This is a genomic window from Cellulomonas edaphi (assembly GCF_030362815.1).
GTDB classification, from domain to species: Bacteria; Actinomycetota; Actinomycetes; order Actinomycetales; family Cellulomonadaceae; genus Cellulomonas; species Cellulomonas edaphi.
Genome location: NZ_JAUCGR010000003.1, coordinates 113810 through 228392, shown reverse-complemented (window position 1 = coordinate 228392; position 114583 = coordinate 113810). Strand labels below are relative to the sequence as shown.

The window sequence follows — 114583 nt, the reverse complement described above, 5'->3', positions numbered from 1 at the left end:
GCTGCACGACAAGTACCCGGAGCTCAACCCCTTCACGCCTTTCGACGAGATCGACAAGGCGCCTGAGGAGAAGCAGCGCGGTATCACCATCAACATCGCGCACGTGGAGTACCAGACGGAGAAGCGTCACTACGCTCACGTCGACGCTCCGGGTCACGCGGACTACATCAAGAACATGATCACGGGTGCGGCGCAGATGGACGGCGCCATCCTCGTGGTCGCGGCGACCGACGGCCCGATGGCCCAGACGCGTGAGCACGTCCTGCTCGCCCGTCAGGTCGGCGTGCCCTACCTGCTCGTCGCGCTGAACAAGACCGACATGGTCGACGACGAGGAGATCCTGGAGCTCGTCGAGGTCGAGGTGCGCGAGCTCCTCTCCTCGCAGGGCTTCGCCGGCGACGACGTCCCCGTCGTGCGCGTCTCGGGCCTCAAGGCCCTCGAGGGCGACCCGCAGTGGGTCAAGTCCGTCGAGGACCTGCTCGACGCCGTCGACGAGAACGTCCCGGACCCGGTGCGCGAGATCGACAAGCCGTTCCTCATGCCGATCGAGGACGTCTTCACGATCACCGGTCGTGGCACCGTCGTCACCGGTCGTGTGGAGCGCGGCTCCCTCAAGGTGAACGAGGAGGTCGAGATCGTCGGTATCAAGGAGAAGGCGCTCAAGACCACGGTCACCGGCGTCGAGATGTTCCGCAAGCTGCTCGACTACGCCGAGGCCGGCGAGAACGTCGGTCTGCTCCTGCGTGGCACGAAGCGCGAGGAGGTCGAGCGCGGCCAGGTCGTCGTCAAGCCCGGCTCGATCACGCCGCACACGGAGTTCGAGGGCCAGGTCTACATCCTGGCCAAGGACGAGGGTGGCCGTCACAACCCGTTCTACGGGAACTACCGCCCCCAGTTCTACTTCCGTACCACCGACGTCACCGGCGTCATCACGCTGCCCGAGGGCACCGAGATGGTCATGCCCGGCGACAACACGGAGATCTCCGTCACGCTGATCCAGCCCATCGCCATGGAGGAGGGCCTCGGCTTCGCCATCCGCGAGGGTGGCCGCACCGTTGGTTCGGGCAAGGTCACGAAGATCATCAAGTGATCTGAGCCCTTCGGGGCACTGATCCACCGGGAGGGCCCGGGTGCTACGGCACCCGGGCCCTCCCGTCGTCTGCCCCCAGGCCCGGGCCCTCGTCGGCCCCCCGCCGCTGGTTGGCCGCGCCGCCCTGCTACCCGCTTGCCTGGTCGTCCTCGCGTCGCCTGGTCGTCCCCGCGTCGACTTCTTGCTTCGACCGCGGGCCGAACGGCACGACCGCGTGCCGCGTGCGACCCGCGGTGGTGCCGCACCGCCCGCGCTCGTCGTCCGCCCGCCACACCGTTCGCCTGCCCACCCCGCGTGCCCGCGCGCGCGGTCGTCCCGCGCCGACTTCCCGCTTCGACCGCGGGTCGTAGGGCACCACCGCGCGCCGCGTGCGCCCCGCGGTCGCGGGTCGTACGGCGCGACCGCGCGTTGCGCGCGCCCCGCGGCGGAGCCGTGCAGCCCGCGCTCGACGTCCGGCCCGTCACACCCATTCGCCGGCCGACCCTGCCCGCCCGCGCACTGCACCCCGCGTGCCGGGCCGGTCTCGTGCCTCGAGCGCGGGACGGACGTCGCGAGTGCGCGCCGCGTGCGACCCGCGGTCGTGCCGTGCCGCCCGCGGTCGTCGTGCCGCGCCCGTCCCACGGGTTCACCCCCGGCCAGCGCCGGGTGCGTCCGCCCCCTGGGCCGGGCCCAGCCGCTTCCTGCCTCGAGCGCGGGCGGCGGTTGTCTACGGTCCGGGGGCTCGGGCGCGTAGCACCCGTCGAGCGGATGGCTGTGGATGGCGCGGGGTGTCCAGTGCGCGTCGGTGGCACTGTCGTCGCGTGGATGTCGACGCGGTCTCGGTGCTTGCGAGTCGAGGGCTCGTGCACTCGAGCACTGCGCGTGCGGCAGGTCTCGACGGCCGGGAGCTACGGCAGGCGCGGGCCGACGAGCGCCTCGTCCGCGTCCGGCGCGACGCCTACGTCAAAGCCGAGCGCTGGGCCGCGTCCACCGGCGCCGAGCGATACCTGCTCCAGGTGCGGGCGGCCGCCGCAACCCTGAGATCGCCGACGTTCTCCCACCACTCGGCGGCCGCGGTCTGGGGGCTGCCGATGATTGGGCGGTGGCCGGCCGTGGTGCACGTCGTCGGTCCGCCCCGGGCCGGCGGCAGGTCGTGGCGCGGCGTGGTGCGCCACCAGACCGATCTGCCGGTGCGCGCTGACGAGCGCGACGGGCTCCTGGTCACGGACGCGGCGACCACCGTGTGCGACATGGCTCGCGTCGCACCGTTCGCGACGGTCCTCGCGATGGCCGACCACGCCCTCCGCACCGGTCTGACGACGAGCGACGAGCTCCTCGACGTCGTCGGACAGCTAGGTGCCCGGCGGGGGAGCAGGGCTGCCCGACGAGTGGCAGAGGCCGCCGACCCTCGCGCGGAGTCGGCCGGGGAGTCGCTCAGCCGCGCACGCATGATCGAGCTCGCGGTGCCGCTGCCCGAGCTCCAGCACGAGGTGTCCGACGCAGGTGGCCTGATAGGTCGCACCGACTTCTACTGGCAGCACCGACGGCTCGTCGGCGAGTTCGACGGCCGGCTGAAGTACCGCGTGGCCGGCATCGACGACGACGCGCGTGTGGAGGATCGGCTGTGGCGCGAGAAGTCTCGGGAAGACCGCCTGCGCGCCACCGGCCTCGGAGTGACCCGATGGACCTGGGACACGGCCCTCGACCCGCACCGCTTCGCCGCCCACCTACGAGCCGCCGGCCTTCTCTAGCCCCGACCGCGGGTTGCACGGCATGGCCGCGCGCGGCGCGCGACCCGCGCTCGCGGCGCAGGACCCGCGATGGGCGAGGGGAGCCACGGGGACTCGCCACCTAGGAGCCGCGGGTCCTCGAGTGCCGACCGCGGGTCGCGTGGCTTGACCGCGCGTGGCACGCGACCCGCGCTCGCGCCGCAGGACCCGCGCTCGCGCCGCAGGACCCGCGCTCGGGGCGGAGGATTCGCGCTCGCGGGCTCTGCCTGCACCCACGCCACCACCTGCGAGCAGCCAGGCCCTCGCTAGCCGCGACCGCGGGTCGCACGGCGTGAGCGCGCGTCGCGCGCGACGCGCGCTCGCGGCGCCGGACCCGCGCTCGCGGCGCAGGACCCGCGGTCGGCGGGAGCGGCGCTCGCCGACGGGCCAACCGCGGCGGGGGCAGCGCGAGAGCGGGGCGGTGTGCGGGAGATCACGCGGTGCGCGGTGGTGGGTGTGACCTACGGGATTGGTCTTTGACCGGGCCGTCTGGCAGACTGTTCAAGTTGCCCGCTGAGGTGGCGCGTTCTCGTGCGCTCGACCAGCAGGGCTGACAGACGTGGCGAGCGTCCGGACCCCGGGGTCAACCCGGTGGTGGACGCTCGACAACAACCACCGACCTCGTGCCTCACGGTACGTAGCGCACGGGCATGGCGCGAAGAGCGACACGCCCGAGTGCGGGGGTCGGACGGACCGTTCGAAGAGAGAGATTGAGACGACGCCATGGCGGGACAGAAGATCCGCATCAGGCTCAAGTCCTACGACCACGAAGTCATCGACAGCTCGGCGCGCAAGATCGTCGACACGGTGACTCGCGCTGGTGCGTCGGTCGTGGGTCCGGTGCCGCTGCCGACGGAGAAGAACGTGTTCTGCGTCATCCGGTCGCCCCACAAGTACAAGGACAGCCGCGAGCACTTCGAGATGCGCACCCACAAGCGTCTCATCGACATCATCGATCCCACGCCGAAGGCCGTCGACTCGCTCATGCGTCTCGACCTGCCTGCGGACGTGAACATCGAGATCAAGCTCTGACGCTGGGAAGGGACTGATTTCTATGGTTACCCAGCAGAACGAGCGCCCCGTGACGGCGCTGCTCGGCCGCAAGCTCGGCATGACCCAGCTCTGGGACGAGGCCGGTCGCCTCGTTCCCGTGACGGTCGTCGAGGTCGGCACGAACGTCGTCACCCAGGTGCGCTCCGCTGACGCTGACGGCTACGCCGCGGTCCAGCTGGCCTACGGCCAGATCGACCCCCGCAAGGTCACCAAGCCGCTGAAGGGCCACTTCGAGAAGGCTGGGGTCACCCCCCGCCGGCACGTGGCCGAGATCCGCACGTCCGACGCCGCCGAGTTCACGCTCGGCCAGGAGATCACCGCGGCGGCCTTCGAGGCCGGCCAGATCGTCGACGTGATCGGGACCACCAAGGGCAAGGGCACCGCCGGTGTCATGAAGCGCCACGGCTTCCACGGAGTCGGCGCCTCCCACGGTGCGCACCGCAACCACCGCAAGCCCGGCTCGATCGGTGGCGCCTCCACGCCGTCGCGCGTGTTCAAGGGCATCAAGATGGCCGGTCGGATGGGCGTCGCCCGTCAGACCACCCAGAACCTGACCGTGCACGCGGTCGACGCCGAGCGGGGTCTTCTCCTCGTCAAGGGTGCCGTTCCCGGCCCCAAGGGTGGCGTCGTCGTCGTGCGATCCGCTGCGAAGGGTGCGTGAACACGATGAGTGACACGCTGACCGTCGACGTCCTGGACGCGAAGGGTGACAAGGCCGGCCAGGCCGAGCTGCCCGGCGACGTCTTCGACGTGCAGACCAATGTTCCGCTGATCCACCAGGTCGTCGTCGCGCAGCTCGCGGCGGCACGCCAGGGCACCCACGACACGAAGAGCCGTGGCGAGGTCCGTGGTGGCGGCAAGAAGCCGTACAAGCAGAAGGGCACCGGCCGCGCCCGTCAGGGTTCGACGCGTGCTCCTCAGTTCGCCGGTGGTGGCGTCGTGCACGGCCCCACGCCGCGTGACTACACCCAGCGCACGCCCAAGAAGATGAAGGCCGCGGCGCTCCGCGGTGCTCTCTCCGACCGCGCCCGTGCCGGCCGCGTCCACGTCGTGTCGGGCTTCGCGCCCGGTACCGCGCCGTCGACGAAGTCCGCGATCGCCGTCCTGGAGAACCTCTCGGGTCGCAAGAACGTCCTGGTGGTCGTCGAGCGTTCGGACGAGATCACGTGGAAGTCGCTGCGCAACGTCGAGCGGGTCCACCTGCTCGTCGCCGACCAGCTCAACACGTACGACGTGCTCATCTCGGATGACGTCGTCTTCACGCAGGGCGCGCTCGACGCGTTCCTCGCCGGCCCCGTCAAGGGTGCGAAGGAGGAGTCCAAGTGAGCGACCTCGGCAAGAACCCTCGCGACATCCTGCTCGCTCCGGTCGTCTCGGAGAAGAGCTATGGCCTGCTGGACGAGGGGAAGTACACCTTCCTCGTCGACCCGCGTGCCAACAAGACTGAGATCAAGATCGCTGTCGAGCAGGTCTTCGGCGTCAAGGTCGACTCGGTCAACACCGCGAACCGACAGGGCAAGTCCCGTCGGACCCGTTTCGGCACCGGCCGCCGCAAGGACACGAAGCGTGCGATCGTCACCCTCCGCGAGGGAACGATCGACATCTTCGGCGGTCCGGTCGGCTGATCGAAGGACTGAGAACTCATGGGAATCCGTAAGTACAAGCCGACTACCCCGGGCCGTCGTGGCTCGTCGGTCGCCGACTTCACCGAGATCACGCGCTCCACGCCGGAGAAGTCGCTGGTCCGCCCGCTGCACAAGACCGGTGGCCGCAACTCCACCGGCCGCATCACCACCCGTCACAAGGGTGGCGGTCACAAGCGTGCGTACCGCGTCATCGACTTCCGTCGTCACGACAAGGACGGCGTGCCGGCCAAGGTCGCTCACATCGAGTACGACCCCAACCGCACGGCGCGCATCGCGCTCCTGCACTACGCGGACGGCGAGAAGCGCTACATCATCGCGCCCAACAAGCTGTCGCAGGGTGACGTCATCGAGAACGGCCCCGGCGCCGACATCAAGCCCGGCAACAACCTGCCGCTGCGCAACATCCCGACCGGTACGGTCATCCACGCCATCGAGCTGAAGCCCGGTGGCGGCGCGAAGATCGCCCGCTCGGCTGGTGCGTCGGTGCAGCTCGTCGCCAAGGACGGCCCCTACGCCCAGCTGCGTCTGCCGTCCGGTGAGATCCGCAACGTCGACCTGCGCTGCCGCGCGACGGTCGGCGAGGTGGGCAACGCCGAGCAGTCGAACATCAACTGGGGCAAGGCCGGCCGTATGCGGTGGAAGGGCAAGCGCCCCTCCGTCCGTGGTGTCGCCATGAACCCGATCGACCACCCGCACGGTGGTGGCGAGGGCAAGACGTCCGGTGGACGTCACCCCGTCAGCCCGTGGGGCCAGGCCGAGGGCCGTACCCGCCACCCGAACAAGCCGAGCGACAAGCTCATCGTGCGCCGTCGGCGCACCGGCAAGAACAAGCGCTGATAGGAGCCTGAGATGCCACGTAGCCTGAAGAAGGGCCCGTTCGTCGACGGTCACCTGCAGAAGAAGGTCGACGTCCAGAACACGGCCGGCACGAAGAACGTCATCAAGACGTGGTCGCGCCGTTCCGTCATCACCCCGGACTTCCTCGGCCACACCTTTGCCGTGCACGACGGACGCAAGCACACCCCGGTGTTCGTGACGGAGTCGATGGTCGGGCACAAGCTCGGCGAGTTCGCCCCGACGCGGACGTTCCGCGGCCACGAGAAGGACGACCGTAAGGGCCGTCGCCGCTGACCCCCGGTCAGCTGGTGACGCCCGAGCGGCAGAGACAAGAGAGCAGGACAGCAATGGAAGCCAAGGCGAGCGCGCGGTTCGTCCGCGTCACTCCCCAGAAGGCCCGGCGCGTCGTGGACCTCATCCGTGGCAAGCAGGCCGGGGAGGCCGTAGCGGTGCTGAAGTTCGCACCGCAGTCTGCGGCGGAGCCCGTCCTCAAGACGGTGCAGTCCGCGATCGCTAACGCGGTCGAGGGGGCCAAGCGCAACAGTGAGCGTCTCGACGAGGCGGACCTCTACATCTCCGAGGTCTTCGTCGACGAGGGGCCGACCCTCAAGCGGTTCCGCCCCCGGGCGCAGGGCCGTGCGAGCCAGATCCTCAAGCGTTCGAGCCACATCACGGTCGTGGTGAGCGAGCGCCAGAGCACGAAGGGACGGACCCGATAGTGGGACAGAAGGTCAACCCGCTCGGGTACCGCCTGGGCATCACGACTGATCACCGCTCGCGGTGGTTCGCCGACTCGACGAAGCCGGGTCAGCGCTACCGCGACTACGTCCGCGAGGACGTGCAGATCCGCAAGCTCATGAGCACGGGTCTCGAGCGGGCCGGTATCGCCAAGGTCGAGATCGAGCGCACGCGTGACCGTGTGCGCGTCGACATCCACACCGCCCGCCCGGGCATCGTCATCGGGCGTCGTGGCGCGGAGGCCGACCGCATCCGCGGCGAGCTCGAGAAGCTCACGGGCAAGCAGGTGCAGCTCAACATCCTCGAGGTCAAGAACGCCGAGATCGAGGCGCAGCTGGTCGCGCAGGGCATCGCCGAGCAGCTGGCGAGCCGTGTCTCGTTCCGTCGCGCCATGCGCAAGGGCATCCAGTCGGCGCAGCGCGCCGGCGCCAAGGGCATCCGCGTGCAGGTCTCCGGCCGTCTCGGCGGCGCGGAGATGAGCCGTACGGAGTTCTACCGCGAGGGTCGTGTGCCGCTGCACACGCTGCGCGCGAACATCGACTACGGGTTCTTCGAGGCTCGCACCACCTTCGGCCGCATCGGCGTCAAGGTGTGGGTCTACAAGGGTGACCTCACGGAGAAGGAGTTTGCTCGCGAGCAGGCGACCCAGGCTCCGCGTGGCCCCCGTGGCCCTCGCTCCGACCGTCCCGAGCGTGGCGGCGACCGCGGTCCGCGCTCCGGCGCCCCGCGTCGCGAGCGCTCGGCCGAGCCGGCCGTCGAGGCGAACCCCGAGGCGACCCCTGAGACCGGAACGGAGGCCTGAGCCGTGCTGATCCCGCGCAGGCTGAAGCACCGCAAGCAGCACCACCCCGGACGCTCCGGCGCCGCCACGGGTGGGACGCAGATCTCGTTCGGTGAGTACGGCATCCAGGCTCTCGAGCCCGCCTACGTCACGAACCGGCAGATCGAGGCTGCTCGTATCGCCATGACCCGCCACATCAAGCGTGGAGGAAAGGTCTGGATCAACATCTACCCGGACCGCCCCCTCACGAAGAAGCCCGCCGAGACCCGCATGGGTTCCGGCAAGGGCTCGCCCGAGTGGTGGATCGCCAACGTCAAGCCGGGCCGAGTTCTCTTCGAGCTCGCCGGCGTCCCGGAGCCGCTGGCTCGCGAGGCCATGCGCCGCGCGCAGCACAAGCTCCCGATGAAGACCCGTTTCGTGGTTCGCGAGGGTGGTAACTGATGACTATCGGGACCAAGGACCTGGCTCCCACCGAGCTCGACGCCTTTGACGACGAGAAGCTGGTTGCCGAGCTGAAGAAGTCCAAGGAGGAGCTGTTCAACCTCCGCTTCCAGTCGGCCACCGGTCAGCTCGAGAGCCACGGGCGTCTCAAGGCCGTGCGCCGCGACATCGCCCGGATCTACACGATCCTGCGCGAGCGTGAGCTCGGCATCCGTACCGCTCCGTCCGCGAGCGAGTGAGGCTGACATGACTGAGAAGCACACCACCGCCACGGCGGAGCACCGCGCGTACCGCAAGACGCGCCGGGGCTACGTCGTCAGCGACAAGATGGACAAGACCGTCGTGGTCGAGGTCGAGGACCGGGTCAAGCACCCGCTCTACGGCAAGGTCATCCGGCGCACCAGCAAGGTCAAGGCGCACGACGAGCAGGGCTCGGCGGGCGTGGGCGACCTCGTGCTGATCATGGAGACGCGGCCGCTGTCCGCCACCAAGCGGTGGCGTCTGGTCGAGGTCCTCGAGAAGGCCAAGTAAGTCCAGCACCATCCCCAGTTGCCCACGGGCGGCGGGGTCACCGCGAGGAGGCCCCGCCGCGACGTGTGCATCACGGCAACTATCCGTTCGGCCAGGCTGCCTGCGACCAGCGCAGCGCAGAACCCGCCAGACGACAGGAGTAGGTAGATGATCCAGCAGGAGACGCGGCTTCGCGTCGCCGACAACACGGGTGCCAAGGAGATTCTCTGCATCCGCGTTCTCGGTGGCTCGGGACGCCGCTACGCCGGTATCGGCGACATCATCGTCGCCACCGTCAAGGACGCCATCCCCGGCGGCAACGTCAAGAAGGGCGACGTCGTCAAGGCGGTCGTCGTGCGCACCCGCAAGGAGCGCCGCCGTCCGGACGGTTCGTACATCAAGTTCGACGAGAACGCCGCAGTGATCCTCAAGAACGACGGGGAGCCCCGTGGCACGCGCATCTTCGGCCCCGTGGGCCGCGAGCTCCGCGACAAGAAGTTCATGAAGATCATCTCGCTGGCTCCGGAGGTGCTCTGACCATGGCGAAGATCAAGAAGGGCGACCTCGTCCTCGTCATCTCGGGCCGCGACAAGGGCCAGACCGGCCGCGTCCTCGAGGTCCTCACCGAGACGCAGCGCGTCGTCGTCGAGGGCGTCCAGCGCGTGCAGAAGCACGTGAAGGCCGGCCAGACGCAGCGCGGCACGCGTACCGGTGGCATCGAGACCGTCGAGGCCCCCATCCACATCAGCAACGTGATGCTCGTCGACCCGGAGACCAAGAAGGGCACCCGGGTGGGCTACCGCACCGAGCAGGTCGAGCGTGACGGCCGTACCCGGACCGTTCGCGTCCGCGTCGCCAAGCGCTCCGGGAAGGACGTCTGATGACCGAGACGACGATTGAGCTCCCGGCCCAGCCGCGCCTCAAGACGAAGTACGCCGACGAGATCAAGCCGGCGCTGTTCAAGGACTTCTCGCACGCGAACATCAACCAGGTCGCGCGCCTGGTGAAGGTCGTCGTGAACATGGGTGTCGGTGACGCCGCCAAGGACTCGAAGCTGATCGAGGGCGCCATCCGCGACCTCACGCAGATCACGGGCCAGAAGCCGCAGGTCACCAAGGCCCGCAAGTCCATCGCGCAGTTCAAGCTGCGCGAGGGCATGCCGATCGGCGCGCACGTCACGCTGCGTGGCGACCGCGCCTGGGAGTTCCTGGACCGCCTGCTGTCGACCGCGCTGCCGCGCATCCGTGACTTCCGCGGGCTCTCGCCCAAGCAGTTCGACGGTCACGGCAACTACACGTTCGGCCTCACGGAGCAGTCGATGTTCCACGAGATCGACCAGGACAAGATCGACCGTGTCCGCGGCATGGACATCACGATCGTCACCACCGCTGACACGGACGACGAGGGTCGCGCTTTCCTCAAGCTCCTCGGCTTCCCGTTCAAGGAGAACTGACCATGGCGAAGACCGCTCTGAAGAACAAGGCGGCTGCGAAGCCGAAGTTCGCGGTTCGCGGCTACACGCGCTGCCAGCGCTGCGGCCGTCCGCACTCGGTGTACCGCAAGTTCGGCCTGTGCCGGATCTGCGTGCGGGAGATGGCCCACCGCGGCGAGCTCCCCGGCGTCACCAAGAGCAGCTGGTAACCCACAGTAGGAACAAGCGTCGGTAGGTCCCGCCCTGCGAGAGCAGGGCGGGATACCCCGGCGAGGAAGGGCGGAAGCCCCCATGACCATGACCGACCCGATCGCAGACTTCCTGACGCGTCTGCGTAACGCGAACTCGGCGCACCACGACACGGTGTCGATCCCGTTCTCGAAGCTCAAGTCGCACATCGCGGAGATCCTCCAGGCCGAGGGCTACATCGTCGGCTGGAAGGTCGAGGAGGCCACTGTTGGCCAGAACCTCGTCGTCGAGCTGAAGTACGGCCCGAACCGCGAGCGTGCGCTCGCCGGTGTGAAGCGCGTGTCCAAGCCGGGCCTGCGCGTGTACGCCAAGTCGACCAACCTGCCCAAGGTGCTCGGCGGCCTGGGCGTGGCGATCCTGTCCACGTCCTCAGGCCTCCTGACCGACAAGCAGGCCGCCAAGAAGGGCGTGGGTGGGGAAGTCCTCGCCTACGTCTGGTAATTCCGAGACGGAAAGGAGCTAGCCAATGTCTCGTATCGGCAGAGTCCCCGTCCCGGTTCCGGCCGGCGTGGACGTCAACATCAACGGAGCCGTCGTGACGGTGAAGGGCCCCAAGGGCACCCTCGCGCACACGATCGCGTCCCCCATCGAGGTCGCTCGCGACGAGGACGGCGCACTCGTCGTCACCCGCCCGAACGACGAGCGCGACTCGCGTTCGCTGCACGGCCTCACCCGCACGCTGCTGGCGAACCTCGTCACCGGCGTGACCGAGGGCTACGTCAAGAAGCTCGAGATCGTCGGCACGGGTTACCGCGTCGTCGCGAAGGGCTCGGACCTCGAGTTCGCGCTCGGCTTCAGCCACCCCGTCGTGGTCACCCCGCCCGAGGGCATCACCTTCGTGGTCGAGGCCCCGACGCGCTTCTCGGTGCAGGGCATCGACAAGCAGCAGGTCGGCGAGGTCGCCGCGAACATCCGCAAGATCCGCAAGCCCGAGCCGTACAAGGGCAAGGGTGTGCGGTACGCGGGCGAGAACGTGCGCCGCAAGGTCGGAAAGGCCGGTAAGTAGCCATGGCGATCAAGATCATCGGCAAGGGCAAGCGGAAGGCGCGTCAGCGTCGTCACCTGCGCCTGCGCAAGAAGGTGTCGGGTTCGGCAGCACGCCCCCGTCTCGTCGTGACGCGCTCCGCGCGCCACATCACCGCTCAGGTCGTCGACGACGGCATCGGGCAGACCCTGGCCTCCGCGTCGACCCTCGAGGCCGACCTGCGGAGCTCGGACGGCGACAAGACCGCCAAGGCCAAGAAGGTCGGCGAGCTGATCGCCGAGCGCGCGAAGGCAGCCGGCGTCGACGCGGTCGTGTTCGACCGCGGCGGCAACAAGTACCACGGCCGGGTGGCCGCGGTGGCCGACGGTGCCCGCGAGGGTGGTCTGGCGCTGTGACGACGACGAACCGGAAGAAGAGGACTCACTGATGGCTGCTCCTCAGCGCAGCAACACCGGGGCGCCCGCGGGCGGCACCGGGACGGGCGGCGGTGACCGCCGCGACGGCGGCCGCGGCCGTGACGGCGGCGGCCGTGGCCGCGACGCCGCAGAGAAGAGCGCGTTCCTCGAGCGCGTCGTGACGATCAACCGCGTCGCCAAGGTCGTCAAGGGCGGTCGCCGCTTCAGCTTCACCGCGCTCGTCGTGGTCGGCGACGGCGACGGCACGGTCGGCGTCGGCTACGGCAAGGCCAAGGAGGTGCCCGCGGCGATCGCCAAGGGTGTCGAGGAGGCGAAGAAGAACTTCTTCCGCGTCCCCCGCATCCAGGGCACCATCCCCCACCCCATCCAGGGTGAGGCCGCTGCCGGTGTCGTCTTCCTGCGTCCGGCTTCGCCGGGTACCGGTGTGATCGCCGGTGGTCCGGTGCGCGCCGTGCTGGAGTGCGCCGGCATCCACGACGTGCTGAGCAAGTCGCTCGGCTCGTCGAACGCGATCAACATCGTGCACGCGACGGTCGAGGCCCTCCGTGGTCTCGAGCAGCCGGAGGCCGTGGCCGCGCGCCGTGGGCTCCCGGTCGAGCACGTCGTGCCGGCCGCGCTCCTGCGCGCCCAGGCCGAGGGTCGGGCGAAGGCTGCCGAGAAGGTGGGTGCGTGATGGCCCGCCTGAAGGTGACCCAGAAGAAGTCCGGCATCGGTGGCAAGCAGAACCAGCGCGACACGCTGCGCACCCTGGGCCTGAAGCGGATCGGCGACGTCGTCGTCAAGGAGGACCGCCCTGAGATCCGCGGCATGGTCCGGACCGTGCAGCACCTGGTCGCGGTCGAGGAGGTCGAGTGACCATGGCTGACGACAAGAAGGCCAGCACGGAGTCCGCTGCGGAGGAGGCCCCCAAGGCCGCCGCCAAGAAGGCTCCCGCGAAGAAGGCAGCTGCTGCGGAGTCCGCTCCGACCGCCGCCGCCAAGAAGCCCGCTGCGAAGAAGGCGACCACGGCCAAGGCCGAGGCCGCCGGCGACGCGAAGGCCGAGAAGAAGCCTGCTGCGAAGAAGGCTCCCGCCAAGTCGGCGTCGGCTGCGGCCGCCCCGAAGGCGGAGAAGTCCGCTGCTGCGCTCGCCGCGGCCGAGGCTGCTGCGCAGCCCGGCAACGGTGGCACGCTCAAGGTGCACCACCTGCGTCCGGCCCCCGGCGCCAAGACCGCCAAGACCCGCGTGGGTCGTGGTGAGGCGTCCAAGGGCAAGACCGCGGGTCGCGGTACCAAGGGCACCAAGGCTCGCTACCAGGTTCCCACCCGCTTCGAGGGTGGTCAGATGCCGCTGCACATGCGTCTGCCCAAGCTTCGTGGCTTCAAGAACCCGTTCCGCGTCGAGTACCAGGTCGTCAACCTGGACAAGATCTCGGCGCTGTACCCGGACGGCGGCGACGTGACGGTCGCCGACCTGGTCGCCAAGGGTGCAGTCCGCAAGGGCCAGCCCGTCAAGGTGCTCGGCACCGGCGAGCTCACGGTCAAGGTCTCCGTCGCGGTGGACGCCTTCTCGGCGTCGGCCAAGGACGCGATCGTGGCCGCCGGCGGCAGCGTCTCGCAGGACTGATCGAACCGGACGAGGCCGGTGGTGCGTTCTCACGCCCACCGGCCTCGTTCCGTATCTGGACGGGCATCGGTTAGGGTGCCCCGGGTGCCCGAGCGACAGCCGGGCGACGCGGCCGGAACGACCCGGTCGAACGACATGCCGCTCCAGCGGTACAGGAGGAACAGGTGCTAGGCGCATTCGCGCGGGCGTTCAGGACGCCCGACCTGCGGCGGAAGCTGCTCTTCACGATCGGCATCATGGTCGTGTTCCGCATCGGCTCCTTCTTGCCGACGCCAGGGGTGTCCTACCCCAACGTCGAGAAGTGCATCGACGCCTCGGCGGACAACAACCTGCTCGGGCTCGTGAACCTCTTCTCGGGAGGCGCGCTGTCGCACCTCTCGGTGTTCGCGCTCGGGATCATGCCGTACATCACGGCGAGCATCATCATCCAGCTGCTGCGCGTGGTGATCCCCCGGTTCGAGGAGCTCCACAAGGAGGGCCAGTCCGGGACCGCGAAGCTCACGCAGTACACGCGGTACCTGACCATCGGCCTCGCCGTGCTGCAGTCGACGACGATCATCACGATCGCGCGCAGCGGCCAGCTGTTCAGCGGCTGCCAGTACGACGTGATCCCCGACGACTCGTGGGTCACGCTGCTCATCATGGTCATCACGATGACCGCCGGCACCGGCCTGATCATGTGGCTCGGCGAGCTCATCACGGAGCGCGGCGTCGGCAACGGCATGTCGCTGCTCATCTTCACCTCGATCGCCGCCTCGTTCCCGGGCGCGATGTGGTCCATCGCCGGTGCCGACAACGGCATCTCGAAGTTCATCATCGTGCTGCTCGTGATCGTCCTGGTGATCGGCCTCGTGGTCTTCGTCGAGCAGAGCCAGCGCCGCATCCCCGTGCAGTACGCCAAGCGGATGGTCGGTCGCCGCATGTACGGCGGCTCCAGCACGTACATCCCGATCAAGATCAACATGGCCGGTGTCATCCCGGTGATCTTCGCGTCGTCCCTGCTGGCCATCCCCGGCCTCATCGCGCAGTTCGGTGACCAGACGGCGGACTGGGTCCAGTGGGTCTCGCGGAACCTCGCGCTGCAGAGCGCGCCGCTGCACCTGCTGCTCTACGTGGTCCTGATCATCTTCTTCTGCTACTTCTACACGGCCATCACGTTCAACCCGGACGAGGTCGCCGACAACATGAAGAAGTACGGCGGGTTCATCCCGGGCATCCGCGCGGGCCGCCCGACCGCGGACTACCTCACGTACGTCATCTCGCGGATCACCGCCCCCGGGTCGATCTACCTCGCGCTCGTGGCGCTGATCCCGACGATCACGTTCATCGTGCTCGACGTGAACAGCAACATCCCGTTCGGTGGGTCGTCGATCCTCATCGTCGTCGGTGTCGGCCTGGAGACGGTCAAGCAGATCCAGTCGCAGCTGGAGCAGCGCCACTACGAGGGGTTCCTGCGATGAGCGCGCCCGAGAACGGCACGAGCGCCCGGCTCGTCCTGCTGGGCCCTCCGGGGGCCGGCAAGGGCACGCAGGCCGTGCGGCTCGCCGAGCGCCTCGGCGTCCCGGCGATCTCCACCGGTGACATCTTCCGCGCCAACATCAAGGGCGGCACGGAGCTCGGGGTGCTTGCGCAGTCCTACTCCTCGCGCGGCGCCCTGGTGCCGGACGAGGTCACGAACGCGATGGTGCGCGACCGTCTTGCCGAGGCGGACGCGGCCGAGGGCTTCCTGCTCGACGGCTACCCCCGCAACGTGGCCCAGGTGGGCGAGCTCGAGCAGATCCTCGCCGACTCCGGCCTGAGCCTCGACCTCGCGGTCGAGATCACCGCCGACCCCGAGGTCGTCACCGAGCGGCTGCTCAAGCGTGCGGAGATCGAGGGGCGCGAGGACGACACGGCAGACGTGATCCGCCACCGCCTCGACGTCTACGCCGAGCAGACGGCCCCCATCTCGGCGGTGTACGCCGAGCGCGGGCTGCTCGCCCAGGTCGACGGCATCGGCGAGGTCGACGAGGTCACCGAGCGGCTGCTGGCCGCGATCGGCGCCTCGGCGCGCTGATCATGTTCGGTCGCGAGCGCATCGAGCTCAAGACGCCCGAGCAGGTGCTGCTCATGCGTCGCGCGGGCCTCGTCGTGGCCGACGCGCACGCGGCGATCCGGGCGGCCGTGGTGCCGGGTGCGAGGACCCGTGACCTCGACGCCGTCGCGGCGGGGGTGCTCGCGGACGCGGGTGCCGCGTCGTCGTTCCTGGGCTACCACGGGTACCCCGCGGTGCTGTGCGTGTCCGTGAACGACGAGGTGGTGCACGGCATCCCCGGTGACCGCGTGCTGGAGCCGGGGGACGTCGTCTCGGCCGACTTCGGAGCCGTCGTCGACGGCTGGCACGGCGATGCCGCGTTCTCGATGGTCGTGCCGGGCACGGAGGGCACCGACGAGCGCGCCGCGGACGACGATCTCGTCGCGACGACGAAGGCCGCCATGTGGGCCGGCATCGCCGCCCTCGCGCGCGGCGAGCGCCTGGGAGCCGTGGGGGAGGCCGTCGAGGAGGTCGTGGACGCCGCGCAGGCGGCGGGCCTCAACGGCGGCGTGCACTACGGGATCGTCGAGGAGTACGTGGGCCACGGCATCGGCACCGCCATGCACCAGCCCCCCGACGTGCTGAACTACCGCGCCCGTGACCGCGGCCCCAGGCTGCGGCCCGGCATGTGCCTGGCGATCGAGCCGATGATCGTTCGCGGCTCGCGCGAGACGGCCGTGCTCGAGGACGACTGGACCGTGGTCACCACGGACGGCTCGCGAGCCGCCCACTGGGAGCACACGGTGGCGCTGCACGAGGGCGGCATCTGGGTGCTGACCGCGCCCGACGGTGGCGCCGCGGAGCTCGGCGCGCTCGGCGTCGAGATCGCCGCGCTGGACTGACCCGCGGCGGGGAGTTGCCGCCACGCGCGCGAGGGCGGCGGTGTCCTGCACGTCACGTCGGCGGCGGTTTCGTCCGCTGGGGCTCATGGCGTAGAGTTGTCCGTTGGGTGTGTGCGCCCTGCGCGTTTGCGAGCCTCTCGTCGTCCGGTCTCCCGGGCACTCGGCAGGAGCTCGAGCGACATCGCACCCGCTCCCCACGGAGTTCGGATTCGGACGGCAGCACTGCCGCGCGAGCGAGGTCGTCGTGGGTCGTTCCAGCAGACCGACAGTTAGCGGAGGACATGGCGAAGAAGGACGGCGTCATCGAGATCGAGGGAAGTGTCGTCGAGGCACTCCCCAACGCGATGTTCCGAGTGGAGCTCACCAACGGCCACAAGGTTCTCGCGCACATCTCGGGAAAGATGCGCCAGCACTACATCCGGATCCTCCCCGAGGACCGCGTGGTGGTGGAGCTGAGCCCGTACGACCTGTCCCGCGGGCGCATCGTCTACCGCTACAAGTAATCACCACATCAACACGCCGTCATGTCCCCCGTCGAGGGGAACCGTACGGCGGCGGAGGAACACGCGATGAAGGTCAAGCCCAGCGTCAAGAAGATCTGCGACAAGTGCAAGGTGATCCGCCGGCACGGTCGCGTCCAGGTGATCTGCGAGAACCTGCGCCACAAGCAGCGCCAGGGCTGATGCCCTGACGCCGTCGGCGTCTCGCAGTACCGGCAGGACAGCAGGACCAGCAGGACCAGCAGTACGGCGGCTCCCCGGGAGCCGGCACAGCGCACCACCACTCCGGTGCTCGGCCTCGCGGCCGGGACCGGCGAACCCTCGGTCGGAGGCCGGGGCCCGCAGCACGCGGGAAGGTGGCGCGGAAGACCTCCGACGCAGTTCAGGAGCCACCAGGCACATGGCACGTCTTATCGGAGTGGACCTCCCCCGCGAGAAGCGGCTGGAGATCGCACTGACCTACATCTACGGGGTCGGGCGCACGCGCGCCAAGCAGACCCTGGCCGCCACCGGCATCTCCGGTGACCTTCGCGTGAAGGACATGGGCGACACCGAGCTCGTCGCCCTGCGCGACTACCTCGAGGCCAGCTTCAAGCTCGAGGGTGACCTCCGCCGTGAGGTCGCCGCCGACATCCGCCGCAAGGTCGAGATCGGCTGCTACGAGGGCCTGCGTCACCGCCGCGGCCTCCCGGTGCGCGGTCAGCGCACGAAGACCAACGCGCGTACCCGCAAGGGCCCCAAGCGCACCGTGGCCGGCAAGAAGAAGGCCGGGCGCAAGTAGCCCTGTCCGCCGCAGCAGGTGCCGCCAGGCGCCGCGCAGCCGGACCCTCGTCCCTGTAGAGAGAAGAAGACATGCCTCCCAAGACCCGTTCCGCAGTGCGCAAGCCGCGCCGCAAGGAGAAGAAGAACGTCTCCCACGGCCAGGCGCACATCAAGAGCACGTTCAACAACACGATCATCTCGATCACCGACCCGTCGGGCGCCGTCATCGCGTCGGCGTCGTCGGGCCAGGTCGGCTTCAAGGGCTCGCGCAAGTCGACGCCCTTCGCCGCCCAGCTCGCCGCCGAGGCCGCCGCTCGTCGTGCGCAGGAGCACGGCATGCGCAAGGTCGACGTCTTCGTGAAGGGCCCGGGCTCGGGCCGCGAGACCGCCATCCGCTCGCTGCAGGCGACCGGCCTCGAGGTGGGCTCGATCCAGGACGTGACGCCCCAGGCGCACAACGGCTGCCGCCCGCCGAAGCGTCGCCGCGTCTGACCATCCGTACCCCGGGGGCGGCCACGCCGCCCCCGGGGGTTCTGCCTGTCCCGCCCCGGTGGACCGAGACCGCGGCGGCCTGTAGTACCTGCGGTGCGTCATATGGCGGACGCTCGCTGAGAGGAATCACACCGTGCTGATCGCACAGCGCCCCACCCTGACCGAAGAGGTCATCTCGGAGAACCGCTCGCGGTTCTCCATCGAGCCGCTCGAGCCCGGCTTCGGCTACACGCTCGGCAACTCGCTGCGCCGGACGCTGCTGTCCTCCATCCCCGGTGCCGCCGTCACGTCCATCCGGATCGACGGCGTGCTGCACGAGTTCTCCACCGTGCCCGGGGTCAAGGAGGATGTCACCGAGATCATCCTCAACATCAAGCAGCTGGTCGTCTCCTCGGAGAACGACGAGCCCGTGGTGATGTACCTGCGCAAGCAGGGTGCGGGCGAGGTCTCCGCCGCCGACATCGTGCCCCCGGCCGGTGTCGAGGTGCACAACCCCGACCTGCACCTGGCGACCCTGAACGACAAGGGCAAGCTCGAGATCGAGCTGACGGTCGAGCGTGGCCGTGGCTACGTCTCCGCCAACCAGAACAAGTCGTACGACACCGAGATCGGCCGCATCCCGGTCGACTCGATCTACTCGCCCGTCCTCAAGGTGACCTACAAGGTCGAGGCGACGCGAGTCGAGCAGCGCACCGACTTCGACAAGCTCATCGTCGACGTCGAGACCAAGGCCGCGATCAGCCCGCGTGACGCGCTCGCGTCCGCCGGCAAGACCCTGGTCGAGCTCTTCGGCCTGGCTCGTGAGCTCAACGTCGAGGCCGAGGGCATCGAGATCGGCCCGTCCCCGACGGACGCCGCGCTCGCCGCCGACCTCGCGCTGCCGATCGAGGACCTGCAGCTGACGATCCGGTCGTACAACTGCCTCAAGCGCGAGGGCATCCACTCCGTGGGTGAGCTCGTGGCCCGCTCCGAGGCCGACCTGCTGGACATCCGCAACTTCGGTGCGAAGTCGATCACCGAGGTCAAGGAGAAGCTGGCCGAGCTCGGACTGTCCCTCAAGGACAGCCCGCTCGACTTCGACCCCACCACCGCCGCCTACTACGGCGACGACGAGGGCGACTTCGTCGAGGACGAGCAGTACTGACATCAGCACGAGCAGTACTGACTCGGTACTGACGATGAACTTCCAAGGAGACTGACCATGCCTACGCCCACCAAGGGTCCCCGGCTCGGTGGCGGACCGGCTCACGAGCGGCTGATCCTCGCGAACCTCGCGACGGCGCTGTTCGAGCACAAGCGCATCACGACGACGGAGACCAAGGCCAAGCGCCTGCGTCCCCTCGCCGAGCGCCTGATCACGTTCGCCAAGCGCGGTGACCTGCACGCGCGCCGCCGCGTGATGACCGTCGTCAAGGACAAGAGCGTGGTGCACGCGCTGTTCACCGAGATCGCCCCGGCCATGGCCGAGCGCGAGGGTGGCTACACGCGCATCACCAAGATCGGCCCGCGCAAGGGCGACAACGCGCCCATGGCCGTGATCGAGCTCGTCCTCGAGCCCGTCTCGCCGAAGCAGGCCGTCGTCCGCGAGGCGACGAAGGCCGCCAAGAAGGCCGCTCCCAAGGCCGAGGCCGCCCCGGTCGAGGAGGCTCCCGCTGCGGAGGCTCCCGCCGAGGAGACCGCCGCCGAGGCTCCCGCCGACGAGACCACCGTCGACGCGACCGAGGCGCCCGCCGCCGAGGAGTCGGCCGACAAGGCCTGACGCCAGCACGTCGAGGGCCCGGGTACCGCACGGCGGTACCCGGGCCCTCGTGCATCCGGGGCCCGTGCTGGGCCCCCGGGAAGTGCGCGGCGGGTCACCGGGGGAGCGCGGGTGCCAGAGCTGGGCCCCTTCCGGGTTCCTCGGGGTTCCCCGGCATCGCGAAGGGGCCCGGACCGTAGCGGTCCGGGCCCCTTCGTCACGGTCGCTCGCCGGTCAGGCGAGCACCGGGGTCACACGGTGCGGCGACGAGCACGCAGCACGACCGCCCCCACGCCCAGCAGCACCGTGAGCGCGCCCAGCAGCGCCGGGCCCGCGAGCGTGGCGCCGGTGCCGGCCAGCGAGTCGCCCGCGGCGAGCACGTGCAGCGTCGCGCTGGCCGATGCCCCCGATGCGCCGCGGACCACCACGGTGTGCGTGCCGACGGGCGTGCTGGCCGGGATCACCGCGCTGGTGTGCACCGTGCCGTCCGCGTCCGCGTGCGTGGAGACCAGGAGCGTCGGCGTGGAGTGCAGCACCACGTCGACCTTCTCGCCGGCCGCGAAGCCCCCGCCGTCGACGTGGATCGATCCGCCGGCCTCGACGGACCCCGTCGAGAGCGTGATGCGTGCGGGATCACTGCCCGGCTCGGTGGTTGGGTCGGTCCCCGGCTCCGTGCCGGGGTCGGTCCCCGGGTCCGTGCCCTCGTCCACGGGGGCCGTCACGACGAGCGTCACGGTCGCCGTCGCATCCTGCCCGACCCCGTTGGATGCCGTGAGCGTCACGCGGCTGCTCCCGACCGCCGCCGGCGTCCCGGTGAGGCGGCCGCCTCCCGTGCCCGGAACCCAGGTCACGCCGGCGGGAAGGCCGGTGGCGACGACGGTCGGGGTGGGGAATCCGGTCGCCGCGACCTCGACGGCCACCGACGAGCCGAGCGCCACCGTGACCGTGGGCTCGACGCTCATGGCAGGCTGCGACTGGACGGTGACGGTCCACGGCACGACGACCGCCGTGCCGATCCCGTTGCCGACGGTCAGCGTCACGGCGTGGTTGCCCTGCTCGCGGGTGGAGCCGGTGAGGCGCACCTCGTGCGCGTCCTGGGTGATCGTCAGCCCGGCGGGCAGGCCGGTGGCGCTCACGGTCGGGACGGGATAGCCGCTCACCGTGGTGAGCAGCGCGTCGACGCGTGCGCCGGCGGTGACCGTGGTGGCCCCGTGGTCGTCGGCCGCGCCCGGCGGTGCGGAGACCGCGAGCCGGACCACGGCCGTGTCGGAGCCCTGGTTGTTGGTCGCCTCGACGGTGATGGGGTCGACGGGACCGGCGTCCGACGCGTCGGGCGTCCCGGTGAACGTGCCCGTCGCCGGGTCGAACGTGAGCCACGCCGGCAGGTCCGTGACGCTCAGCGTGGGTGCCGGGTGGCCGGTCGCCTCGACGGTCAGCGTCGAGGTGGCGCCGGCCGGGAACGTCACGGTGCCGGTCGGCTGCTCGAGCACGGGCGGAGCGAGGACGTCCACCTCGACGGTGCTGCGGGCGTCGGCGTCGATCCCGTTGTGCGCCGTGAGCTCGGCCGTGAAGTGCCCCGAGACGGTCGGCGTCCCGACGATGGCGAGGCCGTCGCCCTCGTCGCTGAGCCGCAGTCCCGCAGGGAGCCCCGTGGCGGTGACCCGCGGCACCGGGTAGCCGGTGACCGACACCGGGGCGGGCACGAGCGCCGTGCCCAGGTGCGCCGACAGCGATGCGGGTGCCGAGATCCGGGCCGCGTCGTCCACCACGACGGTCCAGCTCGTCGAGGTGCTGCCGGCCGAGCTGGACAGCGTCACGGTGACCTGTGCGGGCCCGGCGACCGTGGGCGTGCCGCTCAGGTGGATCGCGCCGCCGTCGGCCGCGGCCTCCAGGCCGGCGGGCAGGCCCGAGAACGAGACGCTGGGCGTCGGGTGCCCGGCGAACCCGCCGACGGTGCTGTCGACGACGGCGCCGAGTCGCAGGTGCGTCGTCGTCGGCGCCGGGGCGAAGGCGGGCTCGGCGGAGACGAGGATGCGCACCGTGGTCGCGGGGCTGCTCCCCAGGCCGTTCTCGGCGCGGAGGTCCACCGAGTACGTGCCGGGGACGTCGGGGGTGCCGACGACGGAACCCGTGACCGGGTCGAACCGCAGGCCGCTCGGCAGGGCCGGGCTCGCCACGCGGATCGGCGCGGGGTAGCCCGAGACCGCGACGGGGACCTCGGCCTCGACGCCGACCGGCAGCGTGACGCTGCTCGCGACGTCGATCGACGGGATGGACCACACGGACCACCCGACGGTCGCCTGGGCGTCCTCGTCGACCCCGTTGCGGGCGGTCAGCTGGGCCACGAAGGGCCCGCCCGCGCCCAGCGGGGTGCCCGTCAGGCGCACGGTGCCGTCGGGGTCCGTGACCACCGCGACGCCCGTGGGCAGGCCGGTCGCGGTCACGATCGGCCGGGGGAAGCCCCCGACCGAGCCGATGCGGGTCGTCGGCAGCGCCGCACCCGCGGTGGCGTGCCCGTCGGGCGCGGTGACGTCGAGCGACGCCGGCGTGGTGACCCGCACCGCGAGCGTGGCGGTCGTGGCACCCGACCCGTTGGTGGCCGTGATCGTGAAAGGACCCGCGTCGCCCTCGTCGGCGGCCGACGGGGTGCCGGAGAACGTCCCGGTCGCCGCGTCGAAGGCGAGCCACGCCGGGAGCGTGCCGGACACGCTGAGCGAGGGGCGCTCGTAGCCGCGCACGTCGAGCGTGAGCGACGTCGGCCGGCCCGCGCGCGCGACGATCGTCGGGGTCGCGTCGCCGAAGGACGGCGTCAGCAGTGATCGGAGCGTGACGTCGCGGCTGACGGGCAGCCCCACTCCGTTGTCGGCAGTGATCCGCACGGTGGTGGTGCCCGTCGACGACGGCGTGCCCGAGAGCGTGAGGGCGCCGGGGACGCCGTCCTCGACGGTCACGCCGGCCGGGATCGCGGCGGCGCCCCCGTCGACCGCGGTCAGGGTGAGCGTCGGGACGGGGTAGCCCGTCGCCGCGTAGGCGGCCGCGAGGGGCGAGCCCACGTGCGCATCGACCGTGGACGGGCCCGTCAGCACGGGCGGTGCCTCGACGGTGTACCCGAACGTGACCGCGGACCCGGTGCCGAAGGTGTTGGACGGCGTGAGGTGGACGGTCCCGGTGCCCGCAGCCGCGCTGGTCGGCGTGCCGTCGATGACGGTCTCACCGGCGTCCACGCTGACGCGGAGACCGGCCGGCAGCCCGTCCGGGACCACCGTGGGCAGCGGGTAGCCGGTGAGGGCCAGCGGGATCCGGACCGGCACGCCGGCGCGGAGGGTCGCGTCCGCGGGCGCCGTGAGGGCCGCGGGGGTGCCGACCAGCACGCCGAACGTGCGGCTCGCGTCGCCGGCCGTGTTGTGGGCGGTCACGGTCACCGTGGAGGTGCCGTCGGCGGCGGGCGTCCCGGTGATGCGCACGCCCGTGCCGGTCCGCGTCGTGGTGAGGCCACCGGGCAGTCCGGCCACGAGGACGGAGGGCGCCGGCACGCCGCCGACGGCGATGTCGACGGGGGAGACCGCGACGCCGCGCACCAGCTCGAGGTCGGCAGTTGCGGCGACGGTGGGGGGCGTGGCGACCGTGACCGGGACGGAGACCTGCTTGGTCGCGAAGCCGGAATCGAGCGTGGTGACGACCGTGTACGTGCCGCCCGCGGTGGGCGTGCCGGTCAGCTCCAGGGTGCCGTTCCTGACCCGCAGCGCCGTGCCCGACGGCAGGCCGGAGGTCAGCGTCGCGGCGGCCACGGGGGTGGAGGCGACCGTGCCGAGCGTGACCGGGCCGGGGGCGCCGACCGTGGTCGCCGGGCTCGACGCCGGGGTGAACGTGACGGGCGAGGGCACGACGACCCGGATGTCACGATCGGCCACGAGCGAGTCGGTGACCGTCGCGTGAACGTGCACGGTGGTGTCGGCGTAGGCCGTGGGCGAGCCGGAGACCGTGAGGCGGCTCTGGTGGTCACCCTTGACGCTCGATCCGGTGAGCCAGGCGGGCCCGCCCGAGATCGACACGTTCGGCTCCGGGAACCCAGTGACGTCGAGCGTCCTCGTGGTCGTCGTCGAGACGGGGAAGACCCAGGGGCCGGGGTCGGGGATGGCCGGCTGCTCGTAGGTGGGCTCGTTCATCACGAACCCGAGGCTGGTGAACGTGACGGCCGTCGTGGTGTCCTGCAGCGTGCCGCTGACCGTGAGGCGGAGCGTGCGGATCTGCGTGAGGTCGGGCAGGGGCTGGTTCCACGCGGGCGCGAGCCACGCCGGGTCGGCGGGGTTGGCGGGGTCGGCCGCGTAGCGGACGCTGAGGAAGTTGTCCTCCTTGCCGCGCGCGAGCCCCCCGGCGGTGCCCGTCCGGCCGTTCACGTCGGTCACCTGGATGCCGAAGCTGATCGGGTTGCCGTCCCGCTGCGGCTGGACGTCCTGGTACTTCATGACGATGCGGTCGACCGTGTGGCCGTTGGTGATGTCGACGGGGTTGGCCGGCGTCCAGTCCACCCAGGTGCCCGCGATCGCGCAGGCGCTGTTGCCGGGCGTGTACCGCCCGGGCATGGTGACGCGCATCTGGCCGCCCGAGACGACCACCGACGACCCCTGCGAGGGCTCGCAGGTCCAGTCGCTCGTGGCCGGGACCGTGCGCGGACCCATGCTGTGCCCGTTGAAGTCGTCGATGGTGAAGCCGACGGGGTCGGCGGCCGCCGCGGGCAGCGCGGCCGCCGACAGCCCCGCGCCGAGCACGAGGCCTGCGGCCACGGTGAAGGCGGCTGCTCGACGGCGAGCGCCGGGGCGAAGGACAGGGGGGAGAGTGCGCACGGGGATCCTCACGTTGGCCGGGTGCAGGCACGGTCGTCAGCGAACCTAGGGGCTGCGTCGACGCGCGCGGGCCCGGCTACGCCGGGTATGCCGTCGATGACGGGTATGTCTTGGTCCGAACGAGTGAGCCGCCGCGGGTACGGTGGCGAGGTGGTCCTGCCCGTGGTCCTGGTGCACGGGCTGCGCACGTCCCGCACCATGTGGCGTCACCAGGTGGAGGCGCTCGAGCGGGCCGGACGCGGGGCCGTCGCGGTGGACCTGCCGGGCCACGGGACCCGCCTCGACGAGCCGTTCACGCTCGCGGCCGCGGTCGAGACCGTGCGCGTGGCCGTCGAGCAGGTGGGGGACCGCGCGCTCGTCGTGGGGGTGTCGTTGGGCGGCTACACGGCCATCGCGCACGCCGCGCGGCACCCGGACCAGGTGGCGGGTCTGGTCGCCGCGAGCTGCTCCACCCGCCCGGCGGCGGCGTTGCTGACGGCGTGGGGCGTCGCCGCGCACGGCATCGCGCGGCTTCCCGACCGCGGGGCGTGGCTGAACCGGACGCTGGTCGCCCGGACCATCCCCGCAGCCGGTGCTGCCGACGTGGGCGCCGGCGGCTACGCGCTCGACGCGACCGTGCCGGTGCTGCGAGCGATGCGGGAGGCACGGCCGCTGGAGGACCTGGCCCGCATCGACGCGCCCGTCTGGATCGTCAACGGTGCCCTCGACCACTTCCGCGGCGAGGAGCGCAGGTTCCTGGCCGCCTGCTCCGACGGCCGCCTCGTGGTGATCCCGCGCGCGACCCACCTGGTGAGCGCCGTCGCGCCCGTCGCGTTCACCCGCGTCGTGCTGGAGGCCGCCGACGAGCTCGACGCGGCTGGCCCGGGTGGATGACGCGCGGGTGGCTCACGCGGTCGGGCCGGCCGCCGGCCGGGTGCCGAGGTCCCAGGCCCGCACGCCGCCGGTGATCCCCGCCTTGTTGGAGGCGATCACCACCCGGTCGCCGAGGCGTGACCGCACCGCGGGCGACACGTTGTGCGCGTTCCCGCCGCCGAGGTAGAGCGTGTCCCACCGCACCACGGGCCACAGGCCGTCGACCATGCGCTGGACCCGTCGCGACCAGAGCGTGTTGCCGAGCCGCCGCCGTTCGACCTGCCCGATGTACACGTCGTACGTCAGGCCACGGCGGACGGGCGCGTGCGACAGCTCCAGGTGCGGGGCGAGCACGCCCTCGTCGAACAGTGCCGCGCCCAGACCGGTCCCGAGGGTCAGCACCAGCTCGATGCCCTGGCCGGTCACCAGGCCCGCGCCGTGCACCTCGGCGTCGTTGAGCACCAGGGTCGGCAGCCCCAGTCGCTCGGCGATGAGTGCACGGATGTCGCAGCCCTGCCACGCGGCGGCCAGCGCGGGCACGACCGCCGTGCGCGGTCCCGCGCGCGTGACGTAGTGCGGTGTGGCCACCACGACGCCGTGCCGGATCATGCCGGGCACGCCCACGGTGACCCGGTGGGCGCGGGGCAGGTCCGCCGCGATCTCGGCGATGGTCTCCACCAGGCGCTCGGGTGGGAGCGGGTACGGGGTCCTGACGCGCACGGGCGAGGTGTGCAGCGTCCCATCGGCGTCCAGCACCGAGGCCTTGATGCCGCTGCCGCCGCAGTCGACACCCAGCGTGTACGGCTCGCCGCGGGTCACGCGCCCCACCGTAGCGAGCGGCCGCCTACCGTGGGTGCGTGACCCGGCTGCGCCTCGACCTCGCCTACGACGGCACCGCGTTCGCGGGATGGGCGGTGCAACCCACGCTCAGGACCGTGCAGGGGGTGCTCGAGGCGGGGCTGGCCACGGTGCTGCGCACGGAGGTCCGTGGAGAGCCGGCCCCGCGCCTGACGGTGGCGGGGCGCACGGACGCCGGCGTGCACGCGCGCGGACAGGTCGCGCACGTCGACGTCGACCCGGACGTGCTCGAGCAGGTGCGCGGGCGCAGCGACCGGCCCGCTCTGGACGCGCTCGTCTCCCGGCTTGCCGGCGTGCTGCCACCGGACGTCGTGGTGCACCGGGCCACGGTCGCGCCCGAGGGCTTCGACGCCCGCTTCTCGGCCGTCCGCCGCCGGTACGCCTACCGGCTCTCGGACGACGCGGCGCTCCGCGACCCGCTGCTGCGCGGGCACCTCGTGTGGCACCGGCGGCCGCTCGACGTGGGGGCCATGGAGGCGGCGGCCGCACCGCTCGTGGGCCTGCACGACTTCGCGGCGTACTGCAAGCCCCGCCCCGACGCCACGACGATCCGCACGCTCGAGCGGTACTCGTGGTCCCGCGACGAGGCGGGCGTGGTGGTCGCCGACGTGCAGGCCGACGCGTTCTGCCACTCGATGGTGCGCTCGCTCGTCGGGGCGGCCCTGGCCGTGGGCGAGGGCCGCCGACCGGTCGACTGGCCGGCGCAGCTGCTGGCCGCGCGGGCCAGGGATGCCGGCGTGCACGTTGCGCCCGCGCACGGCCTGACGCTCGAGGAGGTGGAGTACCCGGCCGACGCCGAGGTCGCCTCCCGGGCCGCCCAGACCCGTGCGCGCCGGGCCCTCGAGGAGGCGGCCCCGCCGCCCTGCTGCTGACCGAGCGAGGGCTGCCCGAGCGAGTGCTACCCGAGCAAAGGCTGCCCGAGCGCGACGTCCGCCGGGGTCAGTCGTCGTCGTCGTCGCGGTACCGGTCCTCGTCGACGTACTCCTCCTCGACGAGGTGGATGGCGGCCTCCTCGGCGCTCGCGGCCCCGCCGGAGACGCCCGCGTCGATCGCGAACGCGTCGGTGCCGCCGGCCTCGACCGCGCCGTCGTCCTCCACCAGCCGACCCGCGCGCAGCTCCTCGCGCTCGCCGCTCACCCTCGGGCGCTGCTCCCAGACCTCGGGCTCCTCCTGGGCCGCGCGCTGGTCGATCGTCTCCCGATGGCTCTCCTCCCACGCGGTCTCGCCGTAGTGGGTGGCCCGGTCGCGCTCAGGCGGGCTGTAGCCCTCGTCGAGCAGGTCGTCGACACCGCGGTCGACCAGCGTGTCCTCGCGGGGCAGCTGGTCGGTGTCGCCCTCGCTGCCGAGGGCCGGGTCGGTACGGGTCGCGGACGTGTCATCACTCATGCCACGACACTCGCACCGCGCGGCCGAGTGCGCCAGACGTCAGCTCTCGCAGGCGATGCCGTCCTTGTCGCGGTCGAGCTTCTTGTTGGCCGCGTACAGCGCGGCGCTGACCTTCGGCTTGTGCTTCGACTTCGCGGCGACCTTGTGGCCGGAGACCGTCTTGGTGTTGTGCACCTTGGAGCTCTTGGCGACGCCGCCCGCGTAGGACCGGTGCATCGCGGTGCAGTTCTTGAAGACCTTCGTCTTGGCGGCGTGCGCGCTGGTGACGGTGCTTCCGGCCGTGGGGCCGCACGCCTCGGCGGCCGCGGCGGGTGCGACGAGCAGGACGAGGGCGAGGGCTGCTGCGGCGAGGGGGCGGCGCATGGGGACTCCCGAGGTCGAGGCTGGTACCTGACTCATCGACAGGTCGGGACGGCGAGATGAGGAGCTGGCCGGAATTCGCCCGCGGGGTGCGCGGGACCGCACACTCATCCCGTGGGACACATCGACATCGCCGCCGTGAGCTACGTCCTCTCGGACGGCCGCCCGCTGCTCGACGACGTCACCTTCCGGGTGGCCGACGGCGCGCGCGTGGCGCTCGTGGGTCCCAACGGCGCGGGCAAGTCGACCCTGCTGCGCATCGTGGCGGGCGACGAGGCGCCGCACTCCGGGACGGTCGGGCGCAGCGGCGGGCTGGGCATCATGCGCCAGGACATCGGGCGCGTGGACGACGACCGCTCGATCCGCAGCCTGCTCGCATCGCTGGCCGCGCCGGCCGTGCGTGACGCCGCCGTCGAGCTGGCGGCCGCGGAGCTCGCGATCATGACGATGGACGACGAGCCCTCGCAGATGCGCTACGCGCAGGCGCTCGTGGACTGGGCCGACGTCGGCGGGTACGAGGCCGAGGCCGGGTGGGACCGCGTCACCGACGCGGTGCTGTCCGTGCCGTTCGAGCGAGCCCAGCACCGCGAGGTGCGCACGCTGTCCGGCGGGGAGCAGAAGCGCCTGGTGCTCGAGGCGCTCCTGCGGGGGCCCGACGAGGTGCTCCTGCTCGACGAGCCGGACAACGCGCTCGACGTGCCGACCAAGCGCTGGCTCGAGGAGCGGCTGGTCGCCTCGGACAAGACGGTGCTGTTCGTCAGCCACGACCGCGAGCTCCTGGCCCGAGTGGCCACCCACGTCGCGACCCTCGAGCCCACGGCGGTCGGGGCATCGGTGTGGGTGCACGGCGGCGGGTTCGGCACCTACCACGCGGCCCGCGAGGACCGCCGCAGCAGGCTCGAGGAGCAGCTGCGGCGCTGGGACGAGGAGCATGCCAAGCTCAAGGACCTCGTGCTCACGCTGAAGACGAAGTCGGCGTTCAACGACGGCCTCGCCTCGCGCTACCAGGCGGCCCAGACGCGCCTGCGCAAGTTCGAGGAGGCCGGCCCGCCCACGGTGCTGGCCCGCGAGCAGAACGTGCGCGTGCGGCTGCGCGGCGGGCGGACCGCCAAGCGTGCCGTGGTGGCCGACGGGCTCGAGCTGACCGGCCTGATGAAACCCTTCGACCTCGAGGTCTGGTTCGGGGAGCGCGTCGCCGTGCTCGGCTCCAACGGGTCGGGCAAGTCGCACTTCCTGCGTCTGCTGGCCGGCGGGGGCTCGGACCCGGGCCCGGAGCACCTTCCCGCGGGCGACGTCCCCGTCGCGGCCGTGAACCACGCGGGTCGCGTCATGCTCGGCTCCCGCGTGCGGCCCGGGTGGTTCGCGCAGAACCATGCCCACCCGGAGCTGGTGGGTCGCACGCTGCTGGAGATCCTGCACCGCGGTGACACCCACCGTGCGGGGATGGGCCGGGAGCCCGCGAGCAAGGCGCTCGACCGCTACGAGCTGGTCGGTGCCGCCGAGCAGCGGTACGAGACGCTGTCGGGCGGCCAGCAGGCGCGCCTCCAGATCCTGCTGCTGGAGCTGGGCGGCGCCACGCTGCTGCTGCTCGACGAGCCCACCGACAACCTCGACCTGCACTCCGCCGAGGCGCTCGAGGCCGGCCTGGACGCGTTCGAGGGCACGGTCATGGCCGTGACCCACGACCGCTGGTTCACGCGGACGTTCGACCGGTTCCTGGTGTTCGGCGCCGACGGCACGGTCGTCGAGACCCCCGAACCGGTCTGGGACGTCGAGCGGGTGGCACGCGCGCGCTGACGCGTCACGCCACCAGGAGCAGCACCGCGAGCGTCGCCATCACGGCGGCGATCGACACGTCGAGCACCTGCCAGGCGCGGGGCCGAGCGAACACCGGCCGCAGCAGGCGCGCGCCGAACCCCAGGGCGGTGAACCAGACGACGCTGGCGCACGCGGCGCCCAGCGCGAACAGCCACGCGCCGGGATCGTGCTGGTGGGCGAGCGAGCCGAGCAGCACGACGGTGTCCAGGTACACGTGGGGGTTGAGGAACGTCAGGGCCAGGCACGTGGTGAGGACGGGAGCCAGCCCGGCGGGTCCGTGCGCGCTCGGGTCGAGGCGCTCCGGGCGCCGCGCCCGCCGTGCCGCCCCGGCGGCCAGGACGAGCAGGAAGGCGGCGCCCACGTAGCGGGTCAGGGTCAGCGCCACGGGGTGGTCGGTGACGAGCACGCCCAGGCCGGCAACCCCCGCGCCGATGAGCAGCGCGTCGGCCGCGGCGCACACGACGACGACGGGAAGCACGTGCTCGCGTCGGATGCCCTGCCGGAGGACGAAGGCGTTCTGGGCGCCGATGGCGACGATGAGGGACAGTGCGGTGAGGAAGCCCGAGAGGGCGGCAGCGGGCACGCGTCGACGGTAGGTCGCCCCGACATCTTCAGTCCAACGTATGATTCTGCAGAACCATAAGCAATGTTGAGGAAGGCTCGCCGTGGCGTTCGATCCGGACCAGCTCGACGCGCTCGCCGCGGTGGTGCACGAGGGCAGCTTCGACGCCGCCGCGCAGCGGCTGCACGTCACGCCGTCGGCCGTGAGCCAGCGGGTCAAGGCCCTGGAACAGCAGGTGGGACGCGTGCTGGTGCTGCGCACCCGGCCCTGCCGGCCGACCGAGGACGGCGAGGTGCTGGTGCGCCTCGCGGGGCAGATCGACGTCCTCGGCCGGGACGCCCTCGGCCAGCTGGTCCCCTCCCCGGGCAGCTCGCGGCCGGTGCCCAGCGCCGCCGCGATGCGGCGGCTGCCCGTCGCGGTGAACGACGACTCGATGTCCACCTGGTTCCCCGACGCGCTCGCGGACCTCCCGGCCGACGTCCTGCTCGACCTGCGGCGGGAGGACCAGGACCTGTCGGCGGGCCTGCTGCGCGACGGCACGGTCATGGCCGCGGTCACCGCGGACCCGCGCGCCGTGCAGGGCTGTCGCGTCCGCAGGCTCGGTGCGATGCGCTACCTGGCGGTGGTCGCCCCGGCTCGCCGCGCGCAGTGGTTCGGCGGCGGCCTGCGCGCCGAGGCGTTCGCGGCGGCACCTTTGCTGGCCTTCAATCGTGAGGATGGCCTGCAGGAACGCTTCGTCGCGGCCGTCGTGGGCCGCCGCAGCGCGGCGCCGCTGGTGCACTACGTGCCGTCGCAGGGCGCCTTCGTCCGCCTGATCGAGAGCGGCGTCGGCTGGGGGATGGTGCCGGCCGCAGCCGCGGCCGAGGGACTGGCTCGCGGGAGCCTGGTCGAGCTGGGCCCCGGCCGGCACCTTGACGTGCCGCTGTACTGGCAGCACTGGGCGCTGCGCACGCCCACGCTGGACGACCTCACGGAGCGCGTGGTGCGTGCCGCGGCGGCCGCCCTGCGCCCCGTCGCGCGGCACGGACCCGCTCCGCGGCGGGAGTGACGTGACCGGCGTGACAGGCTCCCGACTTTGACCCTTTCGGAGGGCGGCGGCTAACCTGGTGACTCGTTGTGCGTCCCCGCACGCTGGCCGGTGTACTCAGCACCCGTCGCGTCGGCAGGACCGGTGATCCCACTCGCCGGCCCGCGGATGCCACCGACCAGCCATCAACGGCGGACCCGCGGCTTGCGGGTTCTCGCCGTGAACACGACGCAACACGAAACGAAGGCTACGACCGTGCGCACGTACACCCCGAAGCCCGGCGACGTCGAGCGGACCTGGTACGTCATCGACGCGAGCGATGTCGTCCTGGGCCGCCTGGCCACTCACGTGGCCACGCTGCTGCGCGGCAAGCACAAGGCGACCTATGCCCCCCACGTGGACGGCGGTGACTTCGTCATCGTCATCAACGCGGACAAGATCGCCCTGACCGGCAACAAGCGCGAGAGCAAGCTCGCGTACACCCACTCCGGCTACCCGGGCGGCCTGCGCGCCACCGTGTACTCGGACCTGCTGGACAAGCACCCCGAGCGCGTGATCGAGAAGGCCGTGCGGGGCATGATCCCCAAGACGAGCCTCGGCCGTCAGCAGCTCGGCAAGCTCAAGGTCTACGCGGGTGCCGAGCACCCGCACGCGGCCCAGCAGCCGAAGCCCTTCGAGATCACCCAGGTCGCGCAGCAGGCCTGAGGCCGCCGCGCGTAGAGACGACAGGAAACCCCGTGGCAGAGACGACGGTCGACATCGACCTCGAGGGCGACGACACCCCCACCAGCTACACCTCCGAGACGGCGGCCCCGACGGGCCGCGGCCAGAGCATCACCGCTCCGGCGAGCGCTCTCGGTCGCCGCAAGGAGGCCATCGCGCGCGTGCGCCTGGTCCCCGGCACCGGTGAGTGGAAGATCAACGGCCGCACGCTCGAGGACTACTTCCCGAACAAGGTGCACCAGCAGCTGGTCAACTCCCCGCTGAAGCTGGTCGACGTCGAGGGTCGCTTCGACGTCATCGCCCGCATCACCGGCGGCGGCGTCTCCGGGCAGGCTGGCGCGCTGCGCCTCGGCATCGCCCGCGCGCTCAACGCCGTCGACGCCGAGCACAACCGCCCGGCGCTGAAGAAGGCCGGCTTCCTGACTCGCGACGCCCGCGTCGTCGAGCGCAAGAAGGCTGGTCTCAAGAAGGCCCGCAAGGCTCCGCAGTACTCGAAGCGCTGATCCTCGCGCTCCGCACGATGGCCCCATCGGTCGTTCGACCGGTGGGGCCATCGGCATGTCCGGGCGGCGACGTCGCCCGGCGCAGCGACGCACCCGGCACCCGGGGGCTACGGTGCTGCACGAACGACGAAGGGGTCTGACATGGGTCAGCTGTTCGGTACCGACGGGGTCCGAGGACTCGCCAACCGCGATGTGACGGCCGAGCTCGCGCTCGACCTGTCGGTCGCGGCCGCGCACGTGCTCGGCACGCGGGGCGAGTTCGAGGGGCACCGGCCGCGGGCCGTGGTGGGCCGCGACTCGCGCGCGTCCGGGGAGTTCCTGGCTGCCGCGGTGAGCGCCGGGCTCGCGTCGGCGGGGGTCGACGTCAACAACGTCGGCGTGCTGCCGACGCCGGCGGTCGCGTTCCTCACGGCGTCCACCGGGGTGGACATCGGCGTGGTCCTCTCCGCGTCCCACAACCCGATGCCCGACAACGGCATCAAGTTCCTGGCGCGCGGCGGGCACAAGCTCGACGACGACCTCGAGGCCGCCATCGAGGCGCGCATGGGCGAGGACTGGGAGCGGCCGCTGGCGGGCGCGGTGGGCCGCATCAAGGTCGACACGGGCAGCGCGGGCGCCGCCTACGTCGAGCACCTCGTGGGCACCATCGGCACGTCGCTGGCGGGCCTGCGCATCGCGGTCGACTGCGCGAACGGCGCCGCCAGCGAGGTGGGTCCCGGCGCGCTGCGCGAGGCGGGGGCCGACGTCGTCGTCATCAACGCCTCGCCCGACGGCCGCAACATCAACGAGAAGTGCGGCTCCACGCACCCGGAGCAGCTGCAGGCGGCCGTCGTGGCGTCGGGCGCCGACCTCGGCGTCGCGTTCGACGGCGACGCGGACCGGTGCCTCGCGGTGGACTCGTCCGGCGTCCTCGTGGACGGCGACCAGATCATGGGCGTGCTGGCCGTCGCGATGCGCGACGCCGGCGAGCTGTTCGACGACACGCTGGTCACGACCGTCATGAGCAACCTGGGCCTGAAGCTGGCCATGCAGGAGGCCGGGATCGCGACGATCGAGACCGGCGTCGGCGACCGCTACGTGCTCGAGGCCATGCGCGCCGGGGGCTACTCCCTGGGCGGCGAGCAGTCGGGCCACATCATCATGGCGCGCCACGCCACCACCGGCGACGGCGTGCTCACGGCGCTGCAGCTCGCGGCGCGCGTGGTCTCCACGGGCCGTCCGCTGCACGAGCTCGCGGCGCACGTGCGTCGCCTGCCGCAGACGCTCGTCAACGTCAACGGCGTCGACAAGTCGCGCACCGACGACGGCGTGCTGGCCGACGCCGTCAAGCGTGCCGAGGACGGCCTCGGCGCGACCGGCCGCGTGCTGCTGCGCCCGTCGGGCACCGAGCCGCTGGTCCGCGTCATGGTCGAGGCCGCGACGCAGGACGACGCCGACCGGGTCGCCCACGAGCTCGCGGGGGTCGTGCGCGAGCGGCTCGCGCTGTGACGGAGGGCCGCCCGGCGGACGGCCGCGCGACCGACCGGCGCCCGGCGGACCGGCGCCAGGCCGCCCGCGACCGCGACGCCGCCCTGCGGGAGCACGCGCTGCGCCTGCTCGACGCCGCGGGCGCCGGCCCGGCCCCGATCGTGCGCGCCGGGCACCCGGCGCTGCGCGGCGTGGCGGTCCCGTTCGACGGTCAGCTGGAGGGCGAGGAGCTGGCGGGACTCCTCGCGCTCATGCACCGCACCATGCGCGCCGCGCCCGGCGTGGGCCTGGCTGCGCCGCAGATCGGGCTGCCCCTCGCCGTGGCCGTGCTCGAGGACCCGGGCGTCGCGTCGGCCGAGGTCGCGCAGGCGCGCGAGCGCGAGGCGTTCGCCTACCGGGTGCTGCTCAACCCGGCCTACGAGCCGGTGGGGGACGAGCGCGTGGCCTTCTACGAGGGCTGCCTCAGCGTTCCCGCGTACCAGGCCGTGGTGGCGCGGTGGCGCTCGGTGCGGCTCACCGGCACCGACGAGCACGGCACGCCTCTCGACGAGGTCGTGACGGGCTGGGCCGCGCGGATCGTGCAGCACGAGACGGACCACCTGGGCGGCACCCTCTACCTCGACCGCGCCGAGCTGCGCTCGCTCGCGGCGGCCGACGAGATCGGCACGCGCTGGGCGGGGGAGCCGCGCCCGGTCGGTGCCGCTGAGGCGCTCGGCTTCGCACTCGACCCGACCTGACGCGCGTCCGCCGGACCCGCGCGGCGTCCCAGCGCCTACCGTGAGGGCACGACGACGCGCGGGAGTGGATGACGGTGGAGCACTGGGCGGTGGCGCTCGCGGGGTCCCCCTGGGTGTTCGTGGCCATGTACGCGTTCGCCACCATCGACGGGTTCTTCCCGCCGGTGCCGAGCGAGTCGCTCGTCATCGCGCTCGCCGCGCTGGCCGGCTCGTCGGGCGACCCGAACATCGTGCTGCTGGTGCTCGTGGCGGCGGCCGGTGCCTTTACCGGTGACCAGCTCGCCTACCTCATCGGCACCCGGGTGCACGTGCGCTCCCTGCGGGTGATGCGGTCGAGACGCGCACAGGCGTCGCTGGACTGGGCCGAGGGCGCGCTCGAGCGCCGCGGAGCGTCCTTCATCATCGCGGCCCGCTACATCCCGGTGGGACGCGTCGCGGTCAACATGACCGCGGGCGCCCTGGGCTTCCGGCGGCGGCGGTTCGTGGCGCTCACGGCCATCGCCGCGGTGCTGTGGGCGGTGTACTCGGCACTCATCGGGCTGAGCGCGGGTGCGCTGCTCAAGGACAACCCGGCGATCGCGGTCGCGGTGGGCGTGGTGGGCGGCATCCTGCTGGGGCTCCTGGTCGACCGGGTGCTGCGCACCTGGACGGCGCGTCGCGGTGGCACGAGCGAGCCCGCGACCGACGCGGCGGACGACGGCCCGGTCACGGACGGCTCACGATCAGTACCCCCGGGCTAACGATCTGGTATCGAGCCCCGCATTCACCCGTTCGGGCTCCTACCCTCGGGGAGGGGCGGCTGCGGTGCCTCCCCTCCACCACGTGGCGCGCCCCGGCGGGGCTCCTTCGTCGCGCGTACCGGAAGGAGCCGCTGCCATGCGTCACGCTGGTCGACGTCGTGCCCTTCCGACTCTCCTCCCCGTCCTGGGCCTGGGTGCCGTGCTGGCGACGGGCGGCTGCGGCGACCAGGACGGGGCGGCCTCCGCCGCCCCCACGGCGCGGGTCGCCGCGGCGGCGGACTGCCTCGCGCCGCAGGTGCTCGCGGCGCTGCACCTGACGCCCGCGCCGGGCACGGCGGCCTCGGTGCCGCCCTCGGCCAAGGCCCACGCCGACGTCCCGGCGCAGGGCAGCGTCCCGGACGGCTTCGTGGCCACGGGCGCGCTCGAGTGCACACCGGGCGGCCCGCTCGTCGACAGCGCGGGGACGTGGAGCTCCGTGAAGGCGCGGCGGCTCGACGGCGACACCACGGCGCTGCTGGCGGCACTCGGCTCGCGTGCTGCGACGGCCGACGCCGGCTCGTGCAGCGCCGAGCCCATGGACCTCTGGCTCGTCGACGCGCTGGGTCGAGCGGTCCGCGTCGTGGTGCCCGCCGGGCGCTGCGAGCGCGTGCGGACGGCGCTCGACGGCCTGAACCTCACCGACGCGACCAGCTACCCCGTGGCGCTGCTGGTGGCGTCCCCGGCGCCGAGCCCCTGATCAGATCTTGCGCAGCCGCACGCGCTCGACCGAGTGGTCGTGGCCCTTGGTGAGCACGAGGTCCGCCCGGCTGCGCGTGGGCAGGATGTTCTGCTCCAGGTTGGGCGCGTTGATGGTGTCCCAGATGTGCTCGGCCAGCTCGACGGCCTCGTCGTCCGACAGCGACGCGTACCGGTGGAAGTACGAGCTCGGGTCCGCGAACGCCGTGCTGCGCAGGCTGAGGAACCGGTCGACGTACCACTGGCGCACGTCGGGCGTGCGCGCATCGACGTAGATGGAGAAGTCGAAGAAGTCGCTCACCGCGAGGTTGGACGTGCCCTCCGCGGTGGGACGTGCGGGCTGCAGCACGTTGAGCCCCTCGACGACGAGCACGTCCGGACGCTGCACCACGATCTCGCGGCCGGGGACGATGTCGTAGGTCAGGTGGTCGTACACGGGCGCCCGGACCTCGGGCCGCCCGGCCTTGATCTTCGACACGAACCGCAGCAGCGCGCGACGGTCGTACGACTCGGGGAAGCCCTTGCGGTCCATGAGCCCGCGGCGCTCGAGCTCGGCGTTGGGGTAGAGGAACCCGTCGGTGGTGACCAGCTGGACGCGGGGCGTGGCCGGCCAGCGGGCCAGGAGCTCGCGCAGCAGGCGCGCGGTGGTCGACTTGCCCACCGCCACGGACCCGGCCACGCCGATCACGAACGGGGTCGCGACGATGTCCTCGCGCAGGAACGTGCTGGACGCCCGGTGCAGACCGCGGGTCGCCTCGACGTAGAGGTCGAGCAGCCGGGAGATGGGCCGGTAGATCGCGTCCACCTCGGCGAGGTCGATCGGGTCGCCCAGACCTGCGAGGCGGTCGACGTCGGCGTCGGTCAGCGGCAGGGGCGTGGAGGCCGACAGGCGGGTCCACGCCGCACGGTCCAGGTCCACGTACGGGGTGGACGGTGAGAGCGACGCGGGCACGCGACGATTGTGCCGGACGCCCAGCCGGTCGGCGCCCCGGCGGGCAGCCGCCGCTGCGCGGATAGACTCACGCGCATGTGTGGAATCGTCGGCTACGTCGGAAGCCAGCAGGCCAGTGCCCGTCCCCTGGACGTCGTGCTCGAGGGGCTGAGGCGGCTCGAGTACCGGGGATACGACTCCGCGGGCGTGGCGCTCGTCGGCCCGGGCACCGGCCTGGAGACCGCCAAGAAGGCCGGCAAGCTGGCCAACCTCGTCGAGGAGCTGGACCTGCACCCGCTCGACCCGGCCACGGCGGCGATCGGGCACACCCGCTGGGCCACGCACGGGGGACCGACCGACACCAACGCGCACCCGCACGTGGCCGGCCGGCTCGCGGTGATCCACAACGGCATCGTCGAGAACTTCGCGAGCCTCAAGGCGCAGCTGGTGGCCGAGGGCGTCGAGTTCACGTCGGAGACGGACACCGAGGTCGCCGCGCAGCTGATCGCCCGCGCCTACGAGCAGACCGGCGACCTGACGGCGGCGATGTCGGCGGTCGCGCGCACGCTGCACGGCACCTTCACGCTGCTCGCCGTGCACGCCGACGACCCGAGCACCGTGGTGGGCGCCCGCCACGACTCGCCGCTCGTCGTCGGGCTGGGCGAGGGGGAGAACTTCCTCGGCTCCGACGTGTCCGCGTTCATCTCGCACACGCGCGACGCGCTCGAGCTGGGCCAGGACCAGGTGGTCACCATCACGCCTGACTCGGTCACGGTGACGGACTTCGACGGGCAGCCGGCGCAGGCGCGCCACTACACCGTGGACTGGAACGCCGAGGCGGCCGAGAAGGGCGGCTTCCGCTCCTTCATGGACAAGGAGATCCACGACCAGCCGCACGCGGTGGCCGACACGCTGCTGGGCCGCACCGACGCGCACGGCCGCCTGGTGCTCGACGAGGTCCGCATCGACGAGTCGGTGCTGCGGTCGGTGGACAAGATCATCGTGATCGCGTGCGGCACCGCCGCGTACGCGGGGCACGTGGCGAAGTACGCGATCGAGCACTGGTGCCGCATCCCCGTCGAGGTCGAGCTGGCGCACGAGTTCCGCTACCGCGACCCCGTGGTGAACGAGCGCACGCTCGTGGTGGCCGTCTCCCAGTCCGGCGAGACGATGGACACGCTGATGGCCGTGCGGCACGCGCGCGAGCAGGGCGCCAAGGTGCTCGCGATCGTGAACACGAACGGCTCGACCATCCCGCGCGAGTCCGACGCCGTGCTGTACACGCACGCCGGCCCGGAGATCGCGGTCGCCTCGACCAAGGCGTTCCTCTCGCAGATCACGGCGGCGTACCTGCTGGGCCTGTACCTCGCCCAGCTGCGGGGCAACAAGTACGCCGACGAGGTCACCGAGATCCTCGACGAGCTCCGCGCCATGCCCGACAAGATCCAGCAGGTGCTCGACCGCGCGGACCGCGTGCGGGAGATCGCCCGCTGGATGGCGGACACCCAGTCGGTGCTCTTCCTGGGCCGGCACGTCGGCTTCCCCGTCGCGATGGAGGGCGCGCTCAAGCTCAAGGAGCTCGCCTACATCCACGCGGAGGGCTTCGCGGCGGGCGAGCTCAAGCACGGGCCGATCGCGCTCATCGAGCCGGGGCTGCCGGTGTTCGTCGTCGTGCCGTCCCCGCGCGGGCGGGACTCGCTGCACTCCAAGGTCGTCTCCAACATCCAGGAGATCCGCGCCCGCGGCGCCCGCACCATCGTGATCGCGGAGGAGGGCGACGAGGCCGTGCGGCCCTACGCCGACGAGGTGTTCTACGTGCCGCAGTCGCCCACGCTGCTGGCGCCGCTGCTCGCCGTGGTGCCGCTGCAGGTGTTCGCGTGCGAGCTCGCGACCGCCAAGGGTCTCGACGTGGACCAGCCGCGCAACCTGGCCAAGTCCGTGACGGTCGAGTAGTCGTGGAGATCGCGGCCGCGCAGGCCGAGATCGAGACGATCTCGCGCGTCTACGGGCGCCTGTTCGACGTGGATCGCACCGACGACTGGCTCGTGCTCAAGTTGCACGAGGAGGTGGGCGAGCTCACGCAGGCGTTCCTGGCCCGCTCCGGCCGCACGCGGGACCGCGGCCGCTCCGAGCAGGAGGTCGACGACGCCGTGCGTGCCGAGCTCGCGGACGTCCTGGCGCACGTGCTGCTCCTGGCCGAGCGGTTCGGCGTCGACCTCGACGCCGCGCTCGAGGACAAGTGGTTCCGCTACCGGCACCTGATCACCGAGGCGGACCGCACGTGATCGTCGGCGTGGGCATCGACGTCGTCGACGTCGCACGCTTCGTGGCGACCCTGCGTCGCGTCCCCTCCCTGCGGACCCGGCTCTTCACGCCCGCCGAGCAGGAGATGCCCGAGACGTCCCTGGCGGCACGCTTCGCGGCCAAGGAGGCGATCGCCAAGGCGCTCGGCGCACCGCCCGGGATGAGCTGGCAGGACGCGACCGTGCAGCGCGTGGCCGGCGCGCAGCCGGTGGTCGAGGTCACGGGCACGGTGGCCGCGCGGGCTGCGGAGCTGGGCGTGACGCGATTCCACCTGTCGATCTCGCACGACGCCGGCATCGCGTCGGCGATGGTGGTGGCCGAGCGGGACTGAGCCTGTGGGTGCCTCGTGGTTCGGTACTGTCCCAGCATCGGACCGCGACGCAGGGGGAACGACGTGAGCGAGCAGGACGGCGCCGTGCGCGCACGCCCTGGCTGGCGCCCGCTCGCCGTGGGGGCCGGGCTGCTGGCCCTGGGCTGCGTCCTGTGCCTCGCCTCGGTCTCGTCCTGGCCGGCGGAGCACGAGCCGTCGCCCGCGCTGTGGATCGGCGGCGTCCTGGTGGCCGCGGCCGGTGCCGGCCTGCTCGTCGTGTGGCTGGCCTCCGCTCGGCGCACGGCGCCCGTCCGTGACCGGGACATCGCCGTGGCGGTCGTCGTGGCGGGCGCGCTCGCCGTGGGGGCGGTGTGGGTGCCGTGGCAGGCGGCGCGGCCCCACGCGGAGGGCGTGCTGTGGAGCCGGCCGTGGTCCGACGACGTGCACGACGCCTTCCCGGTCGGCCGGAGCATCGTCGTGGTCGGGCGCGACTCCGTGCGCGTGCTGGACCGGGCCACCGGGGAGCAGACCGCGCGGATCGCGACCGGCGCCGCCGGGCCGCGCACGGTCGAGGACGCCGGATCGGGGCACGTCGTGATCGCCACGCCGACCGGTGTGGCGTCCTACTCGCTGCCCGCGGGCACGCGGGACTGGGTCCGACCGTCCGCGGCCGACGGCTCCCAGGTGCCCGTCGCCGCGCGCGACGGCGTCGTGGTGCTCGCGCGGTGGTCGTCCGACGACGACGGGACGATGGTGCACCGGGTCGTGGCCCTCGACGAGGCAGGCCGTGAGCTGTGGGCGCGCGACGCGCGAGCGCTGTCCGCCGTGGTCGGTGGCGGCGCCTCCGCGCAGGTCACGGCGCGCGGGCTGCCGGCCGTGGTCCCGCTCGACCTGGGGAGCGCGACGCAGCTCGCCGACGTCCGCTCGGGGGCGGTGCTCGAGACCAGGCCCACGAGCGAGAGCCGACCGCTGGCGCTCGCGGGCGACGCCGTGCTGTGGTCCACCCCCGCCCGGGACGTCGGGGCATGCACCTTCTCGCTGTCTCGTGGGGGCGTGCCGTCGTGGCAGCGGGCCGGGGACTGTGCCGCGTCCCTGGACTGGGTGGGCACGGACCGCGCCGTCTACACGAGGGCCGGCGCGGGCGAGGACGACGAGGCGGTGGTGATCGAGCTCGACGACGGGTCGATGTGCCCCCTGCCGGGCGCCGGGGTGCGGGAGCGCTCGAGCCGGGACTGGTTCGCCCAGACGGTCTCCGACGACGTCGTCCTGGACCCGACCGGAGGGGCCCGCGTGGTGGCCACCGACCCGCCCGCCACGAGGTGGCTCTGGTCGGTGGGCGGCTCCCCGGCCGTGGTCCGGGACGCGGGCGAGCCGCTGGGCCCGGGCTCGGCGGCGGTGCTGACGGACGTCGGCGGGCTCAACCCGTGGTTCGACCGGGACGCGCGCGAGGACCGGGCGGACGTCACGGTGATGGACTCCCGGACCGGGGAGCGCACGGGTCACTACGGCGCCGGCGCGGTGCTGTCCGCCTACGCCACCGGCCCGGCGCAGTCGCTCGCCGTCGTCGAGGAGCGCGTGCACGCCGCGTCGCGCGGTGGCGAACGGCAGGACCGCACCCGCCTGGTGCTGCTCGGCCGCCCCTGAGGTCAGCGCAGGGCGGGGACCACCTGGCTCTCGAACAGCTCGATGCTGGCGCGGTCGTAGGCAGCGTCCGCGAAGTAGGTGATGGCGTACGTCATCCCGAGCCCCTGCAGGTGGGTGAGCGCGTCCACCACCTGCTCGGGTGTGCCGACCAGCGGGCCCTTGCGGAAGTCCTCGGCGACGCCGGGCGCGCGCTCGGGCACCGTGAGCGCGTAGTGCTCCTCGACCCAGGCGATGCGGTCGTCCACGTCGGCCTGCGTCTCGCCGATCACGACGTTGAAGTTGGCGGAGCGGGTGATCTCGCCGAAGTCGCGCCCGATCGCGTCGCAGTGGCCCCGCAGCACCTGCGACTTGTGCGCGAACACCTCGGGCGTGCCGTCGAAGTTGGTGTACTGCGCGTGCTCCGCCGCGATGCGCAGCGTCTTGCGCTCACCGCCGCCCGCGATCCACAGCGGCGGCCCGTCCACCTGGAGCGGGAGCGGCGCCAGCTGCGCGCCAGACACCTGGTAGTGCCTGCCGTCGAGCGTCGCGACCCCGTTGGTCCACAGCTGCTTGAAGATCTGCACGCCCTCGTCGAGCATCGCGATCCGCTCGCCCGCGCTCGGGAACCCGTAGCCGTAGGCGCGCCACTCGTGCTCGTACCAGCCGGCACCGATGCCCATCTCGACCCGGCCGCCGGAGATGACGTCCGCCGTCGCGGCCACCTTCGCGAGGTAGGCCGGGTTGCGGTACGCCATGCACGTGCACATCTGGCCCAGGCGCACGCGGGAGGTGGTGGCCGCGAAGGCGTTGATCAGGCTCCACGCCTCGTGCACCGCCTGCCCGTTGGGCTCGGGGACCGAGTGGAAGTGGTCGTACACCCAGACGGACTCCCAGACGTCGCCCTGGTCGGCGTGCTGCGCGAGCCCGTTCATCACCCCCCAGTGGTCGCGGGCCTCGATGCCCGTGAGGTCCTGCCGCCAGCCCTGGGGGATGAAGAGTCCGAAGCGCATGGCTCGCACGCTACCCCGGCTCGTCTGGCCTCGCGCGGGGCGGCGCGACAGGATGGTGCCGTGCTGCTGTCGTGGACGTCGTCGCAGGTCCGGGCCGCCGAGGAGCCGCTCCTCGCGGCCGGCGTGCCCTTGATGGACCGTGCCGCGTTCGCGCTGGCGACCCGGGTGGCGGGCTTGCTGCGCGAGCGGCGCGGTCGCGTCGGTGGCGCGCGTGTGGTGCTGCTCGTCGGGCCCGGGAACAACGGGGGCGACGCCCTGTTCGCGGGAGCGTTCCTGGCGCGCCGTGGCGCGGAGGTCGTGGCCCTCGCAATCGACGAGCGCATCCACGCCGGCGGTGCGGCGGCGCTGGTCGCGGCGGGCGGCCGCGTGGTCCCCGCCGGCCGCGCCGCCGCTGGGCTGGCATCCGGAGCGGACGTCGTCCTGGACGGGCTGCTCGGCATCGGCGCGTCGGGCGGACTGCGGGGCGGCGCGGCCGAGCTCGTCGACGCGCTGGCGCAGCGAGGACCCGCAGGGCCGCTGGTGGTGGCGGTCGACGTGCCGTCGGGCATCGGGATCGACGACGGCGAGGTGCCGGGCGCGGTGCTGCCGGCCGACCTCACGGTGACGTTCGGGGCCGCCAAGCCGGGCCTTCTGCTGCCGCCGGCCGCCCGGCTGGCCGGGCGGGTGGAGGTGGTGGACATCGGGCTCGACCTCGCGGGGTCGCCCTCGGTGGCCCGCCTCGACGCGGCCGACGTCGCGGAGCTGTGGCCGGTGCCGCCGCCCGAGGCGCACAAGTACACGCGGGGGGTGCTCGGCGTCGTCGCCGGTGCGCGCCGCTACCCTGGGGCCGCTGTCCTGGCGACGACCGCCGCCGTCCTGACCGGGGTGGGCATGGTGCGCTACCTGGGCGACGTAGGCGATCTCGTCGTCGCGCGTCGCCCCGAGGTGGTCATCGGCGTGGGCCGCGTGCAGGCGTGGGTGTTCGGTCCGGGCGTCTCGCCCGACGACGCGTCGCAGCGCAGGCGCATCGAGCACGCCTTCGAGGGCGTGCGCGAACGGGGCGAGCCCGCCGTGTGCGACGCGGGCGCGCTCGAGCTGCTCCCGGACCGCGTGGGGGCGCACGTGGTCCTCACGCCGCACGCGGGCGAGCTGGCGCGGCTGCTGTCCGACCGGGGCGAGCACGTCGACCGTGCGACGGTGGAGGCGGAGCCGCTGCGCTGGGTGCGGCTCGCGCACGACCTGACGGGCGCGACGGTGCTGCTCAAGGGCGCGACGACGATCGTGGTCGGCGCCCAGGGGGCCACGTACAGCCAGGCCGACGCACCTGCCTGGCTGGCCACCGCCGGAGCCGGGGACGTGCTCGCCGGGCTGCTGGGCGCGCTGCTGGCCGGGCGGGCCGACGACATCCACGAGGACCCGTCGCTCGCGGCCGCCCTGGCCGCCGCGGCGGCACTGGTGCACGGGCGGGCCGCCGACCGGGCCAACCCCGGCGGTCCCGTGTCCGCGCGCGGGGTGGCCGTCGCGCTGCCGGAGACGATCGCCGACCTGCTGGCCGGCGCGTGAGCCTGGACCCGTCGCTCGAGGCGCGCGCCCTGGCGCTCGCGGCGCGCGGTCGCACGGTGCTCGGCATCGCCGGCGCACCCGGGGCGGGCAAGTCCACGCTGGCCGCGGACGTGGTGGCCGCACTGGGTGACCGCGCGGTGGTCGTCCCGATGGACGGCTTCCACCTGGCGCAGACGGAGCTCGAGCGCCTCGGCCGGGCCGACCGCAAGGGAGCACCGGACACGTTCGACGCCGCGGGTTTCGTCGCCCTGCTGGGGCGGCTGCGCGCGGGACGCGAGACGGTCTACGCGCCCGAGTATCGCCGCGACCTGCGCAACGCCGTCGCGGGCGCCATCGCGGTGGGTCCCGAGGTGCCGCTCGTGGTCGTCGAGGGCAACTACCTGCTGCTCGACGGCGCCGGGTTCGCGCCCGTCGCGGGGCTGCTGGACGAGGCGTGGTTCGTCGCGCTCGACGACGCCGTCCGCCTGGAGCGCCTGGTGGCGAGGCACGTGGCCTTCGGCAAGTCGCCCGAGGCCGCGCACGCCTGGTCGCACGGTCCCGACGAGCGCAACGCGACGCTGGTGGCGGCGACGGCAGCCCGCGCCGATCTCGTGGTGCGGCCCGGGTGAGCGTGCCCGCGAGCGCCGGTGGGACACTGGGCGCCGTGAGCTCGTACCCCGCGCGTGCCGTCGTCGACCTCGCCGCCATCCGCAGCAACGTCCGCAGCCTCTCCGCGCACGCCCCGTCCGCGCAGGTGATGGCCGTGGTGAAGGCGGACGCCTACGGGCACGGACTGGTCCCGTCCGCGACGGCCGCGGTCGCCGGGGGCGCGACGTGGCTGGGCGCGGCGCAGGTGCCCGAGGCCCTCGCGCTGCGGGCAGCCGGCCTCGCCGGACCGCGCATCCTCACCTGGCTGTACGGCCCCGGTGCGCCCCTGCGCGAGGCGGTCGAGGCGGACGTCGACCTGTCCGTCTCGGCGCACTGGGCCTTCGAGGAGGTGGTCACGGCCGCGCGGGCCGCGGGCCGCGCCGCGCGCGTGCACCTCAAGGTGGACACCGGCCTGGGTCGTAACGGGCTGACCGCGAGCGACTTCGCCGCGCTGCTTCCTGCGGTGCTGCGCGCCGAGGCCGACGGTGCGGTGCGCCTGGTCGGCGTCTGGTCGCACCTCGCCTTCGCCGACGAGCCCGAGCACCCCGCCGTGCGGGCGCAGGAGGTCGCCTTCGCGGAGGCCGTGCGGCTCGCCGAGGACGCGGGTGCCCGCCTCGAGGTGCGCCACCTGGCCAACTCGGCGGCCACGCTGACCAACCCCTCGATCCACTACGACCTGGTCCGGCCGGGTATCGCCGTGTACGGCCTCTCGCCCGTGCCGCAGCTGGGTGGGCCGGCGGACTTCGGCCTCGTGCCGGCGATGACGCTCGAGGCGCCGCTGGTCAACGTCAAGGAGTGGCCCGCGGGTGCCGGGATGTCCTACGCCCACCAGTACGTGACGGAGCGGGACACGGTGATCGGACTCGTGCCGCTCGGCTACGCCGACGGGGTGCCGCGGCACGCCTCGGGGACGGCGGACGCCCCGGGCGGGCCGCTGCTCGTGGGCGGTCGCGTCCTCGGTGTCGCCGGGCGCGTGTGCATGGACCAGGTGGTGGTGGACCTCGGCCCCGGAGCCACCGACCGGGCGGGAGACCGTGTCGAGCTGTTCGGCACCGGCGCGGGGGGTGGCCCGACGGCCGAGGACTGGGCCCGGGTCGCGGGCACCATCTCGTACGAGATCGTGACCCGCATCGGCCCGCGCGTCCCGCGGGTGCACGTGGACAGCGAGCCCGACGCACGGGTCGACGCCGTGCCGTCCCCTTCAGCGGAGAACGAGGTGAGAGCGTGAACGAGGTCGTCGTCCGGCTGCCTGACGCCGACGCGACGCGGGCCTTCGGCCGGGCGCTCGCGACGGTGCTGCGGGCGGGGGACCTGCTGGTGCTGACCGGGGACCTGGGGGCGGGCAAGACCACGCTCACGCAAGGGCTCGGCGCGGGCCTCCACGTGCGGGGCCAGGTCGCCTCGCCCACGTTCGTCATCGCGCGCGAGCACCCGCCGCTCCCGCGTGCGGACGGCACGACCGGGCCGGCGCTCGTGCACGTGGACGCGTACAGGCTCGGATCGCTCGACGAGGTCGATGCGCTGGACCTCGACGCGGGGCTCGACGAGTCCGTGACCGTCGTCGAGTGGGGCGCCGGCTGGGTCGAGGGTCTGGCCGAGGACCGGCTCGAGGTGGACCTGCAGCGCCCGCGAGGCGGCGAGCTCGACGAGTCGGACGCCGACGGCGGGGCCGGCGAGCGCGTGGCCACGGTGCGCGCGGTCGGCGAGCGCTGGGCCGGCGTCGCGCTGCCCCTGGGGCCGTCCACCGACGCCGCCGTGGCAGGCTGAGCCCGTGCCCGTCCTCGCTCTCGACACCTCCGGCGCGGTCGCCGTCGCGCTGACCTCCGACTCCGGCGAGGTGCTCGCCTCCCGGTCGGAGAGCCAGCAACGCCACCACGCCGAGCTGCTCGCCCCGATGATCACGGCCGTCCTCGCCGACGCCGGCGTCGATCGCCGCGACCTCACCGCGATCGTCGCCGGCACGGGCCCGGCGCCGTTCACGGGCCTGCGCGTCGGCCTCGTCACCGCGCGCACGCTCGCCCTGGGCCTGGCGATCCCCGTGCTCGGCGTCCCGTCGCTGGACGCGATCGCCGCCGCGGCCTCGCGCACCGCGCCCGTCGGCGCGACCATCCTGGTCGCCACCGACGCGCGCCGGCGGGAGGTCTATTGGTCCAGCTACCGCGCCGACGGCCCCGGCGAGGTCAGCGTGTTGGCCGGCCCGACCGTGGGAGCCGCCGCCGCCGTCACCGTCGAGCCGGGCGCGATCGTCGTCGGGCGCGGCGTCGCGCTCTACCCGGCCGACCTGGGCGACGCACCCGTCCCGGACGGGCTGCTCGACCCCGACCCCGCCGAGCTGGCCAGGCTCGCGCTGGCCCGGCGTGAGCTGGGGCAGGCCCTCCCCACGGAGCCGCTGTACCTGCGCCGACCCGACGCGGTGCCGTCCGCGGGCAGCAAGCGCGTCGGCGGATGAGCGTCCGTCCGCTCACGGCGGCGGACCTGCCCGCGCTCGAGGCGCTCGAGCGCGAGCTCTTCGGCGCGGGCGCGTGGTCGGCGGCGATGCTCGCCGAGGAGCTGACCGGCCCGGGCCGGTGGTACATCGGCGTGGACGTCGACGGAATCCTGGCCGGGTACGCCGGGTTGTGGTTCGACGGAGACGACGCGCAGGTCATGACGATCGGGACCGGCACGGCTCACCAAGGCCGCGGGCTCGGACGCGTCATGCTCGACGCGCTCGTCGACCGGGCCCGGGCGCTGGGTGCGGCCTCGGTGCTGCTCGAGGTCCGGGTGGACAACGAGCCGGCGCTGCGGCTGTACGAAGGCGCGGGCTTCGCGCGGCTGGGCCTGCGCCGCGGGTACTACCAACCAGAGAACAAGGACGCCTGGACCATGCGGCTCGAGCTGTCCGCACCGTCGGGCCGACCGGAGGGAATCGCATGAGCACTCGTGACGACGTGCTGGTCGACGCCGTGAGCCTGGCCGCCGAGCTCTCGGGGGACGAGCCGCCCGTGCTGCTGGACGTGCGCTGGGCGCTGGGACGCTCCGATGGTCACGAGCAGTACCTCGCCGCGCATCTCCCGGGCGCGGTGTTCGTCGACCTGGACGCCGAGCTCGCCGCCCCGCCGAGCGCGGCCGAGGGGCGGCACCCGCTGCCCGACGTCGCCGACCTCGAGGCGGCTGCGCGGCGCTGGGGCGTCCGCGAGGACCAGCCGGTGGTCGCGTACGACGCCAGCGGCGGCACGTCGGCGGCGCGAGCCTGGTGGCTGCTGCGGTGGGCCGGGCACCGGCAGGTGCGCCTGCTCGACGGCGGGATCGACGCGTGGACGGCGGCCGGCCTCACGCTCGAGGCGGGCGAGGTCGCCGCCGAGCCGGGCGACCTCGTGGTCCGACCCGGTGGCATGCCGACGATCGACGCGGACGCCGCCGCCGCGTGGGACGGAGCCCTGCTCGACGCCCGTGCGGCGGAGCGGTTCGCGGGTGAGGTCGAGCCCGTCGACCCGCGGGCGGGCCACATCCCGGGTGCCGTCTCGGCGCCGACCACGGCGAACCTCGCGTCCGACAGCACCTTCCTGGACGCGGACGCGCTGCGCGACCGGTTCCGCGCGCTGGGTGCCGCCGCCGGCGCGCCCGTCGCGGTCTACTGCGGCTCGGGCGTCACGGCCGCTCACGAGGTCGCCGCGCTCGCCGCTTCCGGGATCGAGGCCGCGCTCTACCCGGGCTCGTGGTCGCAGTGGTCGAACGACGCGTCACGCCCGGTGGTCACCGGGTCCTGACGACCGCGCGCTCACGCGGCGGCGGCGCTCGCCGGTGGCGTCGCTGCGGGCTCGATGTGCCTGCGTCGCACGACGAGCAGGATCCCCAGCACGAGGTAGGCGAGGACGGCCGCGACGGAGCCGGCGTAGGCCTTCTGGTCCACGAGGATCGCGGTTCCGGTGAGGATGGCGAAGTCGAAGAAGCCGTGGAGCACGGAGTTCAGCCAGGTGCTCCGCGCGGCCCGCCGGACCAGGTAGAGAAAGTAGCCCGCGAGGCTCACCGCGACCGCCTGGCCGAGCGCGCCCGCGCCGCGCGACCCGAGCGCGTTGGTGATGTGGACCAGTCCGAAGACGACGCTCGACCACAGCGCGACCGTGCCCTCGGGCAGGCCGTGGTCGCGCAGCGTGACGTCGCCGATCCCGCGGAACATCCCTTCGTCGCCCCAGCTGACCATCTGGGTCGCGACGACGAGCGCGAGGACGAACCCAAGGCTCTTCTCCGACAGGGCGGAGTAGTCGATCGCCAGGACGATGCACACGACGAACACCGCGGGCACGGCCCAGACCCAGCGCTGCACCGGCCGCTCGTCGCGGAACACCGGACGCCACCACCCCAGCCAGGCGACGAGCGCGTAGACGAACACGAGCGCGAGCCCCAGCGGGATCCACATGCCCAGCAGCACCCGCGCGTCGTCGACAACGCGTCGTCGCCGAGGTCGGCGACGTCGTTCAGCAGGGCGCCGACGCCCTGGATGATCGCCAGGTACACGATCACCGCCACGGCGAACCAGAGGCAGGACAGGCGGCGTCGCCACGGCTCCTGCGTCGGCGTCGCCATGCGGTTCGATCCCCGTGTCGTCGACCGTGCTCCTCGCTCGCGTGCGTGCCCGGACCGAGGAGCCAGACCAGCATCCTCACGGTGCTCGCGGGTGCGGGCAAGGTGCGCGGGGCCGGCCGCTGGTGAGACGGCGCGAGCGCGCACCCCCGCGGGGATGCGCGCTCGTCGCGTGCCGCCAGTCGGCTGGTCAGACCGTCAGCGAGACCTGCTCGTAGTCCAGGCGCGCCGCGCGCGGGTAGGACGTGCCCTCGCCCTCGCGGTGGCCGACGTTGATGATGAGCTGCGACTGCCAGCCGTTCTCCGCGAAGAACTCGGCGTCGACGCCCGCGGTGTCCAGGCCCGCCATGGGTCCGGCGTCCAGACCGGCGGCACGCAGGCCCACGATGAGGTAGCCGAACTGGATGAGGGTGTTCATGCGGGCCATCTGCTCGCGCTGCTCGGTCTGCGGGTCCAGCGCGTCGGCGAGCGCGCTCATGTGCGGCGCCAGCGTGGGGATGTGCTGGTGGAAGCCCGGGTCGGACGCGACGACGAGGGTGACCGGCGCGGCGAGCACGCGGTCGCGGTTGCCGTCGTTGACGTGCGCCGCCAGACGCTGGCGGGCCTCGGGTGTGCGGACGACGAGGAGCCGCAGCGGCGTGGTGTTGATCGCCGTGGGCCCCCACTTGATGAGGTCGTAGACCGCGGCCAGCTCCTCGTCGGTGACGGGCTGGTCGGTGAACGTCCCGATCGTGCGGGCCTGCCGGAACAGCAGGTCGGCGACGTCGTCGCCGACGGCGAGAGCGGGGACGGGGAAGTCGAGGCCGTCCAGGACGGTGGTGTCAGTGGTCATGACTCGTTCAATCTTCAACGACCGACGCGTGTTCCGCGGATCGCGGTGACGCTGGTCACTCCTCGTGCCCGCCTATCCTTGAGACATGGCGCAACCCCTCGTGCTCGGGATCGAGACCTCGTGCGACGAGACGGGCGTCGCGCTCGTCCGTGGCCACGACCTGCTGGTGGACGCGGTCGCCTCGTCGGTGGACGAGCACGCGAGGTTCGGCGGGATCATCCCCGAGATCGCCTCGCGCGCCCACCTCGAGGCCATGGTCCCGACGATCGAACGGGCCCTCGCGACGGCCGACGTGTCGCTCGGCGAGGTCGACGCGATCGCAGTCACTGCCGGGCCCGGGCTGGTCGGCCCCCTGACGGTCGGCGCCTCGGCGGCCAAGGCGCTCGCGGTCGCGCTCGACAAGCCGCTCTACGGCGTGAACCACGTCATCGGGCACGCGGTCGTGGACGAGCTGGTCGACGGGCCGTTCCCCGAGCGCGTGATGGCGCTCGTCGTGTCGGGCGGGCACTCGTCGCTGCTGCTCATCGACGACACGGTCAACGTGACCGAGCTGGGCTCGACGCTCGACGACGCGGCGGGGGAGGCCTTCGACAAGGTGGGCCGTCTGCTGGGCCTGCCGTACCCCGGCGGCCCGCACATCGACCGTCTCGCGCGCGAGGGCGACCCGTCCGCGATCCGCTTCCCGCGCGGGCTCACGGCACCCAAGGACCAGGCGAAGCACGCCACCGACTTCTCGTTCTCGGGCCTCAAGACGGCCGTCGCGCGCTGGGTCGAGGCACGCCAGGACGCCGGCCTCGAGATCCCGCTGCACGACGTGGCCGCCTCGTTCGCCGCGGCTGTCGCCGACGTGCTGACGGCCAAGACGATCGCCGCGTGCCGGGCGCAGGGCGTCTCCACCCTCGTCGTCGGCGGAGGCTTCTCTGCCAACTCCCAGCTGCGGGACATGGCCGCCGCGCGGTGCGCCGAGGCGGGGATCGAGCTGCGGATCCCGCCCATCCGGTACTGCACGGACAACGGCGCGATGATCGCGGCGCTCGGCTCGGCCGTGGTGAGCCGCGGGCTGCCGCCGTCGTCGCTCGACATCCCGGTCGACTCCTCGATGCCGCTCACGACCGTCCTCGTCTAGCCACATCCGCCGCCTGGGCGATGGATCAGGTGCACGTTCAGCGCTGAAGCGTCCGGCCCCGCCGGGCGACGTCGTCGGGCTCCGTGTGAGATGGTCGCTTTGTCTGAAGTGCTCCGCCAGCGGGCGTGCGCGGGGCGAGGCGAGCGGAGGGTGCCGCGATGCGGTCGTCGGATGGGGACAGCCAGCGGGCGCGACCTCCTCGAACCCAGCGACGACCACGCCTGACCGACCTCGCGGCCGCGGGGGCCGCTGCAGCGCTGATCGCGGTCCCGTTGGTGGTGGTCCCGGCGCTCCCGGCGGCTGCCGCCGACTGGGGCATCCAGAAGGTCGAGATCTCGCAGGGCCCCTACCAGCCCGGGGACCAGGTCCAGTGGGTCGTCACCGTCTCCTGCTCCGACCCGAACGCGAACCCGTGCACTAACACGGTGCTCACCGACCCGCTGCCCGACGGCGTCGACCTCGTCAGTGCGTCCATCCAGAGCGGCCCGGCCGGGGGTGTCATCGATGCCGACACCGACTCGAACACGGTGACCTACACGAACCCGAGCGTGCCGAACGGCGGGCAGGCGCAGATCCTGGTCACTGCGGAGGTCGATCCCGACCTGCCGTTCTCGCAGAGCGGCCAGTCCATCACCAACACCGCAACCGTCGTGGCCGACAACGCCGCCAGCCAGGACGCGTCCGATGCGATCGCGCCGATCGTGCCGCTCGTGCTCGACTCGGACACGACGAAGTCGATCGAGCCGACGGGCGGCATCGCGTCTCCCGGCACGGCAGCCACGGTGACGCTGGGCTCGACCAACACGTCGAACGACCCGGTCGACACGCTCGTCATCCAGGACCCGGTGGATCCGTCGGCCGCCCCGAACCCGTTCACGCTGCTGGGGTACACCGGCACGGGAGAGATCACGTACCCGCCGAACGCCGACACGGTCACGGAGGAGTACTGGGACGGCGACTCCTGGGAGCCGCTCACCGATGCGACGCCCTCGGAGGACGTCCTGGGTGTCCGCTACACGTTCAGCGGCGACATCCAGCCTGGCGCGACCGCGTCGGTCCCGGTCGCGGTCGAGCAGACCGATGCGGTCACCGCGCTGACCGACCCGACGACGGTGGCGAACGACGCGACGTCGCATGTCACGCACGGGGGCGACGAGTCGACTCCGACCGACGCCGACGACACGTACGTCATCACGCCGCCGAACAACAGCGTCACGGCTTCCAAGTCGTTCGACCCGGCGACGGTGAGTGCCGGAGACCCGACGACGGTGACGATCGGTGCGACGAACAACGGTGACCCGACGACGTCCATGACCATCACGGAGCCCTCGCCGGGCACGGACAGCCCCTTCGAGGGTGCGGACCCGCTGACCTTCACGGGATTCGGGCCCGACGGGGACGGCACGGGCGTGCAGTGGCCTGCGAACGCCGACACCGCGCGCGTGACCTTCGCCTGCGCGGACGCCACGACGCCGAGCGTGAGCACCGCGACCCCGAACACCCTGCCGAACCCTCCGCCCGGCTGCGACGTCACCGGCTTCGCCGTCACGTTCACGGGTCCCATCGTCTCCGGCGCCGAGGCATCCGTCCCGTTCACGGCGGACACCGACCCCGACCAGGCCGCGGACGACGTCACCCACCCCAACGAGGTCACAGCCACCGTCCCCAACGCCGACGACACCGCGTCGGCCGACCTCGTGACCCTGACCGACCGCCTCGCGACGGAGACGGGCAAGAACATCTCGCCGTCGACCATCCCCGCGCTTCCTGGCCAGACCGTCATCGTCCAGCTCCCGACCCAGCTGCTCCCGTTCGGCCCCGACGGGTCGACGACCGGCGCGAACGACGTGGTGATCCAGGACCCCACCGACCCTGCCGATCCCGGCGAGTTCTGGTCCGACTTCGACGCGACCGCGGTGCGCTCGACGGACGTGCCCGCAGGCTCGACGTTGACGGTCAGCTACTGGGACGGCACGCAGTGGGTGACGGACCCGAGCTGCGGAACGTTCGCCGGCCCGACGACGGTCAACTGCGACCTACCCGCGGATGCCCATGGCGTGCAGTTCTCCTACCACTCGGACGCCGGGTTTCCTCCCGGCACCTCGTTCCAGCCGAACGTCGTGGCCGCGTACGACGGTCCCGAGGAACGCGACGCTCCGATCTCCAACTGCGGTGCGTCGAGCGCGTCGTCCGCCACGGTCGATCCGACTGCCCCGGCGGAGGGCTGCGACACGGTCGACCCGTTCCCCGTGCCGACCGATCCAGGCGACCTCGACTTCTTCGACAAGACGTTCCTCGCGCCTCCGGGCCAGTCGGACGAGCCGTACTCGCTGCGCGCCCGCACGCAGGACCAGATCACGGCGCAGCTCACCTGGTCCACCAACGGCTTCAACGGCGTGGACCCCATGGTCCTCAGCGACGTGGCCGCACCCGCCGGCACCGTGATCGCCGACTCGTTCTACGACGCGTTCGATCTGCGCCGGGTCGAGGCCGTCGATGCCGCGACCGACCCGCTCATGCGGTACGACGCGATCACCGGGGTCGAGCTGTTCATCGGTGGCACATGGGTGGACGCCGTCGGGGACCCCTGCAGCGTCGCCGTCCCGTGCGTCGGATCGTTCCCCGGGTACACGTTGTCCGCCGACGAGAGCGCGGCGGCCACGTCGGTGCGCCTGACGTACACCGAGTCCCCGTCCCGAGCCGAGTTCCCGAGCGATCCCACCGTCCCCGCGGCGGGTGACGGTGTGGCGCGCTCGACGCAGGCCGACGGTCGCCACCTCGACCTGACCTTCCAGCTGCGGGACGAGAAGCGGAGCGACGGAAGCCCGGTCCTCGGTGCCACGAACGGCACGATCTACAACGAGGGTGCGGCGAACCCGGGCCTCGTGGACGACACGGCGAGCGCCACGGCCACGTTCCAGGGCGCGACGCGGACCGACGTCGACGACGACGACGTCCTCATCATCGACACGCCGATCAACGTGGGCATCACGAAGGAGTGGACCGGCGGCCCGATCTCGGTCCCGCCGGAGGGCACCCCGGACACGGCCTACCCGTCGACCCACGCGCTCCTCACGGCCACCAACAACTCCGTGGCGAGGGTCGACACGTTGCGGATCGCCGAGCCGTCGAGCGCGGGGGCCGACGTCGAGCCCGAGACGACTGCGGGCACGCAGCCCTTCGACGCGTTCACCCTCACGAACATCGTCGTGACCGCGCCAGAGGGCACTGCGCCTGTCGGCGACGATGCCTTCCCCGACGGTGGCACGACGGTCAGGCTCACGACCCAGGCGGGCGTCTCGACGGATTACACGGAGGTGGAGGCGGAGGCGCTCGCGCCTGCGGCACTCGCCGACGTCGTCGGCGTGGAGGTCCGCTTCGACGGGCGGATCGTCTCCCAGGCCGAGGGTGTCCTCGACCTCACGCTGAAGCTGCGTGAGTTCGACCGGTACCAGCCGACCACGCGTGTCGAGGTCGCCGGCTACTCTCCGGTGGCCAACAGCGCCGGCGCCGAGGTCACGGACCCGGGCGGGACGTCGGCCGACAACCCGCGAGCCTGGGACACGGCGGACATGGAGCTCCGGGACGCGCGGATCGGCATGGAGGAGACCAAGTCGTTCAGCCCGGCGTCCATCGTCGAGCCCGGCTCGGACGCGGAGCCGAACCCGACCTCGACGCTGACCATCGCGGGGCGCCCGACGGGCCCGTCCCGCGCGGTCGAGATGACGCTGACCGACGTCGACGGAAGCTTCTGGAACCAGTACGACCTGGTCGGCTTCGACGCGTCCACCCTCACCGCGCCGATCGACCAGGTTCAGGTCGACGCCTACACGGGGGGCTCGTACGACCCCGCGAGCGACACCTTCACCGGTGGGCAGTGGACGAACGGCACGCCGGGCGCGACGTTCGCGCTCCCCGGCAACGTCTCGGCGGAAGACGTCACGGGCCTGCGATTCACGTTCACCCGGGCGGACGGTGCGATCTGGGAGAACCCAGCAGACCCGACTCAGGCGGTCCATCTCGACGTCCGGGTGCGCGACACGCTGCGCTCCGACCCGGCGACGGCGGTGCCGAGCGACCTCGCGACGAACGCCCCGGCGCCGGGGGAGGACGCGCCGGGCCTCGCGACCAACGACGTGATGGCGACCGTCACGGGGGCCGACCTGGTGATCGACCCCGACGACCCGACCGGGGACCTCGTCCAGGTCAGCGGGGATGCGGACGCGCGGGGTGTGATCACCTACGAGCATGCCGAGAACGGCGTCCGGATCGTCAAGGACTTCGACGGCACCGTCAGCCGCGGCACCGAAGCGCCCGATGCGGTGTTCCCGATGAACATCGCGATCACGAACACCGGCAACCGGCCGATCTACGACCCCGTCGTGACCGACGACCCGATGCCGCGGGATGCCGACGGTCCAGAGCTGCGCCTCGCCGACGGTGTCGACGAGCACTACGCCTACGCCCTGACCGGTGCCGCACCCGCGCCCGCGAACGGACCGGCGATGCCCACCGACCCGGCGGACGTCACGGTCGACGCCTCCGGCAACCTCTTCGCGCTCACGTTCACCTTCCCGGAAGGAACCGTGCTCGAGGTCGGGCAGACCTACACGATCACGGTCCAGGTGCAGTTCCGTACCGGGCTGACCGCGAACACCACGGTGAACAACACCGCCGGGGTCACTGGCGATCGCCCCTGGGACACGTGCGAGGTGCGCCTGAACCCGGAGACCGGCGAGTGCGAGGCCGAGGCCGACGTGACCCCGATCCCGGCGGCGGTGCTCGCGCAGTCCAAGGCGGTCAAGGCGACGGACGGCGACCAGCTGGACGTCCTGGTGGATCCCGACGCGGCGAACCAGGATGTGACCTGCACACCGGACGCCGACGGCTACTACCTCTACCCGTGCACTCCCGTCATCCCTCCGGGTCACGACGAGACCTGGCAGGTCCGCGTGGAGAACGTCGGGAACCTTCCGATGAGCAAGCTCGTCATCTACGACCGCCTCCCTGCCCCTGGCGACACGGGCTCGTTCGCCTCCGGTGAGCGCGGTTCGCTCTGGCGTCCTGTGCCGGACCGGGCGCACCCGCCGGCGCTCGTCAACGCACCCGCCGACGCGACGGCAGCGTTCTACTACTCGACCGTGCAGGACTACTGCATGGACGACCTGCAAGATCCCTTGCGCGAACCGACCTGCCCCACGGACGACCCCGCGACCGGGTGGGTGCAGCTGGTCGGAGGGGAGAGCCAGGCGGTCTACGAGTCGATGACGGCGCTCAAGGTCGTCGTGACCTTCCCGGACGACGCCCCGTTCCGACCGGCTCAGACGGTGGCCATCGAGGGCACGACGATGACCCCCGCGACGGTCCCTGATGCGGGAGACCGGGCGGTCGCGTGGAACTCGGCGGCGGTGAGCGGAGTCGCCGTGACTGATCGGGGGAGCGTGAACCTGCTGCCGACCGAGGGCACGAAGGTGGGCGTGGCGACAGCGAGCGGACCGCTGCAGGTGTCGAAGAGGGTGATCGGTGACGGCGCGAAGTACGCGCCCGCGGAGTTCCACCTGCAGGTCACCTGCACGTCCGCCGTCGGCACTTTCCTCGAGACCGCCCTGCCGCCCATCGCGATCACGGTGACCCCCGGAACTCCCGTCACGGTCCCCGACATCCCGTATGGCGCCGAGTGCACCGTGGCCGAGAGCACCCCACTCAACGGGCAGACCCAGCTGATCGTCCCGACGGTCACCATCGACAGCGAAGACCCCGAGAACCCCACCACGATCCTGGCGGTCAACCGCTATGACCTGGCGAGCCTGGTCATCTCCAAGGAGGTCGTCTCCGAGGCGGTCGACCAGAACGGTGACCCGGACGACTTCGGGCCGTTCGAGGTCCAGGTGCGCTGCACCTTCCTCGGCAACCCGGTCTACGCGGACGGCTACGGGCCCGCCGAGCCGATGGACCTCACCATCGAGGGCGGCGGGGAGATCGCGCTCACGGGCCTGCCGGTCGGCGCGGACTGCGAGGTCACCGAGACGGCCACGGGCAACGCGACGGACATCGACGTGACCGTCCAGGAGGGATCGCGTCCCCCCGTCGTCACGCCGGGGAATCGAGCGACCGTGAACCTCGTCGGCGACCTCGCGGGCGGCCCGCGCAACACGGCCCAGATCACCAACACGTTCGACGTCGGCGAGATGGACCTGACCAAGGTCGTCGCCGGCGACGGCGTCCAGCTGTACGGCGCTGGACCGTTCGCACTCCATGTCACCTGCACCTTCGACGACGACGGAGCAGGCCCGAACCGCCCGCGCGTGGTCTACGACAGCCCCGTGGTGCTCGGCGGCGCCGGGCCGCTGTCGGCCCAGATCTCGAGGCTGCCAGTCGGTGCTGTCTGCCGGGTGAGCGAACCTCGCGCGGGCGGCGCCACGTCGACGAGCATCCAGCCGTCGCGGGTGACGATCGGTTCGGCGGGTGACGACCCGGTCGAGGTGACGGCGACGAACACGTTCGACGTCGGGCGGATCACGGTCGACAAGGTCGTCGACGGCGACGGAGCCGACGAGTTCGGCGCGGGTCCGTTCGAGGTGTCGTTGGCGTGCACCTTCGACGACGAGCGCGTCGGCATCCCCGGCGGCGCCACGCACACCCTGGTGCCCGGGGACCCGGTGACGTACGACGACCTACCGGTCGGTGCGGACTGCACGCTCACAGAGACCGGGACGGGTGGTGCGAGCTCGACGAGCATGTCGGTCACGACCGGTCGTGGTGACCCTGTGGTCACCGACGGGTCGTCCGTCGACGTCGTCGTCCCGCCCCACGTCCTCGGGCGCGAGGGCACGGTCGCCATCGTGGCCACCAACACGTTCGACGACGGTGCGATCACGGTGGACAAGGTCGTGGACGGCGACGGCGCCGAGCTCTACGGCGGCGGGCCGTTCGAGGTCTCGCTCGCGTGCACGTTCGAGGGGGCCGACGTCGACATCCCCGGCGGGGCGTCGCGAGAGATCACGCCCGGGTCGCCGGTCACCTACGAGGGCCTCCCGGTCGGTGCGGAGTGCACGGTCACGGAACCGGCGACCGGCGGCGCGACCAGCACCGTCATCGCGGCGGGCGACGCCGGCGGCACCACGGTCGTCGTTCCCGAGGGCGACCCGGCCGCGGTGACCGTGACCAACACGTTCGACGTCGGCGAGGTGCGCGTCTTCAAGACCCTGACCGGAGACGACGCCGCTGCGCACGCTGGCGACGTCTTCACGGTGTCCCTCGCCTGCACACAGGTGGTCGACGGCGACACGGTCGACGTGGACATCCCGGGCGGCCCCGCGCGGGAGGTGTCCGAGGCGGACGGCTGGGAGGCCGTCTATCTCGACCTGCCTCAAGGGGCCGACTGCGTGGTGACCGAGACGGACGCCGGTAGTGCGGACAGCGTCGAGATCGTCGTCGACGGTGAGAGCACGGTCAGCGACCCCGGCGAGGGCACGGCGACGTCCGCCTCGTTCGCGCTCCCGGTCGGCGACGACGTCTGCGCGCCGGTGGACGTGATCAACACCTGGTCGGACGGCTCGGGGTCGGCGACGGGAGGGACGGGCTCGTCGTCCGGGGCTGCCGTCGACCCATCCGCGCCAGTCTCCTGCGCGGACGGTGGCGGAGGTGTGCTGCCGTCGCCGGGTGACCTGTCGAACACCGGTGCCGACGTGGCGCGAGGGATCGCGGCGACGGCTTCCCTCGTGCTCGCGGGTGCGGTGCTGGTCACGCTGCGGCGCAGGCGCACCGTCTGAGCGGCACGGCTGCGGCCCCGAAGGGGGCGCGCGGGGCGCTGTTGGATATGTCCGACTTGGTTGGATCTTGACACCCTCCGACGTCGGGTGGACCGTGGCCTGGAAGCCGTCAGGAGCCGCCCATGCCACGGACCGCGGGCACCGTCGCCCGGCGTTCGACCCGTCGCCTCGTCGCGGCCTGCCTCGCGGCCGGGGCGCTCGCGCTGACCGCGGCGGGTGCCGCGCCGGCCGTGGCCGACGACCCGCCCGCGCCGTTCACGTTCGTCGTCGTGCCCGACACCCAGGGCTACACCAAGTCGGTGACGAACCACCCGATCATGGGCCAGCAGATGCAGTGGATCCTCGACACCCGGGCCCAGCTGGGCACGGCGTTCGTGTCGAGCCTGGGCGACATCGTCGAGTTCGAGTCCAACACCACCAACTGGCAGCGTGCGTCGGACTACTGGGGGATGCTCGATACCGCGGGAGTGCCCACCAGCGTCGTGCCGGGCAACCACGACATGGACATGAGCAACGGCGCCCTGATCCGCTACGGGCAGTACTTCCCCGTGAGCCGGTACGCGGGCGCGGCGTGGACGCCGCCCACCGCCTCGTACGGGGGCTACCTCGGCCAGAACCAGTTCGGGCCCGACGCGATCGACCGGCAGAACGCGGACAGCTACTCGCTGTTCTCGGCGGGCGGCATGGACTTCCTGGTGCTCAGCCTGGAGTACGCGCCCCCGGACGCGGCGGTCGACTGGGCGCGCCGGGTGCTGGCCGCCTACCCCGACCGCCGCGCGATCCTGGTGACCCACAGCTTCCTCGACCTCACGGGTCAGCGCTCGGCGCAGGTGATCCGGGCCGACGGCGGCAACAGCGGCCAGGAGCTGTGGGACAACCTCGTGTCCACCAGCTGCTCGATCTTCCTCGTGGTGAGCGGGCACTTCCACGCGGGTGACCTGGGCGAGGCGCGGCGCACCGACGACAACGCGTGCGGCACGCCCGTGCACCAGGTGGTCAGCGATTACCAGGAGCGGGCCAACGGGGGCAACGGCTGGCTGCGCTACTACACGTTCGACCCGGCGGCGGACGAGATCAGGGCGTTCACCTACTCGCCGTCGCTCGGTGCCTCCGAGACCGATGCCGACAGCCAGTTCGTGCTCCCGTACGACATGACCGGGACCGGGCCGATGGGCCCGCCCACACTGGCGAAGGACCAGTTCGGCCGGACGACGACCTCGGGGTGGGGCTCGTCCGAGATCGGCGGCCCGTGGACCCACGCCGGCGCGGCCTCGCGCTACACCGTGACCGACGGAACGGGCCGGCAGGCGACGCCGCCGGGCTCGACCCTCACGTCCACGCTCGGCACGCTGGGGTCGACCGCGACGGACCTGCACGCCACGGTGGCGCTCGACCGTGTCCCCGACGTGACCGCCTACCTCACGTTCACCGGCCGACTGGTCGGCTCGCAGGACTACTCCGCCCGGATCAAGGTCGCCCCGACCGGTGCGCTGCAGCTGCAGCTGTTCCGCGCGGGCGTGGCGCTGTCCGGCGCGGTCAGCCCGGGCTTCGCGCTGAGCGGTGGCATGCGGGTGCACGTACGCGTGCAGGCCGAGGGGACCGCGCCGACCGCCCTGCGGGCGCGGGTGTGGCGCGACGGCACCGTCGAGCCGACGACGTGGCAGGCGGTCGCGACCGATGCGACCGGCGGGCTCCAGGCGCCGGGCGGCATCCGCCTCTCCACGTACGCGAGCGGGACCACCACCGGTGGGGCGCTCGTGTCCTCGTTCGACGACGTCCTGGTCACGCAGGTCGGCACGACGCCGCCCCCCGTGAACCAGCCGCCCCAGGCCTCCTTCGTCGCGACGCCCAGCGGGCTGTCGGTCGCGGTCGACTCGGCGGCCTCGAGCGACCCCGACGGGACGATCGTGTCCCGGGCGTGGACCTTCGGGGACGGTGCCACCGCGGGCACCACCGCGGCCACCCACACGTATGCGTCCGCGGGCGACTACACCGTGGGCCTCACGGTCACCGACGACGACGGCGCGACCGCCAGCACCACCCGGCAGGTCACGGTCGCGGAGCCCAGCTCCGCGCTCGCGGCCGACGCGTTCGGGCGCACGGTGGCGAGCGGGTGGGGGACCGCGGACGTCGGCGGCGCCTGGACGGTGAACTCCGCCGCGCGCTTCTCCGTGGGCTCCGGCGTCGGCCGCATCCAGGTGCCGTCGGGATCCACGCTGACCGGCGCACTCCCGGGTGTCGCGTCCACCGCGACCGACCTGCACACCACCGTCACCTATGCGGCCCAGCCGGACGTCACGGCGTACCTGTACGTGACGGGCCGGCTGGTCGGGTCGACGGACTACTCCGCGCGTCTGAAGCTGCTCGCGTCGGGCTCGACCCAGCTGAGCCTGCTGAGCGGCTCGACCGTGCTGACCACGACGACGCTGCCCGCCGGGACGTTCGGGCCCGGTCTCACCCTGCACGTCCGGCTCCAGGTGCAGGGCACCTCGCCGACCGCGCTGCGTGTGCGCGTCTGGCGCGACGGGACCACCGAGCCCGCGGGCTGGACCAGCACGGCCTCGGACTCCCTCGCCGCACTGCAGGCACCGGGAGCGGTCCGGGTGTCGGCCTACCTGAGCTCGGGCGCGACCACGGGCCCGCTGGCGCTCGCCTACGACGACGTGAAGGCCGTCGGGCTGGGCTGAGTCAGAGCGGGCGGCCGGCCTTGAACTCGGCCACGAGGGAGGACACGACGGCGTCGAGCTCGCCGGCGTTCCGGCGCGCCACGGCCCGCTGGCGCTGGTAGGAGGCGCCGCGCCGCAGGATCACGCGCACCTGCTCGAGCTCGGCCGCGCAGCCGAGCCGCTCGGCGACGGGCGCGAGGACGGTCAGCCAGTGCGCGACCGAGTCGGTGACGAGCTCCTCGTCGCCGGCGGCGTTGGTGATGATGATGGCGTCCATGCCGTAGCGGGCCGAGCGCCACTTGTTCTCCTGCGTGAACCACGCCGGCAGGGTGGGCAGCGCCTGGCCCTGGTCGAGCAGCGTGGAGAAGTGCTCGACGAAGCAGTGCGTCAGCGCCGAGATGGCCGTGAGCTCGAGCATGTTGGCCGCGCCGTCGGCGATCCGCATCTCCAGCGTGCCGAACCGCGGAGCCGGCCGGATGTCCCAGCGCACCTCGTTGAACTGGTCGATCACGCCCGTGTGCATCATGTCGCCGACGTACTGCTCGAGCTGCCCCCACTCCTCGAAGCCGAACGGGAGCCCGGCGGTGGGCAGCTGCTGGAAGAGCAGCGCACGGTTGGAGGCGTAGCCGGTGTCCTTGCCGGCCCAGAACGGGGACGACGCCGACAGCGACTGGATGTGCGCGAACACGGTGAGCATGGCGCGGGACAGCGGCAGCACCTTGGCGCGGTCCTCGATGCCGACGTGCACGTGCACCCCGTAGATGAGCATCTGGCGGCCCCACCACTGGGTCCGGTCGATCAGCGTCGCGTAGCGCTGCTTGTCGCTGACCTTCTGGGTGGCCCAGTTGGCGAAGGGGTGGGTGCCGCCGCCCATGAGCTCGATGCGCAGCGGAGCGGCCGCCGCGGCGACCTCGTCGAGCGCGCGCTGCAGGTCGTCGGCGGCCTCGCGCACCGTCACGCACTTGCCGGAGGAGACCTCGATGGTGTTGCGCAGCAGCTCCTGCGTGATGTGCGGGTGCTCGGTGCCGTCGTCGGGCCGGACCGCCTCGAGCACCGTCTGGGCCGCCTGCCGCAGGTCGCCGGAGTCGGCGTCGACGAGCGCGACCTCCCACTCGATGCCGACGGTCGAGCGCTCGGACTGGGCGAACGGGATCTGCACGGGCGTGGCCATCACACCTCCTCCACGACGAGTATCTGCTGGTGGCCGGCGACGCGCGTCAGCACGACGGTCGCCGCGGCGTCGCCCCGCAGGTCGAGCTGCTTGCGCAGCTGCTCGGGGACCACGGCCGTGCCGCGCTTCTTGATGGTCAGGCGCCCCACGCCGCGCTCGCGCAGGTAGGCGCGCAGGCGCTTGAGGCCGAACGGCATCGTGTCCAGCACGCGGTAGGCGGTCGCGGCGGGGTCATCGTGCAGGGCGTCCGAGGTCACGTACGCGATGGTGGCGTCGACGAGCCGGCCCTCGACCCGGGCCGCGACGTCGCCCACCAGGCCCGCGCGGATGACGGCGCCGTCGGGCTCGTACAGGTAGTCCCCGACGGGCCCGACCGCCACCTGCGCGGGGCCGTCGGGTCCCGGCGCCACGACGTGCGCCTGCCCGCCCGAGAGCAGCAGCGCCGAGCGGCCGGGGCCCTCCGGCGCGAGCGGGCCGAACCAGAGGCCCACCTCGACGACGTCGCCGTCCACCGAGACCCACTGCGCCTGCGCGTCGTCCGGCAGGGCCGTGTGCGGGATGCCGGGACCGAGCTTGAGACCCAGAGCGGGCACCGCCGAGCGCAGCGCCAGCACCTGGTCCAGGGGCGGCGCGTAGGCGGCGGGGTCGAACACCCGCGCGCCGCGTGAGGTGCGGCGGGCCGGGTCCGCGTAGAGACCGTCGACGCCGGCCAGGTCGAGCGTCAGCCCATCCCCGTGCCGGACCACCGCCTCGGGGAAGTGGCGCAGGTTGACGGTGGCGATGGCGGCGGTCATCTCGTCGACGTCGGACGCCGTGACGCGCAGGCCGACCCCGGCGAACGCCATCGCGTCGGCGCCGATGCCGCACGTCAGGTCGGCGACGTGGGTGAGCCCGGCGTCGCGGTACCGGCGGGCGTGGTGCGCGCCCACCTCCAGGCGCGTCGCCTGCTCGAGTCCCGCCTGCGTGAACAGCATGCCGTCGGCGAAGTCACCGAGCTTGGCGTGCGCCTTGGCCCGCAGCCGGGACTGCGTGAGCGCCGCCGCGACCAGCACCGGGTCGATCCCCTCGGTGCGCAGCCGCTCCGAGATGACCATCGCCAGCTTCTCGTCGTACGGCGGCAGCGCCGACAGCAGCGCCCAGCCGTCGGGCGCGAGCAGGGCGGTCAGGCCGGCGGGATCCACGCGCTGATCCTTCCACGGGGACGCCTCGCACGAGCGCGTTCGCGCAGGGCGCTGGCACTCGGGTTGACCGAGTGCTAACCCCTTCCTAGAGTGAGGGCGCTGGCACTCTCCACGTGAGGGTGCCAACGCGCCTCAGGTCCCGGCACCCGCGACGACGTGGCCCGATGCGCACCCACATCGCTGAACTACTCACACGCGAAGGGGAGGTCCGCTGTGTCGGTCTCCATCAAGCCCCTCGAGGACCGGATCGTCGTCAAGACGCTCGAGGCAGAGACGACGACCGCTTCCGGTCTCGTCATCCCGGACAGCGCCAAGGAGAAGCCCCAGGAGGGCGAGGTCCTGGCAGTCGGCCCCGGCCGCATCGACGACAACGGCAACCGGGTCCCGCTCGACGTCGCCGTCGGCGACAAGGTCATCTACTCCAAGTACGGCGGCACCGAGGTCAAGTACGCCGGCGAGGAGCTGCTGATCCTCTCGGCCCGCGACATCCTCGCGGTCGTCGTCAAGTGATCTGACGGGTACCCGCTCGGGTACCGGCCCACGGCCCCCTCGGAGCCCGTCCTCGCGACGCGGCATCGAGGGGGCCGTCGGCGTCTATGCGTCCCGGCAGCCGGTCGTGAGCTGCGTCGCGTCGATCGACGTGCAGACCTGGTAATCGAAGTCTTCTCCGCGGAACCGGTCCGCCGTGTTGTCCGACATCACCTCGATGCCGTCGACGCCCGGGCTCGCGCGGTAGTAGGTCAGGATGGGGTCGCCCTCGACCGTCGGCCGGATCACGACGAGCTCCTGCTCGGCAACGCGGGCGAGCAGCTGACCATCCGGCACGACTCGTTCGACCGCGTGAGCTTCATGCCCGGCGTGCTGCTCGGCGTGCGCCGGGTGTCCTCGCGCCCCGGGCTCACCGTCGGCCTCGAGCACCTGCTCGACCTCGGCTGATGGCGCAGTCCGTCCGGACCCGGCGCACCGCGGTAGCGGGCGCGGCCACGCTGACCGGCCTGCTGGCGCTGTACGTGTGGCTGGTGGCGGCACGGGCGATCGCCCTCATCGGCACCGGCAAGGCCATCGGCATCGCGCTGGGCGTCGCGTTCCTCGTCCTTCCGCTCGTGGTGATCTGGCTCATCGTGCGGGAGTGGATGCTCGCCATCGACGTGCAGCGCATGGCCGACGAGCTCGCCGCCGCCGGCGAGCTTCCGGTCGACGACCTGCCACGCTCGCCCGGAGGCCGGATCGACCGGGCGGTCGCCCGCGAGGCGTTCGACGCGGTGCGCGACGTGACCGAGTCCGCGCCGGACGACTGGCGCTCCTGGTACCACCTGGCTTTCGCCTACGACGCGGCGGGGGACCGGCGCCGGGCCCGGGAGTCGCTGCGGACGGCTCGTCGGCTCTACCGCGGCGGCGCTCCCGAGCGGTAGGCCGACCCCGGGCGGCAGCACGAACGCTTGACTTTGGGTGAATTCGCGGTGAACCTGAGGTTTCATCCAGGTGACACGAGTCACCAGGACGGATCCCCTCAACGGTGAGGAACCGGATCCGCACGCAGGGGAGACGGCGATGACCGCTCACGCACCAACCACGCTCCACCGCCCGCGCGTGCTCGCGATGATCCTCGTGGGCGCTCTGCTCGCGTTCCTCGCGCAGGCGCTGGTCCTCCCGGCCACCCGCGCGGGCGCCGTGGACGTGGGGTCGGGCAGCTACGCGCAGGGCACGCCCGTGGGCGGGGCCGTACCGACGGAGTGCAACAACGCCCCGGTCACCAACCCGCGCGCGCACGTCACGGCGAACTTCCCCGCGGGGGCGATCCCCACCAACGACTGGTGGACGTCGCTGCTGTGGCGCAAGTTCAGCTGCGCGTCGGTGTCTGAGAACCTCATGGCGCACCCGCTCGCGTACCACGCGTTCACCAACGGCCTCGGCGTGAGCTACCCCACGACGGCCAGCATCTCGGGCACGGCGACGGGCGTGGGCGAGTACCACTACGGGTACGCCGAGGACTTCCGGCTGGGGATCGCGGGCCTGGACGCGGACGGCAAGGTGGACGCGTACTCCGACTGGACCGTGAGCGAGCTCTGGACCAACGGCACGAGCAGCCTGCGCACCACGTTCGGCCACGGGCTGCCGTTCGTGTACGCCACCAAGACCGGCGGCAACGCCACGCTCACCGGCGCCGCGGCGCCCACCGTCTGGACCAACGCGAACGGTGCCGTGGGCTACACGATCAACGGCCACGACTACGCGGCGTTCGGACCGACCGGCTCCACCTGGACCGTCTCGGGGAGCACGATCACCTCGAGCCTGAACGGCGGCACGTTCTTCTCCGTCGCCGTCCTGCCCACCAAGCCCGGGAGCACCAACGCCGACCGGGTCGCGGCCCTCGACGCGTTCGCGCCGTACGCGCACAACCACGTGACCGGGACGAAGGTGTCCTGGTCGTACGACGAGGCGACGTCGAAGGTGACGGCCACGTACGCGTTCACGACCGTCGCGCGGCAGGGCTCGGGCACGGGCACCGTCTACGCGCTGTACCCCCACCAGCGCGACCACCTGGCCGGCGCCACCGCGAGCGGGTACTCGTACGTGTCACCGCGAGGGCCCATGCGGGTGGTCGTCGGCAGCTCGCAGTTCCAGACGGTCACGACCTTCCACGGAGTGCTTCCGCAGCTGGCCAACACGGGCTTCCCCGCGGGCTCCGCCGACGCGAGCCAGCTTGCCGGATACGTCGAGCAGGTCGCGTCCGGCGACCCGTTCGCCGGGTTCGGCGACGACACGTACTGGACGGGGAAGGCCTTCGGGCGGATCGCGCAGGTCGCCCAGCTGGCCAACCTCACCGGCAGCACCTCCGCGCGCGACCGGCTCGTGAGCGCCATGCGGACGCGCCTGACCGACTGGATGACGGCCTCACCGGGGGAGACGACGCGCTCGTTCTGGTACAACCAGCCGTGGGGCACCCTCATCGGCTACCCCGCGTCGTACGGCTCGGACACCGACCTCAACGACCACCACTTCCACTACGGCTACTACGTGGTGGGTGCGGCCACGGTGGCGGAGTTCGACCCGGCGTGGGCCGCCGACTCCGCGTACGGGGGCATGGTCAACACCGTGATCAAGGACGCGGCGAACTGGGACCGCACCGACACCCGGTTCCCGTTCCTGCGGGACTTCGACATCTACGCGGGCCACGACTGGGCCGCAGGACACGGGGCGTTCGGGGCCGGCAACAACCAGGAGTCGTCGTCGGAGGGCATGAACTTCGCCAGCGGGCTGATCCAGTGGGGCCAGGCGACGAACAACAAGACGGTCCGTGACCTCGGCATCTACCTCTACACGACGCAGGCGTCGGCCATCGAGAACTACTGGTTCGACACCGACGACGAGGCGTTCCCGGCAGCGTTCGGCCACTCGACGGTCGGGATGGTGTGGGGCGACGGCGGGGCGTACTCGACCTGGTTCAGCGCCGAGCCCGAGATGATCCAGGGCATCAACCTGCTGCCCAGCACCGCCGGGCACCTGTACCTCGGCTACGACCCGGCCTACATCCGGCGCAACCTGGCCGAGCTCGAGCGCAACAACGGCGGGCCCGCGACGGTGTGGAAGGACATCATCTGGGAGTACCAGGCGCTCGCCGACGCCGCGACGGCGCTCTCCCAGTTCCGGGCGCAGGCGAGCTCGTACGCCGTGGAGGAGGGCGAGTCGAGGGCGCACACCTTCTACTGGCTCAAGAGCCTGTCCGGGCTGGGCACCGTCGACCGCTCGGTGACGGCGAACACGCCGCTGCACGCGGTCTTCGTCAAGGACGGGGTCCGCACGTACCAGGCCGCCAACATGAGCGGCACGGCGACCACCGTGACGTTCTCCACCGGCGTGAGGCTCACCGTGCCGGCCCGTTCCGTGGCGAGCTCCAACGCGTCCGCTCCCGCGGACACGACCGCCCCGTCCGTGCCGACCAACCTCGCGGCGTCAGGCACGACCTCCAGCGCGACGAACCTGACGTGGTCGGCCTCGACGGACGGCTCGGGAGGGACGGGGGTCTCAGGGTACGAGGTGCTGAGGAACGGCACGGTGCTCGCCACGACGACCGGGACCAGCTACACGGCGTCCGGGCTGAGCGCGTCGACCACCTACTCCTTCACGGTCCGAGCGCTGGACGGCGCGGGCAACCGGTCCGCCAGCAGCGCGGCGGTGTCCGTCACGACGTCGGGCGCCGGTGGCGACACGACGGCGCCGTCGGCGCCGTACGGGCTTGGGGCCTCGGGGACGACCTCGTCCGCGACGACGCTCACGTGGTCCGCATCGACCGACAACGTCGGGGTCGCGGGCTACGAGGTCCTGCGCAACGGCGCGGTGGTCGGCTCCACGTCCGCCCGCACGTACACCGCGTCCGGCCTGGCGGCCTCGACGGCGTACACCTTCACGGTGCGGGCCTACGACGCCGCGGGCAACAGGTCGGCCGCCAGCCCGGCGGTGTCCGTGACCACTTCGGCGGCGTCGACGGGCATCGACGCGACCTCGCGCATCCAGGCCGAGTCCTACAGCGGCATGGCGGGCGTGGCGACCGAGCCGACCTCCGACGTCGACGGCGGCCAGGACGTCGCCTGGATCGCCAACGGCGACCACGTCCGGTTCGACGGCGTCAGCTTCGGCAGCACACCGCGCACGACCTTCAGCGCGCGCGTCGCGTCCGGCGCGGCGGGAGGTGTCAGCGGCCTGGTGAACGTCCGCCTGGACAGCCTCACGGGCCCGTCCATCGGCAGCTTCGCCATCGCGAGCACCGGTGGCTGGCAGGTGTGGCGGACCGTCCCGGCGAACATCACCGGCACCACGGGGACGCACACCGTGTACCTGACGTTCGACTCGGGCCAGCCCGCCGACTTCGTCAACGTCAACTGGTTCACGTTCTCGTAGGTCTCGGACCTGACGTCGCCGTCCGGGACCGGCGATGTCAGGTCGAGTCCCGCGCGACCACGTGCATGACGTCGCTCGGCCGCACGGGTGGGTCCGCCGACTCGTCGAGCGCCGCGATGACGGCCGCCGCGAGATAGCTCGCCTGCGCGTCGACGGCCTGCCACACGGTCGTCAGCGCGGGCGCGGCGAGCCGAGCGGCCGGGATGTCGTCGACGCCGATCACGGCGACGTCCTGCGGCGTGGCCAGCTCCTCGGCGCGCAGGCCGGACAGCACGGCGAGCGCGACCTCGTCGTTGTAGGCCGCCACGGCCGTCACGGGTGCGGGGCCCGCCCGCCAGTCGCGCACCGCCGCGGCGGCCGACCCGGTGTCGAGGTCGACCGCCCGGACGACCGGTGGGGCGAGGCCCAGCCGCTCGCACTCCTGCGTCGCCCCGGCGAGCCGGCGCGACGCGAACGGAGCCAGCCGGTCGTCGCTCGGGGCCGCGTAGGCGATCGACCGATGACCGCGCGCCGCCAGGTGCTCCACCTGCAGGCGGCCGATCTCGACCTGGGGGACGGAGAAGGTCCGGGGCTGGGGGTCGTCGTCCAGCGTGCTGCCCACCACCTGGATCCCGGCCTGCTGCATGGCGAGCAGGTCCTGCTCCGCGAAGGGCGCGAGGCCGAGCACGACGCACGGCGTGACCGCCCGCCAGAGCTCGGCGAGGGGGCGGGGGCCGCGGTCCTGGTGGACCAGGACCGACAGACCGCGGTCGGCGAGCTCGGTGGTGAGGTGGTCGAGCAGGGTGTCGATGACCGGGCCGATGGTCCAGTCGGGGACCACGCAGAGCACCAGGTCGCTGCGCCCCGACCGCAGCGTGCGGGCCGCCGCCGACGGCGTGTAGCCGAGCCGTGCGGCCACCTCCTGCACGCGCTGCCGCGTGCGTTCCGGGATGGCCACGTCCCGCTTGCCGTTGAGCACGTAGCTGACGGTCGTGCGGGAGACGCCGCTCTCGCGCGCCACGTCCGCACTGGTCAACCGCGGCACGGTCCCTCCCTCGCCACCATCGGCACGCTCGGGCTCACCCTAGTCGCCGGGGAGCGGGGAGCGGCGCTAGATCGCGGCCCACCAGCGGTGCTCGGAGACCACGCGGTGGCTGCCGTCGGGCTGCGTCCCGGACGCGAGCTCGCGCGACGTGTCGTCGGGGCCCAGACCCGCGCCGCGCAGGAACTGCGCGCGGGCGTCGTCGCCGTCGAGCACCCACGTGTGCACCTGGTCGGCACCCTGCTCGCGCAGCAGGTCCACCGCCGCGGCGAGCAGGCGCGACCCGTGGCCGCCGCGCTGGGCCGCCGGCAGCACCTCGAGCGCGAGGATCACGCCGCCCGGCGCCGCCGTATCGTCGGGGCCCGCGACCGGGGCGATGGCCGCGAACCCCACGACCGTGGCCCCGTCGCACGCCACGAGCACGCGGTGGCCCGGCGGGGCGGCGGTGATCGCGGTGGCCCACTGCGCTGCCACGGCGCGCTCGTCGAGCAGGTCGAGCGTGTCGGCACCCAGCACCTGCGCGTGCTCGTCGCGCCAGGCCGCGAGCTGCACGCGGGCGATGGTGTCCTCGTCGCCCGCTACCGCGGGGCGGACCGAGACGTCGGCGTGGTCGGTGAAGAGGGGCACTAGGCGACGGTAGCGGGAACCGGGGCGGGCACGGGGACTGTGCCGGGGTTCGGCTTCGGCGGGTGCTTGGTCGAGATCTTGTCGATCCAGGCCAGAGCGACCGCCGAGACGATGAACGCGAGGTGGATCACGGTCTGCCAGAGCAGCGCCCCGCCGCCGTTCGGCTGCTGCACGGTCTCCTCGGCCTTGATGAAGCTGCGCAGCAGGTGGATCGAGGAGATCCCGATGATCGACATCGCGAGCTTGGTCTTGAGCACGTTGGCGTTGACGTGCGAGAGCCACTCGGGCTGGTCCGGGTGGTTGTCGAGCCGGATACGGGACACGAACGTCTCGTAGCCGCCCACGATGACCATGATGAGCAGGTTCGCGATCATCACGACGTCGACGAGCCCGAGGACCGCGATGACGATGTCGCCCTCGGTCATCCCGTGCCCGCTGAACACGCCCTCGGCGAGGTGCCACAGCTCCTTCATGAACTGCCACACGTAGACCGCCTGAGCGACGATCAGCCCGAGGTAGAGGGGCACCTGGAGCCAGCGGGACAGGAAGATCAGCGAGCCGATGGTGGAGCCGCGGGTGGGTGCGGGCGAGGTGCTCGTCATGGAGGTCCTTCGTGGCGGGGGCCGCGGGGCGCGGCCGCGACGTCGTCGGGCGTCCGGGCACGGTCAGGCAGGCGTGCGGGACGTGCCCGGCACTGCGCCCAACGCGCGGCCTGGGCGAATGGTGCCCGTCAGCTCATGCCCAGCGCGCGCAGGCCTGCCGCGGTCGCCGCCGCAAGGACCACGACCAGGATGAACGGCGCGCGCAGCATGAGCGCGACGGCGGCGACCCCGAGCGCGGGCAGCCGCGCGTCGGCCACCAGCTCGCGGCCGATCGTCGCGGCCTGGACGGCGACGAGTGCCGACAGCAGCGCGACCGTGACCAGCGCCGCCGTCTGTGCGACGCGCGGCTTCGCGAGCCAGTGCTCGGGCACCAGGTGTCCGAGGAGCTTGAGGCCGAAGACGAGGGCCGAGGCCGCGACGACCGCGAGCCACGTGGCGGTGGGGCTCATGTGCGCGCCTCCACCGGCCGCACGGGGGCGACCGCACCGACGACGATCGCGACCGCCGCCGCGAGCAGCACGGGCACGCCGGCGGGCGTGAACGGGGTGAGCGCGAGCGCCACGGCCACCGCGCCACCGGCGACGAGCCTGCTCAGGTGCGCGCCGGGCCCCGACAGGCGCGGCCACACGAGCGCGAGGAAGGCGGCCGCCGCGGCGGCGTCGAGCCCGTACCGGCGCGGGTCGCCGAGCGCGTCGCCGAGCACCGCACCGAGCAGCGTGAACAGGTTCCACATGACGAAGACCCCGATGCCGGTCCACCAGAAGCCGAGCCGGCCCGCGGCCGGGTCCGCCTGCGCGGTCGCGACGGCCGTCGACTCGTCGATCGTGAGCTGTGCCGCGAGCGGCCGTCGCCAGCCGTTGGCCGCCAGCAACGGCGTGACCTGCGGACCGTAGAGCCCGTTGCGGGCGCCCAGCAGGCCGGCCGTCGCGATCGCGGCCCCCGCGGTGCCGCCCGAGCCGATGACCCCGATGAACGCGAACTGGGATCCGCCGGAGAACATCAGCAGGCTCAGCGCCATCGTCTGTGCGGTGCTGAGCCCGGCGACCACGGACAGAGCCCCGAACGAGATGCCGTACAGCCCCGTGGCGACCGCCACGGACACCGACTGGCGCAGCGCGGCGCGGCGCGCGTCGTCGGTCATGCGCGCCACCCTACGACGCGCCGCTCACAGGGCGACGTACACCGGGTCGAGGTACTCGTCGAGGCCGGCCTCGCCGCCCTCGCGGCCCAGTCCCGAGGCCTTGACCCCGCCGAAGGGCGCGCTCGCGTCCGACACCATGCCGCGGTTGACGCCCAGCATGCCGGTCTCCACCCGCTCCGCCAGGCGCATCACGCGGCCGACGTCGCGCGTGTACGCGTAGGCGACCAGCCCGAACGGGGTGCCGTTCGCCATCGTCACCGCCTCGTCCTCGTCCGCGAAGGTCGTCACGGGTGCGACGGGCCCGAAGATCTCCTCGCTCACCAGCCGGGTGCCGGGGTCCACGCGGTCCACCACGGTGGGCGAGTAGAAGTAGCCGGGCCGACGAGGCCGGTCGCCGCCCACCAGGACGCGCGCCCCGGCGTCGACCGCCTCGTCCACGACCTGCTCCACGCGGTCGACGGCCGAGGGCTCGATGAGCGGCCCCACGGTGACACCGGGCTCCGCGCCATGGCCCACGACGAGGTCGCGGAACGCCTCGGTGAGGCCGGCGGTGAAGTCGGCCACCACGGACTCGTGCACCAGGAAGCGGTTGGCCGCCACGCACGTCTGGCCGGAGTTGCGCATCTTCGCCGCCACGGCGCCCTGAACGGCGGCCTCGACGTCCGCGTCCTCGAACACGAGGAACGGCGCGTTGCCGCCCAGCTCCATGGACGTGCGCAGGATCTGGTCGGCAGACGCCTTCAGCAGGGCGGCACCCACCTCGGTCGAGCCCGTGAACGAGAGCTTGCGCAGGCGCGGGTCGGCGAGCAACGGCCCGGAGATCGACCGCGCCGACGACGAGGGGACCACGTTGAGCACCCCGGTGGGCAGCCCGCGCGCGGCCAGCTGCTCGCGGAACAGCTCGGCCACGAACGACGTCGTCAGGGGCGTCAGCTGCGCGGGCTTGACGACGGCGGTGCACCCGGCGGCGAGGGCGGGGGCGATCTTGCGGGCCATCATCGCCAGGGGGAAGTTCCACGGTGCGATGAGCAGGGCCGGGCCCACGGGCCGACGGAGCACCAGCTGGTGGCTGCCGCCCGCCGGTGCGCGACGCGCGAGCCCGTCGAAGCGGACCGCCTGCTCGGAGAACCACCGCACGTAGTCGGCGCCGTAGGCGACCTCGGCGCGCGACTCGGCGAGCGGCTTGCCGCCCTCGGCGGTGATCACGGCGGCGATGTCCTCGCCGTGCGCCGTGATGGCCTCGAAGACGGCCCGCAGCAGCTCGGCGCGCTCGCGGGGGGCCACGGTGCGCCACTCGTCGAACGCCTCCTCGGCGGCCGTGAGCGCGTCGAGCGCGTCCGGCTCGGCGCCGTCGGCGACGTCGAACAGCACGTCGGTGGTGGCGGGGTCGCGCACCTCGAAGGTCCCGCCCGAGGCGGCCGGGCGCCACTCGCCCCCGATCAGCAGGCCGGTGGGGACGTGGGCGGCGACGGTGGGCGGGAGCGCGACGGTCATGCCCCCATCCTGATCCCCGCCCTGCGACCCCGCTCTCCGACCGGCGACCGGCCTGCGACCGACCGGCCTGCGACCGACCGGCCCGCGACTGGCCGGGTGCCGGGCGCGGGTCCGCGATCACGTCGTCGGTCCGTCCTACGATGGCGCCCATGGTTGCCACGCCCTACGAGGACCTGCTGCGCCTCGTGCTCGAGACCGGGACGCCCAAGTCCGACCGCACCGGGACCGGGACGCGCAGCGTCTTCGGGCACCAGATGCGGTTCGACCTGTCGGCCGGGTTCCCCTTGGTCACCACGAAGCGCGTGCACCTGAAGTCGATCGCGTACGAGCTGCTGTGGTTCCTGCGCGGGGACTCGAACGTGGGCTGGCTGCACGAGCACGGCGTCTCGATCTGGGACGAGTGGGCCGACGCGAGCGGCGAGCTCGGCCCGGTGTACGGCGTGCAGTGGCGGTCGTGGCCCACGCCGGACGGCGGGCACATCGACCAGATCAGTGAGCTCATGGCGAACCTGCGCCGGGACCCGGACTCGCGCCGGCACATCGTCTCGGCGTGGAACGTCGCGGACATCCCGTCGATGGCACTGGCGCCGTGCCACGCCTTCTTCCAGTTCTACGTGGCCGACGGCAGGCTCTCGTGCCAGCTGTACCAGCGCTCGGCGGACCTGTTCCTCGGGGTGCCGTTCAACATCGCGTCCTACGCGCTGCTCACCCACATGGTGGCCCAGCAGCTGGACCTCGAGGTCGGCGACTTCGTGTGGACCGGCGGCGACTGCCACATCTACGACAACCACGTGGAGCAGGTGCGCGAGCAGCTCAGCCGTGCGGCCTTCGCGCCGCCGACGCTGAGCCTGCGCAAGGCGCCGTCGATCTTCGAGTACACCTTCGAGGACATCGAGGTGCTCGGCTACCAGCACCACCCCGCCATCAAGGCGCCGGTGGCGGTGTGAGCCTGGCGCTCGTCTGGGCGCAGTCGCCGGACGGCGTGATCGGGGTGGGCAACGCCCTGCCGTGGCGCGTCCCGGAGGACTCGGCACACTTCCGTGCGCTGACCAGCGGTCATCCCGTGATCATGGGCCGGGCCACGTGGGAGTCCCTGCCCGACAGGTTCCGCCCGCTGCCGGGGCGGGACAACATCGTGCTCACCCGGACCCCCGGGTACGAGGCGCCGGGAGCGCAGGTGGTCGGCTCGCTGGCCGACGCGCTCGTGGTCGTGGGCCTGCGGGAGGCCTGGGTCATCGGCGGGGGAGCGGTGTACGGCCAGGCGCTCGAGCTCGCCGACCGGGTCGAGGTGACCGTGGTGGGCCTCGACGTCGCCGGCGACACGTGGGCGCCGCGGCTCGACGACGACTGGGAGCTCGCGTCGCGCGAGCCCGCCGAGGGGTGGTCGCGCTCGTCGGTCGACGACGTGCCGTACCGGTTCGAGTCCTGGCGCAGGGTCGTGCGCCACGAGGCCGACGCCGGGCTCTGACGGCCCGGGCGGGGTGTCCGCGGCTCGTCGCGGATCCCCGCGGCGACCTGCGCGGCGGTACCGTGTGCGCATGCCCGCAGTCACGTCGTCCTCCCGCCCGTTCGGGGCCGTCCTCACCGCGATGGTCACGCCGATGACGGCAGACGGGGCGGTCGACCTCGAGGCGACGGTGTCGCTCGCGCGCCACCTCGTCGCCAACGGGCACGACGGCCTGGTGCTCAACGGCACCACCGGCGAGGCGCCCACGACGCACGCGCCCGAGAAGGCCGAGATCGTCGCCGCCGTCGTCGAGGCCGTCGGCGACCGGGCTTTCGTGGTCGCGGGCGCCGGGTCCAACGACACCGCGCACGCGGTCCGGATGGCGGAGCAGGCCGCCGAGGCCGGCGCGCACGGGCTGCTCGTCGTGAGCCCGTACTACTCCCGGCCCTCGCAGCCCGGCGTCGTCGCGCACGTCACCGCCGTGGCCGACGCGACCGACCTGCCCGTCATGCTCTACGACGTCCCTGGCCGAGCCGGCGTCCGGATGGCTCCGGCCACGATCGACGCCCTGGCCGCGCACGACCGCGTGATCGCCATGAAGGACGCCACCGGCGACGTCTTCGCGGCGTCCGGCGGTGCGCAGCGCACGGGGCTCGCCTGGTACTGCGGCGACGACGGGCTGCTGCTGCCGTTCCTGGCGCACGGCGGTGCGGGCATCGTCGGCGTCGCGTCCCACGTGGTCGGCAACCAGTTCGCGGCCCTCGTGCGCGCATGGGACGCCGGCGACCACGCCGAGGCCCTGCGCCTGTTCCGCTCCGTGACGCCCGCCATCGAGGCCATCAACGGCGCCGGGTTCCAGGCGGTCTTCGCCAAGGCGGCCCTCGAGGTGCTCGGCCTGCTGCCCGGCCGCACCGTCCGACTTCCCTACGTGCCGGCGCCCGACGAGGCCGTCGACGACATCCGCGCAGGTCTGCGCGCCGCAGGGCTGCTCGACGCAGCTCTCGCCTGACACCCAGGAGATCCATGAGTCACCCCCATCCCGAGCTCAACCCGCCGCCGCCGCTCGCCGACGGTGCCCTGCGCATCGTCGCTCTCGGCGGTCTCGGTGAGGTCGGGCGCAACATGGCCGTGCTCGAGTACGACGGGCGCCTGCTCGTCATCGACTGCGGCGTGCTGTTCCCCGAGGACCACCAGCCCGGCGTCGACCTGATCCTGCCGGACTTCGAGTACATCAAGGACCGCCTGGCGGACATCGACGCGATCGTGCTCACGCACGGCCACGAGGACCACATCGGTGCGGTCCCGTACCTGCTGCGCCTGCGCCGCGACATCCCGCTGGTCGGCTCCCAGCTCACGCTGGCGTTCGTCGAGGCCAAGCTCAAGGAGCACCGCATCCAGCCGCTGACCCTCGTGGTCAAGGAGGGGCAGGTCGAGCAGCTCGGCGCCTTCGAGTGCGAGTTCGTGGCGGTCAACCACTCCATCCCGGACGCGCTCGCGGTCGCCGTGCGCACGGGCGCCGGCACGGTGCTGCACACCGGCGACTTCAAGATGGACCAGCTCCCGTTGGACGGCCGCATCACCGACCTGCGCGCCTTCGCCCGCCTCGGCGAGCAGGGCGTCGACCTGTTCATGGTCGACTCGACCAACGCCGAGGTGCCCGGGTTCGTGGCGCAGGAGCGGGGGATCGGTCCGGTGCTCGACACGGTCTTCGCCGACTCGACCAAGCGCATCATCGTGGCCTCGTTCGCCTCGCACGTGCACCGTGTGCAGCAGGTGCTCGACGCGGCGCACGCGCACGGTCGGCGGGTCGCGCTGGTGGGACGCTCGATGGTGCGCAACATGGCCATCGCGTCGGAGCTGGGCTATCTCAAGGTGCCGGACGGTGTGCTGGTCGACATCAAGAAGATCGACGACCTGCCCGACGACGAGATCGTGCTCATGTGCACGGGCTCGCAGGGCGAGCCGATGGCCGCGCTGTCGCGGATGGCCAACAACGACCACCGCGTCTCGGTGGGCTTCGGCGACACGGTGATCCTGGCCTCCTCGCTCATCCCGGGCAACGAGAACGCCGTGTTCCGGATCATCAACGGCCTCACGCGGCTCGGCGCGCGCGTCGTGCACTCGGGCAACGCCAAGGTGCACGTGTCCGGCCACGCCTCGGCCGGCGAGCTCCTGTACTGCTACAACATCCTCAAGCCGCGCAACGTCATGCCCGTGCACGGGGAGGTGCGCCACCTCGTGGCCAACGCCGCGCTCGCCGTGCAGACCGGCGTGCCGGCGGATCGCGTGGTGCTCGCCGAGGACGGGGTCGTCGTCGACCTCGTCGACGGCCGGGCGTCCGTGGTCGGTGCCGTGCCGTGCGGGTACGTGTACGTCGACGGCTCGAGCGTCGGTGAGATCACCGAGGTCGAGCTCAAGGACCGCCGGATCCTGGGCGACGAGGGCTTCATCTCGATCTTCGCGGTGGTGAGCTCGGCCGACGGCAAGGTGCTCGCGGGACCGCAGATCCACGCACGCGGCTTCGCCGAGCAGGACGCGGTGTTCGAGGACATCCTCCCCGACCTGACCCGGGCGCTCGAGGAGGCCTCGGCCACCGGTGCGACCGACGTGCACCAGCTCCAGCAGGTGATGCGGCGCGTGGTCGGCCGGTGGGTGTCGAACCGGCTGCGTCGCCGCCCGATGATCATCCCGGTGGTCGTGGAGGCGTAGCCCCCAGCCGACGGCGAGCGCCGGTGCGGCGTCCTACGGGGCGTGCGGCACCGGCGCTCCGTCGTCCGCGGCCACGGCGTCGACCGTGCCGGGGCGGTCGAGCTGCGGCTCGCGCGGCTCGGGGATCGCGTCCCGGTCCGCCGCGCGTCCCCCGCGCGAGGCCGCCGCGGAGCCGAGCAGGATCATGGCGGTCGCCGCGGCGATGGCCCACGTGAGCGGCTCGTCCAGGACGATGGCGCCCAGCGTCACGGCGACGACGGGGTTGAGGTAGGCGACGAGCGTCGACCGTGCCGCTCCCACCTCGATGATGAGCCGGAAGAACAGGACGAACGCCAGTGCGGTGCAGACCGCACCGAGCGCGGCGAGCGCGAGGACCGCGTCCACGGGCGGCCAGGGCTGGGAGCCCTCCGCGACGAGGAACGGCGTGTACACGAGCGCGGTGACGGCCAGGCACGTCGCGGTCAGCGGGATGGCGGGGACGTCGCGCAGGAACCGGTCCGCGATGATCGGGGCGGTCGCGTACCCGAGGGCCGCGAGCAGCACCTGGGTGACCGCCCACGCGTCGCCGGCCGCGGCGCCCGGACCGAGCAGCAGGGCGACCCCGCCGAGCCCGACGAGAAGGCCCACCCACCGGACGGCCGCGACGGGACGGCGGTCGCCGACGAACCGCCCGATGACCACCGCCGCGATCGGGACCGTGGCCACCAGCAGGCCCGTCGTCGAGCTCGTGAGGGTCTGCTCGGCGTTCGACAGCAGGATCCATGGACCCACGATCTCGAGCGCGGCGAAGCCCAGCACGGCCGGCCAGTGGCCCCGCAGCACGCGCAGACCGCCCGACCGCAGCGCGAACGGCAGCAGCAGGAGCGCGCCGAGCGCGGTGCGGACGAAGACGACCGTCACGGGGCTGACGTCGGTGACCGCGACCTTGATGAGCAGGTACGGCACGCCCCACACGACGCCCACCGCGAGCAGCAGGATCCATCCACGATGACTCATCGGGCCACCCCGCAGCATTCGACGAACACGGTTCCCGACGCTAGTCCAGGCCACCGACACGACGGCCTCCGCCGCCGCCGCGGCACCATCTCTGGCAGGAACTCGTCCCACGACGGCAGGATCCCCACCGCCCGCGCGCGGGAGTCTGCGCTACGCGGCGGTGCGGAAGGTGTCGCGATGGCGGCTCGGTGAGGTGCCGTAGCGTGCGGCGAAGTGCTGGCGCAGGGCAGCGGCCGTGGCGTACCCGCACGCGTGCGCGATGGACTCGACCGGGTCGGCCGTCGTCTCCAGCAGCACCCTGGCGTGCGCCAGCCTGCGCTCGAGCAGCCACCGGGTGGGGCTGGTCCCCGTGCGTGAGCGGAACTGGCGCGTGAACGTGCGTCGGGACATCGCGGCGCGCGCCGCCCACCGGTCGAGGTCCACCTGCTCGCCCAGGTGACCGGCCGCCCACGCCATCGCCTGCTCGAAGGGGTCGGGACCGGGTGCGGCGACGACGGGGGTCGGGATGAACTGGGCCTGCGAGCCGTCGCGGTGGGGCGCGAGCACCAGCGAGCGCGCCACCGCGGCCGCGACGTTCTCCCCGTGGTCGGCGCGCAGGACGTGCAGGCAGCAGTCCAGCGCTGCGGCGACGCCGGCGGACGTGACGAGGTCGCCGTCGTCGCACCACAGGACGTCCGACCGGACCCGGACGGCCGGGTACCGCGCCGCGAGCTCGTCGGCCGCGTGCCAGTGGGTCGCGACCTCTCGGCCGTCGGCGATGCCGGACGCCGCGACGAGGAAGGAACCGAGGCACAGGCCCACGACGCGCGCGCCACGACGGTGCGCGGAGCTGATCGCGGCGAGCAGGGCCGCGGACGGCGCGACGTCGGTGTCTGCGCTCGGCAGGATCACGGTGTCGGCGGTCTCGAGCGCCTCCAGGCCGTGCTCGACGAGGACCTCGAAGCCGCCGGTCGTCGTGAGCTGGCCCGGCCGCTCCGCGCAGACCGTCACGCGGTAGGGGAGGGCGGGCGCGCTGCGGCGCTGCGGCCCGAAGACCGCGGACGGGATGGCGAGGTGGAACGCGCTGATGCCGTCGAAGGCGACGACGGCAACCTGGTGCGCAGCGGCCGGGGGCATGGCCCGATCCTATCGATGAGTGGCTTCCAGGCCAGTGGTGCGGGCGGGGCGGGGAGCGGCACGGTGGTGACATGACCAGCAACCAGCCGATCACGGCCACCCTCGTCGGCGGGCCGACGCTCGCGCTCAGCTACGGCGGGCTCGCGTTCCTGACCGACCCCACCTTCGACGAGCCCGGCGAGTACGCCGGCGGGATCACCCTGCGCAAGCTCGTGGGTCCGTCGGTCTCGGCCGACGAGCTCGGCCCGATCGACGTCGTCCTTCTGTCCCATGACCAGCACGCCGACAACCTCGACACGTCCGGCCGTGCGCTGCTCGCCGACGTCCCCCTGGTGCTCTCCACGCAGGAGGCCGCCGCGCGGGTCCCCGGCGTCCGCGGCCTGGCGCCGTGGGAGCGGACGGAGCTCGCGGACGAGGTCGTCGTGACCGCCGTCCCGGCCCGGCACGGTCCGCAGGGTGCGGAGCCGCTGAGCGGATCCGTCACGGGCTTCGTGCTGGAGGGACCGGGCCTGCCCACCGTCTACGTGGCGGGAGACAACGCCTCGCTCGACGTGGTCGACGCCGTGGCCAGGCGGTTCCCGACGATCGGGATCGCCGTGCTCTTCGTCGGCGGTGCCAACGTCGGCCGGTTCGGGGACGAGCCCGTCACGCTCGACGCCGCGCGCGCGAGCGCCGCCGCCGACCTGCTGGCGGGGGCGACGATCGTCCCCGTCCACCACACGGACTGGGCGCACTTCGTCGAGCCCCTGTCGGCGGTCGTCGAGCGGTTCGCGGCCGGGGGCCGCAGCGAGCGGCTCACGGTGCTCGAGCGCGGAGTGCCTACCGCGCTGCAGCCGCGTTGACGGGTGCGTACGCGCCGGGCAGTGCCCGCGGTCAACTGCCGGGTCCCCCGTGCCGATGGAGGGGCATGACCTGGCGCATCGTCGGCACGTGCGCGATCGCGCTCGCGGTCGTCCTCGGGGTCGCGGCCTGCGGACTGAGCGCTCACGAGCGGGAGCGCGCGGACCGGGCTCGCATCCAGCACGCGATCGACCGGGGTGCGACGTGGATCGCCACCCTCAGGCCCCCGCCGGCCTTCACGCCCGTCGCATGCACGAGGCCCACCTCGGACGGCGACCGCTGCTGGCGGGTCGAGGCGAGCCCGGAGGCCGCCCTGCTGGCCCTCGCCCCGGCCCTCGCGCAGGGAGGGTTCGGCACGCTGGAGCCCGACTGCGGTGGCAGCCCGCCCGACGCTCGGGGAGAGGCCATGGCGTGCAGCGCCTGGCCCGGGGTGCTGCGCATGAGGGCCATCCGCGACGTGGACCCCTCGGCCGCCCGGATGGACGACGGCGTTCTCGGCACCTCGACCGTCCAGCTCGCGACGGTGCACCTCGGCGACTGAGCTCATGCCGGCCTGACGCCGCGGAACTCCGCGAGCCGCTCGTGCTGCTCCTCGACCGCCGCGCGCGTCGCGCGGTCCCACGGGACCCACTCGTCGAGCTCGAGCGCGAGGCGATCGCCCGTGGCACGCGGCCGCCACGTACCCACCAGCTCGCCCCCGGCGAGCACGGCGCCCGGTCGGCCGAGCGTCGGCCACAGCCCCTTGTGCCGGCTGACGTCCGGGACCAGCACGTCCCGGTCCCGGCCCTGCAGGAACAGGTCGTAGGGGCCGAGGAGCCGGACGACGCCACGCCCGGCCGGTGGGGCAGCCGCCCGGAGCGCGGCGAGATCCGGTTCGAGGAACCACCGGGGAGCTCCCTCCACGTCCACCGGCACCGCGTCGTCGGGCCACCGCGCCGTGACCTCGCGCACCGGCGCGTCGAGGAACGTCGCGACCTGCTTGTGGTCGAGGGGCCCGAGCAGGTGGAGAGTCCCGCGCACGAGGTCGAACGCGCCGTCGTCGGACGACGGCTCGAGGTCGCCCACGTGGTCCGCCGGCCACCCCGGGATGGGGCGGAGCACCGGGGGAGACGTCGACGGCTCGAGCTCGAGGCCCGCGTGCAGCGCGGCGAGGCGGAAGGTGAGCTCGTACATGTGGGTCGCACCGCACGGCTCGCACCACCGCACGTACGGCTCGGGCATCTCCGCGGTCATGCGCGTGGACAGCGCGCCCTTCGAGACGGGATCGCGGACCACGCGGTGCATGGTGCGAGCCGTCTCGGCGAGCGCCCGCGTGACCGGGATGCCCTCCGCCTTGAGCGGCCGGGCCGCGTTGACGACCCGCCGCGCGGCGTCGGCGTCGGAGTACGGCCGGACCGCCCGCTCGACGGTCGGCAGGTCCCGGCGCCGGTAGGCGTGCGGCGCCCCGCGCAGCGTCCAGGCGAGCGCGAGCTCGTCGGGCCAGGCGTGGGCGCGCACCGGGACGCCGCGCACCGCGAGGGCCCACAGCGCGCCGTCCGGGCCGGTGTCCTGCACGCCCAGGTCGAGGATGGCGGCGTCGTCGACCGCGCGGTCGGCTCGCGGTGCGCGGTCGAGCTCCTGCGCGTGCACGCGGTAGGCCAGCACCCGGGAGCGGTCGACCGGGAGGCCGTGGGACGTCGTCGCCATGCTCGCAACCGTGCCACGAAGGTCCGACGCTCGGCATGCGTGAGCCGATGGGAGGGAGGAGAGGCGGATCGGGAGGCGACACGCGCCGGGGCACGCGGGTCTGGTGGGCGCGCCCGGCTAGTTTGAGGACCATGGCGACTCGTACGTCCTCCTCAGGTGCCCGACCCGGCGCGCCGACGACGTCGCGCGCCACCACGAAGACCGCCCCGCGCTCGACCGCGAAGGGCACGTCCGCGCGGCCCGCCGCGTCGCGGCCGCCGGCCCGCACGCCCGCGACGCGGCAGTCCGCCCTGCCCGTCCGCATGGTGCGGGGCGCGTGGATGGGGTGCGCGCACGTGATCGGCGGGACCGCGCGCCGCATGGGGCACGGCGCGCGCGACCTCGACCCGGCACACCGTCGCGACGGCGTCGCGTTCACGCTCCTCGGCCTCGCGGTCGTGGTCGCCGCGCGCGAGTGGTGGGCCCTGTCCGGGACTGCGGGCGACGCGATCCACTCGGTCGTCGCGGGGACGTTCGGCGTCGTCGGGGTCATCGTGCCCGTGCTGCTGCTGGCCACGGCGATCCGCCTCATGCGGCACCCGGAGCGGGTCCAGGCCAACAGCCGCATCGGGATCGGCCTGACCGCGATCATCCTGGCCGTGTGCGGCATCGTGCAGATCTCGCGCGGGCTGCCGGGGACGGACGACTTCGCGGCCCTGCGATCGGCGGGCGGCATCGTCGGCTTCGCCGTCGGGACGCCCCTCGCGAGCCTGCTCACCGCACCGGTGGCCATCATCCTGCTGCTCCTGCTGGCGTTCTTCGGCGTGCTCGTGGTCACCGCCACGCCCGTGCACCAGGTGGTCCCGCGCCTGCGCGCCGGGTACCACCGCCTCACGGGCGGTCGGCACGACGACGCCCAGGAGGACGCCGCCGACGAGGACGACGACGCGCCGCTGGTCATCAACGCGCTGCACTCCGCGATCGACGAGGACGAGGAGCCCGCTCCCAAGCGCCGCCGCGGCCTGCTGAGCCGCCGCAACCGGGCACAGGAGGTGGACGAGGCCGACGAGGACCGTCTCGACGGGTACGTGGGCGACGAGGCGTTCGTGAGGGCCGCCGTCGTGGTCCCGGACGCCGCCGACGAGGTCGAGCCCGCGCCCGACACGGTGCCGACAGCCGTGCTGGACTCCGCCGATCGCACGGCCGTCGTCGACCGGGCGATCACCGCGCCCGCCACGACGCCCGTGCCGCGCGGCGAGCAGCCGATGCTGGGCGGGGACGTGCTCTACACGCTGCCGTCCGAGGACTCGCTCGCCAAGGGTGCGCCGCACAAGGTGCGCTCGGCCGCGAACGACCGCGTGGTCGAGTCGCTGACGTCGGTGCTCGAGCAGTTCGAGATCAACGCCCAGGTCACCGGGTTCACGCGCGGTCCGACGGTCACGCGCTACGAGGTCGAGCTGGGCAAGGGCACCAAGGTCGAGCGCGTCACGGCCCTGAGCAAGAACATCGCGTACGCGGTCGCGAGCGCGGACGTGCGCATCCTGTCGCCGATCCCCGGCAAGTCGGCGATCGGCATCGAGATCCCCAACACGGACCGCGAGACCGTCTCGCTCGGTGACGTGCTGCGGTCCAGCGCCGCCAAGCGCAGCGAGCACCCCATGGTCATCGGCGTCGGCAAGGACGTCGAGGGCGGCTACGTCACCGCCAACCTCGCGAAGATGCCCCACCTGCTGGTCGCCGGTGCGACGGGCGCGGGCAAGTCGAGCTTCGTGAACTCGATGATCGTCTCGATCCTCATGCGCGCGACGCCCGACGAGGTGCGCATGGTGCTCGTCGACCCCAAGCGCGTCGAGCTGACGATCTACGAGGGCATCCCGCACCTCATCACGCCCATCATCACCAACCCCAAGAAGGCCGCGGAGGCGCTCGAGTGGGTGGTGCGCGAGATGGAGGCGCGCTACGACGACCTCGCCAACTTCGGGTTCAAGCACATCGACGACTTCAACACCGCGGTGCGTGCCGGCAAGGTCAAGCCGCTGCCCGGCTCCGAGCGCAAGATCGCGACCTACCCATACCTGCTCGTGGTGGTCGACGAGCTCGCGGACCTCATGATGGTCGCCCCGCGCGACGTCGAGGCATCGATCCAGCGCATCACGCAGCTGGCCCGCGCGGCCGGCATCCACCTGGTGCTCGCGACGCAGCGCCCGTCCGTGGACGTGGTCACCGGTCTCATCAAGGCCAACGTGCCCTCGCGGCTGGCGTTCGCGACGAGCTCGCTGACCGACTCCCGCGTGGTGCTCGACCAGCCGGGCGCGGAGAAGCTCATCGGCCAGGGTGACGCGCTGTTCCTGCCCATGGGCGCGGCCAAGCCGATGCGCACGCAGGGCGCCTGGGTGGCGGAGTCCGAGATCCACTCGGTGGTCGAGCACGTCAAGAAGCAGCTCAAGCCGGTCTACCGCGAGGACGTGACCGTCGCGGCAGCGAAGAAGCAGGTCGACGACGACATCGGCGACGACCTCGACCTGCTGCTGCAGGCCGCCGAGCTGGTGGTCACCACCCAGTTCGGCTCCACGTCGATGCTCCAGCGCAAGCTGCGGGTCGGCTTCGCCAAGGCCGGTCGCCTCATGGACCTCCTGGAGTCGCGGGAGATCGTCGGGCCGTCCGAGGGCTCGAAGGCGCGCGAGGTCCTCGTCCAGCCGGACGACCTGCCCGGGACGCTCGAGATGCTGCGCGGTGCCCCGCCCGAGGACCCGTACGCGAGCGCCGACGGGGCGATGCCCGGCGATCCTCCGGTCGCCACCGACTACTTCGATGACGACGAGGGGGACGACGCCGGGCCATGGTCCGGCGGCCGGCGGTGAGTCACGGGCTCGCCCTCGACGCGGCTCCCGCGTCGATCCTGGGCGGCTCGGGAGCCGTCAACACGGTCTCCAGCGTGATCGGCGCGATCGCGATCGTCGCGCTCGTCGCGGTCCTCGTGCTCATGGCGCGGCAGCGTCGCGAGGTCCGACGGGCCAACGAGGCGCTTGCGCTCTCGCGCGAGCTGCGGCACCGGTACGACGCGCTGCAGGCCGTCACCCGCGAGGGCGCGCTCGTCTCCTCGCTGTCGGGCAAGGTCCTCGACATCTCCGAGCGCGCGGCCACCATCCTCGGCGTGGACGCCGCCGCGGCGGTCGGGCTCCAGCTCGGCGACCTTCCGGTGGTGCTCGTCAACGAGCTGGGCCTGGCGATGAACCCGGCGGCGGTGCTCGGCCACCGCCCGGGGCTCGGGCACACGGGCTTCACGGTGCACTCCGAGCTCGTGGGCGTCGCGCTGCCGGGCGGCGCGCAGGCGCAGGCGCGCATGGTCCAGGTGGCCAGCCAGCTGGTCCCCGCCGGCGACGGCGACGCGGCCGCGGTGCTGACCACGCTCGTGGACGTGACCGGGCGCCGCGAGGTCGAGGCCGCCCTGTCACGCAGCGAGACCCAGTTCCGGGTCGCCATGGAGAATGCCCCGATCGGCATGGCGCTCGTCGACCTCGACTGGCGCATCGTCGAGGCGAACGCGGCCCTGGCCGAGCTGCTCGGCACGAGCGTGGACGCCTTGCGGGGCTACCCCATGGAGGACCTCAGCACGGCCGAGACGCGCGCCTCCGAGCGGCTCGAGGTGGACCGGCTCCTGGGCGGCGGCCAGCACCGGTTCTCCCTCGAGAAGCGCTACCAGCGCGCCGACGGCCACCTCGTGTGGGTGGTGCTGGACGCCGCGCTGGTGCGCAGCGCCAACGGCTCGCCGGACCACTTCGTCGTGCAGGTGCGCGACTCCACCGAGTCCCGGCTGCAGGCGGAGATGCTCACCCACCGGGCGATGCACGACCCGCTGACCGGGCTGGCCAACCGCACGCTCCTGCAGGAGGTGCTGCAGTCGGTGCTCGAGCAGCCGGGGATCGTCGACCGCGTCGCCGTGCTCGCGTGCGACCTGGACGGGTTCAAGGAGATCAACGACCGCTACGGGCACGCCGCGGGCGACGAGGTGCTGGTGCACGTCGCCAGCGTGCTGCGCGTGGCGACCGCCCGGCGCGGCACGGTCGCACGGCTGGGCGGCGACGAGTTCGTGGTCGTCGTGCAGGACGTGGACGGCCCCAAGGCGGTGTTCGAGGTCGCGGCGGCCATCCACGCCGGTCTGCAGGAGCCGGTGCGCGTGTCTCGGCGGCGGCTGAGCGTGGGCGCGAGCATCGGCATCGCCCTGGCGGACCCCGAGTCTGTCGAGGGCGGCGCGCCGGCGATGCTCGCGGCGGCCGACGCGGCGCTGTACCGCGCGAAGGCCGCCGGCCGCGGTCGGACCGAGGTCTACGACAGCAGCATGAGCCGGGGGAGCGGCGCCGACCTGCACCGCGAGCTCGCGGCCGCGCTCGAGGCCGGCGAGCTGGTGGTGTACTACCAGCCCATCGTCGACCTCGGCGACCACCGCGTGGTCGGGTACGAGGCGCTGATCCGCTGGCAGCACCCCCATCGCGGCCTGCTGCTTCCGCACGCGTTCCTCGCGATGGTGCAGGAGGTGGGCCTGGCCGTGGCGCTGGGCCAGTTCGTGGCCCGCCGCGTCGTCGAGGCGGTCGCGGCGATGGCGGACCAGACCCAGTGGGTGTCCGTCAACGTCTCCGCCGACCAGCTCGGCGACGGGGAGTTCGCCACGACGCTGCTCGCGGAGATCTCGCGGCACCGGGTGATGGCCGGACGCATCGTGGTCGAGCTCACGGAGACGTCCCTCGTCGCGTCCGGCACGCGCATCCGGCACGAGCTCACCCAGCTCTCCGCGTCGGGCGTGCCGGTGCTGCTCGACGACTTCGGGACCGGCGTCTCGCCGCTGTCCTACCTGCGCGACCTGCCGGTGGCCGGCGTCAAGCTCGACATGTCGTTCACGTCGGGCATCCCCGACGACCCGACCGCGGGCAAGATCGCGCGCGCGCTCGGCTCGCTCGCGCGCGAGCTCGCCATGGTGACGATCGCCGAGGGCATCGAGCACGCGGAGCAGGCCGAGTTCCTGCAGCGCAACGGCTGGCGCTACGGGCAGGGCTGGCTGTTCGGCAGCGCGCAGCCTGTGGAGAGCGTGCTCGGACCGCGCACGGCCGGCTGAGCGGTCAGCCGGCGCTGCGAGGAACGACCGTCGGAGGAGGTCCGGTCGACGTGACCGGCGTCGTCCGCTTCGGAGCCTCGTTCCCGGCGGCGGTCGCGACGCGCGCGGTGCGGGCCTTGACCTGCGCCGGGCTCAGCGTGTCCGTGCCACCCGTGATGTCCGGCAGCGCGTGCACCTCGTGACCGCTGCGGCGGTCCACGGTGATGGGCGTCCACTCGACGCCCGTGACGTGCGCCGGTCCTGCCCTCCTGCCCTCGGCGTCGAACGCACCGGCACTCACCACGTGCGCCGTGAGCAGGATCCCCGAGTCCGTGCTGTCGACGCAGCACTCGCCGTCCTGGTTGGACAGGAAGTTGCCCAGGCCGTAGGCCACCCACATGCCCTCGCCCCGGGGGCCGCCCTCGAGCTTCGCGACCGGCTGCGGCACGTGGGCGTGGTGCCCGATCACGAGGTCGATCTCGCCCGAGTTCGCCAGCTCCTGGTCGATCGCCTTCTGCTCCGCGGTCGGCTCGGTCTGGTACTCGACGCAGCAGTGCACGCTGGCGATGACCAGGTCGGCGCCGTCCTGCCGGGCCTGCTTCGCCTGGTCCACCATCGCCGGAACGTCGATGAGGTTGATGGACCACGGCTTGTCGGCGTCCACGGGCATGCCGTTGGTGCCGTACGCGGCGGCGATGTGCGCGACCGTGATCGTCTGGCCCGCGCGCTCCAGGCGGTACAGCTGCGGCTGGGACTGCTCCTGGGCCGACCGTGCCGTGCCCGCATGGCCCATGCCCGCGGCGTCCAGCGTGTCGAGGGTCGCCTCGACGCCCGCGAAGCCGCGGTCGACGGAGTGGTTGGAGGCCGTCGAGCAGCCGTCCCAGCCCTGAGCCTTGAGCGCGTCGACCAGCTGCGGCGGGCTGCCGAAAATCGGGTAGCCCGTGGGCTTCTTGCCCGGAGGTGCGATCGGCACCTCGAGGTGGCAGATCGCCAGGTCGGCGGGCTGGATCCACGGGTCCAGCGGCGCCAGCAGCGGGCCGAAGTCGTAGCCGTCGCCGGTCTTCGCCGAGTTGAGGACGGGCAGGTGGGGCAGCACGTCGCCCGCGGCCACGATCGTGAACTCCGCGTCGGGGTCGGCGGTCGGGGTGGGCGTCGGCGTGGGGCTCGCCGACGCCGTCGCGCCCGGCGTCGCGGACGGCACCCCGGCGGCGGGCGGCACCGACGGGTCCCCGGCCTCGTCGGAAAGGCCGAAGGCGACGGCGCCGACGCACGCGAGGACCAGCGCGAGGGTCGCGACGAGGGCCACGAGGCGCGAGCGGCGGTGCGCGCGGACGTGGCGGGTCATGAGGCGCTCCCGCGGGCGCCCGTGGACGGGGTTCGCACACCGGGACTCTAGGCTGTCTGGCGTGATGGACCGGTGATTGCCCTGTGACGGCGACGGCACGCGTCTCGAACTGGAACGCGGCGAACCTGCTCACGATGCTGCGGATCGCGCTCGTGCCGTTCTTCGCATGGGCGCTCCTCGCGGACGGCGGGCACAGCACCACGGGCCGCCTGGTCGCGACGGGCCTGTTCGTCCTCGCCGCCGTGACGGACCGCGTCGACGGGTGGATGGCCCGCCGCAACGACCAGATCACCGACCTCGGCAAGCTCCTCGACCCGATCGCCGACAAGCTGCTCATGGGCACCGCGCTGGTGCTCCTGTCCGCGCTCGACGACCTCCCGTGGTGGGTGACCGTCGTCATCCTCGTCCGCGAGCTGGGCATCACGGTGATGCGCTTCTTCCTGCTCCGGTATGTGGTGCTGCCCGCGTCGCGCGGCGGCAAGGTCAAGACCGTGCTGCAGTCCGTGGCGATCGGCCTCTACTTGCTGCCGCTCGATGCGATGCCGGACTGGCTGTCCGTGGTGGCCGCCGTGACGATGGGCGCCGCGGTCGTCGTGACCGTGGTGACCGGGCTCGACTACGTCCGGCTCGCGACGCGCATCCGGGCCAACGCCGCCCCACCGGCGGCCTGACGTGGACGTCGCGCCCCGCGTGCTGGAGGTGCTGCGGTCGGCAGGGCTCACGCTCGCGACCGCGGAGTCGCTCACGGGTGGGCTGGTGTGCGCCCGGCTGGTGGCCGTGCCCGGGGCGTCCGACGTGGTCCGCGGGGCGGTCGTCGCGTACGCCACCGACCTGAAGGCGTCGGTCCTCGGGGTCGACGCCCGCCTGCTGGCAGAGCGCGGGCCGGTGGACGCCGACGTCGCCCTCGCCATGGCCCGCGGCGCACGGTCGCGGCTCGGCGCCCACGTCGGTCTCGCGACGACAGGGGTGGCCGGTCCCGGACCGGCCGACGGGCGTGAGGCGGGCACGGTGTTCGTGGCCGTCTCGGGGCCTGCGACCGACGACGTGCGCGAGCTGGCGCTCGGAGGCGACCGCGACGAGGTCCGGGAAGCGGCGGTCGACGCCGTGCTGGAGCTCGCGCTCGTGCAGGTCACCCGGACGGCCTAGCCCAGGGGGTGAGAAATCCCACGCGACGTCCGGCCGCCGGGAACACGATGACCAGGCTCGTCGTTGCAAGGACCGTGATCAACACTGGACCGCCGTCGCGTCGCACCGACCTTCGTGTGGGTGGGGCACGGTACGGTGGCATGACTGTGGTAAACCGGACAGACGCGAGAGGGGGAGCCCCGATGGTCGTACTGCGACGAGAGATCGGCGACGTGCTGCGGGACGCGCGGCAGCGTCAAGGGCGGACCCTTCGTGAGGTCTCGTCGGCCGCACGGGTCTCGCTCGGCTACCTGAGCGAGGTGGAGCGCGGTCAGAAGGAGGCGTCCTCGGAGCTGCTGCACAGCATCTGCGAGGCGCTCGACGTCCCGATGTCGCTCGTCCTGCGCGAGGTCAGCGACCGGGTCGCCGTCACCGAGGGTCTGCTCATCCCGGACACCGTGCCGATCGACCTGGCGGCGTCGCTCGAGGGCGGCGCGGACGCTGGGTGGGCGCGCACCCGAGCGGAGCTGGCACCGATCGGCTGACACATCTGAGTCGGACTGACGACGGGCCGTGGACCATGGGGTCTGCGGCTCGTCGTCGTCTGCTGCATGACTGCACGCGGACGGGTGCTGGGCCGCGTGGCTGCACGCGGACGGGTGCGGGGCCGCGTGGCTGCACGCGAACGGGTGCGAGGCGCTTCACAGCGATGTGGTGCCTCAGCGGCGACGTGTGCCCTCAGCGGGCCTCCGCGCTCGCCCCCGCCGCCATCCCCGTCGCCCCCGGCGGCTGGCAGCGGGGGCAGTAGAAGACGGGCCGCTCGTAGGGCGGCTCGTTCGCCTGCCCCACCGCGATGGCGGTGCCGCAGCGACGGCACGGCCGGTGCAGGCGTCCGTGCACGCGTTCGGGTCGCTCGTCGGCGAGCACCGAACGCCGCATCTGCTTGCGCGCGACCAGCAGCAGACGGGCAGGGTCGGCGACCTCGTCCGCGGCCGTCCACGGCCAGATCTGCTCCGCGAACAGGGACTCGGCCATGAAGACCGTGCCGATTCCCGCGACGACCCGCTGGTCCAGCAGCACCTCGGCGACGGGACGCGGTCCCGCGCCCGCCCACCGGCGCAGCAGCTCGTCGACGTCGACGCTGCTCGCCAGGATGTCCGGGCCGAGATGGCCGATGAGCGTGTGCTCGTCGCTCGTCTGCACGACGTCCACCATGCCCAGGAGGCGTCCGACGGCCGTCCACTGCGGGGTGCCCAGGACGGCGCGGATGTCGGGCGCGCGGGCAGCCGCCTGCGGGCTTCCCGTGCGCAGCGTGCGCCAGGTGCCGTCCATCCGCAGGTGGGTGTGGAGCGTGCGGCCGTCGTCGAACCGGGTCATCAGGTGCTTGCCGTACGGCTCGGTGCCGAGCACCCGCGCGCCCACCAGGTCGACCGTGGCCACCGATGGCCACCGCAGCTCGGCGCGCGTCAGCTGCTGGCCCGCCAACGCCTGGTCGAGGCGCGTCGCGGTCCGGCGCAGGACGTCCCCCTCGGGCACTCAGCCGCCTCCCATGCGCAGGCCGCGGGGCGTCGCCGAGAAGCCGGCGGTGACCAGCGCTCGACCCACCGGACCGTGCAGCGCGCCACCGGCCAGCACCTCGGCGCCGTCGATGCGCTGGATCGTCAGCCGCCCCGTGCGCCGCGTGCGGACCGTCGAGGCGAGCGCCTCGGCCGCGGCATCGAGCGCGTGCGCGTCGTCCGTGAAGGACAGCGCGGTCCGACCGCCGCGCTCCAGGTAGAGCGCGAGCCGGCCGTCGACGAGCACCACGAGCGAGCCCGCCTTGCGCCCCGGCCGGTGTCGCGCGGTCTCGACCGCGCGCTCGCGGGGCGGGTCGGGCCATGCCAGGGCGGCGCCGTACGGGTTGGCCGGGTCGGTGGCGGCCAGGACGACCACGTGCGCCGTCGCGCCCGTGCGGCCGTCGGCCTCCCGGTCCGCGGCCGCCTGGACCACCTGCGCGTCCACCCGGAGCCGGTCGACGGCACCGGGCAGCGCGAACTGAGAGCCCCCGAGCCGCTCCACGAAGTACCCGCGGCGCACCTGACCCCCCTGCTCGAGCGCGGCGAGCACCCGGTACACGTCGCCGAACCGGCCGCCGAGCCCCTCGGACGGCGCCACGGCTCGCGTCAGCACGCCGTGCCGGTCGAGCAGCTGCGCGGCGAGGGCGTGCGCACGGACGGTGGGATCGAGCTCGCGTCCGGGCAGCAGCGACCAGCGGCCGGCCGCGGCACCCGTCCCGCCCGTGGCGGGGGCCGCCGCCCCGGCGACGCGCACGCTCGCACGCAGACCGAGCCTCGGGCGCAGGGCACGGGCGCGGGGTGAGGGGGCGCGCGTGCGGTGGGCGGTCGACCCCGACCCCAGCCAGGCGCGCAGCGGCGCGAGGCTGTCGTTGCTGACCTGCCCGGCCCAGACGAGGTCCCAGAGGGCCGTGACGACGTCGCCCTGACCGACCGGCGTCGCCGCCGGATCGGCGGGATCGGCGGCGTGGTCCCGCCCGGCGCCCGCGTCGGCGAGCAGGGCGCGCACACGTTCGGTGAGCGGGCCGACGAACCAAGCGCCGCCCCCGTCGAGCGCCGCGAGCACCGCGCCGTGGAGCGCGGTGGACGTGGGCCCGTCGGGGTCGGGCGCCGCGACGGGCGGCAGCGTGAGGTCGGCGACCGAGGCGGGATGCAGCGACACCAGGCCGTCGTGCCCGGCCAGGGAGCCGTGGCCGGCCCAGAGCACCTCGCCGGCCGCCGTGAGCTCGTCGAGCATGGCGGGGGAGTAGTCGGGGACGCGTGCAGGGAGCACGTGCGTCTCGAGGGCCGAGGCCGGGAGCACGCACCCGGCGAGCTGCTCGATGACCCGCGCCACGCCGTCCACGCCGCGCAACGCACCCGTCGCCGAGCCGGATGCTCCGGACGTGGATGCCGACGACGACCCGGCCGGCAGCACCCCCTGCCAGCGCGGCAGGAAGACGCCGAGCACAGCGGGGTCCACGGGCTCGACCTCGGCCCGCAGCGCGGCGAGAGAACGTCGGCGCAGCGTCCGCAGCACGTCCGCGTCGCAGAACTCGTCGCCCGTGCCGCCGAGGACGTCGGGTCGCAGCCGGCCCTGCACCAGCACGCCCGTCCGCTCGAGCCTGCGCAGCGCGTCGGTCACGACCGCGACGCCCCAGCCGAAGCGGGCGGCGGCCGCCGAGGCGGTGAACGGCCCGTGCGTGCGCGCGAACCGGCGCAGGAGGTCCGCCACGGGGTCGGGGACGACCTCGGTGAACACCTCGGGCACACCGACCGGCAACGCGACACCGAGCGCGTCGCGCAGGCGCCCGGCGTCCTCGATCGCCGCCCACTGCGCCTCGCGGCCCGGCTGCACCCCGCCCAGCCGGACGCTGATGACCCGCCGGGTGGCGGCGAGCTCGTCCAGCCACGCGGGCACCTGGTCCCGCACCGCGGGCTGCACGCGCTCGGCGAGCTCGTCCGCGGTGAGCGGACCGTGGCGGCGCACCGCGTCGGCCAGCTGCTCGAGCGTGCCCGCCTGGCGGTCGGGTGCCCGCCCGCTGAGCTCCGCCTCCGTGAGCAGCACCTGGTCCGGGTCCAGCAGGTCGGCCAGCTGGGACTCGCCACCCTGGCCCAGCAGCTCGGCCAGGAGCGTCGGGTCCAGCGAGAGGGCGGCGGCGCGGCGCTCGGCGAGCGGCGCGTCGCCGTCGTAGAGGAACTGCGCCGTGTAGCCGAACAGCAGCGTCTGGGCGAAGGGCGAGGGCTGCCGCGTGGTGACCTCGACGACGCGGATGCGCCCCGCGCCGACGTCGCGCATGAGGTCGGCGAGCGCCGTCGTGTCGAAGTCGTCCTGGAGGCACTCGCGCACGGCCTCGAGCAGGATGGGGAACTCCGGGTACTGGGCGGCGACGGACAGCAGCTGCGCCGAGCGCTGGCGCTGCTGCCACAGCGGCTGACGGCGGTCGGGCCGTCGACGCGGCAGCAGGAGCGCGCGGCTCGCGGCCTCCCGGAACCGAGCGCCGAACATGACCGACGAGCCGAGCTCCGAGCGGACGGCGTCGATCACCTCGTCGGGCTCGATGAGCAGGTCCGCCAGGCCGATGGCCGGCCCGTCGTCGGGCCCCGCGACGGGCTCGTCGGTCCAGCCGGTGGCGGTGTCGAGCACGTCGGGCAGCCGCAGGACGATGCCGTCGTCCGAGTGCATCGCCGCCGCGTCCACGCCGTACCGCTCACGCAGCCGTGCGCCGATCACGATCGCCCAGGGTGCGTGCACGCGAGCCCCGTACGGCGAGTGCAGCACGATGCGCCAGTCGCCCAGCTCGTCGCGAAACCGCTCGAGCACGAGCGTCGTGTCCGACGGGACGTCACCCGTGGCCTCGCGCTGCTCCGCCACGTACGTGAGCAGGTTGTCGGCCGCCCACGGGTCGAGCCCCGCCGCCTCGACCTCCGCGCGTGCCTCCGCCGCGGGCAGCCCGGACACGGCGCGCACCCAGCCGCCGATCGCGCGGCCCAGCTCGGCGGGCCGGCCGGGGGAGTCGCCCTTCCAGAACGGCAGCCGCCCCGGGACGCCCGGTGCGGGCGTCACGAGCACCCGGTCGGGCGTGATCTCCTCGATGCGCCACGTGCTCGAGCCCAGCGTGAACGTGTCGCCCGCGCGCGACTCGTACACCATCTCCTCGTCGAGCTCGCCGACCCGCTTGCCGCCGCGCACGCGACCGCCCGTCGTCTCGGCGTCGACGGGGACGTCGCTGGTGCTGGCGCCGCTCGCCAGGAACACCGGGTAGAGCCCGCGATCCGGGATGGTGCCCCCGCTGGTCACCGCGAGCCGGAGCGCGCCCGGCCTGGCGGTGAGCACGTCGGTCACGCGGTCCCAGACGATGCGTGGCCGCAGCTCGGCGAAGTCCTCGCTGGGATAGCGGCCGGCGAGCATGTCGAGCACCGCCCGCAACGTCGCGTCGCCGAGGCGCGCGAAGCCGGCCGCGCGGCGCACCACCGCCGAGAGCTCGTCGACCGTCCAGTCCTCGACCGCCACCATGGCGACCACCTGCTGGGCCAGCACGTCCAGAGCGTTCTGCGGCACGGCGAGCGCCTCGAGCGCGCCGCTGCGCATGCGCTGCGCCGTGACCGCCGCCGGCACGAGCTCGCCGCGGAACGTGGGGAACATGACGCCGCGCGAGATCGCGCCCACCTGGTGCCCGGCGCGGCCGATGCGCTGCAGGCCCGAGGCCACCGAAGGTGGCGCACCCACCTGCACGACGAGGTCCACCGCACCCATGTCGATGCCGAGCTCGAGCGAGCTCGTCGCGACCACCGCCGGCAGCTGCCCGGCCTTGAGCTCGGACTCGGTGCGCGTCCGCTCCGCGCGACTCATGGACCCGTGGTGCGCACGGGCCAGGATCGTGGCCGCCTCGCGGGTGTCGATGCCCACGGCCGTCCCCGACTGGGCGGGCACGGCCGCCGCCTGCAGCTCTCCTGGGTCCGGCACGTCGATGCCCTGGCGCTGCGCCCACACCTCGTTGATGCGCGACGTCAGGCGTTCCGCGCCACGGCGGGAGTTGGTGAACACCAGGGTGGAGCGGTGGTCGGCGACGAGGTCCACCACGCGCTCCTCGACGTGCGGCCACACCGACGGTCGCACGAACGTGCCCGCGGCGTCCCCGCTCGGGTCCGCGGTCTCCGTCGTCGTGCTGCCGCCCAGCTCGGTGAGGTCGGGCACCGGGACGACGACCTCGACCTCGATGCGCTTGTCCGCCGGCGGCTGCACCACGCGCACGGGCCGACCACGGTCGGCGGGCGCACGCGTGCCCGCCAGGAACTCGGCGACCGCCTCGACCGGCCGGACCGTGGCCGACAGGCCGATGCGCTGGGCGGGGCCCGGCCCGTCGGGGTGGTCGAGCAGGGCGTCGAGCCGCTCGAGAGACAGCGACAGGTGCGCGCCGCGCTTGGTGCCCGCGACCGCGTGGATCTCGTCGATGATGACCGTGCGCACGCCCGCGAGGCCGGCCCGCGCACCCGACGTGAGCACGAGGTAGAGCGACTCGGGCGTCGTGATGAGGATGTCCGGCGGACGGACACCGAAAGCGCGGCGCTCGGCCGGTGGCGTGTCGCCGGTGCGGATGCCGACGCTGACGTCAGGCAGCTCGGTGCCCAGGCGGGTGGCCGCCTGAGCGATGCCGACCAGGGGCGAACGCAGGTTGCGCTCGACGTCGGTGGCGAGCGCCTTGAGCGGCGAGACGTACAGCACGCGGCATCGCTCGAGCGGGTCGGCCGGCACGGGGCCGGTCAGCAGGCCGTCGAGGGCCCACAGGAACGCCGCGAGCGTCTTGCCGGAACCCGTGGGGGCGACGACGAGGGCGTGCTCGCCGCTGCTGACGGCGTCCCAGGCGCCCTCCTGGGCGGCCGTGGGTTGCGCGAACGCACCGGCGAACCAGGACCGGGCCGGGGCGGAGAAGCGATCGAGCACCACGCCGTCATCGTCGCAGCCGGCGCCCACATCCGCTGGCCCCGCAGGGCTCGACTTGGTGGCAGGCTGACGTCCGTGAGGTTCCGGGAGTTCTGGCAGCTGGTGGACGAGGTGCTGGGCAGCGCCCACGGCCGGGAGCTGACGCGCTCGATGGTCCTCGGGGCGCTCGGCCAACGGACCCCCGAGCAGGCGCTCGACGACGGCGTCGAGCCCCGGGTCGTGTGGCACGCCCTGTGCGACGAGCTCGACATCCCCGACGACAAGCGGTGGGGCGCCGACCTGGGTCGCCAGGCGCCTCCGCGTCGATGAGCGGCCGATGAGCGGCCGATGAGCGGCCGATGAGCGGGCGGTGAGCGGTCGATGAGCGCGAACTCCGACCGGCCGGCGCGCCTGCCCGAGCTCGCCGACGTGGGCGACGCCGTGGTCTCGGTCGCCACCACCGCACTGGGGCTGTGGCTGGCGATCGCGGTGGTCGACGACGTCGCGGCGTCCGGCCCGGGACCGGTGCTCGGAGCGGCGGTCGTCGTCGCTTTCGGGGACCTCGCGCTGCGCCGGCCCATGCGGTGGCTGGCGCGCGTGGCCGGTGCGGGCGGTGCGCTCGTCGCCGGTCTGCTCGCGCAGGTCGCCACGGCGTGGCTCGCGCTCGTCGTGCTGCCGGGCTTGACGGTCGAGTCGGCGTGGGGCTTCTTCGCGGTGCTGGTCCTCGCCGGCATCGTGATGGCCGTGGGCCGCTGGCTGTGGGGGGCCAACGACAGCGAGTACGTGGTCGCGGACGTGCTGCGCCGTGCGCGTCGCCACGCCCGGCGTGCCGGCGCGGCCACGAGCGACGGTGACAGGGAGCCCGGGCTGCTCGTCGTGCAGCTCGACGGCGTCGGCGAGCCCGTGCTGCGCGAGGCGATCGAGGCGGGGCTGGCGCCCACGATGCAGAGGTGGCTGGTCGACGGCACGCACAGCCTGGAGTCCTGGTGGGCGCGCATCCCGTCGACCACCCCGGCGAGCCAGGCCGGGCTGCTGCACGGCGACTCGTCGGACATCCCTGCGTTCCGCTGGTGGGACCGTGAGCTCGGGCGGCTCGTGGTCACCAACCACCCCGTCGACGCCGCGCTCGTGGAGCAGCGCCTCACGTCCGGCAAGGGGCTGCTGGCGGGCGGCGGCACGGCCGTGTCCACCATGTTCTCGGGCGACGCCGCGGCCTGCTACCTGGTCATGAGCCGCACGCGCGCGCCGGGGCCGGACGGGACGGGATCCGGCCTGGGCCCGGGGCCCGCGTTCCTGCGCTTCTTCGCGAGCCCGTTCGTGCTCGCCCGCGCGGTCAGCCTCACGCTCGGGGAGATGGTCAAGGAGCTCTACCAGGCGCGTCGTCAGCGCATCCGGGACGTGCGGCCGCGCATCTCGCGGGCGGGCTGGTACGTGGTGCTGCGCGGCATCAGCAACGTCGCGATGCGCGACCTCAACACCTCGCTCGTCGCCGAGGCGCTCCTGCGCGGCGACCCGAGCATCTACGTCGACCTCGTCGACTACGACGAGATCGCCCACCACGCCGGTCCCACCCGGCCCGAGTCGATGCGCGCGCTGGAGGGCCTGGACCGGGTGCTCGGCATCCTCGAGCGCGCGGTCGAGGTCGCGCCGCGCTCGTACCGCATCGTCGTGCTGTCCGACCACGGCCAGACGCTCGGCGCGACCTTCGAGCAGGAGGAGGGCCGCTCGCTCCTGGACGCGGTGCGCGCGCTCATGGCCGCGCCCGCCGCGGAGGGCGTCACCAGCCACGACGGTGAGGACTGGGGACCGCTCAACGCGCTGCTGACGAGCGCGTTCCACGGCAAGCGGACCGTGCTCGGCCCCGACGCGTCGCGCGAGGCCACCCGCGCGCGCTCGGGAGCCGAGCTCCCCGACGTCGTCGTCGTGGCGTCGGGAAACCTCGGGCTCGTGTGGTTCCCGCGCGAGCCGCGGCGCCTCACGCTCGAGGACGTGCAGGAGCGCTGGCCCGGACTCGTCGCGGGGCTCGCCGCGACGCCGTCGATCGGGATCGTCGTGGTCGACACGCGGGAACGCGGCCTGGTCGCGGTCGGCTCCGCGGGCCTGGTGCTCCTGGAGCAGGAGGACGCCGCGCCCGAGGGCATCGACCCGCTGGCCGGCTACGGCCCGCGCGCCCGCGCCGACCTCGCTCGCGCGGCACGCCTGCCGAACACGGGTGACCTGCTGCTGGTCTCGAGCATCTCGCGCGCGGGGCACGTGCACGCGTTCGAGGGCCAGGTGGGCTCGCACGGCGGGATCGGCGGTGCGCAGAACCACGCGTTGCTGCTGCATCCCAGCGAGTGGCCGATCGACGACGACCTGCGCGCCCCGGTGGGTGCCGAGCAGATCCTCGTCGGCGCCGAGGCGGTGCACACCCAGCTCGTCCGGTGGGCGCAGGCCGTCGGGCTGCGCCCGTGAGCGTGCGGCTGCGCTGGATCGGGCACGCGAGCGCGGTGCTCGACGTCGACGGCGTGCGGATCCTCACCGACCCCCTGCTGCGCCCGCACGCCCACCTGCTCCGGCGTCGGGGCGGGGCGCCGGAGCGCGCGCACTGGGAGGCGCCCGACGCCGTGCTCGTCTCGCACCTGCACCACGACCACGCCGAGCTGGCCTCGCTGCGGCTCGTGCCGGACGCCACGGTGCTGGCGGCGCCCGCGAACGCCCACTGGCTGCGGGCGCGCGGCGTCGACGCGATCGGGCTCCGGGACGTCGAGTGGTGGACCGTGCCGGGGTCGCACGTGCGGATCCGGCCCGTCCCGGCCGTGCACGGCCACCGGCCGATGCCGCACCGGCCCAACGCGGCGTGCGGGTTCGTGATCGCGACGCCGCGCTGGCGCGCGTGGTTCGCCGGTGACACGGAGCCTTACGCGGCCATGGCGGACCTGCCGACGATGGCCGAGGGGCCGATCGACCTCGCGCTCGTCCCTGTCGGCGGATGGGGTCCGCGGCTGTCCGGCGGCCACATGGACCCCACTCAGGCCGCACGCGTGTGCGGGCTGGTCGGGGCGCGGCACGCCGTCCCGGTGCACTGGGGGACCCTGCACACGCCGGTCTCGCGGCGGCTGCCGCCCGGTTGGATGGACGTGGGCGGGCCCGCGTTCGGCGCGGCCGCGGGCCGGGAGGCACCGCGCTGCGCCGTGCACGTCCTGCAGCCGGGAGGCGTGCTCGAGCTGGACTGAGGCTCGTGTCGGCGTGTCGCGCGCATCGAACACCTGTACGGGTATGGTCGTCCCTGGGTGACAGCGACGAGCCGTCCACAGCCCGGCGCCGACGACGTCGGTGCACAGGCTGGACGGGCGGCAGGTCGTGGTGTCGGTGGTCGGACATAGCGTCACCCGCAACGACAAGGACCAGCCCCCGCAGGCGCAGCGCACGCTGCTCGAGACGAAGATGGTGGACATCATGCCCGCACCCCAGGACCGCGAGAAGGCCCTCGAGGCCGCCCTCAGCCAGATCGACCGCCAGTTCGGCAAGGGCTCGATCATGCGCCTCGGCGACGACGGCCGGGCGCCCGTCGAGGTCATCCCGACCGGCTCGATCGCGCTGGACGTCGCGCTCGGCATCGGCGGGCTGCCGCGCGGCCGCGTCATCGAGATCTACGGGCCGGAGTCCTCCGGAAAGACGACGGTCGCGCTGCATGCCGTGGCCAACGCCCAGAAGGCCGGCGGCATCGCGGCGTTCATCGATGCCGAGCACGCCCTGGACCCTGAGTACGCGAAGAAGCTGGGTGTCGACACGGACGCCCTGCTGGTCTCGCAGCCCGACACGGGCGAGCAGGCGCTCGAGATCATGGACATGCTGATCCGCTCCGGCGCGATCGACATCATCGTGATCGACTCCGTCGCCGCGCTCGTGCCCAAGGCCGAGATCGAGGGCGAGATGGGCGACAGCCACGTCGGCCTCCAGGCGCGCCTGATGTCGCAGGCGCTGCGCAAGATCACCGGTGCGCTGAGCCAGTCGGGCACCACGGCCATCTTCATCAACCAGCTGCGCGAGAAGATCGGCGTCTTCTTCGGCTCGCCCGAGACCACCACGGGTGGCAAGGCGCTGAAGTTCTACGCCTCGGTCCGCATGGACATCCGCCGCATCGAGACCCTCAAGGAGGGCACCGACGCGGTCGGCAACCGCACGCGCGTGAAGATCGTCAAGAACAAGATGGCGCCGCCCTTCAAGCAGGCGGAGTTCGACATCCTGTACGGCGTGGGCATCTCCCGTGAGGGGAGCCTGATCGACATGGGCGTCGAGCACGGCTTCGTGCGCAAGTCCGGTGCCTGGTTCACCTACGAGGGCGACCAGCTGGGGCAGGGCAAGGAGAACGCGCGCAAGTTCCTGCGCGACAACCCCGACCTGGCCAACGAGCTCGACAAGAAGATCAAGGAGAAGCTCGGCATCGGGGCGCGGATCGACGCTCCGGCCGACGCCGAGGTCGACTTCTGAGCATGAGCGCGCAGCCCGGCCGCCGCAGTCGGCGGTCGGGCGCCGCGGTCGCGGGACCCGAGGACGGTCCGGACGCGGCGCCTGGCGGCTTCGCCTCCGACGCGCAGGCGGAGGAGGCGGCGCGCGAGATCGCCCTGCGGCAGCTAGCGGCCGCGCCACGCAGCAGGGGGCAGCTCGAGGCCGCGATGGCCAAGAAGCTCGTCCCCGCCGACGTGGCCGGGCGCGTGCTGGACCGGTTCACCGAGGTCGGCCTGGTCGACGACGCCGAGTTCGCGGCGATGCTCGTGCGCACCCGGCACGCGGAGCGGGGCCAGTCGCGCCGCGCGATCGCCGTCGAGCTGCGGCGCAAGGGCATCGACGAGGAGACGGCCGCGGTCGCGCTGGAGCAGGTCGACGCGGACGACGAGGAGGCTGCCGCGCGCGAGCTCGTGCGGCGCAAGCTGCGGGTGGGCCACGCCCTCGACCCCGAGGTCCGGCGTCGCCGCATCTACGGCGCCCTCGGCCGCAAGGGCTACCCGCCGGGCCTCGTCGCGCGCGTGCTGCGGGAGGAGCTCGCGGACGCCGAGGCGAGGGACGACGACGGGTGGCACGCGGCCGACGACGGTCCCGGGCTGGAGCAGGACACGGCCGACGGCTGGTGACCGCGCGGGCCCGCCTCGGCCCGTGCCGGTGGTCCGTAGGTGACAATGGACCCGAGCTCAGCGCACCGACCCGCGACGAGCCGGATCGGAGGCGCACGTGGAGGACGGTTCGCTGCTCGTCGTCATCGGGCTGCTCGGTGCCTGCCTCGTCGCGCTGATCCTCGTCCTCGTGGCGCGACGCGAGGCTGCGGCCCAGCGGGTCCGCGCTGAGCAGGACGTCGCGTCGATCAGGGAGCAGGCGCAGACGCTGCTCAGCGACGCCCAGCGACGCGAGGCGCGGGTCGCGGAGCGTGAGGCGAGCATCGCGGCCGAGCGAGCCGAGGCCAGCGCCCTCGAGAAGCACGCGCGCGTGCGTGCGGAGTCTGCCGCCGATGCCGAGCGCCGGGCGGCGCGCGAGCTCGAGCTCGCGGAGCGGGAGGCGGCCCGGGTCGCGGCGGAGGCCGAGCGGCACGCCGCACAGGTGGTGGCCGACGCCCGCCGGGAGGCCGTCGACGAGCTGGCCTCCGCGGCCGGGCTGACGGCCGACGAGGCCCGCGCCGAGCTGTCCCGGCGGCTCGTCGAGCAGGCGCAGAACGAGACAGCCGCCCAGGTGCGCCGCATCGAGGCGCAGGCGCGCCGGACGGCCGACGCGAAGGCGCGTCGGGTGCTGGTCGCCGCGCTGCAGCGGACCGCGGTCGGGACCAGCTCGCAGAGCTCCGTCACGGTGCTCCCGCTTCCGTCGGAGGACATGAAGGGCCGCATCATCGGCAAGGAGGGGCGCAACATCCGCGCCTTCGAGGCGCTCACGGGCGTCAACGTGCTGGTCGACGACCAGCCCGGCTCGGTGGTGCTGTCGTGCTTCGACCCCGAGCGTCGAGAGCTGGCGCAGGTCACGCTCGAGGCGCTCATGGACGACGGACGCATCCACCCGCAGCGGATCGAGTCCGCGTACGCGCGCGCGCTGGAGCAGGGCGACGAGCGCGCCGACGCGGCGGGTCATGACGCCGCCGAGCGGGCGGGCGTGACCCGGCTGCACCCCGAGCTGGTGCGCACGCTCGGGCGCCTGCGGCTGCGCACGTCCTACGGCCAGAACGTCCTCGAGCACCTCGTGGAGACGGCGCTCCTCGCCGCGGCGATGGCGGCCGAGGTGGGCGCGGACGTCGAGGTCACGCGGCGCGGCGCGTTCCTGCACGACATCGGCAAGGCGCTGACGTCGCAGGTGCCCGGCACGCACGCCGCCGTCGGCGCCGACCTGGTCAAGCGGCACGGCGAGGACCACGCCGTGGTCAACGCGGTGGCGGCCCACCACGACGAGGTCGCTCCGGAGACCGTCGAGGCCGTGCTCGTCCAGGTCGCCGACGCCGTCTCGGCGGCGCGGCCCGGTGCGCGGCGCGAGGAGATCGAGCAGTACACGGAGCGGCTGGACAAGCTCGAGCAGCTGGTCGCGGCGCACGCGGGTGTCCGGCGCGCGCTGGCGATGTCGGCCGGCCGGGAGGTCCGCGTGGTGGTCGAACCCTCCGAGGTCGACGACTACTCGTTGCCCCAGCTCGCCGTCGCCATCGCACGCCACATCGAGGCCGACCTGACCTACCCCGGCGAGATCAAGGTGACCGTCGTCCGGGAGATCCGGGCCAGCGCGACCGCCGGCTAGCCCTTGGTGCTGATCGCCAGCGGCGGGGGAGCGGCCCGGGTCTCGCCCGCGGTCCGGGTGCCGAGCCGGCGCGCCAGCAGGGAGGCGAGCCGGGTCAGCCCGTAGTTGATGACGATGAACATCAGGGCCGCCACGACCAGCGCCTGCAGGATGTTCCCGTTGCCGGTCCCGACCAGACGCGCCGAGTTGAGCAGGTCGGGGTACGTGATGATGTAGCCAAGCGCGGTGTCCTTGAGGATGACCACCAGCTGGCTCGCGATCGCGGGGAGCATCGCGATGAGCGCCTGCGGGACCTCGACGGATCGCAGGGACTGCCCGCGCCGGAGCCCGATCGCCAGCGCGGCCTCCCGCTGCCCCCTCGGCAGGTTGTGCACGCCCGAGCGGACGAGCTCCGCGAACACGGAGCCGTTGTAGAACGTGAGGCCGAGCACGACGGCCACCAGGGGCACGTCCGCGGCGTCCACGACGTCGAGCCGGGGCAGGCCCATGTAGAAGAAGATCATCATGAGCAGCACGGGCACCGCGCGGAAGAACTCGACGATGACGCCGGAGACCGAGCGGACGGTGCGCGAGCGCGACAGCCGGCCCAGGCCCAGGACGAGGCCGAAGATCGCGGCCGTGACGATCGAGATCGCCGCCGCCTCCAGCGTGGACCGCAGCCCGGGGAGCAGGTAGTCGAGCCAGGTGTCGGGCTCGAGGAACGGGGTCCACAGGTCCGCGTCGAGCTGGCCCTTGTCGGCCAGGCGCGCGAGCACCCAGACGCCGATCCCGACCACCGCCACGGTCGCGGCGACGTTGACCCAGACCATGCGGCGCCGCGCGCGCGGCCCCGGGGCGTCGAACAGCAGCTGGCTCATCGCGCCACCGCCAGGCGACGCGAGAGCGACGTGGTGGCGAGCCCGATCGGGACGACGAGGACCACGAACCCGAGGGCGAACACCACGAAGATCGTCAGGATGATGTCGGGGCGGTTCTCGATCATCTCCTTCATCAGCACGGACGCCTCCGCCACCGACCCCGCGGCGGCCACCGTCGAGTTCTTCACGAGCGCGATGAGGACGTTGCCGAGCGGTGCGACGGCGCCGCGGAACGCCTGCGGCAGGATGACCAGGCCGGCCACCTGGCCGAAGTTCAGGCCGATCGCCCGTGCGGCCTCGGCCTGTCCGGTCGGCACGGTGTTGACGCCGGACCGCAGGGCCTCGCACACGAAGGCCGCGTGGTAGACCGCGAGCCCCAGCACGGCGAGCCGGAAGAAGTTCTGCTGGAACCCCGTGCCCAGGCTGACCCCGAGCTGCCCCCACAGGCCCAGCACGCAGCCGACGATGATGATGGTCAGCGGCGTGTTGCGCAGCAGCGTGACGTACGTCGTGCCGGCCCACCGCAGGCTCGGCACGGGGGAGATCCGCATGACGGCGAGCACCGTCCCCAGCACCAGGGCGATGAGACCGGCGTACACGGTCAGCTGGATGTTGACCCAGAAGGCGCCGAGCACGTCGTAGTCGGCGAAGGCCGTCGACACGTCGTCGAGGTAGCCCTGGTGCACCGGCTCTCCCTTGCTGTCGTCGGTGAAGCTGTCGTCGGTGAAGCTGTCGTCGGTCAAGCTGTCATCGGCGAAGCTGTCGGTGGTCCCGCCGTCGCTCGTGGCGACGGCTGCCGGGCCCCGCGGACCGCAGCCCGCGGGGTCCGGCAGGGCGTCACGCGCAGGCGGCGGGCTTGGGCGGGTTCAGCGACTCGTTCGGCTTGTAGCCGGACTCGCCGACGTTCTTGTCGAGGAGCTTCTGCCACGTGCCGTCGTCGATCATCGTCTGGATGGCGGCGTTGATGTCCTCGCACTTGTCGCTGTCCTTGGGCAGGCCGACGCCGTAGTTCTCCTCCGAGAACGGGTTGCCGACCACCTTCACCTTGCCCTTGTTGGCGGGCAGCGACGCCAGGCCGGCCAGGATGATGTCGTCGGTGGTGACCGCGTCCACCTGCCCGGCCGTCAGTGCGGTGACGCACTCGGCGTAGCCCGGCTGCTCGAGCAGCTGGGTGTCGCTCGAGTGCTCGTCCTTGATGCGCTGCGCCGAGGTGGAGCCGGTCACCGAGCAGAGGTTCTTGCCGTCCAGGTCGTCCGGACCCGTGATCGAGGTGTCGTCGGCCGCCACCAGCAGGTCCTGCCCGGCCACGAAGTAGGGGCCCGCGAAGGAGACGACCTTCTTGCGCTCATCGGTGATGGAGTAGGTGGCGAAGATCATGTCCACCTGGCCGCCGGACAGCATGTTCTCGCGGTTGGCGGACGGCGACTGGACCCACTGGATCTTGTCGGGCTCGTAGCCGAGCTTGCCGGCGACGTACGTCGCGACGTCCACGTCGAAGCCGGTGTACGTGTCGCCGTCCTTGTAGCCCAGCCCGGGCTGGTCGAACTTGATGCCGATCTTGATGGAGCCGGAGTCCGAGTCGCCGCTGTCGTCGTCGCTCGAGCAGCCGGCCAGGGCCAGCGCCGCGGTGGCGACGAGCGCCGGTGCCAGTAGTCCTCTTCGCATGGTCATCCCTTTCGTGTGGTGAAGGTTTCGTTCTCCAGCGGCTGTCAGTGGGTGAGGATCTTCGAGAGGAAGTCGCGGGCTCGGTCGCTGCGGGGCGCGGTGAAGAAGGTCTCGGGGTCGGCCTCCTCGACGATCTGGCCGCCGTCCATGAACACCACCCGGTGCGCGGCGCGGCGAGCGAAGCCCATCTCGTGCGTGACGACGATCATCGTCATGCCCTCACGCGCGAGCGAGACCATGACGTCGAGGACCTCGTTGATCATCTCGGGGTCGAGCGCGGAGGTGGGCTCGTCGAAGAGCATCACCTGGGGGTCCATGGCCAGGGCCCGCGCGATCGCGACCCGCTGCTGCTGGCCTCCCGAGAGCTGCGCGGGGAGCTTGTCGGCCTGGTTGCCGACGCCGACCCGCTCGAGCAGCGACGTCGCCTTGGTGCGGGCGTCGGCCCGGCTCATGCCCTTGACCTTCGTCGGTCCGAGCGTGACGTTCTCCAGCACGGACTTGTGGGCGAAGAGGTTGAACGACTGGAACACCATCCCGACGTCGGCTCGCAGGCGCGCGAGCGCCTTGCCCTCCTCGGGGAGCTCGGTGCCGTCGATGCGGATGGTGCCGGAGTCGATGGTCTCGAGCCGGTTGATGGTGCGGCAGAGCGTGGACTTGCCGCTGCCGGAGGGGCCGATGACCACCACGACCTCGCCGCGGTGCACCGTGAGGTCGATGTCCTTGAGCACGTGCAGGTCGCCGAAGTGCTTGTTCACGTGCGAGAGGACGACGAGAGGGTCGCCGAGCGGTCGTGCGGTCACGTCGGGCGTCACGTCGAGGTCGGCCATCCGACGACGCTAGGGGGGTTTGCGCGATCTTGCCATCCGCAACGGTCACGGCCCGGTCACGCAATGGTCAAGACCGGCGGCCCGGGCGACGATCGTCGGGGTCGTACCCTTGTCGGTGATGTCTACGACCCTCGACCTCGCGCTCGCTCCCGTCACGCCCGGAGCGCCTGCTCGCACGTACCTGGTCAAGACGCTCGGCTGCCAGATGAACGTGCACGACTCCGAGCACATGGCCGGCATGCTCGAGCAGGCGGGGTACGTCCCGGCCGGACCGGAGGACGCAGCCGCGGAGGCGGCGGACGTGATCGTCATCAACACGTGCGCCGTCCGGGAGAACGCGGCCGACAAGCTGTACGGCAACCTCGGGCGGCTCGCCGGGACCAAGCGGGGTCGTCCGGGCATGCAGATCGCGGTGGGCGGGTGCCTGGCGCAGAAGGACCGCGCCGGGATCGTGGAGCGCGCCCCGTGGGTCGACGTCGTGTTCGGAACCCACAACCTCGACGTCCTGCCCGTGCTGCTCGAGCGCGCTCGCCACAACGAGCAGGCCGAGGTGGAGATCGCCGAGTCGCTGCAGGTGTTCCCGAGCACGCTGCCCACGCGGCGGGAGTCCGTCTACGCGGGCTGGGTCTCCATCAGCGTCGGCTGCAACAACACGTGCACGTTCTGCATCGTGCCGCACCTGCGGGGCAAGGAGCGCGACCGGCGACCGGGGGAGATCCTGGCCGAGGTCGAGGCGCTCGTGGGCCAGGGTGCCATCGAGGTGACGCTGCTGGGTCAGAACGTGAACTCGTACGGCGTGGGGTTCGGCGACCGCACCGCGTTCGCCAAGCTGCTGCGCGCGGCCGGAGCCGTCGACGGCCTCGAGCGCCTGCGGTTCACCTCGCCGCACCCCGCGGCGTTCACCGACGACGTGATCGACGCGATGGCGGACACGCCCACGGTGATGCCGCAGCTGCACATGCCGCTGCAGTCGGGCTCCGACCGGATCCTGCGCGCCATGCGCCGCTCGTACCGCGCCGAGAAGTTCCTCGGCATCCTCGACCGCGTCAGGGCGCAGCTGCCCGACGCCGCGATCACCACCGACATCATCGTCGGGTTCCCCGGGGAGACGGAGGAGGACTTCGCGGAGACGCTCCGGGTGGTCGAGGCCTCCCGGTTCGCGTCGGCGTTCACCTTCCAGTACTCGCCGCGGCCGGGCACGCCGGCGGCCGACCTGCCCGACCAGCTGCCCAAGGCCGTGGTGCAGGAGCGCTACGAGCGCCTGCACGCCCTGCAGCAGCGGATCTCGCTCGAGGAGAACCAGGCGCAGGTGGGGCGCACGGTGCAGGTGCTGGTCGCCGAGGGCGAAGGACGCAAGGACGGCGCGACCGCCCGCCTGACCGGCCGCGCCGCCGACAACAGGCTCGTGCACTTCAGCGCGGGCGCCGAGGCGCCGCGGCCGGGTGACCTCGTGACGGTGGTCGTCAGCCATGCCGCCCCGCACCACCTCGTCGCCGACGGCGCCGTGCCGGTGGTTCGCCGCACGCGCGCCGGTGACGCCTGGGAGCGTCGCACGTCCGGTGGCGACGGGCACGAGGGTCCGCAGGACGGCGGTTCCGCGTGCGGCACGCCCGCCGCGAGGGGGCCCGTGAGCCTGGGGCTTCCGACGGCTCGCGGCTGACGCCGCGGAGCCCGGCGCTGCCGCCCGGTCGCCCTGGTCTGTGCCCGATGCCGCGCAGGCGCGACGCTCGGCCAGATCTCACCTGCCCTGTATCCACAGACCGCCCTCGCGCACCTTCGAGCGACGGTACATTTCGGGCACAGGCAGTCGGGGTCGCGCAGCACCAGCCGCGCGGACGGGACCGGCCGGTGTGATCACGGTCGGGGGCGATGGCATGAACGTCAGACGATGGAGCCTGGTGCTGGGAGCGGCGCTCGCGGTGGGCCTGGTCGGAGCGCCGGCGGGGCAGGCGGCCTCGGAGCCACCCGAGCCCGCACCGCACGTGTCGTCGGCCGACGGCATCACGGTCGCCACCGACGCGCTGGGCAGCACCGTCACGTGGAAGCCGCGCACCGACGTGCCGATGGGTGACGCGCGACCCGAGTTCCGGGTCGGTGACCAGCGGATCGGCGTGCCCGTCCCGAGCGAGGGGGCGCTCGCGCTTCGCGTGGACCGGCGTCTGCGCCCCGCCCAGGTGTCGGTGGTCAGCGGCGGGCGGGTGCTCGCCGGGGCGAAGCTGACGATCGCCGAGCTCAAGGCCGGCGGGTCGGGTGGCGCGTCCCGCGCGGACACGGTGCCGACGGTTCCCGCGGTGAGCCGCGTGCTGGACAGGGACCCCGCCAAGCCCGGGCGTTACCGGACGTCCGCGTTCACCTACGCGCTGCCGTCGGTGCACATCCCGGGGTACCCGGCCGCGGTGGAGATGCGTGGTCACGTCGTCGCGCCCGTCGGCGCCGCGGGACGCCGGGGCGTGGTCCTGTTCCTGCACGGCCGCCACGGCACGTGCTACTCGCCGGGCGGCGACGAGGTGTCGATCGACTGGCCCTGCGCCGGCGGGATGAAGGCGATCCCGAGCTACCTCGGCTACACCCAGCAGCAGAAGCTGCTCGCGAGCCAGGGCTTCGTGACCGTCTCGATCTCCGCGAACGGCATCAACGGCCAGGACGACATGGACATCGACTCGGGTGCCGCGGCGCGCGCCGTGCTGGTCCGCAAGCACCTGGACGTGTTCGCCGACTGGGCCGCGGGAAAGGGCGCGGGTCCCGCGGCGAGGTCGGCGCTGGCCGGGCACCTCAACATGCGCAAGGTGATGACCGTGGGCCACTCGCGCGGTGGCGAGGGTGTGGACCGTGCCGCGATCAAGGCGCGCGCGGGAGACCGCTTCACCATCGCCGGGCAGGTGCTCGTCGCGCCGACCGACTTCGGCCAGCAGGTCGCGGTCGGCATCCCCACCACGGTCCTGCTGCCGTACTGCGACGGCGACGTCTCCGACCTGCAGGGGCAGCTGTTCGTCGACCAGAGCGCTGGCCGCGCGACCGGCGACCGGGCGCTGCGCACCTCCGTGCTGGTGATGGGCGCCAACCACAACTACTTCAACTCGCAGTGGACCCCGTCGCTGGCGGCTGCTCCCGCGCAGGACGACTGGTGGGACGACGAGGACCCGGTCTGCGGGTCGGGCGCCCCGCAGCGACTCACCGCGAAGCAGCAGCGCGCGGTCGGCTCCGCCTACATCGCCGCCGCCGCGCGCACGTACCTGACCAGCAGCACCACGGCCCGAGCGCTGCTGGACGGCACGCCCGTCCGCGCCGCCTCCGCGGGCAAGGCGGTGGTGCTCACGCACGCGCTCGGGGGACGCCGGACGGGGCTTGTGCGTGCGGACGTCAGCCCGCATTTCCGGGCGAGCGCCCACGCGACCGCGTCGGTGTGCGCCGGCTTCGTGGACGGCTCCGCGCGGCCGTGCGCGCGGGACGACTCCGTGCAGTCGCCGCACTGGTCGCCGCTGCAGTGGGGGTGGCTGCCCGTCGCACCGCACGCCGTCAAGGTGGCGTGGACCGCGAAGGCGGCGCGCGTGGCCTTCACGCCCACGCGGCCGCTCGGATCGGCGCGGTACCTGGACCTGCGCGTGATCGTCCCGCCGCAGAAGTCGCGGCCGACGTTCCAGGTGGTGGTGCGGGATGCGGAGGGCGGTTCGACGACGCTGACGCCGCAACGGTCGGCGTCGGTGCTGCCCGGGGCGCCGACGGGCGCCGGGTGGGCCCAGAACGTCAGGGTCCGCCTGCCCAAGGGAGTGGTGCTCGCGCCGTCGTCCTCGATCGTGCTGCGCTCGACGAGCAGCCGCGGCGTCGTCTACCTGCTCGACGTCTACGGCAGCGCGCCCGGCCTCGTCCGCTCGACCGCGAACGTGCTGACCGTCGCGCGGCTCAGTCTTCCTGCCGCCACGGTCGTGCCGGTGGCCGTCGGGCAGCAGAGCGCGACGCTGCGCATCCCCGTCCGAGGCGCATCGGAGCGCACGGGATCGGTCCGGCTCGGGATCATCGACCCGCAGAACGGCGAGACGACGGTGGTCGACCGGGTCATCCGGCCGGGGCAGACGTCCCTGGACGTGCGGCTCGCCCGGGCGTGGGACGACGCGTACAGCGACAGCGAGGACGGTCCCGACTACGTCGTCGTGGCGAACGCGACGCACAACTCGGTGGTCGACGGCTACATCGGCGGCGTCGTCGCGAGGTCCGCGGCAGAGCGCCCGCACGTCGTCGTCGACGACGTCGAGGCGAGCGCGTCCCCGGGCCAGGGCCTGCGTTGGGTCGTCAAGCTGTCCGGCCCGGTGAGCCGGGACGTGGAGATGACCGTGCGCGCCATCCCGCTCCCGGACCCGACGTGGACCGAGCTGGCGGGCCGCGACCTGCTGCCGGGCTGGGCCGCCGACCACCTGGCGGGAGCACCGTCCGCCGCGGGGGTCAGCGCGGCCGGGCTCACGACGTCGGTGGTCATCCCGGCGTACGCCACCTCCGCCGTCCTGGAGATCCCCGTGCGCGCGGGCGTCTCGTTCACCGGTGTGCGCCACGTCGCGCTGGGGCTCGACACCTCCGAGTTCGGGGGCGTGGTCCCACCGCTGATCGGCACGGTGACGTCGGCGGGATGACGCGAGCGCGTGCCGGTTCGGGCACGATGGGGGCCGTGAACAAGACCACCGTGGGACCCGAGCCCGTGCGACGGCTGCGCAGCGCGCTCTTCGTCGACTTCGACAACGTCTACCTCGGGCTCCTGAGGATCGATCCCGAGGCCGCGGAGCAGTTCGCCACCGAGCCCGGCCAGTGGCTCGATCGGCTGCAGGCCGGTGTCGACGGCGACGGACCCTTCGAGCGGCGGTTCCTGGTGCGGCTGTGCTACCTGAACCCGGCGGCGTTCTCGCAGTTCAGGCCCAACTTCCTGCGTGCCGGCTTCCGCGTCATCGACTGCCCGTCGCTCACCCAGCAGGGCAAGAGCAGCGCCGACATCTACCTGGTGCTGGACGCGGTCGACGCGATCTCCGGGGTGACGCACTACGACGAGTTCGTGATCGCCTCGGCCGACGCCGACTTCACGCCGCTCGCGCTGCGGTGCCGCGCCGCGGACCGGCGCGTCAGCATCATCACCGCGGGTCCGGTCGCCGGTGCCTACCGGGCGGTCGCGGACACCGTGGTCTCGGCCGACGAGCTCGCCGAGCTGGTGCTGCCCGAGCGCGGGAACCCGACGGTCATGCTGACGCCCGAGCCGGCGGAGGAGAGCGCACCGGCGGAGCCCGCGGCTTCTGCCCCGGCCCGCACGCGCCGGAGCGCAGCGGCGTCGGGCGAGGCCACCAAGCCGGCGGCCACCCGCAAGGGCAAGGCGTCGCAGGCGCCCGCCGCGCCCGTCTCGAAGGCACGGTCGGTGGTGCTACAGCGCGTCCGCACCTCGGTCCGCCCGCTGCACGCCTCCACGGTGGCCCAGCTGGCGCAGACCGCCGACGAGGACCTGGGCGCGACGAACTGGGCCGGCGCCGGCAGCTTCCTGGCCTGGCTGGCGCGGGACGTGCCCGAGCTCGCGTCCGCCACGAGGCCGTCGCCCGGCTGGGTGTGGGATCCCGCTCGGTTCGGAGAGGCCGACCTGCCGCAGCCCGGCGGGCAGGTCAGCTCGGCCGCGATCTCACGCCAGGTGGTGGCCGTCACCGACACCCCCGGCCTGACAACCTCGCAGTACCGGACCCTGCTCACGGCGCTCGCGGACGACCTGGCCCGGGAGCCGTTCGAGCGCGTCGCGACCGCGCGGCGCGTGCGCGAGGCGTGCCAGGCGGCGGGAGCCCCGGTCGGGCGCGCCTCGGTGAACGTCGTGCTCGGCGGGATCGCGTTCGCGGGCCTCGACCTGGCCACCAAGCCGTCCGCCGAGCAGTGCGCCCGGGCATGGGCGGACAACGTCATCGGGCTGTGCCGCGGCGCGCGCATGGAGCTGTCGGCCGCGGACGTCGCGGCGATCCGCTCCTGGGTCGGCGGCGGCCTCGTGGACGCCTGACGGAGGGGCTCGCGGTGCGCAAGGTGGTGCTGTACGCCCTGACCTCGCTCGACGGAGCCGTCGACGACCCGGGCCGCTACTTCCCCGGGACCCGTGCGGACGTCGCCGGGCCGCCCGTCTTCGACGAGGTCCTCGCGCGCCTCGAGGCCGAGATGGTGGCCACGCAGGACGCCGTGCTGCTGGGGCGCGGGATGTACGACGAGTGGTCCGGGTTTTGGCCCACCGCGGACGAGCCCTTCGCGCCGTTCATCAACGGCGTGCGCAAGTACGTCGTGACGTCGAGCCCGCTGCACGGCACGTGGTCGAACGCCGAGGCCGTGGCCGGACCCGTCGCGGACGTGGTGCACCGCCTGCGCGCGCTGCCCGGCGGTGACATCGGCGTGCACGGCAGCATCTCGCTCGCGCGGTCGTTGCTGGCTCTCGGCCTGGTCGACGAGCTCAACCTCGCCGTGGGGCGGGTGATCGACCCGGTGGGGCGCCGGCTGTTCGCGGACGTCGCCGACCTGCAGGTGCTGGAGCTGGTGCGGGCCGTGCCGACACCGGCCGGGAGCCTCTGGCTCACCTACCGACGGACCTGAGTCAGTTGTCCGGCACGTCGGGCGGGGTCGCGTCCTCGCCGGGCAGCAGGCCCTCCAGGGTGGTGAACATCTGCACGCCGGTGCCCAGGCCGCAGGCCAGGACCTGCGCGAGCTGGTGGTCGCTCACGCCGGGCTCGAAGTCGGCCGACACCTCGCTGTACAGGGCGAGCATGCCCTCCTCCTCCCGGAGGTAGGCCTTGGGCCAGATGCGCTCGCGGTTCCAGTCGTTGAGGGCCAGGGAGACCGCCGCACGCTGGTCGAGCGGCAGCGAGCGGTGCCAGCGTCCGCGCACCTGGACGATCTCGTTGTCCTCGCCCAGCAGCAGGAACCAGAACCGGTTGCCGTCCCACGTCCCGGTCAGGTCGCCGTCGTCGTCGACCACGAAGCGGTAGTCGTGCTCGAGCAGGTAGTCGCCGATGCGGTCGCGCGAGAGGGGCCGCACGGGGTCGTCGTCGTCCGGTGCGGTCTTCAGCGGCTTGGGCAGGCCCCCCAGGACGCGCAGCAGCCAGCCCGGCCCGCTCACGGGGCACCCCCCGCGGGGTCGGGGTAGCGCTCGTCGAGGGCGTCGAAGAACATGCTCCCGGTGGACAGCCCGCAGAACAGCATCTGGCTGAGCTGGGCGTCGTTGACGCCGTGCTCCAGGTCGGTGGCGACCTCGGAGACGACGTGCACGCGGCCGTTGTCCCGCACCCGCACGTACGCCTTGGGCCAGATGCGGTCCGCGTTCCACTCGTTGCAGATGTCGAGGACCTCCTCGAGGCGCTCGATCGCGATCTCGCGGTGCCACTGTCCGCGCACCTGGAGGATCTCGGACTTCTCGCCGAAGAGGAAGAAGTAGAACAGCCGCCCCCGCCACAGGCCGCCCAGGTCACCGTCGTTGTCCACGAAGTAGCTGAACTGGTTGTCGGTCATCCACGCGGCGATCCGGGCCGGCGTCACGGGTGCGGGGTTGTCGACGGCCGGGTCGGCGACACCCAGCTCGCGCGCGAGCAGCTCGGCGACCTTGTCGTGCAGCTGCTCGTCGGTGGCTTCCAGGGCCGGCGGGGGAGGCGGGGGCGTGGCTCGTCCACGTCGCCACCAGTGGCGCCTGCGGTCCGGATCAGAGGCCATGGGCCGACACTACCC

Annotated in this window: 110 protein-coding genes and 1 pseudogene (1 of these 111 only partly in view); 81 read left to right on the top strand and 30 right to left on the bottom strand. The window is 73.0% G+C overall.

Annotation, left to right across the window (positions count from 1 at the left end):
- The 32 genes from tuf to rplQ all read left to right on the top strand — a co-directional run.
- A protein-coding gene (tuf, locus tag QRT05_RS12555) for an elongation factor Tu (protein WP_289447608.1) crosses the window boundary here: on the top strand, positions 1 to 1090 show its 3' portion. Its footprint begins 104 nt before the window's first position; the window shows 1090 of its 1194 coding nt (coding positions 105-1194); its start codon lies beyond the left edge, outside the window; its stop codon occupies positions 1088 to 1090.
- Positions 1091 to 1890: 800 nt separating this feature from the next.
- On the top strand, positions 1891 to 2820 hold the full coding sequence (locus QRT05_RS12550; protein ID WP_289447607.1) for a hypothetical protein: 930 nt from the start codon (positions 1891 to 1893) through the stop codon (positions 2818 to 2820).
- A gap of 741 nt (positions 2821 to 3561) precedes the next feature.
- Positions 3562 to 3870: a 30S ribosomal protein S10 gene (rpsJ, locus tag QRT05_RS12545; RefSeq protein WP_013117879.1), complete on the top strand. Its 309-nt coding sequence runs from the start codon at positions 3562 to 3564 to the stop codon at positions 3868 to 3870.
- Positions 3871 to 3892: 22 nt separating this feature from the next.
- Complete coding sequence (gene rplC / locus QRT05_RS12540) at positions 3893 to 4552, top strand: 50S ribosomal protein L3 (RefSeq protein ID WP_289447606.1); 660 nt, start codon at positions 3893 to 3895, stop codon at positions 4550 to 4552.
- Positions 4553 to 4557: 5 nt separating this feature from the next.
- On the top strand, positions 4558 to 5217 hold the full coding sequence (gene rplD, locus QRT05_RS12535) for a 50S ribosomal protein L4 (RefSeq protein WP_289447605.1): 660 nt from the start codon (positions 4558 to 4560) through the stop codon (positions 5215 to 5217).
- A complete protein-coding gene (rplW, locus tag QRT05_RS12530; protein ID WP_118767715.1) occupies positions 5214 to 5516 on the top strand; it encodes a 50S ribosomal protein L23 in 303 nt (100 codons plus the stop codon). Before rplD ends, rplW begins: the two co-directional genes overlap by 4 nt.
- An 18-nt stretch (positions 5517 to 5534) precedes the next feature.
- Positions 5535 to 6374 carry a 50S ribosomal protein L2 gene (gene rplB, locus QRT05_RS12525; protein WP_289447604.1) on the top strand — a complete coding sequence of 280 codons (840 nt, stop codon included), beginning with the start codon at positions 5535 to 5537 and terminating at the stop codon, positions 6372 to 6374.
- 12 nt (positions 6375 to 6386) lie between these two features.
- On the top strand, positions 6387 to 6668 hold the full coding sequence (gene rpsS, locus QRT05_RS12520; RefSeq protein WP_028045064.1) for a 30S ribosomal protein S19: 282 nt from the start codon (positions 6387 to 6389) through the stop codon (positions 6666 to 6668).
- Positions 6669 to 6721: 53 nt separating this feature from the next.
- On the top strand, positions 6722 to 7093 hold the full coding sequence (gene rplV, locus QRT05_RS12515; RefSeq protein WP_191784985.1) for a 50S ribosomal protein L22: 372 nt from the start codon (positions 6722 to 6724) through the stop codon (positions 7091 to 7093).
- Complete coding sequence (rpsC, locus tag QRT05_RS12510) at positions 7093 to 7914, top strand: 30S ribosomal protein S3 (protein ID WP_289447603.1); 822 nt, start codon at positions 7093 to 7095, stop codon at positions 7912 to 7914. The genes rplV and rpsC overlap by 1 nt, the downstream gene beginning before the upstream one ends.
- A gap of 3 nt (positions 7915 to 7917) precedes the next feature.
- Complete coding sequence (gene rplP / locus QRT05_RS12505) at positions 7918 to 8334, top strand: 50S ribosomal protein L16 (protein WP_289447602.1); 417 nt, start codon at positions 7918 to 7920, stop codon at positions 8332 to 8334.
- On the top strand, positions 8334 to 8573 hold the full coding sequence (gene rpmC, locus QRT05_RS12500; protein ID WP_289447600.1) for a 50S ribosomal protein L29: 240 nt from the start codon (positions 8334 to 8336) through the stop codon (positions 8571 to 8573). The genes rplP and rpmC overlap by 1 nt, the downstream gene beginning before the upstream one ends.
- A 7-nt stretch (positions 8574 to 8580) precedes the next feature.
- Positions 8581 to 8865, top strand: a complete 285-nt coding sequence (gene rpsQ / locus QRT05_RS12495; RefSeq protein ID WP_289447599.1) for a 30S ribosomal protein S17 — start codon at positions 8581 to 8583, stop codon at positions 8863 to 8865.
- A 147-nt stretch (positions 8866 to 9012) separates the two neighbouring features.
- Positions 9013 to 9381: a 50S ribosomal protein L14 gene (gene rplN, locus QRT05_RS12490; RefSeq protein WP_029290636.1), complete on the top strand. Its 369-nt coding sequence runs from the start codon at positions 9013 to 9015 to the stop codon at positions 9379 to 9381.
- Positions 9382 to 9383: 2 nt separating this feature from the next.
- A complete protein-coding gene (rplX, locus tag QRT05_RS12485; protein ID WP_289447598.1) occupies positions 9384 to 9725 on the top strand; it encodes a 50S ribosomal protein L24 in 342 nt (113 codons plus the stop codon).
- Positions 9725 to 10297 carry a 50S ribosomal protein L5 gene (gene rplE, locus QRT05_RS12480; RefSeq protein WP_289447597.1) on the top strand — a complete coding sequence of 191 codons (573 nt, stop codon included), beginning with the start codon at positions 9725 to 9727 and terminating at the stop codon, positions 10295 to 10297. The genes rplX and rplE overlap by 1 nt, the downstream gene beginning before the upstream one ends.
- A gap of 2 nt (positions 10298 to 10299) precedes the next feature.
- Complete coding sequence (locus tag QRT05_RS12475) at positions 10300 to 10485, top strand: type Z 30S ribosomal protein S14 (protein WP_028045055.1); 186 nt, start codon at positions 10300 to 10302, stop codon at positions 10483 to 10485.
- An 82-nt stretch (positions 10486 to 10567) separates the two neighbouring features.
- The gene (gene rpsH / locus QRT05_RS12470; RefSeq protein ID WP_289447595.1) at positions 10568 to 10966 is read left to right on the top strand and encodes a 30S ribosomal protein S8; all 399 of its coding nucleotides are present in this window, start codon (positions 10568 to 10570) and stop codon (positions 10964 to 10966) included.
- A gap of 25 nt (positions 10967 to 10991) precedes the next feature.
- Entirely contained in the window at positions 10992 to 11531 is a 540-nt protein-coding gene (rplF, locus tag QRT05_RS12465; RefSeq protein ID WP_289447594.1) for a 50S ribosomal protein L6, read from the top strand.
- 2 nt (positions 11532 to 11533) lie between these two features.
- On the top strand, positions 11534 to 11905 hold the full coding sequence (gene rplR / locus QRT05_RS12460) for a 50S ribosomal protein L18 (RefSeq protein WP_289447592.1): 372 nt from the start codon (positions 11534 to 11536) through the stop codon (positions 11903 to 11905).
- Positions 11906 to 11936: 31 nt separating this feature from the next.
- Positions 11937 to 12599 carry a 30S ribosomal protein S5 gene (gene rpsE, locus QRT05_RS12455; protein WP_289447591.1) on the top strand — a complete coding sequence of 221 codons (663 nt, stop codon included), beginning with the start codon at positions 11937 to 11939 and terminating at the stop codon, positions 12597 to 12599.
- A complete protein-coding gene (rpmD, locus tag QRT05_RS12450; RefSeq protein ID WP_029290623.1) occupies positions 12599 to 12781 on the top strand; it encodes a 50S ribosomal protein L30 in 183 nt (60 codons plus the stop codon). Before rpsE ends, rpmD begins: the two co-directional genes overlap by 1 nt.
- Before the next feature lie 2 nt (positions 12782 to 12783).
- Positions 12784 to 13530 carry a 50S ribosomal protein L15 gene (gene rplO, locus QRT05_RS12445; RefSeq protein WP_289447590.1) on the top strand — a complete coding sequence of 249 codons (747 nt, stop codon included), beginning with the start codon at positions 12784 to 12786 and terminating at the stop codon, positions 13528 to 13530.
- Positions 13531 to 13694: 164 nt separating this feature from the next.
- Complete coding sequence (secY, locus tag QRT05_RS12440) at positions 13695 to 14990, top strand: preprotein translocase subunit SecY (protein ID WP_289447589.1); 1296 nt, start codon at positions 13695 to 13697, stop codon at positions 14988 to 14990.
- Positions 14987 to 15586, top strand: a complete 600-nt coding sequence (locus tag QRT05_RS12435) for an adenylate kinase (protein ID WP_289447588.1) — start codon at positions 14987 to 14989, stop codon at positions 15584 to 15586. The genes secY and QRT05_RS12435 overlap by 4 nt, the downstream gene beginning before the upstream one ends.
- Before the next feature lie 2 nt (positions 15587 to 15588).
- Entirely contained in the window at positions 15589 to 16446 is an 858-nt protein-coding gene (map, locus tag QRT05_RS12430) for a type I methionyl aminopeptidase (protein WP_289447587.1), read from the top strand.
- Between the two features lie 281 nt (positions 16447 to 16727).
- The gene (infA, locus tag QRT05_RS12425; protein ID WP_013770189.1) at positions 16728 to 16949 is read left to right on the top strand and encodes a translation initiation factor IF-1; all 222 of its coding nucleotides are present in this window, start codon (positions 16728 to 16730) and stop codon (positions 16947 to 16949) included.
- Positions 16950 to 17015: 66 nt separating this feature from the next.
- Positions 17016 to 17129, top strand: coding sequence for a 50S ribosomal protein L36 (gene rpmJ, locus QRT05_RS12420; RefSeq protein ID WP_013117849.1), 114 nt, complete (start codon positions 17016 to 17018; stop codon positions 17127 to 17129).
- 217 nt (positions 17130 to 17346) lie between these two features.
- Positions 17347 to 17727, top strand: coding sequence for a 30S ribosomal protein S13 (gene rpsM, locus QRT05_RS12415; protein ID WP_191784971.1), 381 nt, complete (start codon positions 17347 to 17349; stop codon positions 17725 to 17727).
- Positions 17728 to 17798: 71 nt separating this feature from the next.
- Positions 17799 to 18200 (top strand): 30S ribosomal protein S11, encoded by a 402-nt coding sequence (rpsK, locus tag QRT05_RS12410; RefSeq protein ID WP_123370304.1) that lies wholly within the window; start codon positions 17799 to 17801, stop codon positions 18198 to 18200.
- 133 nt (positions 18201 to 18333) lie between these two features.
- Positions 18334 to 19344 (top strand): DNA-directed RNA polymerase subunit alpha, encoded by a 1011-nt coding sequence (locus tag QRT05_RS12405; RefSeq protein WP_289447585.1) that lies wholly within the window; start codon positions 18334 to 18336, stop codon positions 19342 to 19344.
- Between the two features lie 57 nt (positions 19345 to 19401).
- Positions 19402 to 19959: a 50S ribosomal protein L17 gene (gene rplQ, locus QRT05_RS12400; protein ID WP_289447584.1), complete on the top strand. Its 558-nt coding sequence runs from the start codon at positions 19402 to 19404 to the stop codon at positions 19957 to 19959.
- Between the two features lie 230 nt (positions 19960 to 20189).
- Here the strand turns inward: rplQ and QRT05_RS12395 are convergent, their stop codons facing one another.
- Complete coding sequence (locus tag QRT05_RS12395) at positions 20190 to 24722, bottom strand: beta strand repeat-containing protein (protein WP_289447583.1); 4533 nt, start codon at positions 24720 to 24722, stop codon at positions 20190 to 20192.
- A gap of 210 nt (positions 24723 to 24932) precedes the next feature.
- Here QRT05_RS12395 and QRT05_RS12390 point away from each other — a divergent pair, with 210 nt between their 5' ends.
- Positions 24933 to 25655, top strand: a complete 723-nt coding sequence (locus tag QRT05_RS12390; protein ID WP_289447582.1) for an alpha/beta fold hydrolase — start codon at positions 24933 to 24935, stop codon at positions 25653 to 25655.
- 12 nt (positions 25656 to 25667) lie between these two features.
- On the opposite strand, the gene QRT05_RS12385 is transcribed toward QRT05_RS12390, so the two are convergent.
- Complete coding sequence (locus tag QRT05_RS12385) at positions 25668 to 26453, bottom strand: ROK family protein (protein WP_289447580.1); 786 nt, start codon at positions 26451 to 26453, stop codon at positions 25668 to 25670.
- A gap of 38 nt (positions 26454 to 26491) precedes the next feature.
- On the opposite strand from QRT05_RS12385, the gene truA reads away from it, so the two are divergent.
- Positions 26492 to 27364 carry a tRNA pseudouridine(38-40) synthase TruA gene (truA, locus tag QRT05_RS12380; RefSeq protein WP_289447579.1) on the top strand — a complete coding sequence of 291 codons (873 nt, stop codon included), beginning with the start codon at positions 26492 to 26494 and terminating at the stop codon, positions 27362 to 27364.
- 67 nt (positions 27365 to 27431) lie between these two features.
- On the opposite strand, the gene QRT05_RS12375 is transcribed toward truA, so the two are convergent.
- The gene (locus QRT05_RS12375; protein ID WP_289447578.1) at positions 27432 to 27878 is read right to left on the bottom strand and encodes a DUF5709 domain-containing protein; all 447 of its coding nucleotides are present in this window, start codon (positions 27876 to 27878) and stop codon (positions 27432 to 27434) included.
- Positions 27879 to 27917: 39 nt separating this feature from the next.
- Entirely contained in the window at positions 27918 to 28241 is a 324-nt protein-coding gene (locus tag QRT05_RS12370) for an excalibur calcium-binding domain-containing protein (RefSeq protein ID WP_289447577.1), read from the bottom strand.
- 111 nt (positions 28242 to 28352) lie between these two features.
- On the opposite strand from QRT05_RS12370, the gene QRT05_RS12365 reads away from it, so the two are divergent.
- On the top strand, positions 28353 to 30035 hold the full coding sequence (locus tag QRT05_RS12365; RefSeq protein WP_289447576.1) for an ABC-F family ATP-binding cassette domain-containing protein: 1683 nt from the start codon (positions 28353 to 28355) through the stop codon (positions 30033 to 30035).
- A 4-nt stretch (positions 30036 to 30039) separates the two neighbouring features.
- On the opposite strand, the gene QRT05_RS12360 is transcribed toward QRT05_RS12365, so the two are convergent.
- Positions 30040 to 30639 carry a LysE/ArgO family amino acid transporter gene (locus tag QRT05_RS12360; RefSeq protein ID WP_289447575.1) on the bottom strand — a complete coding sequence of 200 codons (600 nt, stop codon included), beginning with the start codon at positions 30637 to 30639 and terminating at the stop codon, positions 30040 to 30042.
- A gap of 82 nt (positions 30640 to 30721) precedes the next feature.
- Here QRT05_RS12360 and QRT05_RS12355 point away from each other — a divergent pair, with 82 nt between their 5' ends.
- The 7 genes from QRT05_RS12355 to QRT05_RS12325 all read left to right on the top strand — a co-directional run bounded on the left by QRT05_RS12355 (position 30722) and on the right by QRT05_RS12325 (position 36551).
- Positions 30722 to 31666 carry a LysR family transcriptional regulator ArgP gene (locus QRT05_RS12355; protein ID WP_289447574.1) on the top strand — a complete coding sequence of 315 codons (945 nt, stop codon included), beginning with the start codon at positions 30722 to 30724 and terminating at the stop codon, positions 31664 to 31666.
- A 234-nt stretch (positions 31667 to 31900) separates the two neighbouring features.
- Positions 31901 to 32350 (top strand): 50S ribosomal protein L13, encoded by a 450-nt coding sequence (rplM, locus tag QRT05_RS12350; RefSeq protein WP_289447573.1) that lies wholly within the window; start codon positions 31901 to 31903, stop codon positions 32348 to 32350.
- Positions 32351 to 32382: 32 nt separating this feature from the next.
- Complete coding sequence (rpsI, locus tag QRT05_RS12345; RefSeq protein ID WP_289447572.1) at positions 32383 to 32871, top strand: 30S ribosomal protein S9; 489 nt, start codon at positions 32383 to 32385, stop codon at positions 32869 to 32871.
- Between the two features lie 141 nt (positions 32872 to 33012).
- Entirely contained in the window at positions 33013 to 34359 is a 1347-nt protein-coding gene (glmM, locus tag QRT05_RS12340) for a phosphoglucosamine mutase (protein ID WP_289447571.1), read from the top strand.
- 83 nt (positions 34360 to 34442) lie between these two features.
- Complete coding sequence (locus QRT05_RS12335) at positions 34443 to 35075, top strand: peptide deformylase (protein WP_289447855.1); 633 nt, start codon at positions 34443 to 34445, stop codon at positions 35073 to 35075.
- 68 nt (positions 35076 to 35143) lie between these two features.
- Positions 35144 to 35815, top strand: a complete 672-nt coding sequence (locus QRT05_RS12330) for a DedA family protein (protein WP_289447570.1) — start codon at positions 35144 to 35146, stop codon at positions 35813 to 35815.
- A gap of 136 nt (positions 35816 to 35951) precedes the next feature.
- Entirely contained in the window at positions 35952 to 36551 is a 600-nt protein-coding gene (locus QRT05_RS12325) for a hypothetical protein (RefSeq protein ID WP_289447569.1), read from the top strand.
- On the opposite strand, the gene coaA is transcribed toward QRT05_RS12325, so the two are convergent.
- Positions 36552 to 37502 (bottom strand): type I pantothenate kinase, encoded by a 951-nt coding sequence (coaA, locus tag QRT05_RS12320; RefSeq protein ID WP_289447568.1) that lies wholly within the window; start codon positions 37500 to 37502, stop codon positions 36552 to 36554. It abuts the gene before it with no gap.
- A gap of 75 nt (positions 37503 to 37577) precedes the next feature.
- Between coaA and glmS the strand changes: the two genes are divergently transcribed.
- From glmS to QRT05_RS12300, 4 genes are all read left to right on the top strand, one after another.
- Entirely contained in the window at positions 37578 to 39434 is a 1857-nt protein-coding gene (gene glmS, locus QRT05_RS12315; RefSeq protein WP_289447567.1) for a glutamine--fructose-6-phosphate transaminase (isomerizing), read from the top strand.
- A gap of 2 nt (positions 39435 to 39436) precedes the next feature.
- Complete coding sequence (locus tag QRT05_RS12310) at positions 39437 to 39766, top strand: MazG nucleotide pyrophosphohydrolase domain-containing protein (RefSeq protein WP_289447566.1); 330 nt, start codon at positions 39437 to 39439, stop codon at positions 39764 to 39766.
- Positions 39763 to 40116, top strand: a complete 354-nt coding sequence (locus tag QRT05_RS12305) for a holo-ACP synthase (protein ID WP_289447565.1) — start codon at positions 39763 to 39765, stop codon at positions 40114 to 40116. Before QRT05_RS12310 ends, QRT05_RS12305 begins: the two co-directional genes overlap by 4 nt.
- Before the next feature lie 63 nt (positions 40117 to 40179).
- On the top strand, positions 40180 to 41739 hold the full coding sequence (locus QRT05_RS12300) for a hypothetical protein (RefSeq protein WP_289447564.1): 1560 nt from the start codon (positions 40180 to 40182) through the stop codon (positions 41737 to 41739).
- Between the two features lie 2 nt (positions 41740 to 41741).
- Here the strand turns inward: QRT05_RS12300 and QRT05_RS12295 are convergent, their stop codons facing one another.
- Positions 41742 to 42728 (bottom strand): LLM class F420-dependent oxidoreductase, encoded by a 987-nt coding sequence (locus QRT05_RS12295; protein ID WP_289447563.1) that lies wholly within the window; start codon positions 42726 to 42728, stop codon positions 41742 to 41744.
- A 60-nt stretch (positions 42729 to 42788) separates the two neighbouring features.
- Between QRT05_RS12295 and QRT05_RS12290 the strand changes: the two genes are divergently transcribed.
- The 7 genes from QRT05_RS12290 to QRT05_RS12260 are packed head-to-tail and all read left to right on the top strand — an operon-like array spanning position 42789 to position 48646.
- Positions 42789 to 44270, top strand: coding sequence for an NAD(P)H-hydrate epimerase (locus QRT05_RS12290; protein WP_289447562.1), 1482 nt, complete (start codon positions 42789 to 42791; stop codon positions 44268 to 44270).
- Positions 44267 to 44878, top strand: coding sequence for a nucleoside/nucleotide kinase family protein (locus QRT05_RS12285; protein WP_289447561.1), 612 nt, complete (start codon positions 44267 to 44269; stop codon positions 44876 to 44878). The genes QRT05_RS12290 and QRT05_RS12285 overlap by 4 nt, the downstream gene beginning before the upstream one ends.
- A gap of 35 nt (positions 44879 to 44913) precedes the next feature.
- A complete protein-coding gene (gene alr, locus QRT05_RS12280) occupies positions 44914 to 46125 on the top strand; it encodes an alanine racemase (RefSeq protein ID WP_407650341.1) in 1212 nt (403 codons plus the stop codon).
- Positions 46122 to 46664, top strand: coding sequence for a tRNA (adenosine(37)-N6)-threonylcarbamoyltransferase complex ATPase subunit type 1 TsaE (gene tsaE, locus QRT05_RS12275; protein WP_289447560.1), 543 nt, complete (start codon positions 46122 to 46124; stop codon positions 46662 to 46664). The genes alr and tsaE overlap by 4 nt, the downstream gene beginning before the upstream one ends.
- 4 nt (positions 46665 to 46668) lie before the next feature.
- Positions 46669 to 47346 carry a tRNA (adenosine(37)-N6)-threonylcarbamoyltransferase complex dimerization subunit type 1 TsaB gene (tsaB, locus tag QRT05_RS12270; protein ID WP_289447559.1) on the top strand — a complete coding sequence of 226 codons (678 nt, stop codon included), beginning with the start codon at positions 46669 to 46671 and terminating at the stop codon, positions 47344 to 47346.
- Complete coding sequence (rimI, locus tag QRT05_RS12265) at positions 47343 to 47813, top strand: ribosomal protein S18-alanine N-acetyltransferase (protein ID WP_289447558.1); 471 nt, start codon at positions 47343 to 47345, stop codon at positions 47811 to 47813. Before tsaB ends, rimI begins: the two co-directional genes overlap by 4 nt.
- Positions 47810 to 48646, top strand: coding sequence for a sulfurtransferase (locus QRT05_RS12260; RefSeq protein ID WP_289447557.1), 837 nt, complete (start codon positions 47810 to 47812; stop codon positions 48644 to 48646). Before rimI ends, QRT05_RS12260 begins: the two co-directional genes overlap by 4 nt.
- Before the next feature lie 11 nt (positions 48647 to 48657).
- On the opposite strand, the gene QRT05_RS12255 is transcribed toward QRT05_RS12260, so the two are convergent.
- Entirely contained in the window at positions 48658 to 49308 is a 651-nt protein-coding gene (locus QRT05_RS12255) for a CPBP family glutamic-type intramembrane protease (protein WP_289447556.1), read from the bottom strand.
- A 342-nt stretch (positions 49309 to 49650) separates the two neighbouring features.
- Positions 49651 to 50292 (bottom strand): malonic semialdehyde reductase, encoded by a 642-nt coding sequence (locus QRT05_RS12250; RefSeq protein WP_289447555.1) that lies wholly within the window; start codon positions 50290 to 50292, stop codon positions 49651 to 49653.
- A gap of 85 nt (positions 50293 to 50377) precedes the next feature.
- On the opposite strand from QRT05_RS12250, the gene tsaD reads away from it, so the two are divergent.
- From tsaD to QRT05_RS12235, 3 genes are all read left to right on the top strand, one after another.
- Entirely contained in the window at positions 50378 to 51418 is a 1041-nt protein-coding gene (gene tsaD, locus QRT05_RS12245) for a tRNA (adenosine(37)-N6)-threonylcarbamoyltransferase complex transferase subunit TsaD (RefSeq protein WP_289447554.1), read from the top strand.
- A gap of 158 nt (positions 51419 to 51576) precedes the next feature.
- Entirely contained in the window at positions 51577 to 59190 is a 7614-nt protein-coding gene (locus tag QRT05_RS12240; protein ID WP_289447553.1) for a DUF5979 domain-containing protein, read from the top strand.
- Between the two features lie 122 nt (positions 59191 to 59312).
- Positions 59313 to 61877: a PKD domain-containing protein gene (locus QRT05_RS12235; RefSeq protein WP_289447552.1), complete on the top strand. Its 2565-nt coding sequence runs from the start codon at positions 59313 to 59315 to the stop codon at positions 61875 to 61877.
- 1 nt (position 61878) lies between these two features.
- On the opposite strand, the gene QRT05_RS12230 is transcribed toward QRT05_RS12235, so the two are convergent.
- Together QRT05_RS12230 and QRT05_RS12225 are read right to left on the bottom strand one after the other, a co-directional pair.
- Positions 61879 to 63027 (bottom strand): glutamate--cysteine ligase, encoded by a 1149-nt coding sequence (locus QRT05_RS12230; RefSeq protein WP_289447551.1) that lies wholly within the window; start codon positions 63025 to 63027, stop codon positions 61879 to 61881.
- Positions 63027 to 64208 carry a class I SAM-dependent methyltransferase gene (locus QRT05_RS12225; protein WP_289447550.1) on the bottom strand — a complete coding sequence of 394 codons (1182 nt, stop codon included), beginning with the start codon at positions 64206 to 64208 and terminating at the stop codon, positions 63027 to 63029. Before QRT05_RS12225 ends, QRT05_RS12230 begins: the two co-directional genes overlap by 1 nt.
- A gap of 213 nt (positions 64209 to 64421) precedes the next feature.
- On the opposite strand from QRT05_RS12225, the gene groES reads away from it, so the two are divergent.
- Positions 64422 to 64718 (top strand): co-chaperone GroES, encoded by a 297-nt coding sequence (groES, locus tag QRT05_RS12220; RefSeq protein WP_191788170.1) that lies wholly within the window; start codon positions 64422 to 64424, stop codon positions 64716 to 64718.
- A gap of 84 nt (positions 64719 to 64802) precedes the next feature.
- On the opposite strand, the gene QRT05_RS12215 is transcribed toward groES, so the two are convergent.
- Positions 64803 to 65033 carry a hypothetical protein gene (locus tag QRT05_RS12215; protein WP_289447549.1) on the bottom strand — a complete coding sequence of 77 codons (231 nt, stop codon included), beginning with the start codon at positions 65031 to 65033 and terminating at the stop codon, positions 64803 to 64805.
- Between QRT05_RS12215 and QRT05_RS12210 the strand changes: the two are divergent.
- The 3 genes and pseudogenes from QRT05_RS12210 to QRT05_RS12200 form a co-directional block, all read left to right on the top strand.
- Positions 64983 to 65144: pseudogene (locus QRT05_RS12210) on the top strand (dihydrodipicolinate reductase C-terminal domain-containing protein); the annotation flags it as partial. The gene QRT05_RS12215 and the pseudogene QRT05_RS12210 sit on opposite strands and share 51 nt — an antisense overlap.
- On the top strand, positions 65144 to 65620 hold the full coding sequence (locus QRT05_RS12205; RefSeq protein WP_289447548.1) for a hypothetical protein: 477 nt from the start codon (positions 65144 to 65146) through the stop codon (positions 65618 to 65620). The pseudogene QRT05_RS12210 and the gene QRT05_RS12205, both read left to right, overlap by 1 nt.
- Positions 65621 to 65759: 139 nt before the next feature.
- Entirely contained in the window at positions 65760 to 69107 is a 3348-nt protein-coding gene (locus tag QRT05_RS12200; protein ID WP_289447547.1) for a glycosyl hydrolase, read from the top strand.
- 37 nt (positions 69108 to 69144) lie between these two features.
- Here QRT05_RS12200 and QRT05_RS12195 read toward each other — a convergent pair whose 3' ends face one another.
- From QRT05_RS12195 to QRT05_RS12170, 6 genes are all read right to left on the bottom strand, one after another.
- Positions 69145 to 70131: a LacI family DNA-binding transcriptional regulator gene (locus QRT05_RS12195; protein WP_289447546.1), complete on the bottom strand. Its 987-nt coding sequence runs from the start codon at positions 70129 to 70131 to the stop codon at positions 69145 to 69147.
- Between the two features lie 66 nt (positions 70132 to 70197).
- Positions 70198 to 70755, bottom strand: a complete 558-nt coding sequence (locus tag QRT05_RS12190; protein WP_289447545.1) for a GNAT family N-acetyltransferase — start codon at positions 70753 to 70755, stop codon at positions 70198 to 70200.
- On the bottom strand, positions 70755 to 71357 hold the full coding sequence (locus tag QRT05_RS12185; RefSeq protein WP_289447544.1) for a TIGR00645 family protein: 603 nt from the start codon (positions 71355 to 71357) through the stop codon (positions 70755 to 70757). The genes QRT05_RS12190 and QRT05_RS12185 overlap by 1 nt, the downstream gene beginning before the upstream one ends.
- A 128-nt stretch (positions 71358 to 71485) precedes the next feature.
- Entirely contained in the window at positions 71486 to 71806 is a 321-nt protein-coding gene (locus tag QRT05_RS12180) for an AzlD domain-containing protein (protein ID WP_289447543.1), read from the bottom strand.
- Positions 71803 to 72498, bottom strand: coding sequence for an AzlC family ABC transporter permease (locus QRT05_RS12175; RefSeq protein WP_289447542.1), 696 nt, complete (start codon positions 72496 to 72498; stop codon positions 71803 to 71805). Before QRT05_RS12175 ends, QRT05_RS12180 begins: the two co-directional genes overlap by 4 nt.
- A gap of 24 nt (positions 72499 to 72522) precedes the next feature.
- Positions 72523 to 73992, bottom strand: a complete 1470-nt coding sequence (locus QRT05_RS12170; RefSeq protein ID WP_289447541.1) for an NAD-dependent succinate-semialdehyde dehydrogenase — start codon at positions 73990 to 73992, stop codon at positions 72523 to 72525.
- Between the two features lie 140 nt (positions 73993 to 74132).
- On the opposite strand from QRT05_RS12170, the gene QRT05_RS12165 reads away from it, so the two are divergent.
- The 4 genes from QRT05_RS12165 to QRT05_RS12150 all read left to right on the top strand — a co-directional run bounded on the left by QRT05_RS12165 (position 74133) and on the right by QRT05_RS12150 (position 78148).
- Entirely contained in the window at positions 74133 to 74939 is an 807-nt protein-coding gene (locus QRT05_RS12165; protein WP_289447540.1) for a thymidylate synthase, read from the top strand.
- On the top strand, positions 74936 to 75460 hold the full coding sequence (locus tag QRT05_RS12160) for a dihydrofolate reductase (RefSeq protein ID WP_289447539.1): 525 nt from the start codon (positions 74936 to 74938) through the stop codon (positions 75458 to 75460). Before QRT05_RS12165 ends, QRT05_RS12160 begins: the two co-directional genes overlap by 4 nt.
- A 70-nt stretch (positions 75461 to 75530) precedes the next feature.
- Complete coding sequence (gene dapA, locus QRT05_RS12155) at positions 75531 to 76448, top strand: 4-hydroxy-tetrahydrodipicolinate synthase (RefSeq protein WP_289447538.1); 918 nt, start codon at positions 75531 to 75533, stop codon at positions 76446 to 76448.
- Between the two features lie 14 nt (positions 76449 to 76462).
- Positions 76463 to 78148 (top strand): ribonuclease J, encoded by a 1686-nt coding sequence (locus tag QRT05_RS12150; protein ID WP_289447537.1) that lies wholly within the window; start codon positions 76463 to 76465, stop codon positions 78146 to 78148.
- Between the two features lie 33 nt (positions 78149 to 78181).
- On the opposite strand, the gene QRT05_RS12145 is transcribed toward QRT05_RS12150, so the two are convergent.
- Both QRT05_RS12145 and QRT05_RS12140 read right to left on the bottom strand, forming a co-directional pair.
- Positions 78182 to 79144, bottom strand: a complete 963-nt coding sequence (locus QRT05_RS12145) for a DMT family transporter (RefSeq protein WP_289447536.1) — start codon at positions 79142 to 79144, stop codon at positions 78182 to 78184.
- A 150-nt stretch (positions 79145 to 79294) separates the two neighbouring features.
- On the bottom strand, positions 79295 to 80260 hold the full coding sequence (locus QRT05_RS12140; RefSeq protein WP_289447535.1) for a GlxA family transcriptional regulator: 966 nt from the start codon (positions 80258 to 80260) through the stop codon (positions 79295 to 79297).
- Between the two features lie 71 nt (positions 80261 to 80331).
- Between QRT05_RS12140 and QRT05_RS12135 the strand changes: the two genes are divergently transcribed.
- Positions 80332 to 81102, top strand: coding sequence for an MBL fold metallo-hydrolase (locus QRT05_RS12135; protein ID WP_289447534.1), 771 nt, complete (start codon positions 80332 to 80334; stop codon positions 81100 to 81102).
- A 65-nt stretch (positions 81103 to 81167) separates the two neighbouring features.
- Positions 81168 to 81641 carry a hypothetical protein gene (locus QRT05_RS12130; protein WP_289447533.1) on the top strand — a complete coding sequence of 158 codons (474 nt, stop codon included), beginning with the start codon at positions 81168 to 81170 and terminating at the stop codon, positions 81639 to 81641.
- Between the two features lie 2 nt (positions 81642 to 81643).
- On the opposite strand, the gene QRT05_RS12125 is transcribed toward QRT05_RS12130, so the two are convergent.
- Positions 81644 to 82786 (bottom strand): DNA glycosylase AlkZ-like family protein, encoded by a 1143-nt coding sequence (locus tag QRT05_RS12125; RefSeq protein WP_289447532.1) that lies wholly within the window; start codon positions 82784 to 82786, stop codon positions 81644 to 81646.
- Positions 82787 to 82917: 131 nt separating this feature from the next.
- Here QRT05_RS12125 and QRT05_RS12120 point away from each other — a divergent pair, with 131 nt between their 5' ends.
- Both QRT05_RS12120 and QRT05_RS12115 read left to right on the top strand, forming a co-directional pair.
- A complete protein-coding gene (locus QRT05_RS12120) occupies positions 82918 to 85626 on the top strand; it encodes an FtsK/SpoIIIE family DNA translocase (RefSeq protein WP_289447531.1) in 2709 nt (902 codons plus the stop codon).
- The gene (locus QRT05_RS12115) at positions 85623 to 87875 is read left to right on the top strand and encodes a putative bifunctional diguanylate cyclase/phosphodiesterase (RefSeq protein WP_289447530.1); all 2253 of its coding nucleotides are present in this window, start codon (positions 85623 to 85625) and stop codon (positions 87873 to 87875) included. The genes QRT05_RS12120 and QRT05_RS12115 overlap by 4 nt, the downstream gene beginning before the upstream one ends.
- A 4-nt stretch (positions 87876 to 87879) precedes the next feature.
- Here QRT05_RS12115 and QRT05_RS12110 read toward each other — a convergent pair whose 3' ends face one another.
- Entirely contained in the window at positions 87880 to 89199 is a 1320-nt protein-coding gene (locus tag QRT05_RS12110) for a CapA family protein (RefSeq protein WP_289447529.1), read from the bottom strand.
- A gap of 83 nt (positions 89200 to 89282) precedes the next feature.
- Here QRT05_RS12110 and pgsA point away from each other — a divergent pair, with 83 nt between their 5' ends.
- The 3 genes from pgsA (at position 89283) to QRT05_RS12095 (ending at position 90869) form a co-directional block, all read left to right on the top strand.
- The gene (gene pgsA, locus QRT05_RS12105) at positions 89283 to 89870 is read left to right on the top strand and encodes a CDP-diacylglycerol--glycerol-3-phosphate 3-phosphatidyltransferase (protein ID WP_289447528.1); all 588 of its coding nucleotides are present in this window, start codon (positions 89283 to 89285) and stop codon (positions 89868 to 89870) included.
- Position 89871: 1 nt separating this feature from the next.
- Positions 89872 to 90345, top strand: coding sequence for a CinA family protein (locus QRT05_RS12100; RefSeq protein ID WP_289447527.1), 474 nt, complete (start codon positions 89872 to 89874; stop codon positions 90343 to 90345).
- A gap of 182 nt (positions 90346 to 90527) precedes the next feature.
- Entirely contained in the window at positions 90528 to 90869 is a 342-nt protein-coding gene (locus QRT05_RS12095; protein ID WP_289447526.1) for a helix-turn-helix domain-containing protein, read from the top strand.
- Between the two features lie 193 nt (positions 90870 to 91062).
- Here the strand turns inward: QRT05_RS12095 and QRT05_RS12090 are convergent, their stop codons facing one another.
- Together QRT05_RS12090 and QRT05_RS12085 are read right to left on the bottom strand one after the other, a co-directional pair.
- On the bottom strand, positions 91063 to 91860 hold the full coding sequence (locus QRT05_RS12090; protein ID WP_289447525.1) for a DNA-formamidopyrimidine glycosylase family protein: 798 nt from the start codon (positions 91858 to 91860) through the stop codon (positions 91063 to 91065).
- On the bottom strand, positions 91861 to 96804 hold the full coding sequence (locus QRT05_RS12085; protein WP_289447524.1) for an ATP-dependent helicase: 4944 nt from the start codon (positions 96802 to 96804) through the stop codon (positions 91861 to 91863). It lies immediately after the preceding gene.
- A 72-nt stretch (positions 96805 to 96876) separates the two neighbouring features.
- On the opposite strand from QRT05_RS12085, the gene QRT05_RS12080 reads away from it, so the two are divergent.
- The 6 genes from QRT05_RS12080 to rny all read left to right on the top strand — a co-directional run bounded on the left by QRT05_RS12080 (position 96877) and on the right by rny (position 103524).
- Positions 96877 to 97110, top strand: coding sequence for a DUF3046 domain-containing protein (locus tag QRT05_RS12080; RefSeq protein WP_289447523.1), 234 nt, complete (start codon positions 96877 to 96879; stop codon positions 97108 to 97110).
- Between the two features lie 51 nt (positions 97111 to 97161).
- Entirely contained in the window at positions 97162 to 99234 is a 2073-nt protein-coding gene (locus QRT05_RS12075) for an alkaline phosphatase family protein (protein ID WP_289447522.1), read from the top strand.
- Entirely contained in the window at positions 99231 to 99995 is a 765-nt protein-coding gene (locus tag QRT05_RS12070; RefSeq protein ID WP_289447521.1) for an MBL fold metallo-hydrolase, read from the top strand. The genes QRT05_RS12075 and QRT05_RS12070 overlap by 4 nt, the downstream gene beginning before the upstream one ends.
- A gap of 223 nt (positions 99996 to 100218) precedes the next feature.
- Positions 100219 to 101253, top strand: a complete 1035-nt coding sequence (gene recA, locus QRT05_RS12065; protein ID WP_289447853.1) for a recombinase RecA — start codon at positions 100219 to 100221, stop codon at positions 101251 to 101253.
- A 2-nt stretch (positions 101254 to 101255) separates the two neighbouring features.
- On the top strand, positions 101256 to 101894 hold the full coding sequence (locus tag QRT05_RS12060; protein WP_289447520.1) for a regulatory protein RecX: 639 nt from the start codon (positions 101256 to 101258) through the stop codon (positions 101892 to 101894).
- Between the two features lie 97 nt (positions 101895 to 101991).
- Positions 101992 to 103524, top strand: a complete 1533-nt coding sequence (gene rny / locus QRT05_RS12055) for a ribonuclease Y (RefSeq protein WP_289447519.1) — start codon at positions 101992 to 101994, stop codon at positions 103522 to 103524.
- On the opposite strand, the gene QRT05_RS12050 is transcribed toward rny, so the two are convergent.
- The 4 genes from QRT05_RS12050 to QRT05_RS12035 form a co-directional block, all read right to left on the bottom strand.
- Positions 103521 to 104381, bottom strand: coding sequence for an amino acid ABC transporter permease (locus QRT05_RS12050; protein WP_289447518.1), 861 nt, complete (start codon positions 104379 to 104381; stop codon positions 103521 to 103523). The two genes, rny and QRT05_RS12050, sit on opposite strands and share 4 nt — an antisense overlap.
- Entirely contained in the window at positions 104378 to 105067 is a 690-nt protein-coding gene (locus tag QRT05_RS12045) for an amino acid ABC transporter permease (protein ID WP_289447852.1), read from the bottom strand. The genes QRT05_RS12050 and QRT05_RS12045 overlap by 4 nt, the downstream gene beginning before the upstream one ends.
- 151 nt (positions 105068 to 105218) lie before the next feature.
- On the bottom strand, positions 105219 to 106052 hold the full coding sequence (locus QRT05_RS12040) for a glutamate ABC transporter substrate-binding protein (protein WP_407650339.1): 834 nt from the start codon (positions 106050 to 106052) through the stop codon (positions 105219 to 105221).
- A gap of 38 nt (positions 106053 to 106090) precedes the next feature.
- Positions 106091 to 106873 carry an amino acid ABC transporter ATP-binding protein gene (locus QRT05_RS12035; protein WP_289447517.1) on the bottom strand — a complete coding sequence of 261 codons (783 nt, stop codon included), beginning with the start codon at positions 106871 to 106873 and terminating at the stop codon, positions 106091 to 106093.
- 118 nt (positions 106874 to 106991) lie between these two features.
- Here QRT05_RS12035 and miaB point away from each other — a divergent pair, with 118 nt between their 5' ends.
- The 4 genes from miaB (at position 106992) to QRT05_RS12015 (ending at position 113458) form a co-directional block, all read left to right on the top strand.
- The gene (gene miaB / locus QRT05_RS12030; RefSeq protein ID WP_289447516.1) at positions 106992 to 108533 is read left to right on the top strand and encodes a tRNA (N6-isopentenyl adenosine(37)-C2)-methylthiotransferase MiaB; all 1542 of its coding nucleotides are present in this window, start codon (positions 106992 to 106994) and stop codon (positions 108531 to 108533) included.
- 214 nt (positions 108534 to 108747) lie between these two features.
- A complete protein-coding gene (locus tag QRT05_RS12025) occupies positions 108748 to 111495 on the top strand; it encodes an alpha/beta hydrolase (RefSeq protein WP_289447515.1) in 2748 nt (915 codons plus the stop codon).
- 35 nt (positions 111496 to 111530) lie between these two features.
- The gene (locus QRT05_RS12020) at positions 111531 to 112880 is read left to right on the top strand and encodes an NYN domain-containing protein (protein WP_289447514.1); all 1350 of its coding nucleotides are present in this window, start codon (positions 111531 to 111533) and stop codon (positions 112878 to 112880) included.
- A gap of 14 nt (positions 112881 to 112894) precedes the next feature.
- Positions 112895 to 113458 carry a dihydrofolate reductase family protein gene (locus QRT05_RS12015; protein ID WP_289447513.1) on the top strand — a complete coding sequence of 188 codons (564 nt, stop codon included), beginning with the start codon at positions 112895 to 112897 and terminating at the stop codon, positions 113456 to 113458.
- Between the two features lies 1 nt (position 113459).
- Here the strand turns inward: QRT05_RS12015 and QRT05_RS12010 are convergent, their stop codons facing one another.
- Complete coding sequence (locus QRT05_RS12010) at positions 113460 to 113981, bottom strand: type III secretion system chaperone family protein (RefSeq protein WP_289447512.1); 522 nt, start codon at positions 113979 to 113981, stop codon at positions 113460 to 113462.
- Positions 113978 to 114568 carry a type III secretion system chaperone family protein gene (locus QRT05_RS12005; RefSeq protein ID WP_289447511.1) on the bottom strand — a complete coding sequence of 197 codons (591 nt, stop codon included), beginning with the start codon at positions 114566 to 114568 and terminating at the stop codon, positions 113978 to 113980. The genes QRT05_RS12010 and QRT05_RS12005 overlap by 4 nt, the downstream gene beginning before the upstream one ends.
- Between the last annotated feature and the right edge of the window lie 15 nt (positions 114569 to 114583).

Bases quoted from the DNA above. Each gene is read 5' to 3' on its own strand.
- rpsJ (WP_013117879.1), top strand. From the start codon at position 3,562: ATGGCGGGACAGAAGATCCGCATCAGGCTCAAGTCCTACGACCACGAA.
- rplC (WP_289447606.1), top strand. From the start codon at position 3,893: ATGGTTACCCAGCAGAACGAGCGCCCCGTGACGGCGCTGCTCGGCCGC.
- rplD (WP_289447605.1), top strand. From the start codon at position 4,558: ATGAGTGACACGCTGACCGTCGACGTCCTGGACGCGAAGGGTGACAAG.
- rplB (WP_289447604.1), top strand. From the start codon at position 5,535: ATGGGAATCCGTAAGTACAAGCCGACTACCCCGGGCCGTCGTGGCTCG.
- rpsS (WP_028045064.1), top strand. From the start codon at position 6,387: ATGCCACGTAGCCTGAAGAAGGGCCCGTTCGTCGACGGTCACCTGCAG.
- rplV (WP_191784985.1), top strand. From the start codon at position 6,722: ATGGAAGCCAAGGCGAGCGCGCGGTTCGTCCGCGTCACTCCCCAGAAG.
- rpmC (WP_289447600.1), top strand. From the start codon at position 8,334: ATGACTATCGGGACCAAGGACCTGGCTCCCACCGAGCTCGACGCCTTT.
- rpsQ (WP_289447599.1), top strand. From the start codon at position 8,581: ATGACTGAGAAGCACACCACCGCCACGGCGGAGCACCGCGCGTACCGC.
- rplN (WP_029290636.1), top strand. From the start codon at position 9,013: ATGATCCAGCAGGAGACGCGGCTTCGCGTCGCCGACAACACGGGTGCC.
- rplX (WP_289447598.1), top strand. From the start codon at position 9,384: ATGGCGAAGATCAAGAAGGGCGACCTCGTCCTCGTCATCTCGGGCCGC.
- rplE (WP_289447597.1), top strand. From the start codon at position 9,725: ATGACCGAGACGACGATTGAGCTCCCGGCCCAGCCGCGCCTCAAGACG.
- QRT05_RS12475 (WP_028045055.1), top strand. From the start codon at position 10,300: ATGGCGAAGACCGCTCTGAAGAACAAGGCGGCTGCGAAGCCGAAGTTC.
- rpsH (WP_289447595.1), top strand. From the start codon at position 10,568: ATGACCATGACCGACCCGATCGCAGACTTCCTGACGCGTCTGCGTAAC.
- rplF (WP_289447594.1), top strand. From the start codon at position 10,992: ATGTCTCGTATCGGCAGAGTCCCCGTCCCGGTTCCGGCCGGCGTGGAC.
- rplR (WP_289447592.1), top strand. From the start codon at position 11,534: ATGGCGATCAAGATCATCGGCAAGGGCAAGCGGAAGGCGCGTCAGCGT.
- rpsE (WP_289447591.1), top strand. From the start codon at position 11,937: ATGGCTGCTCCTCAGCGCAGCAACACCGGGGCGCCCGCGGGCGGCACC.
- rpmD (WP_029290623.1), top strand. From the start codon at position 12,599: ATGGCCCGCCTGAAGGTGACCCAGAAGAAGTCCGGCATCGGTGGCAAG.
- rplO (WP_289447590.1), top strand. From the start codon at position 12,784: ATGGCTGACGACAAGAAGGCCAGCACGGAGTCCGCTGCGGAGGAGGCC.
- QRT05_RS12435 (WP_289447588.1), top strand. From the start codon at position 14,987: ATGAGCGCGCCCGAGAACGGCACGAGCGCCCGGCTCGTCCTGCTGGGC.
- map (WP_289447587.1), top strand. From the start codon at position 15,589: ATGTTCGGTCGCGAGCGCATCGAGCTCAAGACGCCCGAGCAGGTGCTG.
- infA (WP_013770189.1), top strand. From the start codon at position 16,728: ATGGCGAAGAAGGACGGCGTCATCGAGATCGAGGGAAGTGTCGTCGAG.
- rpmJ (WP_013117849.1), top strand. From the start codon at position 17,016: ATGAAGGTCAAGCCCAGCGTCAAGAAGATCTGCGACAAGTGCAAGGTG.
- rpsM (WP_191784971.1), top strand. From the start codon at position 17,347: ATGGCACGTCTTATCGGAGTGGACCTCCCCCGCGAGAAGCGGCTGGAG.
- rpsK (WP_123370304.1), top strand. From the start codon at position 17,799: ATGCCTCCCAAGACCCGTTCCGCAGTGCGCAAGCCGCGCCGCAAGGAG.
- rplQ (WP_289447584.1), top strand. From the start codon at position 19,402: ATGCCTACGCCCACCAAGGGTCCCCGGCTCGGTGGCGGACCGGCTCAC.
- QRT05_RS12375 (WP_289447578.1), bottom strand. From the start codon at position 27,878: ATGAGTGATGACACGTCCGCGACCCGTACCGACCCGGCCCTCGGCAGC.
- QRT05_RS12370 (WP_289447577.1), bottom strand. From the start codon at position 28,241: ATGCGCCGCCCCCTCGCCGCAGCAGCCCTCGCCCTCGTCCTGCTCGTC.
- glmM (WP_289447571.1), top strand. From the start codon at position 33,013: ATGGGTCAGCTGTTCGGTACCGACGGGGTCCGAGGACTCGCCAACCGC.
- QRT05_RS12330 (WP_289447570.1), top strand. From the start codon at position 35,144: ATGACGGTGGAGCACTGGGCGGTGGCGCTCGCGGGGTCCCCCTGGGTG.
- QRT05_RS12325 (WP_289447569.1), top strand. From the start codon at position 35,952: ATGCGTCACGCTGGTCGACGTCGTGCCCTTCCGACTCTCCTCCCCGTC.
- glmS (WP_289447567.1), top strand. From the start codon at position 37,578: ATGTGTGGAATCGTCGGCTACGTCGGAAGCCAGCAGGCCAGTGCCCGT.
- QRT05_RS12295 (WP_289447563.1), bottom strand. From the start codon at position 42,728: ATGCGCTTCGGACTCTTCATCCCCCAGGGCTGGCGGCAGGACCTCACG.
- rimI (WP_289447558.1), top strand. From the start codon at position 47,343: ATGAGCGTCCGTCCGCTCACGGCGGCGGACCTGCCCGCGCTCGAGGCG.
- QRT05_RS12260 (WP_289447557.1), top strand. From the start codon at position 47,810: ATGAGCACTCGTGACGACGTGCTGGTCGACGCCGTGAGCCTGGCCGCC.
- QRT05_RS12250 (WP_289447555.1), bottom strand. From the start codon at position 50,292: ATGACCACTGACACCACCGTCCTGGACGGCCTCGACTTCCCCGTCCCC.
- tsaD (WP_289447554.1), top strand. From the start codon at position 50,378: ATGGCGCAACCCCTCGTGCTCGGGATCGAGACCTCGTGCGACGAGACG.
- QRT05_RS12240 (WP_289447553.1), top strand. From the start codon at position 51,577: ATGCGGTCGTCGGATGGGGACAGCCAGCGGGCGCGACCTCCTCGAACC.
- QRT05_RS12235 (WP_289447552.1), top strand. From the start codon at position 59,313: ATGCCACGGACCGCGGGCACCGTCGCCCGGCGTTCGACCCGTCGCCTC.
- QRT05_RS12230 (WP_289447551.1), bottom strand. From the start codon at position 63,027: ATGGCCACGCCCGTGCAGATCCCGTTCGCCCAGTCCGAGCGCTCGACC.
- QRT05_RS12205 (WP_289447548.1), top strand. From the start codon at position 65,144: ATGGCGCAGTCCGTCCGGACCCGGCGCACCGCGGTAGCGGGCGCGGCC.
- QRT05_RS12200 (WP_289447547.1), top strand. From the start codon at position 65,760: ATGACCGCTCACGCACCAACCACGCTCCACCGCCCGCGCGTGCTCGCG.
- QRT05_RS12185 (WP_289447544.1), bottom strand. From the start codon at position 71,357: ATGACGAGCACCTCGCCCGCACCCACCCGCGGCTCCACCATCGGCTCG.
- QRT05_RS12180 (WP_289447543.1), bottom strand. From the start codon at position 71,806: ATGAGCCCCACCGCCACGTGGCTCGCGGTCGTCGCGGCCTCGGCCCTC.
- QRT05_RS12175 (WP_289447542.1), bottom strand. From the start codon at position 72,498: ATGACCGACGACGCGCGCCGCGCCGCGCTGCGCCAGTCGGTGTCCGTG.
- QRT05_RS12170 (WP_289447541.1), bottom strand. From the start codon at position 73,992: ATGACCGTCGCGCTCCCGCCCACCGTCGCCGCCCACGTCCCCACCGGC.
- QRT05_RS12165 (WP_289447540.1), top strand. From the start codon at position 74,133: ATGGCGCCCATGGTTGCCACGCCCTACGAGGACCTGCTGCGCCTCGTG.
- dapA (WP_289447538.1), top strand. From the start codon at position 75,531: ATGCCCGCAGTCACGTCGTCCTCCCGCCCGTTCGGGGCCGTCCTCACC.
- QRT05_RS12150 (WP_289447537.1), top strand. From the start codon at position 76,463: ATGAGTCACCCCCATCCCGAGCTCAACCCGCCGCCGCCGCTCGCCGAC.
- QRT05_RS12145 (WP_289447536.1), bottom strand. From the start codon at position 79,144: ATGAGTCATCGTGGATGGATCCTGCTGCTCGCGGTGGGCGTCGTGTGG.
- QRT05_RS12140 (WP_289447535.1), bottom strand. From the start codon at position 80,260: ATGCCCCCGGCCGCTGCGCACCAGGTTGCCGTCGTCGCCTTCGACGGC.
- QRT05_RS12135 (WP_289447534.1), top strand. From the start codon at position 80,332: ATGACCAGCAACCAGCCGATCACGGCCACCCTCGTCGGCGGGCCGACG.
- QRT05_RS12130 (WP_289447533.1), top strand. From the start codon at position 81,168: ATGACCTGGCGCATCGTCGGCACGTGCGCGATCGCGCTCGCGGTCGTC.
- QRT05_RS12125 (WP_289447532.1), bottom strand. From the start codon at position 82,786: ATGGCGACGACGTCCCACGGCCTCCCGGTCGACCGCTCCCGGGTGCTG.
- QRT05_RS12120 (WP_289447531.1), top strand. From the start codon at position 82,918: ATGGCGACTCGTACGTCCTCCTCAGGTGCCCGACCCGGCGCGCCGACG.
- QRT05_RS12110 (WP_289447529.1), bottom strand. From the start codon at position 89,199: ATGACCCGCCACGTCCGCGCGCACCGCCGCTCGCGCCTCGTGGCCCTC.
- QRT05_RS12095 (WP_289447526.1), top strand. From the start codon at position 90,528: ATGGTCGTACTGCGACGAGAGATCGGCGACGTGCTGCGGGACGCGCGG.
- QRT05_RS12075 (WP_289447522.1), top strand. From the start codon at position 97,162: ATGAGCGCGAACTCCGACCGGCCGGCGCGCCTGCCCGAGCTCGCCGAC.
- recA (WP_289447853.1), top strand. From the start codon at position 100,219: ATGCCCGCACCCCAGGACCGCGAGAAGGCCCTCGAGGCCGCCCTCAGC.
- QRT05_RS12060 (WP_289447520.1), top strand. From the start codon at position 101,256: ATGAGCGCGCAGCCCGGCCGCCGCAGTCGGCGGTCGGGCGCCGCGGTC.
- QRT05_RS12050 (WP_289447518.1), bottom strand. From the start codon at position 104,381: ATGAGCCAGCTGCTGTTCGACGCCCCGGGGCCGCGCGCGCGGCGCCGC.
- QRT05_RS12040 (WP_407650339.1), bottom strand. From the start codon at position 106,052: ATGACCATGCGAAGAGGACTACTGGCACCGGCGCTCGTCGCCACCGCG.
- QRT05_RS12035 (WP_289447517.1), bottom strand. From the start codon at position 106,873: ATGGCCGACCTCGACGTGACGCCCGACGTGACCGCACGACCGCTCGGC.
- miaB (WP_289447516.1), top strand. From the start codon at position 106,992: ATGTCTACGACCCTCGACCTCGCGCTCGCTCCCGTCACGCCCGGAGCG.
- QRT05_RS12025 (WP_289447515.1), top strand. From the start codon at position 108,748: ATGAACGTCAGACGATGGAGCCTGGTGCTGGGAGCGGCGCTCGCGGTG.
- QRT05_RS12005 (WP_289447511.1), bottom strand. From the start codon at position 114,568: ATGGCCTCTGATCCGGACCGCAGGCGCCACTGGTGGCGACGTGGACGA.